This is a genomic window from Cryobacterium sp. MP_3.1, assembly GCF_035984795.1.
GTDB lineage: Bacteria > Actinomycetota > Actinomycetes > Actinomycetales > Microbacteriaceae > Cryobacterium > Cryobacterium zongtaii.
On record NZ_JAXCHV010000008.1, the window covers coordinates 56,053 to 152,859 of the forward strand.

97 protein-coding genes, 3 tRNA genes and 1 pseudogene (2 of these 101 cut by a window edge) are annotated in these 96,807 nt (G+C 69.4%); 36 read left to right on the forward strand and 65 right to left on the reverse strand.

Translation table 11 applies throughout. The annotated features are described in order from the left end of the window. Positions 1-31: the 3' portion of a phosphodiesterase gene (locus RCH12_RS07240; protein WP_103430699.1), read on the forward strand. 908 nt of this gene lie to the left of the window's left edge; only the last 31 of its 939 coding nucleotides appear in the window; its start codon lies off the left edge, out of view; the stop codon is at positions 29-31. Here the strand turns inward: RCH12_RS07240 and RCH12_RS07245 are convergent. The 3 genes from RCH12_RS07245 to RCH12_RS07255 form a co-directional block, all read right to left on the reverse strand. Further along, positions 1-1,778, reverse strand: the 5' portion of a protein-coding gene (locus tag RCH12_RS07245; RefSeq protein ID WP_103430698.1) for a stealth family protein. Its footprint begins 40 nt before the window's first position; 1,778 of the gene's 1,818 nt are visible here — the first part of the coding sequence; the start codon lies at positions 1,776-1,778; its stop codon lies off the left edge, out of view. The genes RCH12_RS07240 and RCH12_RS07245 overlap by 71 nt on opposite strands. A 271-nt stretch (positions 1,779-2,049) precedes the next feature. Next, on the reverse strand, positions 2,050-2,208 hold the full coding sequence (locus tag RCH12_RS07250; RefSeq protein WP_207795469.1) for a hypothetical protein: 159 nt from the start codon (positions 2,206-2,208) through the stop codon (positions 2,050-2,052). A 26-nt stretch (positions 2,209-2,234) separates the two neighbouring features. Next, positions 2,235-4,112 carry a thioredoxin domain-containing protein gene (locus RCH12_RS07255; RefSeq protein WP_327016486.1) on the reverse strand — a complete coding sequence of 626 codons (1,878 nt, stop codon included), beginning with the start codon at positions 4,110-4,112 and terminating at the stop codon, positions 2,235-2,237. A gap of 274 nt (positions 4,113-4,386) precedes the next feature. Between RCH12_RS07255 and RCH12_RS07260 the strand changes: the two genes are divergently transcribed. Continuing rightward, complete coding sequence (locus tag RCH12_RS07260; protein WP_327016487.1) at positions 4,387-4,566, forward strand: hypothetical protein; 180 nt, start codon at positions 4,387-4,389, stop codon at positions 4,564-4,566. A gap of 60 nt (positions 4,567-4,626) precedes the next feature. Further along, positions 4,627-5,355 (forward strand): J domain-containing protein, encoded by a 729-nt coding sequence (locus tag RCH12_RS07265; RefSeq protein ID WP_327016488.1) that lies wholly within the window; start codon positions 4,627-4,629, stop codon positions 5,353-5,355. 122 nt (positions 5,356-5,477) lie between these two features. Here the strand turns inward: RCH12_RS07265 and pnuC are convergent, their stop codons facing one another. From pnuC to RCH12_RS07300, 7 genes are all read right to left on the reverse strand, one after another. Then, entirely contained in the window at positions 5,478-6,143 is a 666-nt protein-coding gene (gene pnuC / locus RCH12_RS07270; RefSeq protein WP_103430694.1) for a nicotinamide riboside transporter PnuC, read from the reverse strand. An 89-nt stretch (positions 6,144-6,232) separates the two neighbouring features. Further along, positions 6,233-6,814: an FMN reductase gene (gene msuE, locus RCH12_RS07275; protein ID WP_327016489.1), complete on the reverse strand. Its 582-nt coding sequence runs from the start codon at positions 6,812-6,814 to the stop codon at positions 6,233-6,235. Positions 6,815-6,967: 153 nt separating this feature from the next. Next, entirely contained in the window at positions 6,968-7,801 is an 834-nt protein-coding gene (locus RCH12_RS07280; protein WP_327016490.1) for an aldo/keto reductase, read from the reverse strand. Between the two features lie 83 nt (positions 7,802-7,884). Next, positions 7,885-8,712 (reverse strand): ABC transporter permease, encoded by an 828-nt coding sequence (locus RCH12_RS07285; protein WP_327016491.1) that lies wholly within the window; start codon positions 8,710-8,712, stop codon positions 7,885-7,887. Further along, complete coding sequence (locus RCH12_RS07290) at positions 8,709-9,623, reverse strand: ABC transporter ATP-binding protein (protein WP_327016492.1); 915 nt, start codon at positions 9,621-9,623, stop codon at positions 8,709-8,711. The genes RCH12_RS07285 and RCH12_RS07290 overlap by 4 nt, the downstream gene beginning before the upstream one ends. Further along, positions 9,620-9,916 (reverse strand): transcriptional regulator, encoded by a 297-nt coding sequence (locus RCH12_RS07295; protein ID WP_103430690.1) that lies wholly within the window; start codon positions 9,914-9,916, stop codon positions 9,620-9,622. The genes RCH12_RS07290 and RCH12_RS07295 overlap by 4 nt, the downstream gene beginning before the upstream one ends. Beyond that, complete coding sequence (locus RCH12_RS07300; protein WP_327016493.1) at positions 9,916-10,572, reverse strand: hypothetical protein; 657 nt, start codon at positions 10,570-10,572, stop codon at positions 9,916-9,918. Before RCH12_RS07300 ends, RCH12_RS07295 begins: the two co-directional genes overlap by 1 nt. An 86-nt stretch (positions 10,573-10,658) precedes the next feature. Between RCH12_RS07300 and hrpA the strand changes: the two genes are divergently transcribed. After that, positions 10,659-14,633 carry an ATP-dependent RNA helicase HrpA gene (hrpA, locus tag RCH12_RS07305; RefSeq protein ID WP_327016494.1) on the forward strand — a complete coding sequence of 1,325 codons (3,975 nt, stop codon included), beginning with the start codon at positions 10,659-10,661 and terminating at the stop codon, positions 14,631-14,633. 49 nt (positions 14,634-14,682) lie between these two features. Here hrpA and RCH12_RS07310 read toward each other — a convergent pair whose 3' ends face one another. Beyond that, positions 14,683-15,159, reverse strand: a complete 477-nt coding sequence (locus tag RCH12_RS07310; protein WP_327016495.1) for a MarR family winged helix-turn-helix transcriptional regulator — start codon at positions 15,157-15,159, stop codon at positions 14,683-14,685. 132 nt (positions 15,160-15,291) lie between these two features. Here RCH12_RS07310 and RCH12_RS07315 point away from each other — a divergent pair, with 132 nt between their 5' ends. After that, positions 15,292-15,669, forward strand: coding sequence for a DoxX family protein (locus RCH12_RS07315; RefSeq protein ID WP_327016496.1), 378 nt, complete (start codon positions 15,292-15,294; stop codon positions 15,667-15,669). Between the two features lie 135 nt (positions 15,670-15,804). On the opposite strand, the gene RCH12_RS07320 is transcribed toward RCH12_RS07315, so the two are convergent. From RCH12_RS07320 to RCH12_RS07355, 8 genes are all read right to left on the reverse strand, one after another. Continuing rightward, on the reverse strand, positions 15,805-16,602 hold the full coding sequence (locus tag RCH12_RS07320; protein WP_103430685.1) for an amino acid ABC transporter ATP-binding protein: 798 nt from the start codon (positions 16,600-16,602) through the stop codon (positions 15,805-15,807). Then, positions 16,599-17,639 (reverse strand): amino acid ABC transporter permease, encoded by a 1,041-nt coding sequence (locus RCH12_RS07325; RefSeq protein WP_103461818.1) that lies wholly within the window; start codon positions 17,637-17,639, stop codon positions 16,599-16,601. Before RCH12_RS07325 ends, RCH12_RS07320 begins: the two co-directional genes overlap by 4 nt. A 3-nt stretch (positions 17,640-17,642) precedes the next feature. Next, on the reverse strand, positions 17,643-18,539 hold the full coding sequence (locus RCH12_RS07330; RefSeq protein WP_103430683.1) for an ABC transporter substrate-binding protein: 897 nt from the start codon (positions 18,537-18,539) through the stop codon (positions 17,643-17,645). A 218-nt stretch (positions 18,540-18,757) separates the two neighbouring features. After that, positions 18,758-19,654: an ABC transporter substrate-binding protein gene (locus RCH12_RS07335; protein ID WP_327016497.1), complete on the reverse strand. Its 897-nt coding sequence runs from the start codon at positions 19,652-19,654 to the stop codon at positions 18,758-18,760. A gap of 227 nt (positions 19,655-19,881) precedes the next feature. Beyond that, entirely contained in the window at positions 19,882-20,910 is a 1,029-nt protein-coding gene (locus RCH12_RS07340) for an iron-siderophore ABC transporter substrate-binding protein (protein WP_103430681.1), read from the reverse strand. A 69-nt stretch (positions 20,911-20,979) separates the two neighbouring features. Beyond that, positions 20,980-21,846, reverse strand: coding sequence for an ABC transporter ATP-binding protein (locus tag RCH12_RS07345; protein ID WP_327016498.1), 867 nt, complete (start codon positions 21,844-21,846; stop codon positions 20,980-20,982). Continuing rightward, positions 21,846-22,901, reverse strand: a complete 1,056-nt coding sequence (locus tag RCH12_RS07350) for a FecCD family ABC transporter permease (protein WP_327016499.1) — start codon at positions 22,899-22,901, stop codon at positions 21,846-21,848. Before RCH12_RS07350 ends, RCH12_RS07345 begins: the two co-directional genes overlap by 1 nt. A gap of 8 nt (positions 22,902-22,909) precedes the next feature. Further along, positions 22,910-23,989, reverse strand: a complete 1,080-nt coding sequence (locus tag RCH12_RS07355) for a FecCD family ABC transporter permease (RefSeq protein ID WP_327016500.1) — start codon at positions 23,987-23,989, stop codon at positions 22,910-22,912. Between the two features lie 56 nt (positions 23,990-24,045). Here RCH12_RS07355 and RCH12_RS07360 point away from each other — a divergent pair, with 56 nt between their 5' ends. Beyond that, the gene (locus RCH12_RS07360; RefSeq protein ID WP_327016501.1) at positions 24,046-24,912 is read left to right on the forward strand and encodes a PhzF family phenazine biosynthesis protein; all 867 of its coding nucleotides are present in this window, start codon (positions 24,046-24,048) and stop codon (positions 24,910-24,912) included. A gap of 244 nt (positions 24,913-25,156) precedes the next feature. Here the strand turns inward: RCH12_RS07360 and RCH12_RS07365 are convergent, their stop codons facing one another. After that, positions 25,157-26,044: a sulfurtransferase gene (locus tag RCH12_RS07365; protein WP_442784566.1), complete on the reverse strand. Its 888-nt coding sequence runs from the start codon at positions 26,042-26,044 to the stop codon at positions 25,157-25,159. A gap of 71 nt (positions 26,045-26,115) precedes the next feature. On the opposite strand from RCH12_RS07365, the gene RCH12_RS07370 reads away from it, so the two are divergent. Further along, complete coding sequence (locus RCH12_RS07370; RefSeq protein WP_088456982.1) at positions 26,116-27,324, forward strand: MFS transporter; 1,209 nt, start codon at positions 26,116-26,118, stop codon at positions 27,322-27,324. Positions 27,325-27,385: 61 nt separating this feature from the next. On the opposite strand, the gene RCH12_RS07375 is transcribed toward RCH12_RS07370, so the two are convergent. After that, positions 27,386-28,297, reverse strand: coding sequence for an SDR family oxidoreductase (locus RCH12_RS07375; RefSeq protein WP_103429503.1), 912 nt, complete (start codon positions 28,295-28,297; stop codon positions 27,386-27,388). A gap of 124 nt (positions 28,298-28,421) precedes the next feature. Between RCH12_RS07375 and RCH12_RS07380 the strand changes: the two genes are divergently transcribed. Then, positions 28,422-29,240, forward strand: coding sequence for an aldo/keto reductase (locus RCH12_RS07380; RefSeq protein ID WP_103429502.1), 819 nt, complete (start codon positions 28,422-28,424; stop codon positions 29,238-29,240). A gap of 72 nt (positions 29,241-29,312) precedes the next feature. Here the strand turns inward: RCH12_RS07380 and RCH12_RS07385 are convergent, their stop codons facing one another. From RCH12_RS07385 to RCH12_RS07395, 3 genes are read right to left on the reverse strand one after another with little or no spacing between them, the layout of a single operon-like run. Further along, entirely contained in the window at positions 29,313-30,299 is a 987-nt protein-coding gene (locus RCH12_RS07385) for an aldo/keto reductase (protein ID WP_088456985.1), read from the reverse strand. Between the two features lie 46 nt (positions 30,300-30,345). Then, positions 30,346-31,218 carry an alpha/beta fold hydrolase gene (locus RCH12_RS07390; protein ID WP_327016502.1) on the reverse strand — a complete coding sequence of 291 codons (873 nt, stop codon included), beginning with the start codon at positions 31,216-31,218 and terminating at the stop codon, positions 30,346-30,348. A gap of 23 nt (positions 31,219-31,241) precedes the next feature. Continuing rightward, positions 31,242-31,454 carry a hypothetical protein gene (locus RCH12_RS07395; protein ID WP_103429501.1) on the reverse strand — a complete coding sequence of 71 codons (213 nt, stop codon included), beginning with the start codon at positions 31,452-31,454 and terminating at the stop codon, positions 31,242-31,244. 163 nt (positions 31,455-31,617) lie between these two features. Between RCH12_RS07395 and RCH12_RS07400 the strand changes: the two genes are divergently transcribed. From RCH12_RS07400 to RCH12_RS07410, 3 genes are read left to right on the forward strand one after another with little or no spacing between them, the layout of a single operon-like run. Continuing rightward, a complete protein-coding gene (locus tag RCH12_RS07400) occupies positions 31,618-32,562 on the forward strand; it encodes a DUF4349 domain-containing protein (RefSeq protein ID WP_327016503.1) in 945 nt (314 codons plus the stop codon). A gap of 10 nt (positions 32,563-32,572) precedes the next feature. After that, the gene (locus RCH12_RS07405; protein ID WP_327016504.1) at positions 32,573-33,763 is read left to right on the forward strand and encodes an acyl-CoA dehydrogenase family protein; all 1,191 of its coding nucleotides are present in this window, start codon (positions 32,573-32,575) and stop codon (positions 33,761-33,763) included. A 58-nt stretch (positions 33,764-33,821) separates the two neighbouring features. After that, positions 33,822-35,366 carry a threonine/serine ThrE exporter family protein gene (locus RCH12_RS07410; RefSeq protein ID WP_165788948.1) on the forward strand — a complete coding sequence of 515 codons (1,545 nt, stop codon included), beginning with the start codon at positions 33,822-33,824 and terminating at the stop codon, positions 35,364-35,366. A 57-nt stretch (positions 35,367-35,423) separates the two neighbouring features. Here RCH12_RS07410 and RCH12_RS07415 read toward each other — a convergent pair whose 3' ends face one another. Next, positions 35,424-35,669 (reverse strand): hypothetical protein, encoded by a 246-nt coding sequence (locus tag RCH12_RS07415; RefSeq protein ID WP_133159699.1) that lies wholly within the window; start codon positions 35,667-35,669, stop codon positions 35,424-35,426. Positions 35,670-36,096: 427 nt separating this feature from the next. Continuing rightward, positions 36,097-37,233: a baeRF11 domain-containing protein gene (locus RCH12_RS07420; protein WP_103429496.1), complete on the reverse strand. Its 1,137-nt coding sequence runs from the start codon at positions 37,231-37,233 to the stop codon at positions 36,097-36,099. A gap of 192 nt (positions 37,234-37,425) precedes the next feature. Between RCH12_RS07420 and RCH12_RS07425 the strand changes: the two genes are divergently transcribed. Then, entirely contained in the window at positions 37,426-38,745 is a 1,320-nt protein-coding gene (locus tag RCH12_RS07425; protein WP_327016505.1) for a hypothetical protein, read from the forward strand. Here RCH12_RS07425 and RCH12_RS07430 read toward each other — a convergent pair. The 6 genes from RCH12_RS07430 to galU form a co-directional block, all read right to left on the reverse strand. Beyond that, complete coding sequence (locus RCH12_RS07430) at positions 38,742-39,500, reverse strand: zinc-ribbon domain-containing protein (RefSeq protein ID WP_327016506.1); 759 nt, start codon at positions 39,498-39,500, stop codon at positions 38,742-38,744. The two genes, RCH12_RS07425 and RCH12_RS07430, sit on opposite strands and share 4 nt — an antisense overlap. A gap of 138 nt (positions 39,501-39,638) precedes the next feature. Then, a complete protein-coding gene (locus RCH12_RS07435) occupies positions 39,639-40,052 on the reverse strand; it encodes an ankyrin repeat domain-containing protein (RefSeq protein ID WP_103429493.1) in 414 nt (137 codons plus the stop codon). A 66-nt stretch (positions 40,053-40,118) separates the two neighbouring features. Beyond that, positions 40,119-40,194: transfer RNA gene (locus RCH12_RS07440), tRNA-Ala, on the reverse strand. A gap of 46 nt (positions 40,195-40,240) precedes the next feature. Further along, entirely contained in the window at positions 40,241-41,239 is a 999-nt protein-coding gene (locus RCH12_RS07445) for a hypothetical protein (RefSeq protein WP_327016507.1), read from the reverse strand. 54 nt (positions 41,240-41,293) lie between these two features. Next, positions 41,294-41,953: a GNAT family N-acetyltransferase gene (locus RCH12_RS07450; RefSeq protein ID WP_103432295.1), complete on the reverse strand. Its 660-nt coding sequence runs from the start codon at positions 41,951-41,953 to the stop codon at positions 41,294-41,296. 78 nt (positions 41,954-42,031) lie between these two features. After that, the gene (gene galU, locus RCH12_RS07455; protein ID WP_103432296.1) at positions 42,032-42,925 is read right to left on the reverse strand and encodes a UTP--glucose-1-phosphate uridylyltransferase GalU; all 894 of its coding nucleotides are present in this window, start codon (positions 42,923-42,925) and stop codon (positions 42,032-42,034) included. Between the two features lie 51 nt (positions 42,926-42,976). On the opposite strand from galU, the gene RCH12_RS07460 reads away from it, so the two are divergent. Genes RCH12_RS07460 through mscL form a run of 3 tightly spaced genes read left to right on the forward strand, consistent with a single transcriptional unit; the run spans position 42,977 to position 44,488 of the window. Beyond that, positions 42,977-43,555 carry a 5-formyltetrahydrofolate cyclo-ligase gene (locus tag RCH12_RS07460; protein ID WP_103432297.1) on the forward strand — a complete coding sequence of 193 codons (579 nt, stop codon included), beginning with the start codon at positions 42,977-42,979 and terminating at the stop codon, positions 43,553-43,555. 56 nt (positions 43,556-43,611) lie between these two features. After that, positions 43,612-43,986, forward strand: coding sequence for an FmdB family zinc ribbon protein (locus RCH12_RS07465; RefSeq protein ID WP_327016508.1), 375 nt, complete (start codon positions 43,612-43,614; stop codon positions 43,984-43,986). Between the two features lie 46 nt (positions 43,987-44,032). Beyond that, on the forward strand, positions 44,033-44,488 hold the full coding sequence (gene mscL / locus RCH12_RS07470) for a large conductance mechanosensitive channel protein MscL (RefSeq protein ID WP_327016509.1): 456 nt from the start codon (positions 44,033-44,035) through the stop codon (positions 44,486-44,488). A gap of 199 nt (positions 44,489-44,687) precedes the next feature. Here mscL and RCH12_RS07475 read toward each other — a convergent pair whose 3' ends face one another. The 4 genes from RCH12_RS07475 to RCH12_RS07490 all read right to left on the reverse strand — a co-directional run bounded on the left by RCH12_RS07475 (position 44,688) and on the right by RCH12_RS07490 (position 50,505). Next, positions 44,688-44,969 carry a hypothetical protein gene (locus RCH12_RS07475; protein WP_327016510.1) on the reverse strand — a complete coding sequence of 94 codons (282 nt, stop codon included), beginning with the start codon at positions 44,967-44,969 and terminating at the stop codon, positions 44,688-44,690. Next, on the reverse strand, positions 44,962-48,711 hold the full coding sequence (locus RCH12_RS07480; protein ID WP_327016511.1) for an AAA family ATPase: 3,750 nt from the start codon (positions 48,709-48,711) through the stop codon (positions 44,962-44,964). The genes RCH12_RS07475 and RCH12_RS07480 overlap by 8 nt, the downstream gene beginning before the upstream one ends. Positions 48,712-48,811: 100 nt before the next feature. Further along, positions 48,812-49,828, reverse strand: coding sequence for a magnesium and cobalt transport protein CorA (locus RCH12_RS07485; RefSeq protein WP_103432302.1), 1,017 nt, complete (start codon positions 49,826-49,828; stop codon positions 48,812-48,814). Between the two features lie 59 nt (positions 49,829-49,887). Beyond that, on the reverse strand, positions 49,888-50,505 hold the full coding sequence (locus tag RCH12_RS07490; protein WP_133163873.1) for a hypothetical protein: 618 nt from the start codon (positions 50,503-50,505) through the stop codon (positions 49,888-49,890). 148 nt (positions 50,506-50,653) lie between these two features. On the opposite strand from RCH12_RS07490, the gene RCH12_RS07495 reads away from it, so the two are divergent. Next, positions 50,654-51,355 carry a 4'-phosphopantetheinyl transferase family protein gene (locus RCH12_RS07495; protein WP_327016512.1) on the forward strand — a complete coding sequence of 234 codons (702 nt, stop codon included), beginning with the start codon at positions 50,654-50,656 and terminating at the stop codon, positions 51,353-51,355. A 79-nt stretch (positions 51,356-51,434) separates the two neighbouring features. Here RCH12_RS07495 and RCH12_RS07500 read toward each other — a convergent pair whose 3' ends face one another. Then, on the reverse strand, positions 51,435-52,793 hold the full coding sequence (locus tag RCH12_RS07500) for a M1 family metallopeptidase (RefSeq protein WP_327016513.1): 1,359 nt from the start codon (positions 52,791-52,793) through the stop codon (positions 51,435-51,437). Between the two features lie 5 nt (positions 52,794-52,798). Beyond that, positions 52,799-56,818, reverse strand: coding sequence for a Pls/PosA family non-ribosomal peptide synthetase (locus RCH12_RS07505; protein ID WP_442784567.1), 4,020 nt, complete (start codon positions 56,816-56,818; stop codon positions 52,799-52,801). A 214-nt stretch (positions 56,819-57,032) separates the two neighbouring features. Between RCH12_RS07505 and RCH12_RS07510 the strand changes: the two genes are divergently transcribed. Then, on the forward strand, positions 57,033-58,235 hold the full coding sequence (locus tag RCH12_RS07510) for a TerC family protein (protein ID WP_327016514.1): 1,203 nt from the start codon (positions 57,033-57,035) through the stop codon (positions 58,233-58,235). 38 nt (positions 58,236-58,273) lie between these two features. Here RCH12_RS07510 and RCH12_RS07515 read toward each other — a convergent pair whose 3' ends face one another. Next, the gene (locus RCH12_RS07515) at positions 58,274-59,200 is read right to left on the reverse strand and encodes a DMT family transporter (protein ID WP_327016515.1); all 927 of its coding nucleotides are present in this window, start codon (positions 59,198-59,200) and stop codon (positions 58,274-58,276) included. On the opposite strand from RCH12_RS07515, the gene RCH12_RS07520 reads away from it, so the two are divergent. Beyond that, positions 59,199-60,632 (forward strand): aminotransferase-like domain-containing protein, encoded by a 1,434-nt coding sequence (locus tag RCH12_RS07520; RefSeq protein ID WP_327016516.1) that lies wholly within the window; start codon positions 59,199-59,201, stop codon positions 60,630-60,632. The two genes, RCH12_RS07515 and RCH12_RS07520, sit on opposite strands and share 2 nt — an antisense overlap. Here RCH12_RS07520 and RCH12_RS07525 read toward each other — a convergent pair. Further along, positions 60,629-61,216 carry a hypothetical protein gene (locus RCH12_RS07525; protein WP_327016517.1) on the reverse strand — a complete coding sequence of 196 codons (588 nt, stop codon included), beginning with the start codon at positions 61,214-61,216 and terminating at the stop codon, positions 60,629-60,631. The two genes, RCH12_RS07520 and RCH12_RS07525, sit on opposite strands and share 4 nt — an antisense overlap. Positions 61,217-61,338: 122 nt before the next feature. Between RCH12_RS07525 and RCH12_RS07530 the strand changes: the two genes are divergently transcribed. Both RCH12_RS07530 and RCH12_RS07535 read left to right on the forward strand, forming a co-directional pair. Continuing rightward, positions 61,339-61,641, forward strand: a complete 303-nt coding sequence (locus RCH12_RS07530) for a hypothetical protein (RefSeq protein WP_327016518.1) — start codon at positions 61,339-61,341, stop codon at positions 61,639-61,641. Positions 61,642-61,779: 138 nt separating this feature from the next. Then, positions 61,780-61,989, forward strand: coding sequence for a hypothetical protein (locus RCH12_RS07535; RefSeq protein WP_103430978.1), 210 nt, complete (start codon positions 61,780-61,782; stop codon positions 61,987-61,989). Between the two features lie 33 nt (positions 61,990-62,022). Here RCH12_RS07535 and RCH12_RS07540 read toward each other — a convergent pair whose 3' ends face one another. Further along, positions 62,023-62,226 (reverse strand): hypothetical protein, encoded by a 204-nt coding sequence (locus tag RCH12_RS07540; RefSeq protein ID WP_088457014.1) that lies wholly within the window; start codon positions 62,224-62,226, stop codon positions 62,023-62,025. Positions 62,227-62,404: 178 nt separating this feature from the next. On the opposite strand from RCH12_RS07540, the gene RCH12_RS07545 reads away from it, so the two are divergent. The 3 genes from RCH12_RS07545 (at position 62,405) to RCH12_RS07555 (ending at position 65,023) form a co-directional block, all read left to right on the forward strand. Next, positions 62,405-63,007, forward strand: a complete 603-nt coding sequence (locus RCH12_RS07545; RefSeq protein ID WP_327016519.1) for a hypothetical protein — start codon at positions 62,405-62,407, stop codon at positions 63,005-63,007. 66 nt (positions 63,008-63,073) lie between these two features. After that, a complete protein-coding gene (locus RCH12_RS07550; RefSeq protein WP_327016520.1) occupies positions 63,074-63,961 on the forward strand; it encodes a hypothetical protein in 888 nt (295 codons plus the stop codon). A 120-nt stretch (positions 63,962-64,081) separates the two neighbouring features. Continuing rightward, the gene (locus tag RCH12_RS07555; protein ID WP_327016521.1) at positions 64,082-65,023 is read left to right on the forward strand and encodes a S1C family serine protease; all 942 of its coding nucleotides are present in this window, start codon (positions 64,082-64,084) and stop codon (positions 65,021-65,023) included. Between the two features lie 23 nt (positions 65,024-65,046). Here RCH12_RS07555 and RCH12_RS07560 read toward each other — a convergent pair whose 3' ends face one another. Then, complete coding sequence (locus RCH12_RS07560; RefSeq protein WP_103430974.1) at positions 65,047-65,319, reverse strand: DUF2277 domain-containing protein; 273 nt, start codon at positions 65,317-65,319, stop codon at positions 65,047-65,049. Between the two features lie 427 nt (positions 65,320-65,746). Between RCH12_RS07560 and RCH12_RS07565 the strand changes: the two genes are divergently transcribed. Next, positions 65,747-66,016: a hypothetical protein gene (locus RCH12_RS07565; protein WP_327016522.1), complete on the forward strand. Its 270-nt coding sequence runs from the start codon at positions 65,747-65,749 to the stop codon at positions 66,014-66,016. Positions 66,017-66,137: 121 nt separating this feature from the next. Here the strand turns inward: RCH12_RS07565 and RCH12_RS07570 are convergent, their stop codons facing one another. The 6 genes from RCH12_RS07570 to RCH12_RS07595 all read right to left on the reverse strand — a co-directional run bounded on the left by RCH12_RS07570 (position 66,138) and on the right by RCH12_RS07595 (position 71,389). Then, the gene (locus tag RCH12_RS07570; RefSeq protein WP_327016523.1) at positions 66,138-67,133 is read right to left on the reverse strand and encodes a Gfo/Idh/MocA family protein; all 996 of its coding nucleotides are present in this window, start codon (positions 67,131-67,133) and stop codon (positions 66,138-66,140) included. A gap of 73 nt (positions 67,134-67,206) precedes the next feature. Next, a tRNA-Arg gene (locus tag RCH12_RS07575) sits at positions 67,207-67,278 on the reverse strand. A 90-nt stretch (positions 67,279-67,368) separates the two neighbouring features. Further along, the gene (locus RCH12_RS07580) at positions 67,369-68,559 is read right to left on the reverse strand and encodes a CHAP domain-containing protein (protein WP_133163782.1); all 1,191 of its coding nucleotides are present in this window, start codon (positions 68,557-68,559) and stop codon (positions 67,369-67,371) included. A 147-nt stretch (positions 68,560-68,706) separates the two neighbouring features. After that, the gene (locus RCH12_RS07585; protein WP_088457022.1) at positions 68,707-69,207 is read right to left on the reverse strand and encodes an HNH endonuclease; all 501 of its coding nucleotides are present in this window, start codon (positions 69,205-69,207) and stop codon (positions 68,707-68,709) included. Positions 69,208-69,573: 366 nt separating this feature from the next. Beyond that, complete coding sequence (locus RCH12_RS07590; RefSeq protein WP_327016524.1) at positions 69,574-70,278, reverse strand: C40 family peptidase; 705 nt, start codon at positions 70,276-70,278, stop codon at positions 69,574-69,576. 403 nt (positions 70,279-70,681) lie between these two features. Beyond that, positions 70,682-71,389 (reverse strand): metal-dependent transcriptional regulator, encoded by a 708-nt coding sequence (locus RCH12_RS07595; RefSeq protein ID WP_327016525.1) that lies wholly within the window; start codon positions 71,387-71,389, stop codon positions 70,682-70,684. Positions 71,390-71,463: 74 nt separating this feature from the next. Between RCH12_RS07595 and serC the strand changes: the two genes are divergently transcribed. Together serC and RCH12_RS07605 are read left to right on the forward strand one after the other, a co-directional pair. After that, positions 71,464-72,579: a phosphoserine transaminase gene (gene serC, locus RCH12_RS07600; RefSeq protein ID WP_327016526.1), complete on the forward strand. Its 1,116-nt coding sequence runs from the start codon at positions 71,464-71,466 to the stop codon at positions 72,577-72,579. 6 nt (positions 72,580-72,585) lie between these two features. Continuing rightward, positions 72,586-72,819, forward strand: coding sequence for a DUF2530 domain-containing protein (locus RCH12_RS07605; protein ID WP_103430967.1), 234 nt, complete (start codon positions 72,586-72,588; stop codon positions 72,817-72,819). A gap of 117 nt (positions 72,820-72,936) precedes the next feature. Here the strand turns inward: RCH12_RS07605 and RCH12_RS07610 are convergent. After that, positions 72,937-73,503 (reverse strand): annotated as a pseudogene (locus RCH12_RS07610) (DUF3027 domain-containing protein); the annotation flags it as partial. Then, positions 73,496-73,876 carry a cold-shock protein gene (locus RCH12_RS07615; protein WP_088457027.1) on the reverse strand — a complete coding sequence of 127 codons (381 nt, stop codon included), beginning with the start codon at positions 73,874-73,876 and terminating at the stop codon, positions 73,496-73,498. The gene RCH12_RS07615 and the pseudogene RCH12_RS07610, both read right to left, overlap by 8 nt. 94 nt (positions 73,877-73,970) lie before the next feature. On the opposite strand from RCH12_RS07615, the gene RCH12_RS07620 reads away from it, so the two are divergent. The 3 genes from RCH12_RS07620 to RCH12_RS07630 all read left to right on the forward strand — a co-directional run bounded on the left by RCH12_RS07620 (position 73,971) and on the right by RCH12_RS07630 (position 77,837). Continuing rightward, the gene (locus RCH12_RS07620) at positions 73,971-74,246 is read left to right on the forward strand and encodes a hypothetical protein (RefSeq protein ID WP_103430966.1); all 276 of its coding nucleotides are present in this window, start codon (positions 73,971-73,973) and stop codon (positions 74,244-74,246) included. A gap of 5 nt (positions 74,247-74,251) precedes the next feature. After that, positions 74,252-76,099, forward strand: coding sequence for a helicase-associated domain-containing protein (locus RCH12_RS07625; protein ID WP_327016527.1), 1,848 nt, complete (start codon positions 74,252-74,254; stop codon positions 76,097-76,099). A 79-nt stretch (positions 76,100-76,178) separates the two neighbouring features. Beyond that, positions 76,179-77,837 (forward strand): DNA repair helicase XPB, encoded by a 1,659-nt coding sequence (locus tag RCH12_RS07630; protein ID WP_327016528.1) that lies wholly within the window; start codon positions 76,179-76,181, stop codon positions 77,835-77,837. 43 nt (positions 77,838-77,880) lie between these two features. Here RCH12_RS07630 and RCH12_RS07635 read toward each other — a convergent pair whose 3' ends face one another. Both RCH12_RS07635 and folP read right to left on the reverse strand, forming a co-directional pair. Further along, the gene (locus tag RCH12_RS07635) at positions 77,881-78,600 is read right to left on the reverse strand and encodes a pyrimidine reductase family protein (RefSeq protein WP_103430963.1); all 720 of its coding nucleotides are present in this window, start codon (positions 78,598-78,600) and stop codon (positions 77,881-77,883) included. Further along, positions 78,600-79,508, reverse strand: coding sequence for a dihydropteroate synthase (gene folP / locus RCH12_RS07640; protein ID WP_327016529.1), 909 nt, complete (start codon positions 79,506-79,508; stop codon positions 78,600-78,602). Before folP ends, RCH12_RS07635 begins: the two co-directional genes overlap by 1 nt. Before the next feature lie 238 nt (positions 79,509-79,746). On the opposite strand from folP, the gene RCH12_RS07645 reads away from it, so the two are divergent. From RCH12_RS07645 to RCH12_RS07655, 3 genes are all read left to right on the forward strand, one after another. Next, positions 79,747-80,439 carry a response regulator transcription factor gene (locus RCH12_RS07645; protein ID WP_066597326.1) on the forward strand — a complete coding sequence of 231 codons (693 nt, stop codon included), beginning with the start codon at positions 79,747-79,749 and terminating at the stop codon, positions 80,437-80,439. Positions 80,440-80,468: 29 nt separating this feature from the next. Then, positions 80,469-82,250: a sensor histidine kinase gene (locus tag RCH12_RS07650; RefSeq protein WP_103430961.1), complete on the forward strand. Its 1,782-nt coding sequence runs from the start codon at positions 80,469-80,471 to the stop codon at positions 82,248-82,250. A 152-nt stretch (positions 82,251-82,402) separates the two neighbouring features. After that, a complete protein-coding gene (locus RCH12_RS07655) occupies positions 82,403-82,693 on the forward strand; it encodes a WXG100 family type VII secretion target (protein ID WP_088457034.1) in 291 nt (96 codons plus the stop codon). Positions 82,694-82,779: 86 nt separating this feature from the next. Here the strand turns inward: RCH12_RS07655 and groL are convergent, their stop codons facing one another. The 5 genes from groL to RCH12_RS07680 all read right to left on the reverse strand — a co-directional run bounded on the left by groL (position 82,780) and on the right by RCH12_RS07680 (position 87,117). Next, entirely contained in the window at positions 82,780-84,408 is a 1,629-nt protein-coding gene (gene groL, locus RCH12_RS07660; RefSeq protein ID WP_088457035.1) for a chaperonin GroEL, read from the reverse strand. A gap of 140 nt (positions 84,409-84,548) precedes the next feature. Continuing rightward, entirely contained in the window at positions 84,549-85,622 is a 1,074-nt protein-coding gene (locus RCH12_RS07665) for a DUF3048 domain-containing protein (protein WP_327016530.1), read from the reverse strand. A 156-nt stretch (positions 85,623-85,778) separates the two neighbouring features. Continuing rightward, positions 85,779-85,982 carry a cold-shock protein gene (locus RCH12_RS07670; RefSeq protein ID WP_088457037.1) on the reverse strand — a complete coding sequence of 68 codons (204 nt, stop codon included), beginning with the start codon at positions 85,980-85,982 and terminating at the stop codon, positions 85,779-85,781. Positions 85,983-86,206: 224 nt separating this feature from the next. Continuing rightward, positions 86,207-86,767 (reverse strand): LytR C-terminal domain-containing protein, encoded by a 561-nt coding sequence (locus RCH12_RS07675; protein WP_103430959.1) that lies wholly within the window; start codon positions 86,765-86,767, stop codon positions 86,207-86,209. A 50-nt stretch (positions 86,768-86,817) separates the two neighbouring features. Further along, positions 86,818-87,117, reverse strand: coding sequence for a DUF3263 domain-containing protein (locus tag RCH12_RS07680; protein WP_198415021.1), 300 nt, complete (start codon positions 87,115-87,117; stop codon positions 86,818-86,820). Positions 87,118-87,312: 195 nt separating this feature from the next. On the opposite strand from RCH12_RS07680, the gene msrB reads away from it, so the two are divergent. After that, the gene (gene msrB / locus RCH12_RS07685) at positions 87,313-87,714 is read left to right on the forward strand and encodes a peptide-methionine (R)-S-oxide reductase MsrB (RefSeq protein ID WP_088457040.1); all 402 of its coding nucleotides are present in this window, start codon (positions 87,313-87,315) and stop codon (positions 87,712-87,714) included. Positions 87,715-87,822: 108 nt separating this feature from the next. Here msrB and RCH12_RS07690 read toward each other — a convergent pair whose 3' ends face one another. The 4 genes from RCH12_RS07690 to RCH12_RS07705 form a co-directional block, all read right to left on the reverse strand. Beyond that, the gene (locus RCH12_RS07690) at positions 87,823-88,029 is read right to left on the reverse strand and encodes a helix-hairpin-helix domain-containing protein (RefSeq protein ID WP_327016531.1); all 207 of its coding nucleotides are present in this window, start codon (positions 88,027-88,029) and stop codon (positions 87,823-87,825) included. A gap of 57 nt (positions 88,030-88,086) precedes the next feature. Next, positions 88,087-89,061 carry an SDR family NAD(P)-dependent oxidoreductase gene (locus RCH12_RS07695; protein WP_327016532.1) on the reverse strand — a complete coding sequence of 325 codons (975 nt, stop codon included), beginning with the start codon at positions 89,059-89,061 and terminating at the stop codon, positions 88,087-88,089. Positions 89,062-89,158: 97 nt separating this feature from the next. Then, a complete protein-coding gene (locus RCH12_RS07700; RefSeq protein WP_327016533.1) occupies positions 89,159-89,782 on the reverse strand; it encodes a sugar O-acetyltransferase in 624 nt (207 codons plus the stop codon). A gap of 32 nt (positions 89,783-89,814) precedes the next feature. Continuing rightward, positions 89,815-90,213: a PLD nuclease N-terminal domain-containing protein gene (locus RCH12_RS07705; protein WP_103430955.1), complete on the reverse strand. Its 399-nt coding sequence runs from the start codon at positions 90,211-90,213 to the stop codon at positions 89,815-89,817. A 174-nt stretch (positions 90,214-90,387) separates the two neighbouring features. On the opposite strand from RCH12_RS07705, the gene RCH12_RS07710 reads away from it, so the two are divergent. Continuing rightward, positions 90,388-91,749, forward strand: a complete 1,362-nt coding sequence (locus RCH12_RS07710; protein WP_327016534.1) for a chloride channel protein — start codon at positions 90,388-90,390, stop codon at positions 91,747-91,749. Positions 91,750-91,765: 16 nt separating this feature from the next. Here the strand turns inward: RCH12_RS07710 and RCH12_RS07715 are convergent, their stop codons facing one another. The 4 genes from RCH12_RS07715 to RCH12_RS07730 form a co-directional block, all read right to left on the reverse strand. Further along, entirely contained in the window at positions 91,766-92,293 is a 528-nt protein-coding gene (locus tag RCH12_RS07715) for a nucleoside deaminase (protein WP_243399123.1), read from the reverse strand. Further along, positions 92,290-92,574, reverse strand: coding sequence for a hypothetical protein (locus tag RCH12_RS07720; protein WP_103430953.1), 285 nt, complete (start codon positions 92,572-92,574; stop codon positions 92,290-92,292). Before RCH12_RS07720 ends, RCH12_RS07715 begins: the two co-directional genes overlap by 4 nt. Positions 92,575-92,660: 86 nt before the next feature. Next, a tRNA-Thr gene (locus RCH12_RS07725) sits at positions 92,661-92,736 on the reverse strand. Between the two features lie 103 nt (positions 92,737-92,839). Further along, on the reverse strand, positions 92,840-93,757 hold the full coding sequence (locus tag RCH12_RS07730) for a DsbA family protein (RefSeq protein WP_327016535.1): 918 nt from the start codon (positions 93,755-93,757) through the stop codon (positions 92,840-92,842). Positions 93,758-94,040: 283 nt separating this feature from the next. Here RCH12_RS07730 and RCH12_RS07735 point away from each other — a divergent pair, with 283 nt between their 5' ends. Next, complete coding sequence (locus tag RCH12_RS07735) at positions 94,041-95,138, forward strand: ABC transporter ATP-binding protein (RefSeq protein WP_088457049.1); 1,098 nt, start codon at positions 94,041-94,043, stop codon at positions 95,136-95,138. 153 nt (positions 95,139-95,291) lie between these two features. After that, positions 95,292-96,602 carry a DUF4032 domain-containing protein gene (locus RCH12_RS07740; RefSeq protein WP_103432241.1) on the forward strand — a complete coding sequence of 437 codons (1,311 nt, stop codon included), beginning with the start codon at positions 95,292-95,294 and terminating at the stop codon, positions 96,600-96,602. The last annotated feature ends 205 nt before the right edge of the window (positions 96,603-96,807 follow it).

Here is a 96,807-nt window from a genome sequence, read left to right on the forward strand (position 1 = left end):
AATGACCAGGCCGATCCAGGTTCTGCGCTGACGTCACCGTTCCCCAGGCCCAGGGCACTCTCGATGAGGGTGTCCTCGCCGTGGTGGCTGGCCGCGATGACGCTTTCGCGTTCCCACGGGGCCACGATCGGGAAGTAACGCTCGAGGAAGTCGGTGACGGCCTCGGTGCGCACCTCGTCGCTGATCTCGGGGAAGCTGCCGTCGTTGAGGCAGAACATGTCCTGGTCGCGGCGCTTGAGCAACTTGTTCATCTGGCGCAGCGCCAGCTTGAGCGTCGTTTCGACGTACAACGACCGAACCTGGGTCTGCTCCACGGCCCGGCCGGTGGCCAGGGCGTAGTAGTGGTACAGCGAATTGGTGACCGAGATGTCGGTGGCCGAGCGGAACCGGCTGGCCATGGTGCGTCGGAAGTCCTCGGGGAATTCGGCCTCGAGCTCGGCCATGACGCTCTTGCGCAGCGGTGCCGGGGTGTGCTCGAGGTGCCGGGTGGTGACCTTGCCGAACCGTTCGCGCAGCAGCGCCCGGTTCACCCGCGCGGCGTTTTCGAACCCGCTGCGGCTGGGGTCGTTGTCGCCCAGGCCGATCCGGGTCGCCGCCTCGACGAATTTGGTGATTCCGCCGGGTGAGTAGAACAGCTCAGGTCCCACCGGACGGCCGAAGAACATGTCGTCGTTCGAGTAGATGAAGTGCTCGGCGATCCCCGGGATGTGGTGCAGCTGGCTCTCCACAGCGTGCGAGTTGTGGGTGGGCAGCACGGAGACGTCGGGGAAGAAGTCCTCGCTGTTCATGATGGTCACCCGCGGGTGGTCGACCAGCCATTCGGGAGCGGGCGAGTCGGTGGCGATGAAGATGCGGCGCACCCACGGGGCGAACATGTAGACGCTCCGCAGCGCGTACTTGAGTTCATCGATCTGCCGGAAACGGGCATCCGAATCGTCGCCGGCGCCGGCGACGTAGCCGTTCATGCGCAGGGCGCGGGCCTTCTGGAAGTCGCTGGAGGACCCGTCGACCCAGGAGAACACCAGGTCGATGTCGAAGCTGATGTCGCTGACGAGGTCGTCGAACATGTTCTGCAGGGTGCGCCAGGTGCGGCCGAAGAGCTCGACGGTGGTCTCGCGGGCCTCGGACCGGGGCAGCCGGCGGCGCATGAGGGCGTTCTCCACGGGGGCGACGATCTCGTCCTCGCCGAACCGCCACAGCTCGAGCTGGAACGCGGTCTCGGCGCCGTAGCGGAGCCGGCCGATGGGTTCGATGCGCGGCTGGTAGACCCTGAAGACGTCCGAGGTGCCCAGCGCGGCGAGGGCACCGTCGGCGGCGAGGGCCGGGCGGGCGAGGTCGCCGTCGAGGGGCTTGAGGTAGAAGGGGGTGTTCGCGAAGGCCTCGGCCAGAACGCGGCTGATCTTCTTGCGACGTTTGCGGTTCACGGCGATGACCGGACGGTCGTGGTCGCCGCGCACCAGCAGGTAGTCGATGCCGGCGGTGTCGAGGGCGTCGGCCAGGGCGAGCAGGTCGCTGACCCTGGACTCGTGCGGGGTGAAGTGCCCGTTGATCAGGGCGATCTCGCCCTTCCGCACGACAACGTCTTCGCGGTCGAAACGGCGGGTGCGGTCGTCGAGGGTGCGCAGCACCAACTCGGGTTCGCTGCTCAGCGACAGGAGGGGGATGGACGCGGTGTCCGGAGCCGGTTCGTCGACCGGGCTCGCCGGGGCCTCGGAGAAGCCAGTTCCGGCAGCGATGCGGGAGTGTCGGGTGGAATCGGTGCGGTCAAAGCGTGCCATGGTCCTCCTTGGAGAAAAATACGTGGAGCGGTTACGGATGCAGGGCTGACTGCGGGGTGCCAAGCGGTTGTGCGGAAATTCAACGGGCGATCTGCTCAGGGCGGGCATCGATGCGCCAGGCCCCGGAGTATGCGCCCGGGTCTCCCGGGCATCCACGCACCGGTCCAGGCCGGGCAAAGGGCCCGCTGCGAACAGTGACGTTGCTCTAGTGTACGTCGCCGGGGTGACCGGGGTGTGACCGGCGCCCCGGACGGGGCTGTTAGCGCAGTGGTCAGGCCGCGCTGATGCCGAACAGGCCGATGATGAGCGCCATCACGACGATGGTGACCAGCTCGTGGGCGAGGTAGGGCCCCGGCAACTGTTCCCGTTCCGGACAACTGTGCCCGGTGCGCCGGGCGCAGTTGTCCGCACGGGCAACAGTTGCGACCACGACAGGGCGCGGGCGGATGGGGCGGGTCAGCCGAGCGCGGCGGCATCCGTGCTGGGCAGGCGGCAGACGAAGTCGTGGCAGAGGTATGCGGTGGGTAGGCCGTCGCGGGTGCTGCGGTCGGCGAACAGCTCGAAGCCGGCGGCGGCGAAGGCGGCGCCCTGCCGTTCGGTGACCACGGCGACGACCCCGGTGCGACGCCGGGCCGCGTCCAACAGAGCCGAACCGGCCAGGGCGGCGACGGGCCGGTCCCGCTCTCCATCAGGGGTGACGACGACGAGTTGCTCCACCGGCGTGGTGAGCCCGTTGACCAGCCGGAGGGCGGCGCCGAACGCGAGCGGGTTGATGTCGCCGGAGCCGACCAGCCGCACCATCCCGGCCGTGGCCGCGTCGCGGTAGCGTCCGGCACCGGTGAGCAGGTGCAGCCGCCAGGCCGCGCTGGCGATGGCCGTGAGTCCGGACGGGTAGGCGCCCTCGGAGGGGTCGGTGGCGAGGTCGAGTCCCTGCGCCGTGAGGACCGGATCGGCGCCCTCCGGGGCGGCGAAGGCCACGTCGGGCTCACGGCCGGCCGTCGAACCGTCGACGGGCAGGGTCCGGTCGATGAGTTCCCGGGCCACGACCGCGTACCGCACCTCTCCGGTGGCGGTGGCGAGCTCGAGCAGGCCGCCGGCGAACATGCCGTAGTCCTCCAGGGTCGCGACCGCGGCCGAGAGGCGACCGTCGATGGAGGCCCGCACCAGGGCGCCGTCGGCGCGGCGGTGTGCCTCGAGCAGCCTGTCGGCCGCGCGGCGGGCCAGGTGCAGCGCGGCATCGTCGGCGAACGCGTGCCCGGCCAGGGCGAGGGCCCCGATCGCCAGGCCGTTCCAGCCGGTGAGTACCTTGGCGTCCAGGGCCGGCGGGGCCTGGCCGCGGCGGGCGTCCTCGTCGAGGGCGTAGTAGCCGCCCTCCACCCGCACCCCGTCGACGGTGCTCTCCGAGTCCTGGGCGCTGGCGAAACCACCGTCGGGCAGCTGCAGCACCGTGCCGAGAAACCCGACGAGGCCCTCGGCCACGATGCGGGCCCAGCGTTCGCCGGTGAGCATCCACGCCCGGGTGTACAGCTCGAGAAGTTGCGCGTTGTCGTAGAGCATCCGTTCGTAGTGCGGGTCGCTCCAGTCGCGGTTGACGGCGTAGCGGAAGAAACCGCCCTCGACGGGGTCGCGGAGCGGTGACGCACCCATCCGTTTGAGGGTGCGCAGCGCCAGCTCCCGGCCGTCGGCCCGGTCGAGCAGCAGGCCCAGGGTCGGCGCGGCGGGAAACTTGGGGGCGCCGCCGAAACCGCCGTAGACGGGATCCTCCGCCGTGGCCAGCCGGGCGACGGTGTCGGAGAGTCTGGCTTGGTCGGGCAACTCCCCCGCCGCCGCGGGCGCCGCCTGGGCGAGCGACTCGGCCAGGCCCGCGGCACTGTCTTCGACGGCGTCCCGGCGGTTGGTCCAGGCATCCGTGACGGCGTTGAGCACCTCACGGAACGCCGGATGCCCTGGCATCGGTGTGGGCGGCGAATAGGTGCCGGCGAAGAAGGGCCGGCCGGCCGGGGTGACGAACACATTCAGCGGCCAGCCGAGGTTCTGGGTGAACGCGCCGGCCGCGGCGAGGTAGCTGGCGTCGACATCCGGATGCTCCTCCCGGTCGACCTTGACGCTCACGAAATGCTCGTTGAGATAGGCGGCCAGCGCCGGATCGCTGAAACTCTCGCGGGCCATCACATGGCACCAGTGGCAGGTGGCGTAGCCGATCGACACCAGGACCGGCACGTCGCGCCGGCGGGCCTCGGCGAAGGCGGCCGCACCCCACGGGTGCCAGTCGACCGGGTTCTCGGCGTGCGAGCGCAGATACGGGCTGATGGCGTCGGCGAGGCGATTCGGCATGGCTCCATTGTGACCCGGCTACCTCCGTTCCAGCTGGTCGCGGCGATATCCGAACGCCGGCGGCCACCGCGAGTTGCCGCATAACGCCCCCTCCCGGCAGGTGAAGGGAGCATTCGCGGCATGTCGGCGCGAGCCGCCTCCCCGACGTGCCGCGTCCTGCCCCTTCGGAGCGCTGGACGGGGTGTTTTGCGGCAACTCGCGCGGCACTTCTGGACCCGCAGAGGGTTGCCGAGTCGGAGGGCTGCTGTGAGACTGGATGCGACGAAGGGGCACGATGGATCTGTGGGCGCTGCTGCTGGGCATTGGCACGATTGCCCTGGCCGCCTTCGCCGTTCTCGTGGGCTCACTCTTTCGTACCCCGATGCCGGGCACCGAACGCGCGCTCTTTCGCCGCCGGATCAGCGCTCCGACCGGCCACCCAGCCGTACCCGCACCCCAACCGCCTCGCCGCTAACCGGACATCCGCCCCTCCGCCCATGAGCACCCACCGCCGTCCCGTGACCGTCTGCGCGACATGACCGAACGCACGATGACCCCCGTCGAGGCGGCGGCACTCCTCGAGGTTGCGGTCGATGCCGAGCTGGAGCAGGTGGAGCGGGCGTTCCGGTACCAGGCCCAGCGCTGGCACCCCGACCGGTTGACCGCGGCAACCCCCGCCGAGTTGGCCGCCGCGGCCGCCCGGTTCGACAGGTTCACCCAGGCCCGGGCCGTGCTGCGTGAGGTCGAGGCCGAGCGGATGCGCCGCTCCCCCGAATCCGCCGGACCCCGGCCGACCGGCGAAGGGGCGGGCTCCGGCTCGAGTGTCGGCTCGGGCGGGGCGTGGGCCGGGACCGGCCGGGGACCTGCCACGGGTACGCCGCCGGGCTGGGCGGCCGACGAGCCGTACCAGCCGGTGCAGCCCGCCGGTCCGTGGCTGTTCTGGGTGTGGACGGCGCTGTACGCGCTGGCGGCCACGATCTCGGTCATCGGCGGGCCGCTGCCCCAGTCCCCGGCGGACCTGTGGCTGCGGCTGGTGCCGCTGGGGCTGGCATCCGTCGCCTTCGCCCGCACCGGACGCACCGTCTTTGTGGTGATCGTGCTGATCCTGGGCGCCGCGACGGCGGTGCTCACCGTGGTGTTCGCCTCGTTCGGTCCCCTCGTGGCGCTGCAGCTGCTCATCGCGCCGGTGCTGGGCCTGGTGGCCCTCGGCCGGCCCAAGCAGCTCCGGCGCCGGTCGTCCGCCCCGCCCCGCCCCGCCGGCTGACCGCCCCACGGCGCCCGTGCACCCGTGTGCGCGCGAAGGACGACCTCGCGAAAGCGGGGTTCTGGCTGCCGCAGCAGAGGCTGGCAGCCACGGGCCGCTCTCGCGGGCACTCCAGGGTGGGATCAGGCCAGGGCCCGCTCCACGAGCGCGCGGCGGCGTTGCACCCGGGTCCAGATGACGAAGCCGGTGATGGTGAAAGCGCCATAAAAGAGGTACAGGATGGCGGAGGCGTAGTAGCCGGCGCTGATCAGCAGGGGCACGCCGACGATGTCCACGGCCACCCAGATCAGCCAGAACTCCGTCCAACCGCGGGCCATGCCGTAGGTGGCCAGCAGCGACCCGGTGAAGATCCAGGCGTCGGCCCAGACCGGTTCGAACGAGCCCAGCGCCCGGAAGATCGGGGTGAGCACCAGCGTGCCGGCGACGAGGCCGATGCCCAGGCCCACCCGCGCCCGGGTGCCGGCCCAGTGCGGGGCGACGGCGACGGTGCCGACCGCGCGGCTGCGCGACCACTGCACCCAGCCGTAGATCGAGACGATGATGAACATCACCTGCCGGCCGGCTTGGCCGAGCAGGTTCACCGGGTTGGGTGTGCCGAAGACGGCGCCGAGGAACACCGTGAACAGCAGGGCGTTGCCGATGATGCCCACCGGCCAGGCCCAGATCTTGCGGCGCATCCCGCCGACGGCACTGGCGATGCCGAAGACGTTGCCGATGATCTCGCGCCAGAGAATGGTCTGGTTGCCGATCTGCAGCTGGGCGTCAAAGAGCCAATCGATCAGGGACACAGGACACTTCTCTCCCGGATGGGTCGCATCCGTGCACGTCCCAATGTAAGGCGTTTGCGCGCGGGTCTATTCCACGGCCGCCCGGAGCGTCACCAGACGATGGTTGCCGAATCAGCCGAGAGATTGGCCGGCAGGCTGGCCCGCACCAGCGGCAGCCCGCGACGGATCGCCTGATCGATGCGGTCGTTGAGCTCGGCGTTGGTCACCCGGTAGTCGGTGAAGTCGGAGTCCTTGGCGTACACCCCCAACGGCAGGGTGAGCGCCTGGAAGAAGCTGAACAACGGCCGGAACTGGTGCTCGAGGATCAGCGCGTGCCGGTCGCTGCCACCGGTCGCGGCCAGCAGCACCGGCTTGTCCACGAGCGAGTACTGCTCGACGAAGTCGAAGACGTGCTTGAAGAGTCCGGTGAACGAGGCCCGGTACACCGGCGACGCCACGATGAGCAGGTCGGCGCCCTCGATCCGTCGCAGGTCGTCCTCGGCCGCGGCGGAGAGCTCATCCCGGCGAAGCGCCCCACTGAACTCGCGACCGACCCGGCTCAGCTCGATCAGATGCACGCGGATCGAGAGCTCGCGTTCGAGCGCGTCGAGGATCGCCCGCACCAGGGCGGTGGTCTTCGAGGGAGTGTGCAGGCTGCCGGAAACAGCGACGACGTTCAGGGTGTACGACATGTTCCGACGCTAAATGCCGCCGCCGGATGCCGCCAGCCGCGCCGACACACGGCGTAAGACGCGGTGGGCACACGGCCATCCGCTGAGATGCCGCAAACGGCCCCCTCCGACGAGCGGAAGGGGCCGTTTGCGGCACGTCGTGACCGGCTTGGGCTAGTTGACCTCGTTGGGGTGCGCGCTGACGCGGCCGCCGCGCTCGAGCGCCGAGATGGTGGCGAGCTCGGTGTGGCTGAGTTCGAAGTCGAAGACGTCGAAGTTCTCCGCCATCCGCTCGCGGCGGTTGGACTTGGGGAAGACGATGTTGCCGGTCTGCAGGTGCCAGCGGATGATCACCTGGGCGGGAGTCTTGCCGTGCGCCTCGGCCGCGGTGGTGACCACGCCCTCCTCGAGCAGCGGGTACTTGCCCTGGCCGAGCGGGCCCCACGCCTCGATGTGGATGCCGTGCTCGCGGGCGAAGGCCGTGATCTCGGTCTGCTGGTAGGCGGGGTGCAGCTCGATCTGGTTGACCGCCGGCACGACGTCGGTCTCGGTGAGCAGTCGCTCCAGGTGCGGCACGAGGAAGTTCGAGACCCCGATGGAGCGGGCCCGGCCGGACTCGCGGATCTTCGCGAGCGTCTTCCAGCTCTCCACGAACTTGTCGTTCGCCGGTGCCGGCCAGTGGATGAGGTACAGGTCGACGTAGTCCAGGCCGAGCTTCTCCAGGCTCTCATCGAACGCATCCAGCGCCGACTGGGTGCCCTGCTTGTCGTTCCACAGCTTCGTGGTCACGAACAGTTCCGAGCGGTCGATGCCAGACGACCCCAGCGCCTGCCCGACACCCTCCTCGTTGCCGTAGACGGCGGCGGTGTCGATGTGCCGGTAGCCCACCTCGAGGGCGTCGGTGACGATGCGGGTGGTCTCGGTCGGATCGACCTTGAAGACCCCGAAGCCGAGCTGCGGGATGGTGTGGCCGTCGTTCAGGGTGATGGTCGGTACGGATTTCGTCATCCACTGAGCCTAGGGAACCACCACCGCCCGCGCACGTCACGCACGCCGAGAGCGTAATCCGCGCGCGCTCCGGGGCTTACGACTCAGTGGTAGCGGCGGCCCTCGTCGCGGCGGAAGAGCAGCAGGGCCAGGGCGAAGGTGCCCGCGGTCCAGAGCAGGATGCCGATCCACACCCCCGGCTCCAGCTCGCCGCCCTGCACGGCCCAGATCACGAACTCCCGGGCCTGCCGCGACGGCAGGAACATCGACAGGGTGTCCAGCCAGTCCGCGAAGAGATACGGCGGCAGAAACAGCCCGCCGGCGAAGGCCAGGCCGAACATCACGATCTGCACCACGGCGATCGCGGCCTTGGACGACATCGAGTAGCCGATCGAGATGCCGATGAACATGAACGGCAGCGCCGAGATGCCCAGCGCCACGATCCCCGCGAGAACGCCCAGTACGGATGCCTCCGCCGCGGTGAACAGAGCACCGATCGCGATCACCGGCAGGATCGACGCGAGGCCCATCAGCCCGGTCGAGCAGATCTGTCCGAGCACGCGGGCGACGCCCGGCACCGGCAGGGTGCGCAGGTACGGGTCCCACGGCTGCTCCCGGTTGGCCGAGATGTTCAGGCCGAAGCTGAAGAGCGAGTTCGACATCAACGCGAACACGCTCAGCGCGATCACCGCCTGAGTGGCGAACTCCGGGTTGTCGGCGATGGCGCGCTGCGGCACCACGAAGAACAGCAGCGACAGCCCGGGAAACACGAGCGAGCCGATCAGGGCGGCCGGGATGCGGAACGTCTCGAGGAGGATGATCCGGGCGTGCAGAAGCGTGAGGGCAAGGATGCCCGTACGGCCGCCCAGAACCGGGCTGCGGCCGGGCGTGCCGGGAGCGGCGGCGACCGGGGCGGGGAGGCGGGTACTCATCGGTTCATCTCCTTCTGGGCGGTGGGGGCTTCCGTCGCCCCGGTGAGGGTGAGGAACGCCTCTTCGAGGGTGGCTCCACGAACGGTGAGGCCGGAGAACGGGATGCCGGAACGCACGAGTTCCACGATCAGCCGGTCGCTGTCGCTGGCGTAGAAGGTGGTCGCGCCGTCGGCGGCCTGCTCGTGGCCCACCACTCCGGGCAGCCCGTTGACCCGGTCGGGCTGGTCGGTGACCAGGCGCACCTGACGCAGCGAGACCTGGTTGATCACGGCGGTCACGGTGTCGTCGGCGATCACCCGGCCGTGCCCCATCACCACCACCCGTTCGGCGAGCGCCTCGATCTCTTCGAGGTAGTGACTGGTCACCACCACGGTGGCGCCGCGCTCGTGCTGGCGTCGCACGGCGTCCCACAGGGTGCGGCGGGCATCCACGTCCAGGCCCGTGGTCGGTTCGTCCAGCAGCACCAATCGCGGCTGGCCCACAAACGCCAGCGCCACACTGAGCCGGCGCTTCTGGCCGCCGGACAGGGCGCCGGTCTGCCGTTTCAGCAGCTCCGCCAACCCGAACTCCTCGGCCACGGCCGCGGTGGACAGCGGGGTCTCGAAGTGCCGGCCCACGAAGTCGATCACCTCACCCACCCGCAGGGTCGGCGGCAGCGCGGTCTCCTGCGGGGTACCGCCGAGCTTCTGGCGCATCCGGTAATCGCCCGGTGACCCACCGAACAGCGACACCGTGCCGCTGCTGGGCCTTCGCAGCCCCTGCAGCATGGTGAGCACGGTGGATTTGCCGGCTCCGTTGGGCCCGAGCAGGCCCAGGATGCTGCCCGAATGGATGTCCAGGCTCACGTCGTCGACGGCGAGCACGTCGCCGAAGCGCCGCGTCACGTGATCGAGCCGGGCGAGAACGCTCATGAGGATTCCCCTAACAGCCCGCGCAGGGCTTCTCGGTAGTCTTCGAACGCGCGCCGGCCGGTGCGCGACAGGGTCAGGTAGGTGACCGGGCTGCGACCCTGGTGGGACTTGACGACGTCAACATAGCCCGCGTCCTCGAGCTTCCGCAGGTGGGTGGACAGGTTGCCGGCGGTCATGCCGAGCAGCTCCTGCAGCCGGGGAAAGGCGATCTGGTCGCCCACCTCGAGGGTGGCCAGGGTGGCGGTGATCTTGAGCCGGGCGGATGCGTGGATCACCGGGTCGAGTTCGTCCATCAGCGGTTCCGGCGCAGGCGCGCGGCCATGACGGCGGCCGTGACGAGGAAGGCGCCACCACCGCCGAGCGCGAAGACCAGGTCATTGCCGGGCGACCCGGCGAAGGGGGCCCCCGCGCCGACGACCAGCATGACCAGACCGAGGACCAGCTGCGATGTGTCCCGCCAGAGCGCGGCGCCACCGAGGTAAATGGTGCCGCACATCAGCGCGAAGCCGGACGGGAAGAACAGGTTGGCGAGGTCGGTGGACATGCCGTGGCTGATCAGGGCGGTGCCGAGCAGCCCGAACGCGGTGCCGCAGACCGACCAGGACAGGCCGTAGACGGCCCCGGAGAAGCTGGACAGGCCGCGAACGCCGCGGTTGATGCGCAGGCCGATCACGGCGGAGGACACGATCGAGATCGCCAGCAGCACGATGAACAGCGGCGTGGCCACGCCCGCGGGAATCGTGAACCACGGGTTGCCATCCACATCGCCCGACCAGAGGGCAAGGAAGCCGACGAACCAGGCGACCCCCCAGATGAAGTACAGCCAGACGACGGGCGCAATCTGGGCATCCGCCACCCGGCGCTGTTGTTCTTCGAGCATCGCGAGCATCTCGCGCGGGTCCCCCAGGGGCTCATCGAGGGCGGTGGCGGGGGTCCTGTTATCATCCATGTCTACTTTGTAACACAAAGTAGTTTGCTCCACAACGGTTCGAGCCGAAGTGGGGTACCCCCGCGACGCAATACTATGGAGGGCTAATGATTCCCGTGAAAATCACCTTCCCGCCCGAGTTGCCGATCAGCCAGCGCCGCGACGACATCGCGCGCGCCATCCGCGACAACCAGGTCGTGATCGTGGCCGGGTCGACCGGGTCGGGCAAGACCACCCAGCTGCCCAAGATCTGCCTGGAGCTGGGCCGGGAGTCGATCGGCCACACCCAGCCGCGCCGGCTCGCCGCGCGCACCATCGCCGAGCGCATCGCCGAGGAGCTCGGCCAGGAGGTGGGCGAACTCGTCGGCTACCAGGTGCGGTTCACCGACCGGGTCGGCGCCGACACCCGCATCAAGCTGATGACCGACGGCATCCTGCTCAACGAGATCCACCGCGACCGGATGCTGCGGAAGTACGACACCATCATCATCGACGAGGCGCACGAGCGCAGCCTCAACATCGACTTCCTGCTCGGCTACCTGCAGCAGCTGCTCCCCCAACGACCCGAGCTCAAGCTGATCATCACCAGCGCCACCATCGACCCGGCCAGCTTCGCCAAGCACTTCGCCGCCGCCGACGGCACCCCGGCGCCAATCATCGAGGTCTCCGGCCGCACCTATCCCGTCGAGATCCGCTATCGCCCGCTCGTGGCCGAGGCCGTGATCGACGACGACGACGAGATCACGGATGCCGCGCCCAGCGTGGACCGCGACTACATCGAGGGCATCTCCGCCGCGCTCGACGAGCTCGAGCAGGAGTCCAACGGCGACGTGCTGGTGTTCCTCTCCGGCGAGACCGAGATCCGCGACGCGGCCGATGCCCTGCAGGGCAAGTTCGCTTCCCGCGACCGCACCAGCCCCACCGAGGTGCTGCCGCTGTACGGCCGGCTCTCCTCCGCCGACCAGCACAAGGTGTTCCAGCCCTCCACCGTGGCCGGGGTGCGGCGCCGCATCGTGCTGGCCACCAACGTGGCCGAGACCAGCCTCACCGTGCCGGGCATCCGCTACGTCATCGACGCCGGCACCGCCCGGATCAGCCGGTACAGCGTGCGCTCGAAGGTGCAGCGGCTGCCGATCGAGGCCATCGCGCAGGCCTCGGCCAACCAGCGTTCCGGCCGCTCCGGCCGGACCAGCGACGGCATCGCCATCCGGCTGTACAGCGAAGAGGACTTCACCCGGCGCCCGGAGTACACCGAGCCGGAGATCCTGCGCACCAACCTTGCCGCGGTGATCCTGCAGATGATCTCGCTGGGCCTGGGTGATATCGCGCAGTTCCCGTTCCTCACCCCGCCGGACTCCCGCAACATCAAGGACGGCCTCGACCTGCTCACCGAGCTCGGCGCGGTCAAGGCCACCGTGGCGCCCACGGGCACCCCCACCGAAGACCCGAGCCAGGCCGGCGGTCGCTCCGGTGGCCGCGATGGCGGCCGCGGGCGCGGCGGTCGTGGGCCGCAGGGCGGGCGGATGGCCGTCACGGCCGGCACGCACACCCTCACCCGGGTGGGCCAGCAGCTCGCCCAGTTGCCCATCGATCCCCGGTTCGGCCGCATGGTGATCGAGTCCAAGGTGCAGGGCACCAGCCGCGAGGTGATGGCCATCGTCGCCGGCCTCACCATCCAGGACGTGCGCGAACGACCGCTGGAGCGCCGCGGGTCCGCCGACGAGAAGCACGCCCGGTTCGCAGATCCCACCAGTGATTTCCTGTCCCTGCTGAACCTCTGGAACTATCTGGAGAACCAGCAGAAGGAACTCGGCTCGAGCGCTTTTCGACGGTTGTGCAAGAACGAGTACCTCAACTACCTGCGGGTACGCGAGTGGCAGGACGTCTACAAGCAGCTCCGCCAGCTGGCCAAGCCGCTCGGCCTGCACATCGGCGACCCCAGCGTGAACCCGGACGGCATCCACCGGTCGATGCTCTCCGGCCTGCTCTCCCACATCGGCCTGAAGGACGTGGCGAAGAAGGACTACATCGGCGCCCGGCAGCAGCGCTTCGTGCTGTTCCCCGGCTCTGCGCTGGCCAAGAAGCAGCCCAACGCCGTGATGAGCGCCGAGCTGGTGGAGACCAGCCGGCTGTTCGCCCGGATGAACGCCGTCGTCGACCCGGCTTGGGCCGAACAGCTCGCCGGCGACCTCTGCAAGCGCAGCTACTCCGAGCCGCACTGGGAGAAGAAGCAGGGCGCCGTGGTCGCCTACGAGCGGGTCACCCTGTACGGGGTGCCGATTGTGCCGCGCCGCCGCGTGCAGTTCTCCCGGGTGGACCCGGCCTACGCGCGCGAGCTGTTCATCCGGCACGCCCTCGTCGACGGCGAGTGGGACCTGGACCGGGTCGACCAGCGCGTCACCGCGTTCGACCGCGCGAATACCGCCCTTCGCAAGGAGCTCGCCGAGCTCGAGGAGCGCACCCGGCGCCGCGACATCCTCTTCGACGACGAGGCCGTCTTCGAGTTCTACCACCGCCGCATCCCCGCCGACGTGCACAGCACCCGCACCTTCGAAACCTGGTGGCGCGTCGCCCGCGCCGAGACGCCGGACCTGCTCACCATGACCGCCGAGGCGCTCGTACCCGAGGATGCACCGGAGATCGACGAATCGCTCTTCCCGCCGGCCTGGCAGCAGCGCGACCAGCGCTTTGCGCTGAGTTACCGGTTCGAACCCGGCGAGGAGGACGACGGCGTGACCGTGCAGGTACCCCTCGCGCTGCTCGCCCGGGTCTCCCCCACCGGCTTCGACTGGCAGGTACCGGGCCTCCGCGCCGACCTGGTCACCTCGCTGATCAAGTCGCTGCCCAAGGCCATCCGCCGCAATGTGGTGCCCGCCGCCGACTGGGCCGTGCGCCTGCTCGCCGAGCTGCCCCCGGCGCCCGGAGTGGTTGCGCCGTCCGGAGGCGCCACCATCGGCGCCGGGGCGGAACCGACCGACCCCTCCTTCGCCGAAACCCTTGCCGCCCTCATTCAGCGCCTCACCTACGTGCCCGTCACCGTGCGCGACTTCGACCTCTCCAGGGTGCCCGCGCACCTGCGGATGACCTTCAGGGTCGTCGACGAGCGCGGCCGCTCCGTCGCCTCCGGCAAGGACCTCACCGAGCTCCAGCGGCGCCTGGGCAACAAGGTGCGCGAGTCCGTGGCCAAGGCCTCGGCCGCCACACCCAAGAACGCCATCGAACGCAGCGGCCTCACCACCTGGGACTTCATCGAGCTGCCCCGGTTCATCGACACCAAGCAGGGTGACAACACCATCCGCGGCTACCCCACCCTGATCGACGACGGCACCTCGGTGAGCATCCGCATGATGAGCACCGTCGACGAGCAGGCCCGCACGCTGCCCGGTGGCGTGCGCCGACTGCTGCTGCTGGCGACCGCGTCACCGGTGGCGTACGTGCAGCAGCACCTCACAGGCGGCGAGAAGCTCTCCCTGGCCACCAGCCCATACCGCTCCACCCAGGCCCTGTTCGACGACTGCCTCGCAGCCGCCGTCGACGACGTGCTCTACCGGGTGCGCCCGGACGGCCAGGTCTTCATGAAGGCCGAGTTCGACAGCATCCGCGACCGGGTCTCCGGCGTGGTGATGGACTCGATGTTCGAGACCGTCGGCCTCGTCGCCCGGGTGCTCACGGCATCCCGCGCCGCGGACAAGGCGCTCAAGGCCTCCACCAGCATGGCCCTGCTCGCCGCGCTCACGGATGCCCGCGAGCAGCTGAACGGGCTGGTCTACCCCGGTTTTGTCAGCGCCACCGGGCTCGCCCAGCTGCGGCACCTGCCGCGCTACCTCGGCGGCATCACGGCCCGCATCGACAAGCTCCTCGACAACCCGAACCGCGACCGGGTCTGGATGAACGAGGTGCAGTCCGCCACGGCCAAATTCACCGACGCCGGCGGCCGCATCCCGCTGCCGGAGACTGCGGCGCCGAACCTGGTGCGCGCCCGCTGGATGATCGAGGAGCTGCGCATCAGCCTCTTCGCCCAAGAGCTGCGCGCGGCAGAGTCGGTCTCCCTCCAACGCATCCATAAGGTCCTCGCCTCTTAGACCCGCCACATCCCGCGACCCGTGAGTCAGGCCCCAGAATTCGCGAGTTTTAGGTGCTCAGCTCACAGTTCGCGTGATCGTCGGGGTGCGCGAGGGCGCGGGAGATGTCGGTGAGCGCGAGCACCTGGGCCGGCGTGAGGCGGTCGAAGACCAGGCTGCGCACCTGGGCCACGTGCCCGGGAGCGGCTGCCACGAGTTTGGCCAGACCCGACTCCGTCAGGGTGGCCAGCACCGCACGGCGGTCATCCGGAGCCATCTCGCGGGTGACGTACCCCGCCGCCTCCAGGCGCGCCACGATGCGCGACAACCGCGATTGCGATGTGCTGGCGGATGTCGCGAGCTCGCTCATCCGCATGCAGTGGTCGTCCTGCTCCGAGAGCGTCACCAGCACCATGTAGTCCGCCATCGCCAGGCCCGAGTCGCGCTGCAGCTGCGAGTCGAGCGCCCCGGGCAGCAGGAACAGCACCCCGGCCAGGGCCTTCCACGCCTCCAGCTCGTCGGGTGAGAGCCACTCCGGTTCGTCCATTCCCCCACCATACCGACATTTACTTGACGCAGAAAGTAGTTCACGCTAGTTTATTTGACGCGGCAACTACTTCCGCCGCAATCATCGTTTCGTTCGGCGTCTTCAGGGGCCGGCATCAACACAGGAGTCCCCATGAACATCGCCATCTGGATCATCACCGTCCTCATCGCCGTCGCCTTCATCGGCGCCGGCCTCATGAAGGTCGCTCAACCGCGCGCCAAGCTGGCCGCCAACGGCATGGCCTGGGTCAACGACTACTCGGATGCCGGCGTCAAGCTCGTCGGTCTGGCCGAGCTGCTCGGCGGCCTGGGCCTGATCCTGCCCGCGGTCACCGGCGTCGCCCCGATCCTGGTGCCGATCGCCGCGGCCGCCCTCACCGTGATCATGATCGGAGCTGTGGTTTGGCACCTGCGCGCCGGCGACGGCGCCAAGGAGACCATGCCCAGCGTGATCCTCGGCATCCTGTCCCTCGTTGTAGCCATCACCCGCTTCGGCCCCTGGGCGTTCTAACAACCAGCCACCACCGCACCCGCAAAAAAGGAAATAGTGACCAAAAAAGGACGTAATCGCAGATTACGTCCTTTTTTGCAACCTTTTTCCTGATTTGCGGCCGTCGCCGATCGCTGGGGTGCCTGCCGGAGAGACCTAGAGCACCTTGGAGAGAAACGCCTGGGTGCGGGCGTGACGCGGGTTGGCCAGCACCTCGGACGGGAGACCGGACTCGACCACAACGCCCGCGTCCATGAAGACCAGGGAGTCCGCCACCTCGCGGGCAAAGCCCATCTCGTGGGTCACCACGATCATGGTCATACCCTCCTTGGCCAAGCCCTTCATCACGTCGAGCACCTCGCCGACGAGTTCAGGGTCCAGCGCGCTGGTGGGCTCGTCGAAGAGCATCAGCTTGGGTTCCATCGCCAGCGCCCTGGCGATCGCCACCCGCTGCTGCTGGCCACCGGAGAGGTGCGCGGGGTAGTAGTCGGCGCGGTCGGCCAGGCCCACCCGGGCCAGCAGGTCGCGGGCGGTCGACTCCACCTTCGCCTTGGGCAGTCCCTTGACCCGCAGCGGCGCTTCCATCACGTTCTGTAGCGCGGTCATGTGCGGAAACAGGTTGAACCGCTGGAACACCATGCCGATGTCCCGGCGTTGCTTCGAGGCTTCCTTAGGTGCCATCTCATAGAGCTTGCCGTTGGACTCGCGGTAGCCGATCAGCTCACCGTCCACGCTCAGCCGCCCGGCCGAGAGCACCTCGAGGTGGTTGATGCAGCGCAGGAACGTGGACTTGCCCGAACCACTCGGCCCGACCAGGCACATCACCTCGCCGCGCTTGACCTCGAGAGTGATGCCCTTGAGCACCTCGTTCGAGCCGAAGCTCTTGGTGACCTGCTCGGCCAGCACCATCGGCACGTCAACGGATGTCGCGGGCCCTACTGTCGTCGCGCTCATCGTGCTCCTCCGTCGCCGGTCGTGCCCGGCGCATCCGTCTTCGGCGGCAACACCACCGTGGGCTGGCCCGACCCGATCACGGGTACCACACCGGTGATCGCGCCCGTGCTGGGCGCCGGGTCGCTCTTGTCGGTCTGCCGGTCGCCCACGCCGCGGGAGAAGCGCTTCTCGAGGAAGTACTGGCCGACCATCAGGATCGAGGTGAAGAACAGGTACCAGATCGACGCGACGATCAGCAGCGGGATCGGGTTGAAGGTCTCCGCCGAGATGTCTCGCGACCTCGTGAACAGTTCCAGGCTGAACGGCACCGCCGTGACCAGAGAGGTGGTCTTCAGCATCGAGATGACCTCGTTGCCGGTCGGCGGGATGATCACCCGCATCGACTGCGGCAGGATGACCCTGGTCATCGTCTGCGACCAGCTCATACCGAGAGCGATCGAGGCCTCTTCCTGGCCCTTGTCGACCGAGAGCAGGCCGGCGCGCACGATCTCGGCCATGTACGCGGCTTCGTTCAACGCCAGCCCGATGATGGCCAGGGTGAAGGTGTTCAGTGCTGCGTTGGTGCTGAACGAGACCCAGGGGTCCATGAAGGGAATGCCGATATCGATGCTCGTGTAGATCAGCGAGATCAGGCCCCAGATGGTCAGCTGCACGTAAACCGGGGTGCCGCGGAAGATCCACAGGTAGAACCAGGCCACGCTCTTGACCACCGGGTTGGGTGAGAGCCGCATCACGGCCAGGATCACGCCGAGGATGATCGCGATCACCATCGAGAACACCGTCAGCTGGATCGTCACCAGGGCGGCCATCGAGATGCGCCGGTCGAAGAGGTACTTGCCCACCGCCGGCCAGTCGTACGCCGGGCGGAAGGCCGCGTCGATGACGAACAGAGCGAAGATCGCCATAAGCAACACGGCGAACACCACACGCCACGGGTGTCGCAGCCGGATGGCCTTGATCGGCTCCGAGGTGGATACGGCGTCTCGCGGCGGCGGGGTCGAGCCCGCCGCCGGGCCGGACGGGTGCGTGGTACTCATGGGTTATCCGTTCGCGCCTGCGTTGATTGTGATTTCGTCGATGCCGCCGTCGGCAACGCCCCACTCGTCGAGGATCGCCTGGTAGCTGCCGTCGTCGACCATGGACTGCAGCGCGGCCTGCACGGCCACGGTGAGCTCGGAGCCCTTGGCCACGACCATGCCGTACGGGGCCACATCGAAGGTCTCGCCGGCCAGCTGCAGCTTGCCGTCGGTCTGGGAGATCGCGTACAGGGTGACCGGGGAGTCGGCACTGAGCGCGTCGGCCTGGCCGAGCACGACCGCGTTGGTCGCGGCATCCTGGGTGTCGAACTTCAGCTTGTCGATCGGGGGCTTGCCGGCGGCCACGCAGGCGTCGCTCTTGGCGGGCACCTCATCGGTGTCCTCGAAGGTGGTGGCCTGCACGGCGACCTTCAGGCCGCAGGCGTTGTTGGGGTCGACATCCGTACCCGCCGCCGACGCCCACTGGATGCCCGCGGTGTAGTAGTTGACGAAGTCGACCTGCTGCTGCCGCTCGACGGTGTCGGTGAACGAGGACGAGCCGATGTCGGCCTTGCCGCCGGTGACGCTCGGGATGATGTTGTCGAACTTGGCGACCTGGAACTCCGGCTCGAGGCCGAGCTTGGCGGCGATGCCACTGGCGATTTCCACACCCCAGCCGATCGGCTCGCCGGCCTCGTTCTTGAACTCGTTCGGCGCGTAGGTCGGGTCGGTGCCGATGACGAGGGTGCCGGTGTCGGCGACCTCGGCGGGCACCAGGGCCGCGGCCGCGTCGTCGACCTCGATGGTGGGAGCGCTGCTGGCGTCGGAGCCGCTGGTCGCGGGCGTCGAGTTGTCAACACAGCCGGTCAGCATCAGCGCAGCGGCGGCGGCGAGGGCGGGAAGTACGAATCTAGCGCGCATGGCACGACCTTCTTCATTGGGGCGTCGAGGTGTCGGATCGACTGAATGGCAGTGGACGGTACGACTGCTGTGAGCCTAATACACCCCTGCGTTGGGGGAACGGCCTGGCGATATCGGTTCGGGAACAGCCCAAACGACGCCTGTCAAGGCTAGCGGGTCCTGCGCAGTGGCACTCCAGTCGAGTCGTCGATGCCCCAGGTCAGCGAGAATTTAGGGGATCAGCCGTTCGCGGCTGCGTTGATCGTGATCTCGTCCACGCCACCGTCCGTGACACCCCAGGCATCGAGGATGGCCGTGTAGCTGCCGTCATCCACCATCGACTGCAGGGCGGCCTGCACGGCGGCGGTGAGCTCGGAACCCTTGGCGACGACCATGCCGTACGGGGCCTCGTCGAAGGTGTCGCCGGCCGGCTGCAACTTGTCGCCGGTCTGGGCGATCGCGTACAGCGAGACCGGGGAGTCGGCGCTGAGCGCGTCGGCCTGGCCGAGCACCACAGCGTTGGCGACGTCGGCCTGGGTGTCGAACTTCAGCTTGTCGATCGGCGGCTTGCCGGCGGCAACGCAGGCCTCGCTCTTAGCGGGCACCTCGTCGGTGTCCTCGAAGGTGGCGGTCTGCACGGCCACCTTCAGGCCGCAGGCGTTGTCAGGGTCGACGTCAGTGCCCGTCGCCGACGCCCACTGGATGCCGGCGTTGTAGTAGTTGACGAAGTCGACCTGCTCCGCGCGCTCGGGGGTGTAGGTGAACGAGGATGCTCCGATGTCGGCCTTGCCGCCGGCCACGCTCGGGATGATGTTGTCGAACTTCGCGACCTGGAACGTCGGTGTCAGGCCGAGCTTGGCGGCGATGCCGGCGGCGAGCTCGATGTCCCAGCCGATCGGGTCACCGGCCTCGTTCTTGAACTCGTTCGGCGCGTAGGTCGGTTCGGTTCCGATGAGCAGGGTGCCACGATCGGCCACCGCGGCCGGGACCAGTGCCGCTGCCGCGTCGTCTTTCGTGATCGCAGCGGCACTGCCCTCGGGCGACCCGGACTCCGCCGGAGTCGAATTGTCGACACATCCGGTGAGCATCAGTGCCGCAACGGCAGCGAGGGCGGGGAATACGTATCTAGCGCGCATGGCACAACCTTTTCCTGGGTCTCGACGCTTCACAGGATCGAGTCGACTGAGCGCTCCGTGGATTGTACGACTGGAGTGAACCTGAAACACCCCTGCGCTGGGGGTACGGCTCGTACGATCTCGGCTTCGGGATCAGTCGAAACGGAGGCAGGTCAAGGTTACCGTGCTCCGGGCAGCCCGTGCTCCAGGCTGCCCTCGCTCCCGGTCGCCCTCGCTACCGGCCGCGATTACTTCGCGGCGTCGGCGGCCAACGCGGCCACCGAGAGCTGCGCGACGTAGTCGTCGATGCCCCAGGTGAGCGAGAGACCGGTGGGCGGGGAGACCGAGGCGACGAAGGCCGCGCCGACCGGCGACGCCACTGACTTGTTCTGCACCTGCGGCATGACCTGCGCGTAGCCGGCGTTCAGGAACGCGTCGGATTCCTCCTGGGTGGCGGCGAAGTTGACGATCACGTCGCTGGTGAGCTTGTCCAGCTGCTCGTAGCTGATCGTGTAGAAGAAGTCGGACTCGCCGTTGGCGAGCTCGGCGACGCTGGGCGCGCTCTCAAAGCCGAGCTCGGTGGCGAAGGTCACGCGCGGGTCGGCATCCGTGTAGACGTAGAACACGCCGGCGGTGTCGGAGGTCAGGGCGACGGTCTTGCCGTCGAACTCCGGATGCGCCGCAGCCTTCTCGGCGATCGTGTCGTCGATGTCGGCGAGCAGGGTGGTGGCCTCGTCGGACTTGCCCAGGGCCGTGCCGGTGATCTCGATCAGCTCGCGCCAGTCGGTGGACCAGGGCTCGTCGGGGTAGGCCACGACCGGGGCGATGTCGCTGAGCAGGTCGTACTGTTCCTCGGTGATGCCGGAGTACGCGGCGAGGATCACGTCGGGTGCGGCGGCCGCGATCTCCTCGTAGGGCGGTTCGGTGGAGTCGGAGAGCACGGTGGGCACGTCTGCGCCCTGCTCGTCCAGGGCGTCGGCGATCCACGGCAGCACGCCGTTCTCGTCGCCGCCGTAGGCCTGGAAGGGGATGGCGACGGGCACGACGCCCAGGGCGATGGCGTCGTCGGCGCTACCCCAGCCCCAGGTGACCACGCGGGTGGGCTCGGCGTCGATGGTGGTCTCACCGAAGGCGTGCTCGATGGTGACGGGGAACGCGCCGCCGGCCGCGGCATCCGAACCGGCGTCGCCGTCCGAGTCGGAGGCGGAGCATCCGCTGAGCGTGAGGGCGGCGATGGCCGCGGTGGCGGCGAGCACGGTGGTCAAACGTCTGGGCACAGGTAACTCCGGTTCTGAGGGGCGGGAATGACCGCCGATGTTTAGGGTAGCCTCACCTAATATAGCGGGTCAGGCGCTCCCGTGGAACCGTCCGATGGGAACGACCAGGGGTGAGCCGCAGACCGGGTCGGCGATGACGCGGGCGGTGAGCCCGAAGGCCTCGAGCACGACCGCCTCGGTGAGCACCTCGGCCGGGGGGCCCTCGGCGATGATGCGCCCGTGCCGCATGACGACAAGCCTGTCGGCGTAGCGGGCGGCCAGGTTGAGATCGTGCAGCACCATCACCACCGTGGTGCCCTGCTCGTGGTTGAGCTCGTGCAGCAGGTCGAGCACCTCCACCTGATGGGTGACGTCGAGGAAGGTGGTGGGTTCGTCCAGCAGCAGGATGTCGGGTTTCTGCGCGAGCGCCATAGCGATCCAGACGCGTTGACGCTGCCCGCCGGAGAGTTCCTCCATGCGCCGGGAGGCCAGCTCGAGGGTCTGGGTGGCGGCCATGGCCTGGGCGACGATGGCGTCGTCGGTGCTCGACCAGTGCCGGAACCAGCCCTGGTGCGGGTATCGGCCCCGGCCGACGAGGTCGGCCACGCCGATGCCCTCCGGGGCGATGGGCTGTTGGGGCAGCAGGCCCACGATGGTGGCGACCTGACGGCTGGGCAGGCCGGCGATGTTCCGGCCGTCGAGGGTGACGGCGCCCTCCTGCGGCGGCAGCAGCCGGGCGAGACCGCGCAGAAGCGTGGACTTGCCGGACGCGTTGGCGCCGACGATCACGGTGATCGCGCCGGGTTCGATGGCGAGGTCGAGGTCGTCGACGATGCGGGTGCCGTCGTAGCCGAGGCTGAGGCCGGTGGCGGTGAGGGCGTGGCGGGCGGATGCGGCGGGCTCGGCGGCCTGCGGGGCGGCGGGCTGAGCGATGGGCTGGCCGGTGGGCTGGGGCATCAGGCGCCCTTTCCGATTCGGTTCTGGGTGGCGAGCAGCCAGAGCAGGTAGGGGGCGCCGATCGCGCCGGTGATGATTCCGGCCGGCAGTTCGAGTGAGCCCGGCAGCAGGTGCTGGGCGGTGAAGTCCGCGACGGTGGTGATCAGCACGCCGATCAGGGCCGTCGGCAGCAGGGCCAGGCTGCCGGTGCCGACCAGGCGTCGGGCGATGGGTGCCGAGACGAAGGCGATGAACGCGAGCGGACCCACGAACGCGGTGGCGAGGGCCGCGAGGGCCACGGCCGTTACGAGCAGGGCCAGCCGGGAGCGTTCGGCGCGCACGCCGAGGCTGCTGGCGGTGTCGTCGCCCAGCTGCAGCATCCGCATCCGCCCGGCGAGCAGCCCGATGGCCGGCAGCAGCACCGCCAGGAACCCGGCGAGGACCGCGATCTCGGACCAGCGGGCGCCGCTGACGCTGCCGACCAGCCAGGTGAGGGCGTCCTGCGCGTTGCGGAGGTCGGCCCGGGAGAGCAGGTAGCCGAGCAGGCCCTGCACCATGAATGCGACGCCCACACCGATGAGCACGAACCTGTAGCCGACGACGCCGCCGCGCCAGGCGAGCAGGTAGATGGCGGCGGCCACGACCATGGCGCCGGCGAAGGCCATGAACGAGGTGGCGACACTGCCCAGGCCCAGCACGAGCATGCCGAACACGGCCGCGGCGCTGGCACCACCGGTGACGCCGATGATGTCGGGGCTGGCCAGGGGGTTGCGGAGCACCGTCTGGAACAGCCCGCCGGAGATCGCGAAGGCCACGCCGACGAGGATCGCCAGGGTCAGCCGAGGCAGCCGCAGCTTGAACACTATGAAGTTCTCGCTGCTGGACCCCTGGCCCACCAGGGTGCGCAGCAGGTCGGGCACGCTGAGGTTGTATGCGCCCACCATCAGGCTCATCGCGGCGACCAGCAGTACCAGCACGGCCAGGACCAGCACGATGCGGCGTTCCCGGCGGTGCCGCAGGGTGCGGGCCAGCGCGAGCGGGGCGGCATCCGCTACGGCCCGGGTGGATGTCGTCACGGTGGCGCTCACAGGCCGGCCAGCTTCACGCGGCGCACCAGGGCAATGAGCATCGGGGCGCCGAGGAACGCGACGACCAGGCCGGCCTCGATCTCGCCGGGCCGGGCGATGACCCGGCCGAGCACGTCGGCGGCCAGCAACAGCACCGGGCCGAGCACCGCGGAGTAGAGCAGGATCCAGCGGTAGTCCGGGCCGGTGAAACGGCGGGCGATGTGCGGCACGGCCAGGCCCACGAACACGATCGGTCCGGCCATGGCGGTGGCGGAGCCGCACAGCAGCACCACGGCGACGGCGCAGACGATGCGGGCCGCCACGAGGTTCTGGCCGAGCCCGCGGGCCAGGTCGTCGCCCAGGGCGAGCGCGTTGAGCATCCGCCCGGCCAGCAGGCAGAGCAGCACCCCGAGGCCGATGAACGGGGCCAGCTGGAGGGTGGAGCCGAGGTCGCGGGCCACCAGGGAGCCGGCCGACCAGAACCGGTACTTGTCGAACGCGGCCGGGTCGCTGAGCAGCACGATGGTGATCAGCGAGGTCAGTGAGGCTGTGAGCGCGGTGCCGGCCAGCGCCAGTTTGACCGGAGTGGCGCCCTCGCGGCCGAGCGAGCCGACCACGTAGACGATCACGGCGGCCACGAACGCGCCGGCGAAGGCGAACCAGACGTAGCCGAGCGCCGAGGTGACGCCGAACCAGGCGATTCCGGCGACGACGAAAAGCGAGGCGCCGGCGTTGACGCCGAGCAGGCCGGGGTCGGCGAGCGGGTTGCGGGTGATGCCCTGCATGAGGGCGCCGGCCAGGCCCAGTGCGAGGCCGGCGAGCAGGCCGATGGCGGTGCGTGGCACCCGCAGGTCGAGCACCACGGTGTGGTCGGTGATCCCGAGGTCGGGACGCAGCAGCGCCTCGAGCACGGTGCCCAGCGGGATCGACCGGCTGCCCACCACGAGGGAGGCGGCCACGGCGAGTGCCAACAGGAGCACGGCCATGGCCAGTCCGACTAGCTGACGGCGGCGGGGCACCCGCAGCGCGTCCCCGGCCGCGGGCACGACCGAGCCGCGGGAGGGCGCGCCCGTCCCCGGAGCGGCTGAGGTAAGCATTACCTAAGTATGACAGCCTCGACCTGAGGAGTCACCGGCGCTGGCAGTATGAACCCATGACCGTGCCCGTGCTGCGTTTCGCCGCCTTCACCGATCCGACCCTCACCGATGCGGCGGCCGGGGGAAATCCGGCCGGCATCGTGCTCGACGCGAGCGGCCTCGACGACGCGGCGATGCAGGCCGCCGCCGCCGAGGTCGGCTACGCCGAAACCGCGTTCATCACGGTGCCGGGGGTGGACGGCGATCCGCGCAGAAGCCGGCTGCGCTACTTCTCCCCCATCGCCGAGGTGCCGTTCTGCGGGCACGCCACCATCGCCATGGCCGTGGCACTGGCCGGCCGGGACGGTGTCGGCCCGTTCACGTTCGACACCAGCGTCGGCACCATCATCATCAAGACCCGCAGCACGGATGCCGGCCTGGCCGCATCCTTCACCAGCGTCGACCCCGAGGTGCGGGCCATCGCGCCCGAGGCGCTGACCGAACTGCTCGGGCTGCTCGGCGTCTCGGTTTCGGCGCTCCACCCGGAGTACCCGCCATTGCAGGCCTTCGCGGGCAACTGGCATCCGGTGCTGGTTTTCGCCGATCAGGCCGGGTTCGACGCCTTCACGTTCGACCCGGCGGCCATGCGCCGTCTGATGGATGCCCAGGGCTGGGCGGGCACCGTCACCACCCTGTCGGTTCTGGGCGTCGGCGAGTTCGAGGCGCGCAACCTGTTCCCGGTCGGCACTCTCAGCGAAGACCCGGCCACCGGCTCGGCCGCCGCCGCGGTGGGCGGCTACCTGCGCGAGCTCGGGCTGGTGATGCCGCCGGCGCGGGTGGTCATCCACCAGGGTCGGCACGTGAACCGGCCGAGCCTGCTGCTCGTGGACGTGCCCGTCACCGGCGGCATCGTGGTGAGCGGTACCGCGAGCCCGATCGCCTAGCCTCACGGCGGGACAGCCCCCGCGGCACGCGCGAGCCCCCGCGGCACGCGCGAGCCCCCGCGGCACGCGTGAGCCCCCGCGGCACGCCAGCGCCGCAGATGTACGCCGGAGCCCCCGCGGCACGCCGGAGCCCCCGCGGCATGCGTGAGCGCCGGCGGCACGCGGTCTAACACGTGCCGCCGGAGGTATTGCGGGCCGCGAGGACTAAACCGGGCCGCGACGCAGCCGAACCGGCGAGAGGGATCTACCCGCGGGCGGATGCCCCGCCGGGCGCGTCCCCGGTCGCCACCGGCCGGTCGGGCAGGTTCGACCACTGCGACCAGGAGCCGGGGTAGAGCGCCGGAGTGAACCCGGCGAGGGTGAGCGCCACCGCCTCGTGAGCGGCCGTCACGCCGGAGCCGCAGTACACGCCCACGTCGTAGCCGGGCGTCTCCGGTCCACCGCCAGCCTCTCGGCCTGGCAGCCCGAGCGCCTCGAACCGGGCCCGCAGCTCCGTCGCCGGCAGAAACCGCCCCTCCGCGTCCAGGTTGGCGCCCGTCGGAGCGCTCACCGCGCCCGGGATGTGGCCGGCGCGCGGGTCGATCGGTTCGATGTCGCCCCGGTAGCGTTCGGCGGCCCTGGCGTCCAGCAGCACGCCGTCCTGCGCGAGCGCGGCCGCGGCATCCGCGTCGAGCACGGGTAGGGCGCCGAGGGTCAGTGTCACCGAACCGGCCGGCACCGGCTCCTCCCCCTCCACCACCGGTAGCCCGGCGGCGCGCCAGGCGGCGAGGCCGCCGTCGAGCAGACGCACGTCACGCACCCCGGCGTGGCGCAATAACCACCAGGCGCGGGCGGCCGACATGTTGCCCAGGTCGTCGTACACCACGACGGTGTCGCCGTCGTTCAAACCCCAGCCGCGCGCGGCGGCCTGCAGGTCGGCCGGTGCGGGCAGCGGATGCCGGCCGTCGGCCGGTTCGCCGTGTCCCGCCAATTCGGAGTCCAGGTCCACATACACGGCGCCGGGCAGGTGCCCGCGGCGGAACTCGGCACGGCCTGGAGGGCCGCCGAGCTTCCACCGCACGTCGAGGATGCGCGGAGCCGGGCCGACGACGAGGAACGCGGCCAGATCTGCCGCCGAAATCAGTGTGTGCACCCGTTCACGTTAGCCGGACGGGTGACCCCCGCTGCGCTGGGGAGCTCGTCTCGGCCATAGACTAGACGGTTGTGAGCAGCTACTGGACCCTTCTGAAAACCCCCGGCGTGGCCCGACTCATCGCAGCCCAGCTCACCGCCCGATTCCCGTTCGGGATGCTCTCGCTGGCGTTCCTCATCCACATCGAGAAGCTCTTCGACTCCTACGCCGCCGCCGGACTGGTTCTGGCCGCCATGAGCATCGGCCAGGGCATCGCCGGCCCGCTCACGTCCCGGCTGATGGGCCGCCTGGGCATGCGCCCGGTCCTGATCACCACCATGGTGATCTGCACCGCCGCGATCGTCACGATGGCCCTGGTGCCACTGCCCGTGGTGGGGCTGATGATCGTCGGCTTCATCGCCGGGCTGTCGATGCCACCCATCCAGCCCGCCGTGCGCACCATCTATCCCAAGGTGGTCAACTCCCGCCAGCTCACGCCGCTGTTCTCCCTGGACGCGTCCGCGCAGGAGATCATCTGGGTACTCGGCCCCGTCATCGCCACCTTCGTGTCCATCCAGGTCAGCAGCACAGCGGGCATCCTGCTGGCCGCCTTCTTCCTCGTGGCCGGGGGCATCTGGTTCGTGGTACTGCCCGAGGTCGGGCGGGTGCGCATCCCCCGCAGCCGGCGCAAGCTCGGCGTGGTGCTCAAGAAGCCCGCGGTGCTGCTGAGCACCATCGTCGGCTTCATGCTCCTCGCGGCCTGCTCCGCCCTGGAGGCGGGGGTGGTGGCCGTCTTCGGCCACGGCAGCGCCAACGCCGGCTGGGTACTCGGGATCTTCGCCATCGGGTCGCTCATCGGCGGCCTCGCCCTGGGCCACCTGCCGATCGGGCCGTGGGCACTGGCATCGCGGATGCTCATCGTCACCTGCGGCCTGGCCCTGGCCAGCCTGTGGATGAACTTCTGGTGGCTCTCCGGGGCCCTCGTCCTGGCCGGCATCGGCATCGCGCCCGCGTTCGCGGTGCTGTTCGGCATCGTCTCGGCGAGCGTGAAGTTCAGCGACACCGCCGAGGCGTACGGCTGGATCGGCACCGGCCAGCTCATCGGCGCGGCACTCGGCTCGGCCCTGGCCGGGTTCGCGATCGACCACTCCGGGGCGGCCGCGGCCATCTACGTGGCCGCCGGGTTCGCGGCGCTCGGTACGATCATTCCCGCGCTCGGCCGTCGCTGGCACCCCGACCTGCGCGGACGCGACGCGAGCCCGATCCCCGACACCGAGCCCATCAGCATCCAGGTCTCCTGACCCCTCCCTCGCGAACTGTGACTTCAGCACCTTAGAAGCTCGAGTTTCTGGGGCTTTTCTCTCAGTTCGCGAGGCTGAAACCGCCGTCGCTGGTGAGAACCTGGCCGACCAGCCAGCGGGCCTCCGTGGTGCACAACCACGCGATCAGGCGGGCGGGATCGGAGGGCGCGCCGAACCGGCCGAACGGGAGGGTGCGCAGGTACTCGAGCATGCCGTCCAGCGGCCGGTCGGTGGTCTCCGGATCGAGATAGCCGGTGTTCACCGGACCGGGATTGACGGTGTTGAGCAGGATGCCGCGGACCAGCAGCTCGCTGGCCACGGTCGGAGTGAGCCCGGCCAGAACCGCCTTGCTGGCCGCGTACGCGACCTCGCCCGGCATCGGCCCGTGGATCTGACCGGAGGTCAGCCAGATCACCCGCCCCGTGGCGAACTCATCGATGGCGGCGGCGGCCGGATCGCCGCGTTCGCCGGGACGCCGCGGCGTCCGCGCCGCACCGACCGCGTCCGTGCCGGCCGCATCCGGGCGGGCCGCATCGCCGAACTGCTCGGCGAAGGCGCGGGTGAGCAGCAGCGTGGAGCGAGCGTTGACCTGCCAGTGCCCGTCGAGCATCGCGGCGGTCATGTCGAAGATGGAGCCGTCGCCGCCGCTGCGGGCGTGGTTGGCCACGAGAATGTCGACCCGCCCGGTGAGGCCGACGGCCGCGCGCATGACCAGCGTCGCGGCATCCGGCTCGGCCAGGTCGGCGCTCACGTCACCGAACACGGCGCCCTCGGTCAGCGCCGAACGGATGCCGGCCCGCACCGCGTCGAGGTCGTCACCACCCCAGGGCTGCGCATCGTCGTGCGGGGCGAAGTGTTGCACGAAGACGCTGGCACCCAGCTCGGCCAGTCGCACCGCCACCGCGTAGCCGATGCCCTTGCGCCGCGACACCCCGGTCACGAGCGCCGTCCTACCGTGCAGTGCGGGTTCCATCCCCCGAGACTAGGCCCCGCCAGCCCGCGAGCCGTGAGCCAGCACCACAATTCCGAGACTTTCGAGGCTCAGCTCACAATTCGCGAGGGGCGGGCCGGGCGGGCCCCGGGGTTTAATGAGAGACATGGACCACACGCTTCTGATGAACGACGGCCACACCATCCCCCAGCTCGGGCTCGGGGTCTACAAGATCCCGGATGCCCTCGCGGCGGGCACCGTGCAGATCGCCTTGGAAGCGGGATACCGGCACGTCGACACCGCGGCGTTGTACGAGAACGAACGTGGCGTCGGCGAGGGACTGGCCCGGGCTGCCCTCCCCCGCGCCGAGGTCTTCGTCACCACCAAGGTCTGGAACGACCGGCACGGCTACGACGAGACGCTGCGCGCGTTCGATGAAAGCCTGGCCAAGCTCGGCCTGGACTACGTCGATCTGTACCTGGTCCACTGGCCGGCGCCGCGGCAGGATCGCTACGTCGACGCCTACCGCGCCCTGGAGACGATCAAGGCCGACGGTCGCGCCCGGTCGATCGGGGTGTCGAACTTCCACACCCACCACCTGGACCGGTTGTTGGCCGAGACCGACATCGTGCCGGCCGTCAATCAGGTGGAGCTGCATCCGTGGCTGCAGCAGACCGAGGTACGCGCGTACAACGCCGCGCACGGCATCCTCACCGAGGACTGGTCGCCGCTGGCCCGCGGTCGCGCGATCGGCAACGACACCCTTGATGCCATCGGCGCCAGACACGGCAAGTCCGCCGCGCAGGTGGTGCTTCGCTGGCACCTCGACCTCGGCGACGTGGTGATCCCCAAATCGGTGACCCCGTCGCGCATCCGCGAGAACCTCGACGTCTTCGATTTCACCCTGGATGCCGCAGACCACGCCGCCATCGCGGCCCTGGACGCGGGCGAACGCACCGGGAAAGACCCCGACGACCTCGGCTAAGCCCGCGACCTGTGAGAAAAGCACCCTCCCAGCGCGTAGGAAGGTGCTGAGCTCACGGTTCGCGGACGGGATCTACCAGCGCTCGTGGATGGACTCGCGCAGGAGGCGGTCGTAGATGGACTGCACGCCGACCATGAACTCGTCGGGCAGCTGCGGCACGGCGCCGGCGGCCGCGTTGCCCTGCGCCTGCGACACCGACCGGGCACCGGGGATCACCGAGGACACCCCGTCGATCTGCGCCACCCAGGCCAGCGCGGCCTGAGCGGGCGTGAGGCCCTCCGGCACCAGCGCGGCGAACTCGGTCGCGGCAATCAGGCCGGTCTCGTAGTCGACGCCGGAGAAGGTCTCGCCCACGTCGAAAGCGCTGCCGTCGCGGTTGTAATTGCGGTGGTCGTTCTCGGCGAAGGTGGTCTCCCGGGTGTACTTGCCGGTAAGCAGCCCGCTGGCCAGCGGCACCCGGGCGATGATGCCCACCCCGGCGGCGCGGGCGGCCGGCACAACCTCGTCGAGAGGCTTGAGCCTGAACGCGTTGAGGATGATCTGCACGGTGGCGATGCCGGGCCGGGCGATGGCCGCGAGGGCCTGCTCGCAGGTTTCCACGCTCACGCCGTAGTTGGCGATCACGCCTTCGTCGACGAGGGTGTCCAGGGCGTCGTAGACCTCGCCGGATTCGACGACCGCGCTCGGCGGGCAGTGCAGCTGCACCAGGTCGAGGGTCTCGGTGCCGAGGTTTCGGCGGGACCGCTCGGTCCACTCGCGGAAGTTCGCCAGCACGTAATTCTCCGGCAGCTGCTCGGCCCGACGGCCCATCTTGGTGGCCACGGTGATGTCAACGCCGGGGGCGCCGTGCTCGAGGAAGTGCCCGATGATCTGCTCGCTCCGGCCGTCGCCATAGACGTCCGCGGTGTCGAAGAAGGTGACGCCGGCCTCAACGGAGGCGGCGAGCACGGCGGTGGCGTCGGCCTCGGTGACGTCGCCCCAGTCGGCGCCCAGCTGCCAGGTGCCCAGTCCGATGACGGAGACGGTACGGCCGGTTCTGCCCAGAGTTCGTGTATCCATGTGTCAAGCCTAACCACGCGCTCCGGCGTTGCCGGGAGGCCGCAGGTCAGCGCGTCACACTGGTTGCTGCCGGTTCCGCCGCGGGTGTACCGAAACCGTCGATCACCTTCACCAGCACCTTCGCGATGCGGCGGCGCACTATGTGATCGTTGGCCTCCACCCGGTGGGTGGTGACGTGCCGCATCCGCTCCACCACCCGTAGGCTGCCCGGCGCCACGAAGGCGTCCAACGCTCCATAGATCAGGTCGACGGGGATGCGCAGGCCGGCGATGTCGCTCACCATGGTCTGCGATTCGATGCAGTGCTCCAGCGACTTCACGAACGGGGTCCAGGTGTCCTCGGTGAGTTCCAGGATGCCCTTGGGCAGCAGCCGGCCGAGCACCGCCGCGTTGGCGAGGGTGAAGTCCTTGTTCGACCGCAGGAACTCGTAGGCGCGGAGGTACGCGGTGACCCTGGCGCGCACCCACGGGTCGCCGATGTCGGCGGGCGAGAGATAGATCGGTGGCCCGACGAGGACCAGGCGGGAGACCCGCAGGCCTGGCCGGGTGTACCAGCGGTGCTCGGCGGCGTACCGGGTGGCGATCAGGCTGCCGAGCGAATGCCCGACCAGAACGAAGGGCTCCCGCAGGTTCAGCGCCCGGATGGTCGCGGCGAGCGCCGCGACATGGTCGTCGAGGGTGTACTCGCAGTCCGGCGGTGCCGGCGAGGCGCCATGGCCGAGGATGTCCACGGCGATGACCCGGTGCCCGGGGGCCAGCATCGGCACGACCTTGCGGAAGGTCACCGCGGTGGACGCGATGCCGTGCACCAGGATCACGACGGGCCCGGTGCCGGTGTCCGTCTGGATGAACAGGTGCGGAGCGCGGCGCCGACGGAAGGCATCCGTCAGCGCCGCCCAGCGTCCGCGGCCCGCGGCCACGGCGCCGCCCCCGGCGGCCGCGGCTAGCGCAGGCCTTCCTTGTAGTCGTTCTTGGCCTTGGTGGTGTCCCGTTCGGCCTCGGCGTGCTTGACCTCGGCCTCGGCCTTCTTCACCTCGGCGTCGGCCTTGGCTTCGTCGAGCTTGTCTGAGACGCGCTCCTTGGCGTCTTCCGCCGCGCGTCCGATCTTCTGGCCGGTGGCCGCGAGGGCATCTTTGGCGTCGTCTGCGAATCCCATGGTTCCTCCTAGAGCGAGAACTGAACAGTCTTTTCGTACATCTGCGCCGAAGAAACCGGCGCCACTTCGAGCGTACGACGCGGCCAAAGGTCGAGACTCGATTGTGATCCGACTCCCAGAAACCATCCAGATAGGGGATGCGGCCCGACCCTACAGTTGGCCCATGAGCTACAGCACGGAGACCCAGAGTGTGGCGCGGGGCGTCCAGGCACGGCGGCCCCGCCGCCTGAGAACCTGGGTCGGCGTAACCGGCGGCCTCGCCCTCATCGGCCTGCTCCTGGCCGGCTGCACCTCCCTCGGTTCGCAGAGCGCCAGCGACTCCGGCTACCGCTCGGAGTCAATGGACTCCGGCACCGTGCCCGGCCAGCTGCCCGCGCCGGGCGAGGCCGTCGTAGGGGATGTCGCGGAGGATGCCGCGGGCGAGGGCGCCGTCGCCGACCGCTCGGTGATCACGACGGGATCGGTGTCGCTGACCGTGGCCGACCCGATCCGGTCGGCCGAGAACGCCGCGATGATCGTCGAAGAGGCCGGCGGCCGCGTCGACAGCCGCACCGAAACCCCCGAGACCGACAACCAGTCCGCCAGCGCGAACCTGTCGCTGCGCATCCCCGTCGGCGACCTCGACCGCACCCTCGACGCCCTCCGGGACCTCGGCACCGTGAACTACGTGTCCCTGAATTCCTCCGACGTCACCCAGCAGAGCCAGGATCTGGACGCCCGGATCACGGCGTTGCGCACCTCCGTCGACAGGCTGCTGGCCCTCATGTCGCAGGCGACGACGACCGCCGACCTGATCGCCATCGAGAGCGAACTCTCGTCCCGCCAGGCCGAGCTGGAGGGCATGCAGTCCCAGCGCGACTACCTCTCCGACCAGATCGAGTACTCCACCATCGGCCTCGAGCTGTACTCCACCGGCACCGTCGCCCCCGGCGCCCCCGATAATTTCTGGACCGCCGTCGTGGCCGGCTGGAACACCCTGGTGACGGCGCTCGGCGCCCTCCTCGTCGGCGTCGGATTCGCCCTGCCCTGGCTTGCCATCGTGGCCGTGGCCGGCGGGATCGTCTTTCTCATCGTGCGTCTGGCCACGCGAAAGGGAAACGCTACGTAGGCTTGCAGGTGTGACCGAATCTTCCCGCCCCGCGCCGACGTTGCCCGCCTCCGGCGCGGTGCTCGACGACGCACTCCTCGGCCGCATCCGCTCCCGTGCCGCCACGCACGATGCCGCCAATACCTTCCCGTTCGACGACGTTGCCGAACTCGCCGCCGCCGGCTACCTGCGCGCGCTGGTGCCTACCCGCTTCGGCGGCCTGGGCCTCAGCCTGCCGCAGCTGGCGGCCGAGCAGTCCCGGCTGGCCGCGCACGCCCCGGCCACCGCCCTCGCGGTGAACATGCACCTGGTCTGGACCGGTGTCGCCAAGGCCATGCACGACAGGGGCGATACCGCCCTCGAGTTCGTCCTCACCGAGGCCGCGCAGGGCGCGATCTTCGGATTCGGGGTCAGCGAACCCGGCAACGACCTGGTGCTGTTCGGCTCCTCGACGGATGCGGCACCGCAGCAAGGCGGCGGCTACAGGTTCACCGGCACCAAAATCTTCACCTCCCTCTCCCCGGTCTGGACCCAGCTGGGCACCATGGGCCTGGACAGCTCCGATCCGGCCCGGCCGCTGATCGTGTGGGCGTTCCTCGACCGCGCCGACCCCGGCATCACCCGGAAGGACGACTGGGACACCCTCGGCATGCGCGGCAGCCAGAGCCAGACCACCCAGCTGGACGGGGCCTCCGCCCCTGCCGACCGGGTGGTGCGCACCCTCCCACCCGGACCGGTCAACGACCCGCTGATCTTCGGCATCTTCGCCACCTTCGAAATCCTGCTCTCGAGCGTGTACACCGGCATCGCCCAGCGGGCGCTGGAGCTGGGTGTTGCGGCCGCGAAACGGCGCCGCTCCGCCACGAACGACGGTCGTGCACTCGCGCAGGATCCAGACATCCGTCGCCGCATCGCCGAGGCGGCCCTGCTGCTGGATGCCGTGTACCCGCAGATTCAGACGCTGGCCCGCGACGTCGACACCCTCGTCGACCATGGCCCGTTCTGGTTCGCCAAGCTCGCCGGCCTCAAGCACCGCAGCGTGGAGAGCGCCAGGGAGGTCGTGGACCTGATGCTGCGGGTGAACGGCGGCGCCAGCTACTTCACCGGCGACGAACTCGGCCGGCTGTACCGCGACGTGCTGGCCGGGCTGTTCCACCCCTCCACCGCCGATTCCGCCCACGCCACCGTTGCCACCGCCTGGCTCGGCCCGCTCGATGTCTGAGCAGCCGCGCGCATTCCCTCCCCGCATCACCGATCCTCGAAGTGTTGAAGTTGTCCAGTTGACTGCCGTACCCCCCTCCTCTCCCCCCACGAACACCAAACCGGTGCCCGTCGCCGCGACGACCGCACCCATCCCCAAGCAGCCCTACCGGGCGCCGCACCCCACCACCCCGCGCCCGGTCACCACCAGCATCCCGATCCTGCGCGCCGATGCCACGGGCATCGCCGCCGTGCGCGCCTACGAGGATGCGCCGAGCACCTCCACCGTCGCGGTCCCGGTCATCGACATCGCCGCATACACCCGGTCGGTGCTTGACCTCACCATGCGGCTGGCCGAGGTGATCTTCGCCTCCGGCGCCGGAGCGGAAGACGCCACGGCGGCCATGCTCGCCCTGACGCGCGCGTACGGGCTGCGCGGCACCGAGGCGAACATCACCCACACGATCATCACGCTCACCCACGAAGACCAGTCCACCCACGAAGCCATCTCCCGCAGCCGGGACGTCAAGTACCGCACCCTGAACTACGCCAAGCTGACCGCCACGTCGGAGCTCATCGCCGACCTGATCGAAGAGCCCACGGATGTGCCGGAGGCCCGCAAACGCCTGGCCACGATCGTCTCGTCGAAGCCGCAGGTTACCCTGCTCTACCGTCGGATCGGCTGGAGCCTCGTCGGCGCCGGCGCGGCCGCGCTCTTCGGTGGCAGCCCGGTCGTGATCATTGCCGCGTTCGTCGCCGGATTCGTGATCGACTTCCTCACCACCGCGCTCGACAAACGGCGGGTGCCGTTGTTCTACCAAACCGTCGTCGGCGGGGCCATCGGTCCGATCTTCGCCGCGATCGTGCCCCTGATCGACCCCGGCGCCAGCCCGTCCCTCGTCGTGGTCGCCACCATCATCATGCTCTTGGCCGGGGTGACCACCTTCGGCGCGGTGCACGACACCCTGTCGGGGTTCTACCTCACCGGCACAGCGCGACTCATCGAGGCCCTCCTCATCACCGGTGGCCTGGTCGCCGGTGTGGCCGGTTCCTCGCTGGTCCTGGCCAGGTTCGGGCTCGACCTGGGGATCAGCGCCGATGTGCCCGCCTCTCTGGGTGTCGTGGCAATCCAGTTGGTCGCCGCGGTGGTCATCGTGGCGGGCTTCGCCCTGGGCACCCAGGTGCCCTGGCGGGCGTTCTGGGTGGTCTGCCTGCTCGGCGCCGTGGCCGAGGCGGTCTACCTGGGTGCCAGCAATGCCGGGTTCGGCCTGGTCTGGTCCTCCGGCGCCGCGGCGATGGGTGCCGGGCTTCTGGCGGCCGTCGGCGCACGCCTCGTGCGCACCCCTCCCCTGGTGATCGTCGTCTGCGCTCTGGTTCCGCTGGTGCCGGGCCTGGCGTTGTTCCGCGGGCTGCTGGAGATGGCCGACGGTGACATCAACGGGCTGCTCAACCTGCTCACCGCCGGCGCGATCGCGGTGGCCCTGGCGGCCAGCGCCATCCTGGCTCAGCTGATCGTGCAGTACGTGTGGGGTCCCGGCCGCAGCCTGCAGCGTCGTTTCGTGGGTCCGCTGATGGCACTGCCCGTACGGCTGAGCCGCAGCTCCAAGCCGGGAGCCCGCATCTAGCCCGGCACTCCGGCGGCAGCGCCTCCCGCGCTGCCCCCGGTGTGCAGGTCCGGTCGGTCAGTTGGGCACATCCCCCACCGCGGTCTCGTCAGACACGTCTTCGTCGACGAATCGGTACGGGATGGGTTCCTCGGTCTCCCGACCCTTGCGGTACGTGCGGGTGATCGTCTGGCCGTTTTCGACGGCTTCGAGCACCACCACGTCCTGGTACCCCCCGTTGGCGAAATGCAGTTCAATTTCGGTGCCGGACCCGATCACGTTCGGACCGAATAGCACTGCTTTGTACGTTTCCTGTGCGCTCATGATCTCCCGGCTCTCCGTACGACTTCTCGTCCCAGCGACGAGGAGCCTCATCGCAGACAGCCTACGTCGACACCCTCCAAAGGCACAGGCCCCGCAGAGGCCCCCAATCGGGCCGTGTCGGGGGCGGCGTTCCGGCACGCCCTCGTCTCGAGGTGCCCTTTGTGCCGAACCCGCGTAGGGTCAGATCATCCGTGCCGCCCAGGTTCAGGTCGAAGGAGTACACATGGCTGACAAATCACCCAAGAAGGATGCGACCAAGAAGGTCGCCGGCAAGTCGCTGAAGGAAAAGCGCGCCGACAAGCAGCTCAAGTCCGCTGAGACCGAAAAAGCTCGCAAGCGCTAACTCGTCTCCGGCCGGGCGCACCGCGCCCAGCGCACGAACCTCACCGGTGTCGCCTGCCTGCAGGCGGCACCGGTTTCGTGTGGGTCAGACCATAAAACGCACCCCCGCGGCGACAGCTCCGCCGCCGGGCATGTCGTCGGCCCGCACCGCGAAGATCTCCGCCCCCGACAGCAGCGCCCGCCGCAGGATCTCGTCGACGACACCGTAGGTGATGGCGTCGTCCTCCGCGCTCAGGGTGACCGCTCCAGTCTCCTCGTCGACCAGCCCCGGCACGCTCTGGTCGATGTCCACGAACAGGGTGTCGACCGCGCCGTAGGTGGCGGCTCGCGCCACGTCGCTGAGGTCGGTGACGGCCCGGCCGTGCGCGGCTCGACGGGCCATGCGGTCCTTGAGTCCGTCCAGCTCCGCCGCGTAGAGCTCGTCGAGGATGCCGCGCGCCGCCCGCCCCAGCTCCTCGTCCGGGGTCTCTTCGGGGTTGCCGGGGATGATCGCCTCGGTGAGGTTGGGGTAGCTGTTCACCGAGCGGTAGATGCCGGCCAGGGGTTCGGCGGCGGCAAGGATCAACGGCAGGTCCAGGCCGCTGAGCACCGGTCGCAGCGCCCGGTCGATCGCTCGCGCGTATTGGCGCATCCGCACCTTCTGCCCTTCGGCGCCCTGGATGCGGCCGCCCATGATGTGGCTGTCCTGGGTGCGGCCGTTGATCGACGGCAGGCCCACCGCGTCGGCGACGTCGCTGGGCAGCCCGGGCACCGAGACCGCGTAGACCGGGCTTTCCGCGCTGATCTCCAGCAACCGCACGGAGTTCTGCGCGAGGGCGAGCACAAAAGCGGCCTGCGGGAACGTGACCGCGCGCAGCAACGGCTTGAGGTAGAACCGGTCCGAGACCTCCAGCGCCCCGCCGAGCCGGTTGGGCAGCCGGAAGGTCCGCACGCTGTCCGGGGTGGCGAAGATCGCCAGGCTGTACGACAGCGACCGCCAGAAATCCGAGTCCTGGATGAGGTCGTCGAGGGTTTCCTGCAGTTCCTCGATGGGTCCCTTATCGGTGCCGGCATCGCGCAGCTGTTGCACGGCCTCCGTCAGCCGGTTTTTCAGCTCCATCCTGGCCTTTTCGGACTCCTGGGGCAGCGGGCTGGTGCTGAGGTAGATCGAGACGCACGGATGTTTGCGCACCGTTGCGAGGGTGTCGACGTCGTCTCGGGTGGGTATGTCGGTGTGCAGCACGGCAGGAGCTCCTTTGATCCGGGTGCCCACGTGCCGCCCCCCGCTCGACCGTGAGCCTCTTCTGGGGCCACTCTAACCACTCGGCCCGCTTCCCATAAGGGCGACCGCAGTCCGCTCGGAGTGGATACGGTGGAGGCTGCGCATGAACAAGGGGGCTCCATCCGCACTCACAATCGCACCACAGTCACGACCATGGTGATCCTGGCGGCCCTCGCAGCCGTCGGCCTCACCGGATGCTCCATCCAGGGCAACGCGGCCGAGAGCTGGCTCAGCAAGAGCCAGATCATCGAGTCCACTGACCACTCCATGACCGGCTGCTCGGCCATGTGCGATCCGGAGGTCGAGGGCACCATCCGCGAATCCGCCACCGCCGCCGAGGTTCGTCGCCTCGGTGAGGCCGCGACGGACTACCTGTCGTCGCACGGGGGCGACGAGGTGGGCATGACCCTGGAGTTCGGGAAGGTGAGCTTCGAAATCGGGGGCACGCAGGACGAGACGTCGCAGCTGATGGACCTGGCACTCTCCACGTTCGATGACGACCGGGTGTCCATCGCCTACGTCAACAGGTCCTACGTCACCCTGTACGGAGCGAAGACCGACGTCTCGACGCTCTTCACCGAGTATGCGGGGGCCAAGGATCGTCCACTCACCGCCAGGGCCGACGGAGACGACGACGACAAACACACCAATTTCATCATCGAGGAAGGTACGGAGCGGTGCGATATCTCTGAGCCGCTGATCGCCCACTTCGACACGTTCATCCTTGATCCCGGGGTCACGTCGCTCTGGCTGGGGCCGTGCACGAAACTCGAGGTGGCGGTCGCCGACGAGTCGGGCGTGGATGCGATGGTCGAAAAGGTTCAGCAGTTGGCTTCCGATCCGAGGTACGCCTCGATGGAGTTCAGCGTCGCGACCGAGGACGGCTCGCCGTACGCCATCACCGCAGACACCCCGCAGCTGGATCCGCTGTTTGCCCTGTTCGACGCCACCCCCGGCGTGGCCTCGTACTCGGTGACGGACAACGTCATCCTTGTCGGGGTCTCCGACCCGGCGCTGTTCCGCTCGATAGTCACAACCATCGATGCCGCACCCCGGCCCGGCTTCATCACGGGGATCCGGGTCGGCCACGACTGGGCATCCGTGTACATCAACGGTGACGGCACGCTGGCCGCACAGATCAGCACCGCCGAGGCAATGTTCGCCTCGAACGGCGCGCGCGCCGAGGACGACAAGGTTTCGTTCAGCGCGGGGAGTGACGGCACCCTGGGCTTCGGACCCGTGCACTACGACGAGGAAGCCGGACGGCAGATCGTGGACGCGGTCGTTGCCGGTGGGCTCTGGAAGACCTCGAGTACCAGGATCGAGGTCTTCGATCAGCCGGTGGTCTTCACGGTCACGGCCGCCGCCGGATCAGAGACCTTCGTGGCGACACGGTCCAATGAGACGCCTGAGACCACCAGCGCAATCAAGAATTTGAACACGTACTGGGCCGCCCAGACCGGCTCGGGCTAAGCATCCGGGCCCCGGTTCAACAGCGCAGCCACGGCCGCCTCTCCACGGATCAGGGCGAGCATCGCCAGGATCTCGTCGACGAGCGCCGCGGTCACTCCCGCCGTGACGATGCTGTACCGCCCGATGGCCTCCAGACCGTCGGCCCGCACCCGGATCACCGCCCAGCCCACCTCCTCCAGGGCCGCGTCCTTCTCGCGGTCGGAGACCTCCTTGAGGCCGCGGTGCGAGGTCTTGGCACGGCCGGGCGAGTCGTATTCGATCGCCACCTTGAGGGCGGGGATGATGACGTCCGGCCACACCTCGGGCTTGCCATAGAAGGTGCGGTTGATGCGAATCGCATTCACCCGGTGCGGCAGGCGGATGCGTTCGCCCAGCAGCATCCGCAGCTTCTGTTCGGCCTGGGAGGTGCGGGTCTTCAACCCGGGCTTCATGAACGGCACGCCGCCCTCGTGACGGGCGGCCGGCGCCTGGGCGTTCCGGGCGCACTTGGGGCAGCCGGGTCCGGTGAGGCTCTCCCGCACGCTGGCCCGGTACCGGGAGTGCCCGCGGCTGCAGATCCACTCGTAGCTCGCCCCGATGCGGGTCTCCCGCGCCAGGGCGGCACGGCCGGCCGAGGCAACGCGGCGCAGCAGCTGCTCCCGGGAGCGCTGGGTCTCGGCCAGCAGCATGCACAGCGGGCACTGCCGCTCCAGGGTGACGCGCGCCTCGGCCGCATCCGCGCCGTGCCCGCAGCGGAACCGCACGGTGGTTCCCACCGGTGTCGCTTCCTCATTCATCCCGTTGCCCGGCTTCCGCTCTCGTGTCGTTGACCGTCACGGTAGCAACGACGACCGACAGCGGCGGCGCCTCCCCGGGCGAGGGGCGCGTTGAGTTGCGGGAGCGTGGTGGCCGAGTCAGGCGCCGGTGTGCGCTTCGATGACCGCGCGCATCAGCGGCAGTGCGAACTGGTCGGCGATCTGGATGCCCGAATGGCTGCCGAGATCCGGGTCGGCGCCGGCTGTGAGCAGGTCGACGAGGATCGGCTCGTTGTTCCGGAACACTGCGCAGGCCAGGGCCGTCTGACCCATGCCGTTCACGATGGCGGTGTCGGCACCGCGGCGCAGCAGCTCCTGGACGGTCTCGCGGTGCTGCCCGTAGGCGGCCACAATCAGCAGGCTGTCGCCGCGACCGTTGACGAGGTCCAGCGGCACGCCGGCGTCGAGCATCTCGCCCAGCGGGCCGGTGCGACCGTCCCTGGCGAGTTCGAAGACACCCTCGACGACGGCCGCGAGCGGCACTGTTGCCGGCTGGTCCTGCTGGGCTGTCATGGTCGTCTCCGGTCGTCTCAGACACAGAAGGACCGCAGCCCGGGGGCCGCGGTCCTTCTGTTTCAGTGGTGGAGCTAAGGAGATTCGAACTCCTGACCTTCTCATTGCGAACGAGACGCGCTACCAACTGCGCCATAGCCCCAGACTGCGTATTTACAATATCACGCGAGTGCGGCGCCTTCGAACCGTCAGCCGACGGCGCGGCGGCGGCGGAGCACCGCGTCGAGGTCGGTCATGCCGGGTTCGGTGTCACCGATGATGCCCATCTTGGCGAACCGGCTCGGCGCCGCCTGCGGGGCGGTCTTGACGGCGGGGGCGGTGCCACGGGCGACCACCGGGCGGGTGATCGGGGTGACCTCGGACGGGGCGATGGCCTCTGCCATGGCCAGCGCGCGGCGCTGCAGTTCGGCTTCAGCGGCGGCCTGGCGCAGTTGGGCGGCGGCATCCACCGACGCCATCGCGGCCTGGGCGATCGAGCCCGGCGACAGGTGCAGGGGCTTGGGCAGCGGCTGCGGGGTCCACGGGCTGGGCTGGACGACGGGGGCCTCGTCGACGAAATGCACGGGCTCGAAACGCTGGCCGCGGGCGCCGGCGGGCGCGCGACGGCCGGCGGCAGCGGCGTCGGCATCCGCTGCAGCGCGCGGGGCGCGGGCGGAGCGGCTGACGGTGGCGAGCCGGCCGAGGGTGGCGACGGCGGTCGCCGCGGCGACCAGGCCGCCGGCCAGGAGCGTCCACACGCCCGCTGAGAGCATGGTGGCGCCCACGACGGTGAACACCAGGCCGATGAGCAGCAGCAGGGTGGAGAGGGCACGCATGGTGCGCAGGCGTTTGGCCTTGCCGGCCGGGGTGAGAGCTTTGGGTCGGGCGGCGGCGGCGCGCAGGACCGCGGCGCGCCGGGCGGCCGTGGCGGCATCGCCGGCGGCCTTCGAGGCGATCCGGGCGTCTTCCTCGGCCTGGGCGAGGAGTTTGCGTTGGGCGGACACGCCGCGTGCGTTGGTTTCCACGCGTACCTCCTGGGGAATTTCCGACGTCTCGGCGAGGATCCGCAGGGTCTGCTGCAGACGCACGGCATTGCGTTCGGTGGCGAGATATTGCCGGCGTCTCGCCCATGTCGGCATGAGATACGTCACCCAGAGCGCGGCGGCAACGGCCACCATCACTCCCCCACCCAGGACTTCGCTACTCATGCTCCCTAACGTATGAGTCGCGGGGCCTTCCGTGCCTGATTACCGGGGGGTGTGTCACTTGTCGGCCACCTCGAGCGGATGCGCGGCGGCGGCCGTGTCGAACTCGTTCACGGACGCCAGACCCGGCGGCACCAGGCCGTCCTGCCAGCGGCGCAGCACACCACCGCGCACCTCCTCGGCCACCATGCCGAACGCGAAGTGGTCGCGCCAGGCGCCGTTGATGTGGATGAACCGTCGGCGCAGACCCTCGTACCGGAAGCCGAGCTTCTCGACGACCCTCAACGACGGCGCGTTCTCCGGCCGGATGCAGATCTCCATCCGGTGCAGGCCGAGTTGGCTGAAGCAGTAGTCGGTGGCCAGGGCCACGGCGATCGGGGTGATCGACCGGCCCGCGAACTCCTCGCCGACCCAGTAGCCGATCGACGCGCTGGACAGCGACCCCCAGGTGATCGACGACACGTTCAGCTGGCCGGCCAGTTCGCCGTTGTACTCGACCAGGAAAGGCAATCCGCTGCCGGTGCGTGAGTGCGCGAGCAGACTGCGGATGCTGGCCCGGGTGTCGAACGACATCGGCGCGTACGGGCTGGTGGCCTCCCAGGTGCGCAGCCAGGACCGGTTCTCCATCAGCTCACGCTCGAGGGCCCTGGCGTCACGTAACCGGATCGGGCGCAGGGTCACGGCCCCCTCACGGAGCGTAGGAATCGCGGTCGGCACGATGAACCCGTCTACTTGGGGGCCGAAGCCCGATGATGACCGAATCTTAGTCCGGTGCCGACCTGAGCAACCTGCACGCTACTCGAGAGTGGAGGTGAATTCCTTGAGCCAGGGGCGCAGTTCCACGCCGAGGTCGTCGCGGTCGACGGCCAGCTGGATGATCGCCTTGATGTAGTCGAGCCGGTCGCCGGTGTCGTAGCGGCGGCCACGGAAGATGACGCCGTAGACGCCGCCGGTGGTCTCGGGGTTGACGGCCATCTCCTGCAGGGCGTCGGTGAGCTGGATCTCGTTGCCCTTGCCCGGCTGGGTGTGCTCGAGCACGTCGAAGACCTCGGGGCGCAGCACGTACCGGCCGATGATGGCCAGGTTCGACGGGGCATCCTCTGCCGCCGGCTTCTCGACCAGACCGGTGATGCGCACCACGTCGGGGTCGTCGGTCTTCTCAATCGCGGCCGCACCGTACAGGTGGATCTGCGACGGGTCGACCTCGAGCAGCGCCACAACGCTGGTATTGCGGGTGATCTGCTCGGAGAGCATCTTGTCCAGCAGCGGGTCGCGGGCGTCGATGATGTCGTCACCGAGCAGCACGGCGAACGGTTCGCGGCCCACGTGCATCTTGGCGCGGAGCACCGCGTGGCCGAGGCCGAGCGGGTCACCCTGGCGCACGTAGTGCATGTCGGCGAGGTCGGTGGACTCGTTCACCTTGGCCAGGCGGTCGCGGTCACCCTTCTGGATGAGCACCGCCTCGAGCTCGGTGACCCGGTCGAAATGGTTCTCCAGGGCGTTCTTGTTGCGACCGGTGATCATGAGCACATCGGTCAGCCCGGCGGCCACGGCCTCTTCCACCACATACTGGATGGCAGGCTTGTCGACGACCGGCAGCATTTCCTTAGGCATCGCCTTGGTTGCCGGCAGAAACCGGGTTCCCATACCGGCAGCGGGAATAACGGCCTTTGTTATGTGAGTAACCATGGCATTAGGTTAGCGGCAACCTGTATTGGTTACGCACCTAGGATGACTTGTATGGATTCTGACATCGAGCACCGCAAGCGGGCGCTCCGCGCAGACCTCCGGGAGCGCCGCCACAACATGCCCGCAGCGGAACGTGAAGCCGCCACCGCGGGGTTCACCGAGAACCTGCAGAGCATCGTCACCGACCTGTCCGCCCGGTCGATCACCTGCTATCTGTCCAGCCCCACCGAGCCGAACACCCGCCCGTTCGTCAACTGGGCCGAGGCCAGGGGCATCCGGGTGCTGTTCCCGGTGTCGCGGGACGACGGGCTGCTCGACTGGACCGTCGGCGAGGAGGAGACCGAGGTGCAGGGCCTCTCGGGTGCCCCGGAGCCCCAGGGCGAGCTGCTCGGCCCGATCGCGATCAACGACGTTGACCTGATCATCGTGCCCGCGGCGGCCATCGACAAGACCGGCCTGCGAATGGGGTGGGGCCGCGGCTACTTCGACAAGACCCTCGGGTCGATGGAGAAGTGCCCGCCGGTGTACGCCGTGGTCTACGACAATGAATACGTCGACGATGTTCCCCGGGAGGTGCACGACCAGCCGGTGAACGGCCTCGTCACTCCCACTCGCATCGTCGTCTTCTAGACTTTCCCTTCCGGCACCTGCCGGTCAGCTCCGCACACCCGAACCGAAAAGACGCAGTGCCTACCTATTCCTACCGTTGCACCGAGTGCGACACCGCCTTCGACATCCAGCAGGCGTTCACCGACAACACGCTCACGGAGTGCCCCGCCTGCGGCGGCAAGCTGCGCAAGGTCTACTCGTCGATCGGCGTGAGCTTCACGGGCTCAGGCTTCTACCGCAACGACTCGCGCGCCGAGTCCGGCGGCAAGTCCTCGCTGTCCGCCGAAAAGGGCGCCAAGAAGACCGACTCGTCCTCGTCCGAATCGTCCTCGGCCAAGCCGGCCGAGAAGAGCAGTACCCCCGCCGCGTCGACCAGCGGGTCGTCCTCGAGCGGCTCGGGCTCTTCGTCCAGTTCCAGCTCGACGCCCACGCCGGCGCCGAAGGCGTCCTGACCCTCTCCCCGTCTCGTACCCGCACTGCACCAGAAAGCACCCAGCCATGATCAACGGTTTCAAAGAATTCATCATGCGCGGCAACGTCATCGAACTGGCCGTCGCTGTCGTCATCGGTGCCGCATTCACCGGCCTGGTCAACGCGATCGTCACGGGAATCTTCAACCCCCTGATCGCGGCGATCTTCAACGCCGACACCCTGAAGAACTCCCTCACCGTGCCGATCGGCGACGCCGAGCTGTCCTTCGGCCTGGTGCTGGCCGCGTTGATCCAGTTTCTCCTGGTCGCCGCCGTGGTCTACTTCGCGTTCGTGATGCCGCTGAACAAGCTCAAGGAGAACCAGGCCCGCCGCCGTCAGGCCGGTGTGCCGCTGGACCCGAAGAAGAACCCGGTCACCGACCTCGACCTGCTCACCGAGATCCGCGACCTCCTCGCCGCATCCACCGGCGCCCAGACGGTGTCCTCCAGCGCCGCCGCCGCGGCCGCCAAGCGCACCTTCTAACCCCTGCGCACTACGGCACGACCTTGCCGACATGCGGCGAATGGCCCCTTGGATGCGCTCCAAGGGGCCTTTTGCAGCATCTCGGGGATGCGCGGGTCACCGACTTGCCGCAGACTGCCCCTTCGGCGCTCGTGATGTGATGCTTTGCGGCATCTCGGCGGGACGCTCCGGTCGAGACCCCGGGCGGAGCGGCGGCGGGCTACCAGTGCGGCGGCTTGTCCTGGCGCAGCCGGGCGTCGTTCGCGCTCGTCGAAGAGCCGTCGCCCGTGGTCTGCCCGCCCTCTTCGCGGGAGGGCGGTTCGGGGCTGGTGTCGGTGTCCGGCGCAGGCGTCAGTCGGGCCCGGCGGGCGCCGGCCGACTTGACCACCGACTGACGCGGCTCTGCCGATCCGCCCTCGCCGACGGATGCCGCGGGTGCTGTCTCGGGCACTGTCGCGTCCGCGGACCCGACGACGCCGTCGGGCGCCGCCGGGTCAGGCACGGTGCGCCGGACCGTCCGATCCTTCGCCGGGCGTGACGCCCGCGAGGGCGGCGACACGGGCGGCGACGGCATCCGGGTTGCTGAACAGTTCGAAGCTGTGCACGCGCAGGTAGTGCCAGCCCAGGCGGCGCAGCACCTCGGGGCGCAGCCGCAGGGACTCGCGCAGGCTGGCCCGGTTGACCACGGCGTCGGTCTCCACGACCACGGCGCGGCCGGCGTGCGAGGCCGCCAGCGCCAGCTTGCCGCGGTGCCCGAGGGAGACGGTGAGCCCCTTGCGTTCCAGACGGCGGGCGAGGTCGACGAGCATGGCTTCGCGGGCATCCGGCACGGCCACCTCGTTGCGGCGGGCTTCGGTCTCGGTAAGCACCTGCGACAGGGCCAGGATGCCGTGCCGTTGCCGGTCGGCGTCGATGTCGATCGGGCGGAAGCAGGAGACGATGTCCATTGCCCGGCGGGCGCGGGTCATGCCGATCGCGAGAAGACGTTCGCCGCCGGGTTCGCCGAGGGAACCGAAGTTGCTCAGCAGGCGCCCGTGCGGGGTGCGACCGTAGCCGATCGAGAAGATCACTCGGTCGCGGCTCTGCGCCACGGCCTGCTCGAGGGTGAGTACCGTGAACGGTTCGGCGCGGTCCTTGAGGATGAAGTCGCTCAGGTCGGTGCGCTTGGAGAACGCGGCCAGCACCGCCTGGTGCACCCGCACGGCGTGGCGGGCGCTGGCGGTGATCACCATGAGGGATTCGCGGGGTCGTTTGACGGCGTGGTCCATGACCAGGTCGACGACCTTCGCCACCTCGGCGTCAACGCTCTCCACCGCGCCGCTGTCGACGTCGGGCATGCCGTGGCCGCCCTTGACGTAGTTGAGGGTGAGGCTGCCGTGGCCGAGGAAGCTGCCCGCCCAGGGCAGCGAGTCGATCCGGCCGCCGTAGAAACGGTGGTTCACGAGTTCGGCGAGGTCCTCGCCGCCGGCCCGGTAACTGCGGGTCAGCGTGAGAGTGGGCAGCAGTTCGCCCAGCCGGGCCAGCGCGGAGTCGGCGTGCAGGGCGTCGACGTTGGTCTCCTGCGGACTCGGCACCTCTGAGGGCTCGACGATGCCGGTCTCGAAGCCGGACGGCGTCTGGGTGACCGGGTCGCCGAAGGCCACGACCTGCTTGGCGCGGCGGATGGCGCCCACGTTCTCGGCGAGGGTGGTCGCGCCGGCGTCGACGAGGAGCACGGCGTCGAAGGTCATTCTGACGTCGAGCGCGGCGACCTCGTACGGCGAGGCCAGCCAGACCGGGGCGAGCACGCGGCCCAGGTGCGGGGAGACCTCGTTGATGCGGGCCGGGGTGGCGCGGTCGGCGCGCAGCAGCCGGCGCAGCTGGTCGGCTTCTTCGGGCCAGTCGACCACACCGATCTTCCAAGTCTCGGCGAGCAGCCAGGCCAGGATCTGCCCGGTGGTGGAGGCATGCGCCTCGTCGACGAGCTTGAAGTCGGCTTCGAGCCGGTCCAGCACCTGGGTGTTGGCGTTGAGCAGGGCCTTGTCGCCGCCCAACATCACCTCGAGCACGGACTGCCACCAGGCGAGTTCGAGCTCGGCGGCGACATCCTTCTCGGACACGTGGCGCTGGGACAGGTCGGTCATCAGCGGGTCGAGGTTGTGCTCGCGCAGGGTGGCGAGCAGGGCGGTGCGCTCGTGCAGGTTGGCGAGCACCTCACTCTCGGCGGCCAGTCCGGTCATCGTGGAGACGAGTTCACGCAGCGGCCGCGAGACCAGCTGACGCGGGGTTCCGGTGTTGCCCAGCGGCACGTCGAGCTTGCCGAGGTCCTCGGCGACGCGCTGATACGCGACGTGCACGTCGTTGATGCCGACCGGCACCTCCGGGGTGACGCCGGCGGCGGCGTAGCGCTGCCACAGGGTGCGCTGCTGCTGGATGCGCCGCAGGCTCTCGTTCATGTCACTCACGTGCACGCCGGGTCGCAGGTACTCGTCGGCGAGCTTCCGCAGCCGGCGCCGGTTGGCGCTGGTCATCTCGGGTGAGTCGCGGCGGGCGGAGGTGGCGGCGATCAGTTCGGTGAGGGAGCGGTCGAACACGGCGGGCTGGAACTTGTCCAGCGTCTCGCGGATGTCTAGCAGCAGGCGCAGGTAGATGCCCAGCTCGTGCACGGTCTCGAACGGGCGCAACCGGGTCTGACCGATGAGATGACCGGCGCGCTCCAGCAGCCGGGGCAGGTCGGTCTTGCTCAGCCGCTTGGCCAGCTCGTGAGATGCCCCGGCGTCGGCGGTGGAGGTGAAGGAGGCACCGTACCAGGGCGAGTCGCCGGGGCCGTAACGGAACTGGCCGAGGACGGCGGCCTTGATCAGGATCGAGGCGGCGCTGGCCCGGTCGTGGGCCAGACGCTCCAGGGCGACCCTGTCCAGACGGGCGGTCGTCGACGGCGGTGCCGGCAGCTGGGCAAGCCTGGCGAGCTCACCGAGGGCGTCGAGCACCGACACGCCGAGCGCGCCGTCCTTGCGGGTGAGTGCCGACCTGTAGTCCAGCAGCACCTTGCGCAGGCGCACGAGGGCGTCGTCGACGTCGCCGACGCGCGGCTGGGTGCTCTTCTCGTTGCGGGTGATCGACTGGATCAGATCACGGCGCAGGGTGCGCGGGGTGACGGCGACGCCGGGCAGACCCACCTGCACGAGGCGGTGGGCGATGCCGTCGAGGCTGGAGCGGCGGGCGCTGACGACGAGCACGCGCTTGTGCTGGGCGATGAGCGAGCCGATGGCGTTGACGATGGTCTGGGTGCCACCGGTGCCGGGCAGGGTCTTCACGACGAGGGAGTTACCGGCGCTGATCTGGGCGACGACGTTCTCCTGCTCGGCGTCGGCATCCAGCAGCAGCGTGTCGGTGCCGGGCGGGCGCACGTCTTGAGCGATCGGCAGCACCGGGTTGTAGGCCATTTCGATGGCGCGCTTGGCGGTGGGGTTGCCGGCGACGGCGTCGAGCACCGGATGGGTGAGCTTCTGCGCGTCGGTGGCCATGGCCCGGCCGACGTCGGCGAAGGAGGACGCCACCAGGCGGGGCACCACGTTGAACCAGGGCAGGTGCGAGGTGAGGCCGCGCAGCCGGTCGATCACCGGTTGCGGTTTGAACGCCCCGTTGGTCACGGCGAGCGCCACGAACGCGTCGGCGTCGAGGGTGATCTGGAACTGGTCGTGCAACGCCCGCGCCAGTTCGGGGTTGAGGAACGGTGCTCCCTTGAGCTTGAGCTCGAAGTCGCGACCGTAACGGCGGATGGCCAGGGGGCGCAGCAGCACCGGTGCGGTGAAGTCCACGTCACCGTAGCGCCACTGGGCCAGCCCGATCGCGAGGTGCACCGATTCGATCCCCCGCATCGACCGCAGCTCGATGCCCTTCTGGGTGATCTCGTTGGCGGCCAGGCGGGCGTTGCGGAGCGCCAGCTCGTCGCGGATGAGGTTGGAGAGCAGGGTGGTCTTGCCGGTGATGAACTGCGGCAGACCGCCGGGGTGGGTGGCGGACAGCTCGATGCGGGAGCGCGGGCTGTCACCGAAGTGCAGCAGCGGCGAGTGGCCGCCGACGGCGGCGAGTTCGTCACGCCAGCGTTGCCAGGTGGGTTCGGCGATGTTCCCGGCGACCAGCGCCGGGTCTCCCAGGCTCACCGAGTCCGGGGAGGTCGCGAGACGCGAGTCGGCAGACGGCACGTCGGGGTAATCCGACGCGAAGTCGTCATCTTCTGGTTTTCTATCGAGGCGCCACACACCCACACCCTATTTCTCCACCGGCCGGTTCTCGGTTAGGCCACCCGGTTATTTCCCGCATTCGCAGGATTCTCTGCGGATACAGCCGTTTTCGCAGGCGCTATAGCCAGTCCTTGCGTTTGAACACGGCGTAGAGCCCGAATCCCATCGCCACCATCAGGGTGATCGCGAACGGGTAACCGAACTGCCATTTTAGCTCAGGCATGTGAGTGAAGTTCATGCCGTAGATGGTGCCCACCAGGGTGGGGGCGAACAGGATCGCCGCCCAGCTGGAGATCTTCTTCACCTCCTCGCTTTGCGCCAGTCCGGTCTCGCTCAACCGGCGGGTTTCGTCGTTCTGCCGTTGGGCGACGAGGGTGCTGTGCACCGTGAGGGCGTTCTGCAGCAGTTCCCGGAACGCGTCGACACGTTCCACGACCCGGATGGTGTGGTCGAGGACGTCGCGCAGGTGCCTGTGCAGTTCCACGTCCACGCCGTGCTTCTCGAAGCCCTCCTGCAGCGACTCGAGCATGCCGATCAGTGGCTGGGTGGCCCGTTGGAACTCGATGACCTCGCGGGAGAGGTCGTAAATGCGCCTGGACACCGCCTGGTCACCGTCGAAGAGCTGGTCCTCGATCTCGTCGATGTCGTTCTCCAGGCCGGCGACCACCGGCGCATACTCGTCGATCACCTGGTCGAGGATCGCGTAGAGCACCGCCTGCGGCCCGAAGGCGAGGAGGTCCGGGGTGCTTTCCAGCCGGCGGCGCACCGAGGCGAGGTCGGGCGACTCGGCATGCCGGATGGTCACGACGAAGTCGGGACCCACGAAGACGTGCAGCTCGCCGAACTCGACTCGCTCGACGTCGTCGAGGTATCTGGCGGGGCGCAGCACCAGGAAGAGGATGTCGGCGTAGCGTTCGATCTTGGCTCGCTGGTGTCCCTTCAGCGCATCCTCGATGGCGAGGTGGTGCAGGGTGAACTCATCGGCCACGCTCCTGACCTCGTCATCGGTCGGCCGGTACAGTCCGATCCAGGCGAACCCGGCCTTCTCCTTGAGTACCTCGAAGACGTCCTGCAACGTTTCCGGGGTTGCCACCCGAAGGCCATCCACATAGATCGCGTCATCAATCAGCGCCACGGCTGCTCCTCACTCGCCGTACAAGTGTGGCACCGGCGACGGGGTGCGGTGCACCGGCGTCAGTGCGGTTGGCTGCCCTGTCGCTGCGGACCCTCGTGCTTGCGGTAGGTCGGGCTGAAGGAGAGCAGCACCAGACCGACTCCGAGAACCAGCTGGCCGAGCGCCTGGCCGGGCAGCAGTGAGACGGCGCCGCCGGCCAGGATGAAGACGGCCGGCAGCACCCTGTAGACGCGGGCACGCAGGATGGCGGCGCCCAGCAGCATCCAGCCGACCCCGAACACCGCGGCGGTCAACAGCAAGCCGAACGCATAGGAGCCGGGCCGTTCGGCGCCGTCGAGCAGGTCAGGTGCGACCCGGCCCAGGGTGGGGTAGAGAAAGGCCTCCGCCCAGAACTGGCCGCTGATCAGGATGGTGCCGGTGCCGGCCATGATCGCGGCGGAGAAGCCGAACGGGCCGATCTGCTTGGCGTGGCGCTCGTAGATCGCCACCAACGAGAGGATCAGCAGCAGCGCTCCGCCGAGCAGGGCCAGGGACCGCACGGCAAACAGCGGGGTCTGCACGAGTTCGCTGACCGGTTCGCCGGTGAGGCGCATCGCCTGGTCCAGGATGCCGCCGACCAGGAATGCGGCCCCGGCGGCGAGAGTGGACGGCTTCGCCAGACCCTCGAACCTCTTCACTGCAACCTCACCCACCGCGCCTGGAGCCTCGACAGCCCCGCACGCCATCGATTGGGCTGGTCCCGACGATTCTCGCACCGGCCGGGTGGCGGGACAAGGGCCGCCGCCGTCACCCGGGCAGGACGGTCGCCGGCGCTAGGGTGATGGCGTGCCCGATGCCTCTTCCCCCCGCGACCTCGACGGTGTGCGGGACGTGGACCTGTCCACCACCGTGGTGGTGGCGCTGGGCACCCGAGCGGCGGCCCAGGACGGCGACCACCGGGCGCTGGCGAACCTGGTGAGCCGGCTGACCGGCGTCGCCGGCGCATCCATCGCTCTCAGCCAGGTCTGCCCGAACTGCGGACGGTCCGGTCACGGCCCCCTCCGGGTCGAACTCGGCGGCGCGGCGGTGGACTCCCCCACCGTGCACGTGAGCCTGGCCCGGGCCGACGGCCGGCTCGCTCTGGCCGTCACGGCGGCCGGCCCGGTGGGCATCGACCTCGAATCCCTCGGTGCGCTCGCCCGGGCACCCCTGGATGACGTGCTGCTCTCCACGGCCGAAGCGGATGCCGTGGCCGCCCTGCATCCGCGATCGGCCACGGCCGCGGTGACCGCCATCTGGACCGCCAAGGAGGCGGTCCTCAAGGCCGCCGGCGTAGGCCTCAGGGTCGATCCGCGGGACCTCACCATCGCTCGTGCGCCCGACGAAGTGCCCGCCGAACACTCCCCCGATCCGGCCCTGGTCGGCTGGCCGGCTGCACCGTTCCCGCTGAACCAGGTGCACCTGATGGCCGTGGCGGCTCCCGAGGGTCTCGTCGCAACTGTTGCCGTGGTGTGCGCCAGGCGCCCGCGGTTACACCTCGATCGGTGACGATCCTTTCGGGGCGTCCCCGCCGCTCAGAGCGTCCCCGACGTGCCGCAAACGCAACTAGTGAGTGACGCGCGAGAGATCAGGGGGCGGGTTCGAGCGGCGCGGCGGACTGCAGCCGCGGCAGGCTCTTCGCCGACACCCAGCGGGCGATGATCTTGTCGGCGACCCCGGTGCCGGAGGCGATGCGGAAGCTGCCGAGCAGGTCGTCGGTGGTGACGCTGCCGTGCCGGTGGGTGCGGGTGTAGGCGCGCAGGGCGGTGAAGAAGGCCTCGTCACCGATCGCCTGACGCACGGCGTGCAGGGCCAGGGCCCCGCGCTTGTAGACCCTGTCGTCGAACATGTCGTGCGGCCCGGGGTCGGCCACCACGATGTTCTTGGGCAACCGGTCCAGCTCGGCGCGGTGCAGCAGGGCGTTCGCGTGGGCGGTCAGGCCACCGCTGGCCTCGGCCCAGATCCACTCGGCGTAACAGGCGAAGCCCTCGTGCAGCCAGATGTCGGCCCAGCGGGTGAGCGTGAGGCTGTTGCCGAACCACTGGTGCGCCAATTCGTGCGCGATCAGGCGGTCGCTGCCGTGCAGGCCGTCGACGTGGTTGCGGCCGAACACGGCCAGGCCGTGTGCCTCGAGCGGGATCTCGAGGTCGTCGGCGGTGACGATCACGGAGAACGCGGGGAACGGGTACGGGCCGAAGGCCTCGCTGAACACCGTGAGCATCTCGCCGAGCCGGGCGAAGTCCACCGCCACCGGCCGGGCCAGCGCGGGCGGGAAGAACAGGCTGGGCGCCACCGGGGTGGCGGCGATGTCGTGCCGGCGATACCGGCCGATCTGCACGCTGGCGAGGTACGCGGCCATCGGCTCCCGCACGTCGAAGGTCCAGGAGGTGCGCCCTGACCGGGTGCTCTTGGCCACCAGCGGGCCGTTGCTGACCACCGTGTACGGCGCCTCGCAGGTGAGAAGGATGCGGAAGGTGGCCTTGTCGCTCGGGTGGTCGTTGCAGGGGAACCACGACGGCGCCCCGCTGGGCTGACCGGCCACGAGCACACCGTCGGTGAGTTCCTCCCAGCCCAGCTCGCCCCAGTGGCTGCGCACCGGATGCGGCGCCCCCCGATAGCGCACCACCACCTCGAACGTCTCCGCCGCGGCCAGCGGCACGGCGGGAGTGATCACGAGCTTGCGGGCGGCGTGCACCGTCTTCACCGGCGCAACACCGTTGACCGTGACCTTGTCGACGCTCAAGCCGGCCAGGTCGAGACTGAACCGGCCGAGCGCGGTGAGGGCCCGCGCCGTGATCGTGGCGGTCGCGGTCAGCCGGTTCGTGGCGACCCTGTAGTCCAGTTCGAGGTCGTAGTGCGCCACCGTGTAGCCACCATTGCCACTCGCGGGAAGGTAGGGGTCACCCGCGGACGCGGACCCCAGGATGGTGGGTGTGGGCTGCAACATAGGGATCAAGTCTTCCATGGCGGCCGGTGCCACGGCGCAATCGGGTTGCCGGACCAGAGCGAATCGGTGGGCACCCGCTCCCCGCGCATCACCAGCGAACCCGGTCCAACGGTGGCGTGATCGTCGATGCGCGCCGCCGGCAGGATCACACTGTTGGGCCCGAGGGTGCCACCGGCACCGATGTGCACGGTGTCCAGCTGCATGATGCGATCGTGGAACAGGTGGGTCTGCACGACACAGCCGCGGTTGACGCTGCTACCGGCGGCCAGGGTGACCAGGTCCGCCTCCGGCAGCCAGTACGACTCGCACCACACGCCGCGCCCGATCGTGGCGCCCAGCGACCGCAGCCAGAGCGCCAGCCAGGGCGTGCCGGCGGCGTTCTGCGCGAACCAGGGCCGCGCCACCATCTCCACGAAGGTGTCCGACACCTCGTTGCGCCAGATGAACGACGACCAGAGCGGATGCTCGGAGGCGCGGATGCGCCCCACCAGCAACCATTTCGCGGCGGTGGTCAGCGCGGCCGCGACAGCGCCTGCGCCGATCACCACGAAGCCGGAGAGCAGCAGCGCCAGGCCAGGACCGCCGAAAAGCCAGAGGACCTCGAGGGCCACGAGCACGCCGAGGGCGATCCACGCGGAGGCGAACACCGGCACCAGGCGCAGCACCTCCCAGAGGGACCGGGCCAACACCAGCCGCGCCGGCGGGTGGAAGGTGCGGGCCTCGTCGATGTCGGTCACCCGGCGGCGCAGCCGTGTCGGCGGGTTGCCCAGCCAGGAGGAGCCGCGCTTGGCCTTGCGCGGGGTGGACGACAGCACCGCCACGAGGCCGTCCCTCGGCACCGTGCGGCCGGGGCCGGCGATGCCGCTGTTGCCCAGGAACGCCCGGCGGCCGATCTTGGCGCGGCCGATGCGCATCCAGCCGCCGCCGAGTTCGTAGCAGGCGACCATGGTGTCGTCGGCGAGGAACGCGCCGGGCGCGATGGTGGTGAGCGAGGGCACCAGCAGGACCGTGGACGCCTCGACGCCCGGACCGACCTTCGCGCCGAGCAGCCGCAACCAGACCGGGGTGAGCAGGCTGGCGTAGAGCGGGAACAGCAGGGTCCGGGCGCCGTCGAGCAGTCGTTCGGTCATCCACACCTGCCAGCCCACCCGGCTGCGCACCGGGTGGTGGCCCTCGGTCAGGCCCAGGCCCAGCAGGCGCACGGCTCCGATCACGGTGCCGGCGTAGAGCGCTCCGGCGGCGAGCACGGCCGGCGGCACGGCCAGTGCGGCGCGGGCGGCCGCGGCGCCGAGGGTGCCGGCGTCGCCGATCACCACGCCGACGATGAGCACGCCCAGCAGCACCGCCAGGGTGGGAATGGCGGTGAGTCCCACCGAGCCGGCGCCGTAGGCGAGCAGCCAGCGGCGGGCGTTCGCCGGCCGTTCCGCGGGCCAGGAGCGGCGGGCCGAGCCGACCCGGGCGGCCGGTGAGCCGGCCCAGCGCTCGCCCCGTGGCACCCGGCCGGAGACGGCGGAGCCCGGTTCGATCTCGGCACCGTCGCCGATCTTGGCGCCGCCGAGCAGGGTGCTGCGGGAGCCGATCACGGCCTCCGCGCCGATGCGCACCCGGCCGATCCGCAGGGTGTCGCCGTCGAGCCAGTGGCCGGCCAGGTCCACTTCGGGTTCGATCGCGGCGCGCTCGCCGATCGAGAGCAGCCCGGTGACCGGTGGCACCGAGTGCAGGTCGACGCCGGGGGCGATGGTGGCGCCGAGCAGCCGGGCGTAGTAGCTGATCCACGGCGCCCCGGCCAGGCTGGCCGCGTCGACGAAGGTGGCCACCTGTTCGGCCAGCCAGAGCCGCAGGTGCACCGAGCCGCCGCGCGGGTAGTTGCCCGGTTTCACGCCCTGGAGCAGCAGCCGGGCGGCGGCAACGGAGATGCCCATCTTGCCCAGTGGGGTGACCAGCAGCACGAATCCGGCCAGCACCGCCCACCATGACACCGTGGGGGCGAAGGATGCGCCGGCGGCGGCGAGCAGATTGTTGGCCGCGGCCAGGTACACCAGCCACTTGGCGCCCACGAGCAGGTGCAACGGCACGCTGAGCAGGCCCTGCAGCAGCCCGGTGCGGGCCGGGGTGGGCAGCACCTGCCGCGTGGCGCGGGCCACCGTCGGAGTGCGGCCGTCGAGTTCGTCGGCGAGGGAGCCGATCCGCGGGTGGTCGTAGATGTCGCTGATCCGGGTGTTCGGGTGGCGCTCCCGAATCGCGGACACGAATTGGGCCGCCGAGAGGGAGCCGCCGCCGTAGGCGAAGAAGTCGCTGTCGGCGTCGGCGACGGGCACACCGAGGATCGCGGCCCAATGCCCGGCGAGCCAGGCGGCGGTCGGGCTGAGCGCATCCGCGCCGGCCGTCTCGGCGCCGGCCAGGCCGGGCAGCGGCCAGGGCAGGGCGGCACGGTCGACTTTGCCGGAGGTGCGGGTGGGGATGGACTCCACGACGGTGAGCAGCGGCACGAGGGCGGCGGGGAGCGCGACCCGGAGGGCCGCGGTGGCCGCGGGCAGGTCGAAGGCTCCGGCCGCCTCATCGGCGAGCGCGAGGTAACCCACCAGCACCTGGTTGCCGGCCGGGGTGGTCTGCACGACAGCGGCCGCGCCGGCCACGCCGGACAGCGCCTGCAGGGCGGCGTCGATCTCGCCGAGTTCGATGCGCCGGCCGCCGAGCTTGATCTGGTCGTCGGCCCGGCCCACGAACACCAGCCCGGCGGGGTCGAAGCGCACGAGGTCGCCGCTGCGGTAGGCGCGCTCCCAGCCGAGCCCGGCGTGCGGGGCGTACTTCACCGCATCCTGGGTCGCGTCGAGGTACCGGGCCAGGCCGACGCCGCCGATGATCAGTTCGCCGGTCTCGCCGGCCCGCACCCGCTGGCCGGCCGGATCCACCACGGCCAGGCTCCAGCCGTCCAGCGGCAGGCCGATGCGCACGGGGTCGCTGCCGTCGAGCAGGGCGCCGCAGGCCACGACCGTCGCCTCGGTCGGGCCGTAGGTGTTCCACACCTCACGGCCGCGGGCGCTGATGCGGGCGGCCAGCTCGGGCGGGCAGGCCTCGCCGCCGAAGATCACCAGGCGCACATTCTCCAGCGCCTCCTCGGGCCAGAGCGCGGCGAGGGTGGGCACGGTGGAGACCACGGTGATGCCGTGCGCGATGAGCCAGGGGCCGAGGTCGGCGCCGCTCCGCACGAGCGAGCGCGGGGCCGGCACCAGGCAGGCGCCGTTCCGCCAGGCCAGCCACATCTCCTCGCAGGAGGCGTCGAACGCCACCGACAGGCCGGCCAGCACCCGGTCGCCGGGGCCGATGGGTTCGCCGGCCAGGAACAGGCCGGCCTCGGCGTCGACGAACGCCGCCGCCGAGCGGTGGGTCACGGCGACACCCTTGGGCACCCCGGTGGAGCCGGAGGTGAAGATGATCCAGGCGTCGTCGTGCGGGCCCGGCATCGGCTCGCCCCAGTGCGCCAGCGACGGGTCCTCCTCGGCGGACAGGGGCCGCTCGGTGAGCACTCCGGCGTCCAGGCCGTCGCGCACCTCGAACACACCGCCGTCGCCGATGACACCCACGACCCGGGCCTCGCCGAAGACCAGCCGGGCCCGTTCCTCAGGGTCGTCCGCGTCGACGGGCACGTAGGCGGCGCCGACGGTGAGGGTGGCGAGGATCGACAGGTAGAGGTCCCGGGTGCCGGACGGGATGCGGATGCCGACCGTGTCGCCTCGGCGCACCCCGGCCCGGCTCAGCCGCACGGCCTGGTCGTTGACCAGCCGCACCAGCCGCCGGTAGCTCAGGGCCCCGGCGGCGTCCTCGAGGGCCAGGGCGGTGGGGTGCTCCTCCGCGGTGGCCAGCAGGATGTCGATCAGGGTGCGCTCGGGGTGCACCAGATGACCGGCATCCAGCACGCCCTGCTCGTGGCCGGGCGTCGGCGCGGCCGGCAGTGGACGCACGATTGCCGGTGCGACGGTCGAGCCGGCGGACCGGGTGCTGGGATCGGGGTGGAACGAGGTCACGCATACTCCTGTCCGGGCTCGCGAGAATCCGCGATGGCGACAGCCTAGAACGACCGGGTGACCGGCGGGTGAACACGCGTCACACGAGCACATTCTTCGGGCGCATTCCCGTGTCCGGCGGGTTTTTCCCCGCCACCCCTGGTCCCCCGGCGCCCTGCCCGCGTAGCCTTTTGATACCGGATGCGCCTCACGTCTTCGACCGAAAGCCGACCGAATGGATACCTCACCTCTCGTCTGGACCCTGACGGTCCTCGGAATCGTCGGGCTCCTCGCCTTCGACTACGTCTTTCACGTGCGGAAGGCCCACGCCCCCACGCTGAAAGAAGCGGCAATCTGGTCGTCGATTTACGTCGGGATCGCCATCCTCTTCGGCCTTGGCGTCCTGATCATCGGCGGCAGCGCCCCCGGTTTCGAGTACTTCGCCGGGTACATCACCGAAAAGGCGCTCTCGGTCGACAATCTGTTCGTCTTCCTCATCATCATGACGAGCTTCCGCGTGCCCCGGGAGGACCAGCAGAAGGTGCTCTTGTTCGGCATCACGTTCTCGCTCATCGCGCGCACCGGCTTCATCCTCCTCGGCGCCGCCCTGATCAACACCTTTGCCTGGGTGTTCTATTTCTTCGGCCTGATCCTGTTGATGACGGCGGGCAACATGCTCAAACCGGAGAGCTCGGAGTCCAAGTCCGCGGACAACTTCATCGTGCGGGTCGCGCGCAAGGTCTTCCACACCAGCCCGGAGTACGACGGCGACAAACTGTTCACCATCCACGACGGCAGGCGCGCACTGACCCCGATGCTCCTGGTGATGGTCGCCATCGGCGGCACCGACCTCCTCTTCGCGCTCGATTCGATCCCCGCCATCTTCGGCCTCACCCAGGATGTCTACATCGTGTTCACGGCGACGGCGTTCTCGCTCCTCGGCCTGCGTCAGTTGTACTTCCTTCTCGACGGCCTGCTGGACCGGCTGATCTACCTCTCCTTCGGGCTGGCGGCGATCCTCGCCTTCATCGGCGTGAAGCTGATCCTGCACGCCCTGCACGAGAACAACCTGCCGTTCATCAACGGCGGTGAGCCGGTGCCGGTGTTCGAGATCAGCACGGGCGTCTCTCTGACGGTCATCATCGGTGTGCTCCTGGTCACCGTGCTGGCATCGCTGTTCAGCCCGGCGGGCCGGGCGCAAGCGGCCACCGCCAACGCCCGGCGGTACGCAACCGACTACCTGGACCTCGGCTACACCGAGGACCACACCGAACGCATCCGGGTGTACACGGCGCTGCGGGAAGAGGAGGAGTCCATCCATAAACTCGGCCCGAAGTACCGGCAGGCTGTCCAGGACGACGCGGAGCTCGCCGATCTGCTCCGCCGGGCTCACCTCGAACACGACGCCTCGGTGCGCCGGGCCGCCCGCGAGGGCTGACCCCACGCCGGCCCCACCGTGCCGCACACGACGGCCGGTCAGCGGATGCGGGCACGCACGGCGCCGGCCGCGCAAAGGATCACGGCGAGCGCGCCGATCAGCACGAGAGGGTCCAGGTCTTCACCGAGGAGCAGCGCCGCCCACGCGATGGTGAGCACCGGTTGCAGAAGCTGGATCTGGCTCACCCGGGCGATCGGCCCGATGGCCAGGCCCCGGTACCAGGCGAAGAAGCCCAGGAACATGCTCACCCCGGCGAGGTAGGCGAAGGCCAGCCAGGCCGACGCATCAGCCGCGGGCCGGCCGGAAGCGAGTCCGGCCAGCATCAGCGGCACCATCACCGGCAGCGCCACGACCAGCGCCCAGCAGATGGTCTGCCAGGAACCCAGCTCGCGGGCCAGTAGCGCGCCCTCTCCGTAGCCGATCGCCGCGAGCACCACGGCCGCCACCAACAACAGGTCGGCCGGCTGCAGGCTGCTGAGCCCGCCCGCGGTGAGCGCCACGAATCCGACCACGGCCACCACGCCGAGTCCGCTGGCCAGCCAAAAGCGAGGTGTGGGCCGTTCCCTGGCTCGCACGACAGCGACCACCGCGGTGGCGGCGGGGAGAAGGCCGATCACCACGGCGCCGTGCGCGGCCGGCACGCTCTGCAGGGCGAAGGAGGTGAGGATGGGGAAGCCCGCGATGACGCCGGCCCCCACCACGGCCAGCCGCCCCCATTGGCTGCCCCGGGGAAGACGCTGCCGGAGCACGGCGAGCACAGCGATGGCGAGAATGCCGGCTCCGACGGCGCGGCCGGCACCGACGAACAGCGGGTCGAGCTGGGCCACGGCCACCCGGGTGAGCGGCAGGGTGAACGAGAAGGCCAGCACGCCCAGCAGCCCGAAGACCAGGCCGGCGGCGGGCGACGCTTCCGGTGGCGATAGCGCTGGCGGCGCAGAGTCGATAGCGCTATTCTGTATTTTCATGCAAGAGGATAGCACCCGAGCGGGTTCCGCGGACAACGAATCGGCGCACCTCGCCATCGAACGCCGTCTGCGGGACCTGGTCGCCAGCCGGCCGGCCGGCGACCGGTTGCCCTCCACCCGCAGCCTGGTGCTCGACCATGCCGCCAGCCCGCTCACTGTGCAGCGCGCGCTGCAGCGGCTGGTGCTCGAGGGCCTGGTGGAGACCCGACCGGGCGCGGGAAGCTTCGTGGCGCGGCCGCATGCCGTGCACCGGGCCGACTTCGGCTGGCAGACCACGGCGCTCGGCGCGGCCCGCACCGGTGCCGACGCGATCGGCACCGCCATGGCGAGCGCCGGACCGGGCGTGATCGCCCTGCACTCCGGGTACCCGGCCGAGGAGCTGCTGCCCACCCGGCTGGTGCGCACCGCCCTGGTCCGCGCGGCTCGTACCGGCACCGCCGTCGACCGGGCCCCGATTTCGGGGTTGCCGGAGCTCCGCAGCTGGTTTGCGGCGGAACTGGCACCGGTCGGCGCCTCCGCCGCCGCCCCGCCGGCCGCCGACGACGTGGTCATCACCCCGGGCGGCCAGAGCGCGCTGTCGTCGATCTTCCGGGCGCTGGCCGTTCCGGGCGACGCTATCGTGATGGAGTCCCCTACCTACTGGGGCGCCATGGCCGCCGCCCGGCAGGCCGGGTTGCGCATCGTGCCTATCTCCCGCGGCGCCGGTGCCCCCGCGGCCGCCGACCTCGACGACGCCCTGGGCGCCAGCGGGGCCCGCCTGTTCTACGCGCAGCCGCACTTCGCCAATCCCACCGGCGCGTTGTGGAGCAGCGCCGATCGCAGTGCCATCACCGCGGTCCTCCGCGCCCGCGGCGCATACCTGATCGAGGACGACTGGGCGCATGATTTCGGCATCGAAGCGGAGGTGGCCACCCTCGCCGCCGACGACGCCGATGGCCACATCGTCTACGTGCGCTCGCTCACCAAGAGTCTCTCCCCCGCCATCCGGGTCGCGGCGGTCGTGGCCCGCGGCCCCGCCCTGGCCCGGATCCAGGTGGACCGCACCGTGGACGACCTGTATGTCAGCGGGATCCTGCAGGCGGCGGCGGTCGATGTGCTCACCGACCCGGGCTGGCGCAGCCACCTCACCCGGTTGCGTGGGTCGCTGCGCGGCCGCCGCGACGAGCTGGCCCGGCAGGTGCGCGGACAGCTGGGCGCGGACGCCCTTGAGCTGGTGCCCAGGGGCGGGCTGAACCTGTGGGTGCGCGCTGCCGACGGGGTGGACGTGGCCGACCTGGCCCGGCGCAGTCGCGCCGAGGGGGTGCTGTTCTCCCCCGGCGGCGACTGGTTCCCGGCCGAGCCGACCGGTTCCTTCTTCAGGCTGAACTACTCCCGCGCCCGCCCAGAGCTCTTCGAGGCCGCCGTGGCGACCATCGCCGGACTGCTGCCCTAGGCCAGCCGGTCGGCGGCGGCGAGCCACTCGGCCCAGAACAGTTTCCACCGCTCGGCCTCGTCGAACGACGCCACCTTGTCGTGCGTCACGCCCAGCCGCAGCCGCCCGTCGGGCAGCAGGTCGGTGGAGAACAGGATCGACCCCAGCGGCTCGTCTGCACGCGCGAGGGTGAATCGCAGTGCCTTCGACGCCGGCTTCGAGCGCAGCACCAGGTCGAGACCGGGAAACAGATCGGCGCGGGCACCCTCGTCGAGCAGCCGTTCGCGCACCACGTCGCGGTCCAGTGCCAGCACCCGGGTGCGGCTCACGCTGAAGCTGCCGTCGGGCATCTGGCCGGGCAGCCTCAGGCCGGTGATGCGTTCGTAACCCACGGTCACGCCCTGCGCCCACCAGCCGTCCACGCCGTGCGCGGCGTGCACCCAGGCGGCGATGGCGGTGTGCCCGGCCTGGCGGCCGGGGCCGTCGTCGATGAGATCGACCCACTGCTCCCACGCATGCCCGGTGTTCTCGAGGATCGCGTCGTCGGTCTGCACGGGCTCGGCCGCCCAGACTCGGGTGCGTGTGAAGGTTTCGTGTTCGGTCATCGGGACTCCTGTGCTCGGCACGACAATACTGGGTGTCTTCTGCCAGGTCCGACACCGGGCACGCCGGGCGATGTGAGGGGCGCGCGGAGTCCCTAGACTGAGAGCGAAGGGGGCATTTTCGGATGAGCAAGAACAAGAGCGACGAACCGCGCGACGAGTTCGACCGTATCCAGATACCCGAGTTTCTGGCCCGGCCTTTCGAGCGCCTCGCCGGCGGACCGGGCGTCGGCACGCCCATCGGGCCCAGCCCCAGAGACCGGTCGGACGGCAACACGACGGTCGACGGTGACACGGATGCCGATCTCCCCGAGGACCTCGACGACACCGAGCCGGCACCGCGTCAGTGGTGGGCAGGGTACAAGGGCAAGCTGCTGCTCTACGGCGCGGGCACCCTCGTCATGGTCTTCCTGCAGTCCCGCGGCTAAGCAGCACGGTACGCCGACTACATCGCCGGTAGTACCCGGGTTCATCCGTCCAGGGGATGTCTGCGAACCCTTGTTTCGCGACGATGGAGGTACCGATCCCGTTCACCCGATCGGCAGCCGCCCGTCGAGAGGAACCCCATGACCACGATCCTGCACACCCGTCCCGCCCACCGGTCCCTGCGCCCCATCGTCATGACGGCGACCCTGGTCATGGTGTCGGCCGGCACCCACGGTCCCGCTGACGTGCCCGCCGGCCCGCCCGTGGCCGTCGACCGGGTGCCTGCCCACTCCCTCGACCGGATTGCGCTGTGGGCGGCCCAGCCGGCCGGGATCAACCGCGCGGCGTAAACCACCGCCTGAGGGACCGTGGGGCTGCCCCGATCAGGGCCCGACCAGCAGAAGTAACACCTCATAGGTCAGATAGACCGGCCAGACGATGGCCTGCAGCAAGCCCAGGATGAAGCCCCAGAACGATCCGTCCGACGTGGAGACGAAGTAGATGGCCGCTCCGACGTAGGCCAGAAGGAAAAAGAAGCCCCACCCCCCGTCTCCCACCGTCACGTTGCCACGACCGTCCGATGCCATCAGACCCTCCACTCCCGTGAGAACTCGCTGACTACCCGATGGCACCCAGGCTAACCGTGCTGACCACGGAGCGATACCGCCGCAGAGCGGCCGCCGGGTCCGATCGGATCGTCAGCAAACGGCATCGGCGCGCAGGGAGCCCGCACGGCGACATCGCCGTGTACGCGATAGTGAGGGGATGCAGATCTACTCCGACTACGCCGCCCATCGCTCCCGTCAGGTCGCGGTCGACGTGATCGCCGTCGCCGCAATCGCCGCATGGATCGGGCTCGGCGCTTTCGTCTACTCGCTGGTGATCGACCTCGCCCGGTTCGGCGAGCAGATGGAGTCCGCCGGCTCCGACTTCTCGACCACGATGACTGACATCGGCGACAGGTTCGGCGGTATGCCGCTCATCGGCGGCGGCATCCGGGCACCGTTCGAGGCGGCCAGCGGCGCGGGCCAGAGCCTGGAGGCGGCCGGCCGCAGCCAGCAGGAGGCCGTGCTGAATCTCGCCGTCGGCCTGGGGTGGGGAATCGCCGTCGTGCCTGTCGCGACGATCCTGCTGTTCTGGCTCGTACCCCGCCTCCGGTTCACGCGGCGGGCGGCCACGACACGGCGGCTGGTTCGCGCAGGCATCACCGTGGACCTGTTCGCGCTGCGGGCCCTGACGAATCAGAAGCTGTCGGTGTTTGCGGCGGTCGACGCCGACCCCGTGTCCGCGTGGCGCCGGGGCGACCCCGAGGTGATGCGCTCACTCGCCGCACTGGAGCTCAAGGCCTCGGGGGTGCGCATCCGCTGAGGCACCATCCGTGCCCGGGACCGCGTGGTGCTGGCGGCTGCCGCCGGTGCGGGCGAGGATGGTCCCATGGTCGCAAGTCTCACGGATGTCGCTCGGGAACTGTACGGGCTCCGGCCCCAGGACTTCACGGCCGCGCGCAATGCCAGGGCACAGGAGCTGAAATCTTCGGATGCCGCTCTCGCCAAGCAGGTCGCGGTCATGAAGAAACCCTCTCCTGCGGCCTGGGTGGTCAACCTCCTCGCCCGGGAGAACATCGACGACCTCGCTGCGCTCCTCGACCTCGGCGAGCAGATGCGCACAGCGCAGGAGCATCTCGAGCGGGACGCGCTCAGGCGGCTCGGCGGCGAGCGCCGAGTCGCCATCGCCGCCCTCGCCGCTGCGGGCACGGACCTCGCCACCGGCCTCGGTCACCCGCCCACGGCGAGCGTGGTCGACGAGGTCGAGCAGACCCTTCAGGCCGCGACGACCGATTCGGCGGCCGCCGCGGCGATCGCGAGCGGACTGCTGGTCAAGCCGTTGCGGGCGGTCGGTTATGAGCCCGTCGACCTGGACGGTGCCGTGGCCGTGTCTGATCCGGAGTCGTGGCCGGCGCCTCGGGGCCGTTCCCGCGGCGCGGCAGTGCCGGATCCGGTTCAACTCGCCGATGTCCGCCGCCGGAAGGAGGCCAGGCGGGAAGCGGAACGTCTGGAGCGCGATGCGGACGTCGCCGAGGCGGAAGTCGACGCCCTTGACCGTCGCGCCCACCGGCTCACGCTTCGCCGGACCAGCCTCGAGGCCGAGATGGCGGAGCTTCGGGAACAGCTGGATACGGCCTCCGCGGCGCTCGCCTCCGTCGTCGCCGACGAGAGCGCCCTGGCGGACGCCCGCGCCCAGGCGCACACCGCTGTGGAGGACTCCAGAACCCGCGCCCGCGACGCACGCGGGGTCGCCGACTCCCTCGAGGAGGGCGACTGATCCGGCCGGCGGCGCCGCTGACCCTCGCGGCACGCCGTCGTCCCGCCGTCCCGGATGTCCTCGTCTGCTGGCAGCGAACGGCGCCCACAGTCCCATCCGACGGACGTACGCTCTGGTGCCATGAACGATATCCCGGCGATGGATGACGACGGGCTGCTCGACGCCTACTCGAGAACCGTCGCGGCCGTGGCCACGCGGGTGCTGCCCAGCGTGGCCAGTGTCTCGGTGCGCAGTTCCCAGGGAGCGGGAGCGGGCAGCGCGAGTGTCATCACCGACGATGGATTCCTCCTCACCAGCGCCCATGTCGTCGCCGGCGCCGACACCGCTGACGTCGGGTTCGCCGACGGCACCGGCAGCCGGGTCGACGTCGTCGGCCGCGACACCCTCTCCGATCTGGCCGTGCTGCACGCGCGCGATGCCACCCCGCCGCCGGTGCGGTTCGGCGACGCCGCACGGTTGCGCGTCGGCCAGGTGGTGGTGGCCCTGGGCAATCCGCTGGGTCTGGCCGGCAGCGTCACCGCCGGGATTGTCTCGGCGCTCGGCCGGTCGCTCCCCACCCGGTCCGGGCGGGTCATCGACGAGGTGATCCAGACCGATGCCGCCCTCAACCCGGGCAACAGCGGCGGGGTGCTGGCCGACAGCACCGGGCGCATGGTCGGGGTCAACACCGCGGTGGCGGGCATCGGGGTGGGGCTGGCGGTGCCGATCAATGTGAGCACCCGGGCGATCATCACAGCGCTGATGACCACCGGGCGGATGCGCCGGGCCTGGCTGGGCATCGCCGGCGCCCAGGTGCCGCTGCCACCGACCTTGGCGGCCCGGATCGGCTCACCGACCGGCCTACGGGTGGCGGCGGTGTCCCCGGGCAGCCCGGCGGCCGAGGCGGGGCTGCACCGCGGCGACATCGTGGTCGAACTGGCCGGACAACCCGTGGTCACGGCCACGGCAGTGCAGCAGCTGATGGTCGAGGCCGCGATCGACACACCCATCGAGATCACGGTCTGGCGCAATGGCGCCCTGGTCGACGCGATCACCGTGCCGCGGGAACTCCAGGAGTCCTGACCCGGCCCAGCACTGCCGGTCGATCAGGCCGCGGCGAACCGCTTTGCCGAGCGGGCCCTGGCCTTGTCCGCCTCCACCTCGCGGTTCTTGGGCGGAGCGGTCGTGACCAGGTCCTCCAGCAGGTGCCGCGAGATGTGGGCGATCTCCTCGACCGCACGGTTGAAGGCCGCCTCGTTGGCCTTCGACGGCTTGGTCGACCCGCTGATCTTCCGCACGAACTGCAGCGACGCCGCATACACCTCGTCGTCGGTGGCGGCAGGTTCAAAATTGTGAAGCTGATGAATGTTCCGACACATACTTCGAGGGTACCCAGCCGGGCCCGGCCGCGGAAGTGCGAGAAAGTGTTGCGCGAAGAGCGGATTGCCCGCTACGGTGATGCCTACGCCATACGACGAAAGGAGCCCCGCGTGATTACTCAGAAGATTGCATTCGCATTCCGTACCGCCGCCGGCTTCGTCGGCGTCTTCACCGCCTGATCGGCCAGTAGGTAACCCACCGGTCCAGACGGTGGTGACGCTCTCGAAGCCCGACCAGGCAGCATCCGCATTCGGTGCATCCCGTACCCTCTGCATCCGTCTGCCCGGGTCACTCACCCCGTGAGCGGCGCGCACTCCGCGCGTCGCCCTCGTGCCGCCGTGCGCGGCCACCCTTCATTCGGCGAGCCCGAACGCTCTTCCAGGGCGCCCGGATTCGCGAACCGTCCTCTTTAAGGAACGCATCATCATGAATACGCAACTGGCGCCCGTTCCGGGCCGCCACGATCACCCACCCCAACCCGTTCGCTCGCCCGAGACGCACCCGGTGCGCCGCGTCGGCCTGATCGATCGCGCTGCCATGCACCTCGGTGTCGCGCTGATCCGCTGGGGTCGCCGGCCCGTCAGGGCTCGTCGCCGGGAACGTCCCGCTCTCGCTCCCGAGTCGATCTCGGCCCGCCGGGAATTGGACCGGGTTCGAGACGAGCATCTGGTCCTGAAGCTGACCCAGTTCCGGTGACCGGTGCCCCCACGTGGCATCCCGACCGCGTGACGCGGGTGCCGCGCCGGTGTGCGGGTGGCGCGCCACCCGCACACCGGCGCCTGACCCGCCTCACCCGTCAAGCCGGCGACGGAGGCGCTCAGCCGCGCGGTGCCGCGTCCAGTCCGGCCCGCCACTGGGCGAGCAGGCGCGCGACGCTGCGGCTGTGCGCCCACGGCACCTCGGGCGCCTCGGTCCGCCCGTCCAGCAGGGCCAGCGACACGGCATCGGCTTCTGCCGCGAACGGGTCCACCGTCGGCACCTCCACCAGTCGGTCACGGCCATCCGCCCGCACGAGGAACGACGCGGCCGAGTCGCTGCGGCTGCCGAACACATCGGCCAGCTCGATGACCCCGGCGCTCCCGCTGAGCCTCGCCGACCGCGGCAGCTCGGCGACGATGGAGCACTCCGCCTCCGCGGAGAATCCCGCCGCGGCGATGGTCGCGCTGGCGTGCTCGTCCACGCCGGTGTCGCCGACTTCGCCCGTGACGCCGGTGACCGTCAGCTCTGCCGGGTCCACGCCGGCGGCAGCGGCAAGTGCCACCGCGAGCGATACGGGGTAGCCGCCCACGTCGAGGATCGCGCCGCCGGCCAGCTCCGGATCGAACAGGCGTCCCGATCGCTGCCCCGCCGCGAAACCGAACGAGGCGACCAGCTGCAACGAAGTGCCCACCTCCCGGTTGGCGACGGCGGCGTCCAGGGCCCGGGCGAACGGTCCGAACCGGTGCTTGTACGCCTCCACGAACGGCAGAGCGGAGGCCGCGGCCTGGTCCAGGACCCGTTCGACCTCCGCCACGGTCGGCGCCACCGGCTTCTCGCACAGCACCGCCTTGCCGGCTCGCAGCGCCGCCACGGCGAGGTCCGCGTGGGTCGTGTTCACCGTGGAGATGTACACGGCGTCGATGTCGTCCCGGGAGAGGAGCTCCTCGTAGGTACCGGTGACGGGCGCCCCGTACGTGGCCGCGAAGGCGGCCGCCCGCTCGGGATTGGTGCTACCGACAGCGTGCAGAGTGCCGTGAGCCGAGCCGGGCAGAGCCCGGGCGAACCAGCCGCCGATATCGCCAGGTCCTAGGATTGCCCACCGCGTAGTCTTCATTCCTCGAAGGTACCAACCTTCCGCGACGAACTTTCCCCGGTGAGGGAGCTGAAACTGGTGCGGCGGTGCGGGGTGCCCCTGGAGGGACTCGAACCCCCAACCCTTTCCTTAGGACGGAACTGCTCTTCCATTGAGCTACAGAGGCTGACCGGGAAAGTTTAGCCGTTATCCGCGCCGGTTGAGCGCAGGTACGCCGCGCTGCCCCCGTTCGGAGGCGGGCACGCCGCGACAGGAACTAGGTCGGCGGGTAGAGGTAGACCGGAACCTCGCTGACCGGCACGGTACGCGTGTGATACGCGTGCGAGCCGTTCCAGTTGTATTCCTCGAGCACAACGGTGCCGTCCCCCGGCACCGACTGCACATAGGCGACGTGGTTGTAGGTGAACCAGGCCACGGCGCCCACGACGGGCGCCTTGCTGCTGGCCCAACCCTTGTTCGCCCAGGCGTTGGCCCAGGCGGATGCGTTGCCGCCGCCGGGAGTCATCGTCGACCAGGTCCACTTGAACGGGCCGGTGGCGCCGGCGTCGCGGTTGAGCCGCCAGGCCACGAAGTCCACGCACTCGCGGTAGTAGTAGCCGAGCGGGGAGAACCCGCCGCCCTGGGATTCGGTGGCGGCGTCCCGCCAGGGGTAGTCGTCACCCTCGGCCCGGATGCCGACCACGGCGTATTCGGCCGCGGAGCTGCGGGTCTCTTCGGCAACCTGCTGCTGCTCGAGGTCCGCCGCGATGTTCGCCTCGATCTCGTCGAGTTCGGCCTGGCTCGTGGCGGTGAAGCTGTCGGCCGAAATAGTCACGGCGGCAGCGGCGGCGCCCACGGTGACGGCCTGGGTGTCCCCGGAGGCCTTGGCGCTGAGAGCGGCCGAGCCACCCTGCGGCGTGAACGCGTAGGCGGGCAGCGCGGCAGTGAGGAAGATGGCCGGGATCGCCAGCAGGGTCACCATCTTCGCGAACTGCTTGCGGCGCTTGACGGGCCGCCGGGCGGGACCGGTGCGGGCGCCGGCGGGTGCCGTAGACGGTGCGGATGGCGTGGAGAACGGCCGGAACCGGGCCGGGCGGACCGCACGCGGCGGAACGGTGTCGTCCTTTGCTGACGACTCGTCGGCGGACGTGCTCGCGCTGCCGACGATGACGGCGAGGTCCGGGGACACCGACCGGATCGAAACCGGCGGTACGGGAACCGCGGTGACGACCATCGCCTCGGCGGAAACGACAGCGGACCCGGCGGTGACGTCGACGGACTCAGCGGAAACCACAACCGACTCGGCGGAAACGATGACGGCCTCGGCGGGCACGGCAACGGCCTCGGATGAAACGACGATGGCGGAGGTGCCGGATGCCTCAGCGGCTGCCCGCTGGGCCCGGGCCTCGCGGCGCGAAGGTAACGCGCCGACGCCCTCAGGCGAGCCGGCGGGGCCGGAATGAGTCACAGATAAACCTCTAAACAGCCACTACCGGAAGGGGGACTTTTCAACTGTAGGCGATGCGTGGGTCGGCTGTCACGTTGAGCGTTACGTTTTCGTGACAATGGCACTACAAAGGGGTGCACATCCACAACGTCGAGCCGAGCGGTGAGACTACGCGGCGGCCGGTGCCAGGAACTCGTCCCACTGCGGCAACGGTCGTTCCACGCCACTGACCACCCAGGTGGTGCCCTGCGGCATCCGGGGGTCGAAGCGCAGGTCCCAGCCCATTTCCGCGGGTGTGCGGTCGCTCTTGAGATTGTTGCAGCGCAGGCAGCAGGCCACGAGGTTGTCCCAGGTGTCGCGGCCGCCGCGTGACCGCGGCTGCACGTGGTCGATGGTGCTGGCGTTTTTGCCGCAGTAGCCGCAGCGGTGGTCGTCGCGCCGCAGCACTCCGCGCCTGCTGACCGGCACGGCCCGCGACCGCGGCAGGCGCACGTACCGGGTGAGCAGGATGACACTGGGCCGCTCCCACGATTCCGTCGCCGCCCAGACCGGGTGCCCCTGGTCCGCCTGAATGATTGTTGCCTTCTGGTTCATGACGAGCACGAGTGCCCGCTTGAACGACACGACCGCGAGAGGTTCATATCCCGCGTTGAGGACCAGTGTGCGCATGCGCTCCCTTTCGAAAAAGGCTGGACGGCTTCCAGCCATTCGAACTGCTGTCTGGCGTCGACGGGGAGGAGATGCGGGCAAACAAAAAGGGCGTCGTCATCATGACAACGCCCCATGGGCTTCGGTGTGCTCGGGGCACACGACACCCAGACAGATTTGACTGCTGTGCCGCAGCGCGAAGTGTCCGCGCACATCCATGGTGTGGATCGTGCGTAGCTTGCGCATTGGCTCTCCCAAAATCCCGCAGAACATCAGGGCATCAGGTTAACCCACAAATGGTGCGCTACGAAAACGTGTCGCACCATTTGTGCTATGCGTTACCCAGTGTTTACCCGGGCGGTCTCAGGAGCTGCCCGATCGAACGGCTCAGATGCCCAATCGCACGATGTAGTAGTCAGCCGTCCAGATCGGCTGCACCCGAACCGCCGCCCCTTCGTACGGTGCATGCAGGATGTTGCCGTTGCCGGCGTAGAACCCGTCGTGGCCGTCCATGATCACCAGGTCGCCCGGCTGGGCATCCACCAGGTCGATCCGGGTGCCGGCCGCGCCCTGCCCGGTGGAGGAGTGCGGCAGGGAGATGCCGAACTGCGCGTACACGTACATCACGAAGCCGGAGCAGTCGAACCCGGCCGGGGTGGCGCCCCCGTAAACGTAGGGAACGCCCTGATATTGCAACGCAACGCTGTACACGGACGAGAGGCTGAAGCTCGGGTACGCCGAGCTGGCCAGGTAGTCGGCCGCCGACGGGCCGGTGAACGACTCCGCATAGGTGGTCATGGACGTCGCCGCGGCCGCGCGCGCGGCCTCGGCGGCTTCGGCGGCTTCGGCAGCTTCGGCAGCTTCGGCGGCGTCGATGTCGGCCTGCGGCGTGGCCGCGAAGGCGTCCTGGGCGACCGAGACCGAAGCGGCACCGTCATCGACGGCCACCCCCTGGGCCCCGGCCTGGGTCAGCTCGGTGGCATCCGTGGCCGCGAAGGTACCCGCGGGGTCCGCCGGGGCGAACGCGTAGGCCGGCAGCGCCATGGTGGCGACGAGGCCGGTGGCCAGGGTCATCATCACGACCGGACCCACGGTGCTGCGGAGTCTGGATCGCCTGACGGGCGCCCCCGGCCTCATGACGATGCGCGGCCCCACCTCGGATTGTGTCGCGCGCATCGGATCGGCGGGAGCGGGGCGTATGGCCATAGCAGTGGCACGTCGACCGCGGCGGGACAGTCTTCTTCTTAACAGAGTCAATTCGGACCTCCGGCGCCTCGACAACACTAGGGAGTTGCCCCGTCCAGGTGCGAGTGAACGCGTGAATTTCCGCAGCAAGCGACGGGAAGGGTAGAGACGTCTTGCGCGGGCCCGACGATCGGTCTGTGATCTGTGGGCAGGTCGAGGCTACGTGACCGAATCCGATTTGTCACCCAAAATGGACGATTTCTAACGAATTGGTAACAGGGTGGTGAATTTCGCCGGAAATCCGGTCCGGCTAGGAGCCGGTGACGGGGCTGGTCACGAAGATGTGACCGGCGACCTCGTTGGGTAGCTCCAGGCCGGCGCCGAAGCCCTCCACCTGCACCAGAACGTAGGAGCCCACAGCGGAGAACACACCGGTGTTGCCCGGCAGAACACCGGACTGCTTGAGCTGAGCGAGGAGAACCGGGTCGAACTGCACGGGCTCCCCCAGCCGACGGATGACGGCGGTCACGGGGGCCTCCGACGCCGCGACGACGTCGAGCAGGTTGGTGACGCCCGCCATGAACGCCACGGCCGGGGAGTCGCCCAGCTCGTCGAGGCCGGGAATGGGGTTACCGTACGGGGATTCGGTGGGGTGACCGAGGATTTCGAGGATCTTGCGCTCGACCTGTTCGCTCATCACGTGCTCCCAGCGGCAAGCTTCGTCGTGGACGAACTCCCACTCCAGACCGATGACGTCGCTGAGCAGGCGTTCCGCGAGGCGGTGCTTGCGCATCACATGCACGGCCTTGGTGCGGCCGGTGAGAGTGAGCTCGAGGTGCCGGTCGCCGGAGACGACGACGAGACCATCGCGCTCCATCCGGGCGACGGTCTGGGACACTGTCGGTCCGGAGTGACCCAACCGCTCGGAGATGCGGGCTCGGAGGGGAACGATGTTCTCCTCCTCGAGGTCGAGGATGGTGCGGAGATACATTTCGGTCGTGTCGATAAGGTCAGTCATCCGCAGCCTCCCGCTCGGCCATATGTGCAACGCCACAACACTACCCGTGCGGGGCGGGCAACTAGAATCCTGTTATGCCGGACCTACAGATCCCCACAGAATTGCTGCCCGCCGATGGACGTTTTGGCTGCGGCCCGTCCAAGATCCGTCAGGAGCAGCTGGACTACCTGTCCGGCGCCGGCGCGAGCATCCTGGGCACCTCCCACCGCCAGGCACCGGTGAAGAACCTGGTCGGGCGCGTCCGCACCGGCCTCACCGACCTGTTCCGCGCCCCGGAAGGGTACGAGCTCATCATGGGCAACGGCGGCTCGACCGCGTTCTGGGACGCCGCCGCGTTCTCGCTCATCGAGACCCGTGCCCAGAACCTCGTGTTCGGTGAGTTCGGTGGCAAGTTCGCCGCCGCCGCCGCCGCGCCGTTCCTCACGGCTCCCGACGTCATCAAGGCCGCCCCCGGCTCGCGCGCCACCGCCGTACCCACCGAGGGCATCGACGTGTATGCCTGGCCGCAGAACGAAACGTCCACCGGCGTGATGGCTCCGGTCACCCGGGTGCACGGAGACGCCGGTGCCCTGACCGTCATCGACGCCACCAGCGCCGCCGCCGGCATCGACTTCGAGGCCGACCAGGCTGATGTCTACTACTTCGCTCCGCAGAAGAACCTCGCCTCTGACGGCGGCATCTGGCTGGCTCTGTTTTCCCCCGCGGCCATTGAGCGCGTCGAACGCATCGCCGCCAGCGGGCGGTACATCCCCGAATTCCTCAGCCTCAAGAACGCCATCGACAACTCCCGTCTCCAGCAGACGCTCAACACGCCCGCCGTGTCGACGCTTCTGCTGATGGAGAACCAGCTCGACTGGATCAACGGCAACGGCGGCTTGGCCTGGGCGTCGGCACGCACCGCTGAGTCCTCCTCGGTGCTCTACGACTGGGCCGCGACCGTGGACTACGCGACGCCGTTCGTGACCGACCCGAGCCACCGCTCACAGGTCGTCGCCACGATCGACTTCGACGACGCGATCGATGCCGCGGCCATTGCCAAAATCCTGCGTGCCAACGGCATCGTCGACACCGAGCCGTACCGCAAGCTCGGTCGCAACCAGTTGCGTGTCGCCACCTTCACGGCCATCGACCCGGCGGACGTGCGCAAGCTCGTCTCGTCGATCGAATACGTAGTGGCCAACCTGGGTTAGTCGCCCATGCGTTTCTGGCTCAGAGACAGCGAACGGCGGCCCGACCCGCTGCCCGCCCGCGCGAATGCGCGGAAAGCGGTGGCAGCGGGTTCGGTCGGCTGGCTAGTGCTGCTGGTGCTGGCCGTCGTCTTCCGAGCTGAACTGAACGACGCCGGCCTGGGCTGGTGGCTGTGGTGCGCCGTCATCGGTCTGGGCCTCGGCCTCTGCGGACTCGGCTTCGTGCTGTTCAGACGCCGCTAGCGCCTCGTCCACGTCGATCCCGTCGAGAACGTCGACGCCGTTGTCGACGGCGTCGTCGGACTCTGCGCTCTCGTCGTCGTCACTGTCGTCGTCATCATCGTGATCGTCGTCGTCGTCGCTGTCGTCATCGTCGTCGTCGTCGTCGCTGTCGTCGTCGTCGGACTCGGCGAGCCCGGCGGCAGCCAGCTCCTCGGCGACCTTGGAGTCAGCGAGCCGGTCGCTCCACGGCACCCATTCCGGAGCGAGCAGGGCATCGTCGCCGGGCATGAGTTCGGTTTCCAGCACCTGCGGCTCGGAGTCGCCGTCGATGCGGGACAGGCTGACCGTCCAGCGCCAGCCCGGGTAACCGGTCATCAGGCAGTCGAAGAGCAGCGACAGCACGTGCTCGCCCTCGACGATGTAACCGAGAGGTTCACCGACCGTGTCGGCCGGGGTGATCAGTTCGAGAGCGGACCTGGCCTGGTCGACGGCGGCCACGAGCACCTCATCGGCCTCGAAGACCTCGTCGTCGGCAACCTCGTCGGCGTCCTCGGCGGGACCGTCCCCTGTCGCATCCGCCCGGCCGTCGTCGACGACCGTGGTCTCGTCGGCCGTGGGTTCGTCGACGGGAGCCTCAGCCGCCGGGGTGTCGGTCGGAACGACCGGCGGGGCCTGGGGCGGGGTGGGGTCGAAAGGATTAAGCATCCAGTTCCTCGGCGACCTTGCGCAGCACGGCCGCGATCTTCTTGCTGTGCGCGGAGTCGGGGTACCGACCGCGGCGGAGGCTCGAGCCGATACCGTCGAGCAACTTCACCAGGTCCTCGACGATGATGGCCATGTCGTCGGCCGGCTTGCGGCTGAGCTTGGCCAGGCTCGGCGGAGCCTCGATCACGCGCACGGACAGCGCCTGAGCGCCGCGCTTGCCGTCGGCGATGCCGAACTCGAGCTTCATCCCGGCCTTCACGGTCACTCCGGCGGGCACTGCGGAAGCGTGCAGGAAGACCTCGTGGCCTTCATCGGACGTGATGAAGCCAAAGCCCTTCTCCTCGTCGTAGAACTTGACTTTGCCGGTGGGCATCTGAACCTCGCTGTGATTTTGAGGCGCGCAGAATACGCGCCGCTTCACTCAGCATATTCCGTTGTAGCTGACTATGCCCCGTATCCTTAGGTCTGTGACCACTCAAACTCCCCACGACCCCGGCCGGCTCGAGAAGATTCTGGCCTACATGGTTGCGGGTGTGGTCGGGCTGTCCATCCTGGCCTTCCTCGCCGTGATTCTCGGTACCGCAGCAGGCGCCGGCGACAACGACGGGTTCAGCACGGGCGTCTGGCCCGCCGTGCTCACTCTGCCCCTCTTCGGTCTTCCCCTCGGCTTCCTGTTGATCATCGCCCTGATGGTCGTCAGCGGAGTCCGCCGTGCTCGCGAGGCTCGACAGAAACTGGAGTAACCGACATGCTGACGCTCGCCTCACGCCTCCGCGCACTGAACGACGCAGCACTGCGCCGCACTATCGTGCTCCGATCGATTCCCCCGCACGGCATCCACGACTTCTTCGACCTCGCCGAAGCGCTCCTCGAGCCCGCAGCCATCCAGTCGACGCTCGCGCACCTGGACCGCAGCACCCTCGCCGTTCTGGCCGTGGCGGGCGAACTGGGCACCGCCCCGATGGGCGACCTTGTCGAGCGACTGGCCGACCTCGGGCACGACACCCTGAACGCCGCCGACATCTCCGCTCGCGTCGACCGCCTCGACGAGCTGATGCTCCTGGTGCGCACCGACGACACCGTGCGGCCGTATGCCGCCGTCGCCGAACGCCTTCGGTCCTGGCCGGAGGAGGGTCTGTCCAGCGCCGCCGAGCTGGCCGGGGTGCCCGCCCCCACCCCACTGGCCCCGCTCTCGGCCACCGACAGCCGTTTCACCGAGCGACTGGCCGCCGAGCGTGCCTTCACCGCCGTCTCCTCGATCGCCGAACTCCTCACCGAACTCAGCCAGGAGCCGGCCCGCGAACTCAGTCGGGGCGGCCTCGGCCTGCCGGACACCAAACGTCTTTCCGTCGCCATGCGGGTCGACCTGGACGCCGTTGCCCCGCTCGTGGGCATCGCCGCCCGCGCCGAACTGGTCACCCTGGGCTCCGGTTACTGGTCGGAGTCCGCCGAGGGAGTGGCCTGGCTGCTCGAGAACGCACCGGCCCGCTGGGGCGTGCTGGCCGCATCCTGGCTGGCTGCCCTGCCCGCCGATGTCCGCCAGATCGTCGCCGAGCGGCCCGGCGTGGCCTGGGGCGATGCCCTGCACCGTTTTGTGGCCTGGCTGTACCCGGCCGGCGGCACCTGGATGGATGACCGCATCGCCGACTTCGCCCACGAGGGCGAGCTGATCGGCATCACCGCACGCCAGTCCACCAGCCCGGCCGGCGCCTCGGTGCTCCGCGGCGACATCGACGCCGCCATCGCCACCATCGCCGCGTCGCTGCCCGCCGAGGTGGGTACCGTCTACCTGCAGCACGACCTCTCGATCGTGGCGCCCGGCCCGTTGTCGGCCTCGATCGACGCCCGGTTGCGCACCTTCGCGGATGTCGAGAGCCGCGAGCTGGCGTCCAGCTACCGGTTGAGCGGTGCGTCGGTCAACCGCGCCCTCGCGACCGGCGACGACGCAGACTCCATCCTGCACTACCTGGCCACGATCTCGCTCACCGGTGTCCCGCAGCCGGTGGATTACCTCATCCGTGACGCCGCCAGCCGGTACGGCACGGTGCGGGTGGGCCGCATCGACCCGGAGAACCCGGCCGGGCCCAGCTACATCGCGTCCGAGGACACCGCGGTGCTCGGCGCCATCGCCGTCGACCAGACGTTCACGGCGCTCGCGCTGACAACGGTCTCCCCCAGCCGCCTCACCAGCCCCCATCCCGCCGACACTGTGTTCTGGGCGCTCACCGATGCCCGGTACCCCGTCGCCGCCGAGAACGCGGCCGGTGAGGTGGTGCATCCGCGCCGGCATCCCGTCATCCGGTCGAGCCGGGTGGAGATACCGGACCCCACGGTCGCGCTCGTCGAGGAGTTGCGTGCCACCGACGGCGGCGAGGCGAAGGCCGCGCACGCCTGGCTGGCCCGGCAATTGGATTCCGCCATCAAGCACCGGCAGACGGTGCTGGTGAGCGTGCAGATGCCCGACGGCGACGTGGTGGACTACCTCCTCGAACCGGCCAGCGTCGGCGGCGGCCGGTTCCGCGCCCGGGACCGTCGGGCCGATATCGAGCGCACCCTGCCCCTCTCCAGCGTCGTCAGCATCGTCCCCGCTCCCTGACCCGGCGGCGGGGCCGGTCGGGCGCACCCCCGTACGCGGGTAGGCACGGTCTCAGCCCACGGGCGTAGCATTGTTGCTTATGTCCGATGGCCCGCTGATCGTCCAAAGTGACCGCACGGTTCTGCTCGAAGTCGCGCACCCTCTGGCCGAGGATGCCCGGCACGACCTGGCCGTGTTCGCCGAACTGGAACGCGCGCCGGAACACATCCACACCTACCGCATCACCCGGCTCGGCCTCTGGAACGCCCGCGCCGCCGGGCATGACGCGGCCAACATGCTGGCCATGCTCGAGAAATACTCCAAGTTCGCGATTCCACAGACCGTCACGGTCGACCTCGAAGAGACCGTGGGCCGCTACGGCCGCCTGGTCATCGACCGGGACCCCGAAGGCCAGCTGGTGCTGCGCAGTCTTGACGCGCCGGTGCTCACCGAGGTGGCCGGTGCGCGGCGCATCGCCCCGCTGCTGATCGGCCAGCCCACCCCGGACTCGTTCCTGGTGGCACCGTGGGCGCGCGGGCAGCTCAAGCAGGAGCTGGTGAAGCTCGGCTGGCCCGCCGAGGACCTCGCCGGTTATACCCCGGGCACCCCGCACGACATCGCGCTGCTGGAAGACGGTTGGGCGCTGCGTGACTACCAGCACAAGGCCGTGGCGAACTTCTTCGAGGCGGGCTCCGGCGTCGTGGTGCTGCCCTGCGGCGCCGGCAAAACCCTCGTGGGCGCCGGCGCGATGGCCACCGCCAAGACCAACACCCTGATCCTGGTCACCAATACCGTCTCGGCCCGGCAGTGGCGCGACGAGTTGCAGAAGCGCACCACCCTCACGGCGGAGGAGATCGGCGAGTACTCCGGCCAGGTCAAGGAGGTCAAGCCCGTCACCATCGCGACCTACCAAATCCTCACCGCCAAGCGGAAGGGCGAGTACGCGCACCTCGAGCTGCTCGACGCCATGGACTGGGGCCTGGTGATCTACGACGAGGTGCATCTGCTGCCCGCCCCGGTGTTCAAGCTCACTGCCGAGTTGCAGGCCCGGCGCCGGCTCGGCCTGACCGCCACCCTGGTCCGCGAGGACGGCCGCGAGGGCGACGTCTTCAGCCTGATCGGGCCCAAGCGGTTCGACGCCCCGTGGAAGGAGATCGAGGCCCAGGGCTTCATCTCCCCCGCCGCTTGCTTCGAGGTCCGCATCGACCTGCCCCACAGCGAGCGGCTCCGCTACGCCGCCGCGCCGGACGACGAGCGCTACCGGATGGCCGCCACCGCGCCGGCGAAGCTGGACATCGTCAAGGAGCTGGTGGCGATGCACCCCGGCGAACGCATCCTCGTGATCGGCCAGTACCTCGACCAGATCGACGAGCTCGCCGAGGCCCTGCAGGCGCCCAAGCTCACCGGGGCCACGCCGGTGGATGAACGAGAACGGCTGTACCAGGCGTTCCGGGTGGGCGAGGAGAACCTGCTCGTGGTGTCGAAGGTGGCCAACTTCTCGATCGACCTGCCCGAGGCCTCCGTCGCCATCCAGGTATCCGGATCCTACGGGTCCCGGCAGGAGGAGGCCCAACGCCTCGGTCGGCTGCTGCGCCCGAAGGAGTCCGGCCTCACCGCCAGCTTCTACACCCTCGTCGCTCGCGACACCGTCGATCAAGACTTCGCCCAGAACCGCCAACGCTTCCTGGCCGAGCAGGGCTACTCGTACACGATCCTCGATGCGCACTCCCTCACCCGTCCCACCGTGGCCGCGAACTGAGAGAAAAGCCCGAGAATGCGCCCGCGAGTTTCAGGGGCTCAACTCACAGTTCGCGGGCGCGAAGGTAGCGCAGCAACAGGGTGTCGCCGGCCGGGAGGGCGTGGGCCAGGCGCATCCGGCGCGGCGATGCGTCCGGCGCGCCGGCGATGCGCGCTGCCCGGCCGGATTCCAGCAGCGGGGCCAGGGTGAGGCAGAGCTCGTCCACGGCATCCGCGGCCAGCAGTGAGCCGAACAGGCTCGGGCCGCCCTCACAGAGGACCTGCGGGTAGCCCCGCGCGGTGAGGGTGCGCACCATCAACGCGTGGTCGACGGATGCCTCCCCGCAGACCCACACGTCGGCCACGGCGGCGAGCGCCGCCCGGCGCTGGGCGGGGGCCTGGGCGTGGGTGATCACGATCGGCCGGGTGGCGGCGGCGGTGAACACCGGGTGCGCCGGGTCCAGGTCGAGCCGGCCGGACACCAGCGCCACCGGCGGGTGCTCCGGCAGCGCGTGGGCAACTCGCCAGGCCACCGCCTCGTCGGTGAACCGGATGCCGCCGTAGCCCTCGGCGCGCACGGTGCCCGCACCGACGAGGATCACGTCGGTGAGCATCCGCACGGTGTCGAAAACCAACCTGTCGGCGTCGTCGCCGAGCCCGCCGCTCAGGCCGTCGTGGGTGGCGGCGCCGTCCAGGCTGCTGATGAAGTTCACCCGCAGGTGCGGGGCGGACCTGTCGTGCACCGTGTAGCGGGCCAGCACGTCGCCGGGATCGATGGCACTCATCAGGTGAGGTTGTGGCGCAGGTACGCCGGTTCGCGCCAGCCGAGAATGGCTTCGGTCATCCGCACGGCGTCCACCGCGGCCGACACGTTGTGCACCCGCACGATGCGGGCGCCTTGCATGATGCAGTAGACGACGGCGGCGAGGGTGCCCTCCACCCGCTGGTCGCGGCCCCGGTCGAGGGTCTCGCCGATGAAGTCCTTGTTCGAGACCGCCACCAGCGTGGGCAGGCCGAGCGTGGTGATCTCCGCCAACCGGCGGGTCAGCTCGAGGGAGTGCCGGGTGTTCTTGTTCAGGTCGTGCCCGGGATCGATCACCAGCCGGTCGGCCGGCATCCCGTGGTCCAGGGCGCGCTGCACCCTGGCCTGCAGGAAGCCGGACACCTCGGCGGCGACGTCGGTGTACTGCGGCGCCGGGTACGGCGTGCGAGGCCGGGCCAGGCTGTGCGTGATCACCAGCGTGGCGTCGCTGTCCGCGACGACCTCGGCCATCCGCGGGTCGTGCACACCGGTGGTGTCGTTGATCACGTGCGCGCCGGCGTTGATGCTGGCCCTGGCCACGTCGGGGTCGAAGGTGTCGACGGAGATCACGACGCCGGTGCCCCGCAGGGCGGCGACGACGGGTACCACGCGGTTGATCTCCTCCGCGACCGGAACCGCGGGACCCGGGGCGAACTTGGCCCCGCCGATGTCGACCCAGTCGGCGCCGTCGTCGATGGCCCGATGTGCCGCCGCCACGGCCTGATCGAGCGCGAAGGTGGCGCCCTGATCGTAGAAGGAGTCCGGCGTGCGGTTGATCACCGCCATCACAGCCACCTCCCGCGCGAAGTCGAAGTCCCGCCCGTTCATGCGGCGCCGGGGCACGTCGAGCCGCGGCCGGATGACCCCGGTCGGGTCGGGCGAGTTGACCATCTGACTCCTTGTGGTGCTGGGCCGCGGTGCGACGGCGACGGGTGGGCGTTCAGGCGGCGCCCGGTGACGGATCGAGCAGGTCTTCCCAGGCTATGCTCTCATCCGCCAGTCGGCGCTGGTCTGCCCTGACGCACCGCGGAAGACGACCTCGACACGGCGAGAGCACTGTCACCGGATCATCCGCGCACATACCGCCCACTCACAGGAAAGCACCAGCTAACGCGCAGATACTAGGGGCATGACTGACGGCCCCCGCATCCTTATCGTTGACGACGAACCCAACATCCGGGATCTCCTCACCACCAGCCTCCGCTTCGCCGGGTTCGCCGTGCGCGCCGTGGGAAACGGTGCCCAGGCGATTTCCGCCGTGCTTGAGGAAGAGCCCGATCTCATCATCCTCGACGTGATGCTGCCCGACATGAACGGCTTCGGCGTCACCAAACGCCTCCGTTCGGCCGGCTACACCGCGCCGATCCTCTTCCTCACGGCCAAGGACGACACCGAAGACAAGATCACCGGCCTCACCGTCGGCGGTGACGACTACGTCACCAAGCCGTTCAGCCTCGACGAGATCGTGGCGCGGATCAAGGCCATCCTGCGCCGCACCATGCACGCCGACGAAGACGCGGTCATCCGCGCCGGCGAACTCACCATGGACCAGGACACCCACGAGGTCCTCGTCGGCGACCAGCCCATCGAGCTCAGCCCCACCGAGTTCAAGCTGCTGCGCTACCTGATGCTCAACCCGAACCGGGTGCTCTCCAAGGCGCAGATCCTCGACCACGTGTGGGAGTACGACTTCAACGGAGATGCGGGCATCGTGGAGTCCTACATCTCCTACCTGCGCCGCAAGGTGGACATGCACTCCAGCGAGCCGCTGATCCAGACCAAGCGCGGCTTCGGCTACATGCTCAAGGCCGCCAAGGCATAGACCCAGTTTCCCCTCCATAGACTGGAACCATGCATGTGGCCCTGATGGACCGTTGGAGCCGGATTTCGCTCCGCTCCAAGATCACCGGTGTGACCGTGCTGATGCTGACCCTCGGCCTGCTCGTCTCCGGGGTGGGCACCATGGTCATCCTGCGCAACTACGTCGTGCAGCAGGTGGATGCCAGCCTGCAGACCGAGGCGCAGACCACCCTGATGGACTATCGCAACTCGATGGCCAACGGCAGCGCCGCCGGGGTGGATTCCGACTACTTCGTCGCGATCTATGACCAGAACGGTGTTCTGAAGGACCGCACCTGGCGGGACCGCCCGCGCTCCAGCCTGCCCGCGGTGACCATGGCGTTGGACCTGCCCAGCGTGATCGCCATGAACGGCGCCGTGCAGAAGCTGTCCGACGCGGAAGGCTCCACCGAGTTCCACGCGGTGGCGGTGCCGTTCGTGATCAACTCCACCGGCACTTACGGCACCCTGCTGATGGCCGTGTCCCTGCAATCGGCGCAGAACACCGTCAACACGTACCTCAGCATCTTCCTCGGCTTCGGGGTGGGCGTGGTGCTTGTCGGTGCCATGCTCACCCGGCTGCTCGTCACCACGACCTTCGCGCCGCTGCGCGAGGCCGAGCGTACGGCGGCGGCCATCGCCGACGGAGACTTCAGCCAACGGCTGGGCGGAGCCACCCCCAATACCGAGGTCGGCCGGCTCAACCGGTCCCTCAACACCATGCTCAGCCGCATCGACCGGGCCTTCAAGGACCGGGCCCGCACGATCGACCAGATGCGCCGTTTCGTCGGCGACGCGAGCCACGAGCTGCGCACCCCTCTGGTCTCGGTACGCGGCTACGCCGAGCTCTACCGGATGGGCGCACTGCAGACCCCCGAAGACGTGGCCCAGGCCATGGAGCGCATCGAGAAGGAAGCGATCCGCATGGGCGGTCTCGTCGAGGACCTGCTCGAGCTCGCCAGGCTGGATGAGACCAAACCCCTCGTCCTCACCCGTGTGGACCTGCTGCCCCTCGCCCACGACGCCGCGCTGGACGCCATGGCCTCCTCCCCCGGCCGTCAGGTCACGGTACTGACCAGCCACCCCACCGAGTTCGACGCGGAAGCCCCGGCCTCGTCCATCGATTTGGCGCACTCCACCGGCGAGGTCGCACCAGCCCCCCTGACCCCTTCGCCGACCCCTGCCGCCGAGGGGACACCGGCCAAGCCCGCGGCAGCCAAAGCCGCCGCGACCAAGGGTGCGGCCGCCAAGGGCGAAACATCCGGCACCGGCACCATCTCGTTCGCCGGCGCCACCCTCGCCCGCCTCCGCACGCGCAGGCCCAGGCGCACGGATGCGGCCACTCCCGCCGCCGAGACCCCCGAGGTCGTGGAGGCTCCGCCTGAGCTGGATGCGGTGATCATGGCCGAAGAGAACAAGGTGCGCCAGGTCATCACCAACCTGATGGGCAACGCCCTCCGGTTCAGCCCGGCCGACAGCCCGGTCGAACTCGAGGTCTCCGTCGACCGCCGCAACCAGCGGGCCTCCATCTCGATCATCGACCACGGCGAGGGCATCCCGCCCCAGATCCGCGACAAGATCTTCCAGCGCTTCTGGCGGGCCGACACCTCCCGCGCCAGGGAAACCGGCGGCAGCGGCCTGGGCCTGGCGATCGTGGCCTCCATCGTGGCCAGCCACAACGGCTCGATCGAGGTCGTCGAGACCCCGGGCGGCGGAGCCACCTTCCGGGTCTGGTTCCCGCTGGCCGAGTCACCCGCCGCCCCGCAGTCGCTCACGTCGCCGACCCTGGACTGACCGGCGCCGGCGGCAGGGCCCGCTCCTCCCCAGCCCGGTGAGGCGGCGGGTTGTCCCCCGCACCGCCTCGGGGCCGCCGGCGGCTTCCCGCACGCCGTAGCGTCGCCCGCGGGCGTCACCCGACGCCCTATACGAGCGGACGGAGCCTTGTGATGACCCAGTTCCAGGTTGACAGCGATGCATTGATCACCACCACCGGCGCGGCACGCGCCACCATGGCCCGCATCCAGGCCGAGGTGGCGGCGCTACTCGGTCAACTCACCGGGCTGGAGGGTTCCTGGACCGGGCAGGCGTCGGCCCAGTTCCAGGGGGCCGTCGCGGCGTGGCGAACCACGCAGCTGCACGTCGAACAGAGCGCGGATGCACTCAACCAGGCGCTCGGGCAGGCCGGCCAGCAGTACGCCGAGGTGGAGCAGGCCAACGCCCGGCTGTTCGCCCGGTAGCCCGACACCGGATACGACAAAGGCTGGGCGCCTCCCGAAGGAGACGCCCAGCCTGAGGTGGTGCGTTAGTGCAGGGGCTGCGGGACTTAGAAGTCCATGCCACCCGAGGGGTCGCCGGCCGGAGCCGAGTTCTTCTCGGGCTTGTCGGCGACAACGGCCTCGGTGGTGAGGAACAGTCCGGCGATCGACGATGCGTTCAGCAGCGCGGAGCGGGTGACCTTCACCGGGTCATTGATGCCGGCAGCGATCATGTCGACGTACTCACCGGTTGCGGCGTTGAGGCCGAATCCGACGGGCAGGTTGCGTACCTTGTCGGCGACAACGCCCGGCTCCATGCCGGCGTTGAGCGCGATCTGCTTGAGCGGAGCGTCGATGGCAACACGCACGATGTTCGCGCCGGTTGCCTCGTCGCCGACGAGGTCAAGAATTGCCTTGCCCTCGAATGCGGTCTTGCCGGCCTGGATCAGCGCAACGCCACCACCGGCGACGATGCCCTCTTCGACGGCTGCCTTCGCGTTGCGAACGGCGTCCTCGATGCGGTGCTTGCGCTCCTTGAGCTCAACCTCCGTCGCGGCGCCGGCCTTGATGACGGCAACGCCACCGGCGAGCTTCGCCAGGCGCTCCTGCAGCTTCTCACGGTCGTAGTCCGAGTCGGTGTTCTCGATCTCGTTGCGGATCTGCTGAACACGACCGGCGATGGCCTCGGCGTCGCCGGCACCCTCGACGATGGTGGTCTCGTCCTTGGTGATGACGACCTTGCGGGCGTTACCGAGCAGGTCGAGGGTGACGTTCTCGAGCTTGAGGCCGACCTCCTCGGAGATGACCTGGCCACCCGTGAGGATGGCGATGTCCTGCAGCTGCGCCTTGCGGCGGTCGCCGAAGCCGGGGGCCTTGACGGCAACCGACTTGAAGATGCCACGGATCTTGTTCACGACGAGCGTGGCCAGGGCCTCACCGTCGACGTCCTCGGCAATGATGAGCAGCTGCTTGCCGCTCTGGATGACCTTGTCGACGATCGGCAGCAGGTCCTTGATGTTGGAGACCTTGGAGTTGACGATCAGGATGTACGGGTCTTCGAAGACCGCTTCCTGACGGTCGGGGTCGGTGACGAAGTACGCCGACAGGAAGCCCTTGTCGAAGCGCATGCCCTCGGTGAGCTCCAGCTCGGTGCCGAAGGTGTTCGACTCCTCAACGGTGACAACACCTTCCTTGCCGACCTTGTCGATGGCCTCGGCGATGATCGCGCCGATTTCGGCGTCGCCGGCAGAGATGGAGGCCGTGGCCGCGATCTCTTCCTTGGTCTCGATCTCCTTGGCGCTGGCGATGAGCTCGGCGATGACCGCAGCGGTCGCCTTCTCGATGCCACGCTTGAGGCTGATCGGGTCGGCGCCGGCTGCGACGTTGCGCAGGCCTTCGCGAACCAGGGCCTGAGCGAGGACGGTGGCGGTGGTGGTACCGTCGCCGGCGACGTCGTCGGTCTTCTTGGCGACCTCCTTGACGAGCTCCGCACCGATCTTCTCGTACGGGTCGTCGAGCTCGATCTCCTTGGCGATGGACACGCCGTCGTTGGTGATCGTGGGGGCGCCCCACTTCTTCTCCAGCACGACGTTGCGTCCGCGCGGGCCGAGGGTCACCTTGACCGTGTCAGCGAGGATGTTGAGGCCGCGCTCAAGGCCGCGACGGGCCTCTTCATTGAAAGCAATGATCTTTGCCATATGTGTTTCTCGTCCCTCCCGGACGTTACCAAAACGATGATGGGTTAGCACTCCGAACAGCAGAGTGCTAAACCGATTCTGGCACTCTGGGGTCGAGAGTGCAAGTGAACGGCGGGGGCCGGTGCCGGGTTCCGACCGACCTACGGCACCAGTTCCACGCTGCCGTCGTCGGTGGGTACCAGTTCGATCCAGGTGTTGCCCGGTGCGAGCTCGATCGTGGCCCCGACCGCGTCGGCCAGCCGGATCGGCGCGGCCGCGGCATCCTTGAACCAGGTGGCGGGCATCGTCGAACCGCCGGTCGACACCCAGGCCGCGCCCGACCCGGTCAGGATGGTGCGGGGCACGTCGCTGCCGCGATCGACCTCCACCCGCAGCACCACGACGTTGGTGGCGTTGAGCTGGGCACCGGTGCTGTCCAGGTCGGCAGCGCCGTCCTGGCTGCGCAGGTACGCGGGGCCCGCCGGGTCCCAGGCCCAGGCCCGCCCGCCGGATTCGGAGAACCGGGTGACGATGGTGGTGGTCGGATCGCCGGCGAGGGACGCTGTGGCCTCCGCGGCGCTGTCGGCGTAGTCGAACTGGCCGGGCGGCGGCGCGAGGTCGGAGTGCAGGGTGACGGTCTCGTCCGCGGCGAGCACCACGTCGTGCGGCGAATCCCGGTCTTCGGCCCGGACGAACAGGCCTCCGGCATCGTCGTCGAAGACCACGTTCAGCAGCGGAGCCGCCCTCATCGCGGTCACGAACTGCGGCTGGCCGCCGGAATACGCCACGATGCCGCCGAACGAGCTCAGGATCTCAGGGTCCATCGGACGGATGGAACGCACCGGGCCGACAGCATCCGGCACGTCGGAGTGCCAGAGGGCGACGTAGCGGGTGAGGCCACCCTCGACCAGCTCCTCGAATACCAGGTCGGCGCGCTCGAGACCCAGCTGCGGCCTGGCGGCCGGGTGGTTGTCGATCTTCACGGCCAGGGACGGGTGCTCGGCACGGGACGGGTCCACCGGCGTCCCGCGCAGCGGCATGATGCCCGGTTGCGGTGTCGGGGCCGCTGACGCCGTCGCTTCGGGCACCGGCGCAGCGCAGCCGACCAGCCCCAAACTGAGTCCCAAGCCCAGCCCCAGGCAGAGGCCCGCGCCGATCAGGGCAGCGCCGCCAGGCGTCCGCCGTCCGGAGCGGATTCGCCGGGCAGCAGCAGGGAACATCCGAAACGCAGTCACGCCACACACCCTAGCCCGCCCGGTATGTCTGCCCGGCGGTCACGGTGGTGGCGTGACTGACACTCGGTGATCGACCGATCATCCGATGATCAGTGATCGAGCACGTGCGTGGTGTTCTCAGCTGGTTGAAGCTGGGTGGTGTTCGACGCCTGGCGGTTACGCCGGGCGGACCGACTCGGCCTGCGGGCCCTTGGCTCCGGTACCGAGTTCGAAGATGACGTGCTGGCCTTCCTCGAGAACCTTGTAGCCGTGCATGTCTATGGCGGAGTAGTGAACGAAGACGTCCTGCCCACCTCCATCGACGGTGATGAAGCCGAAACCCTTTTCAGCGTTGAACCATTTGACGGTTCCGTTCGCCATGTGAAACTCCCCTGTTGCAGTGTTGTGTTTCGGCACTCACCCGTTGGTGCTACCGGGCCTGGCGCAGAAGCTGCGTCCACCGTCTCGAAATGAGCACTCTCGGGTAGAGAGCGCTCAGTCGAGAAAATGAGCGACCACTGCAGACACTAGTGACGGGAGCGAAACTCAATAGGGGGTTGACTGGGAAGGGCAACCCCAGTAGGGCAGGGAGTCGTCAGGCCGGGTCAGCCGGCGGGCATCGCGTAGTCGCTGCCCACGACGACGGTGAGGGTGGCATCCGAGCCCGCGAAGTCATCCGCCAGCAGGACCTCGGAACCGGGCAGCAGAGCCGCCACACCGCGTGCAGCGCCCTCCAGGGCCGCATCCGCGTAGTACACGGTCGTCGTGACGACGTCTTCGGTGTCGGCGTCGCTGGTGCTGCCGACGGTCCAGCCGCCGGTTGTGAGCAGGTCGCCGACCGACCGGGCCACCCCGCTCGTCGGAGTCCCGTTGAGCACCGTGACACTCGCACTGGGGTCAGTGGTCGGCTCGGCGGTGGGCACCGGCTCCGGTGTGGGCTCCGCGGGCGTGGTCTCGGCCTCGATGCCGGGGATGGTGATATTCAGCCGGTTGTTCAGGACCGTCAGACCGATCGCGCCGACCCCGATGAGGAGGGCGGTCGCGGCGAGGGCCCACCAGACGGCAACCCAGCGACGCCCCTTCTTGGCTGGTGCGCGGTGCGCCCCCACGCGGTCGAGCTTGTGCGGGAGGTCATCGAAGCGGTCTTTCGGGTACGAAGTGGGCATCGTCTGTCTGGTTCGATCCTCGTTTGGCTGAACACACGGTAGGAGGTTCCCTACTCGATGGGGCGGATGGCTCGGGCCGACCGCGCCTGCGACCGTGCGTCACGCATCCGTTGCAGTCGGTTGACCAGCATGGGATCGTGGGCGAGGGCAAGCGGGGAGTCGAGCAGGGCACCCAACAATTGATAGTACCGGGCGGCCGACAGGCCGAATTCGGAGCGAATGGCCTGTTCCTTGGCACCGGGGTGTGACCACAGTCGCCGCTCGAACGCGAGCAGGTTTTCGTCACGAGGGCTGAGCCCGACGGAGCCCTCGGCGCCCCGCGTGCTCTCGTCGTGCCCGCTGGTCGCCATACGCGTCATCTTATTTGGCACGGACTGGGTTTTCGCTGACCGGTGCCGCCTGTCGCGCAACACGGACCCGCTAGCGTCGAGGGTGGGAATCGGCTGGGGAATCACCGGGTGCGCCGCTTGCGGGAATGCCGGGGACCCCGGCCGAGTTTACGCTGGAGGCAGTTCTCTGCCGAGACTGGATCGAAAGGACGCACCATGGACTACGAGGTCACCAAGTCTGACGCCGAATGGAAGGCGGAGCTCACCGCTGAGCAGTACGCCGTGTTGCGCGGGGCGGCCACCGAACGCGCCTGGACCGGTGAGCTCCTCGACGAGGGCCGTTCGGGCGTCTACACCTGCGGCGCCTGCAATGCCGAGCTGTTCAAGAGCGGCACGAAGTTCGACTCCGGCTGCGGTTGGCCGAGCTTTTACGAGTCGGTGCGGCCAGAGGCCGTGGAGCTCATCGAAGACCGGTCGCTCGGCGTGGTGCGCACCGAGGTGCGCTGCGCAGCGTGCGGTTCGCACCTGGGCCACGTGTTCGACGATGGTTTCGGCACCCCCACCGGTGACCGGTACTGCATGAACTCGATCTCGCTCAACTTCACTCCCGTCGACTAGGCCGGAGCCGGCCTCCGCGGCCGCGACTGTGACCAGTGCGGACAAGTGGACCGGGCACACCGGGTGCACTTGTCCGTAGTGGGACCAGATGGGCGGTCACCGGGCACCTCAGCCGTCGCGCAGCGGACGGAGCCGGGCCAGCGCCTTCGGCCCCATTCCGTGCAGTCGGGCGAGGACGTCAAGGTCCGCCGCACACAGGTCGTCAACGGTCAGGATGCCGGCGGCCACGAGCGCGCGCCGCGCTGGAGCAGGGATCCCCTGCGCCAGCCAGACCGCCTCATCCGCATCCGCACTGCCAGAACCGTCCTGAGCCATGTCTCCAACCTACGATTCGGGTTCCGGAGCCGCAACTGTTCCCGGACGGTGCTGGGCTCAGGCGAAGGCGTTCACTCCGGTGAGCTCGGCCGAGAACGCCCAGAGCCGGGCCGCCGCATCCGGATCGATGGCGTGGAAGTCGACCCCGCTGATCCGGGCCGTGGAGCTGCCGGGCTCGGTGGGTTCGGCGATGTCACAGTCTTCGCAGTAAACGCCGCCCATCCCGTCGAGCATCGGCGAGGTGGCCGCCCAGGTGGAGGTGGCGGCACCCTGCTCCGGTGATTTGAACAGCGGATTGACGGTGCCATTCTCGGTCAGCCAACCCGCGGCGACCATCTCCTTCCGGGGCAGGTGACGCTGCAACTCGGTCATGATGCCGCCGGGGTGCACCGCGAACGCGCGCACGCCCCGCGTGGCGCCGAGAGCATCCAGGTGCACCGCGAAGAGGCTGTTGGCGGTCTTCGCCTGTCCGTACGCCTGCCACTTGTCGTAGCCGGTTCTGAAGTCGGGGTCGTCGAAGCGGATGCTGCTGAGCTTGTGGCCCGTCGAGGAGAGGGCAACGACCCGTGCGCCACCCTCGGCCGTCAGCGCGGGCCAGAGCAGGTTGGTGAGCACGTAGTGGCCGAGGTGGTTGGTGGCGAACTGGGATTCCCAGTCGTCTCCGACCCTGGCCTCGGCGGACGCCATGATGGCGGCGTTGTTGATCAGGATGTCGAGGCTGCGTCCGGTGGCCACGAAGCGTTCGGCGAAGGCGCGCACGCTGACCAGATCGGCCAGGTCGAGGGCCTCGACCGCCACGGCGTTCAGGCCGCGCGCAGCCAGGGCGGCCCAGGCCACCTCCGGACGCCGGGCCGGCACGATCACCTGGGCGCCGGCCGCGGCGAGCGCGGCGACGGTTTCGATGCCGAGGCCGGAGTAGCCGCCGGTGACGATCGCCGTCTTACCGCTCAGGTCGACACCCGCGAGCACCTCGGTCGCAGTGGACTGGGCGGTGAATCCGGTGGACAGGGCGTGCTGGGGCGTGAGGGTCATCGCTCCAGCGTACGCTCGCCCACTGCGGGATCCTGCGAGGTCAGCAGGCCGGGGCCGGGTACTGCGGTCCCCCAAACGCTCCGATCGGCGCCGTAGGTCAGACCACGCCCAGGCCGACCCGGTCGCCCGGCCCGATCTCGCGCACCACGCGGGCCGGGTTGCCGGCGGCGATGACCCCGGCCGGCACGTCCTTGGTGACGACGGAGCCGGCGCCGATGATGCTGCCCGCGCCGATGGTCACGCCTGGGCAGACCACGACGTTGCCGCCCAGCCAGACATCGTCCTCGATGGTGATCGGCGAGACACGCTCGAAGCCCGCGCGGCGTTCCGCGACGTCGACGGCGTGAGTCGGGGTGTACAGGCGCGCGCTGGGTCCGACCAGCACGTTGGCGCCGATGGTGATCTCGCCACCGCCCAAAGCGAGGAAGTCCGCATTGATGAAGGTGTTCGCGCCCACGTGCAGCCGGGACCCGTAGTCCAGGTACAGCGGCGGCCGGAAGTCCGCGCCGGCTCCGACGCTGCCGAGCAGCTCGGTGAACAGCGCATGCGCCGCGGGCTGGTCGTCGTCGTAGAGCGCGGTGATCTGCCGGCAGGTGCGTTGAGTGCTCGTCGTCATCTCGGCGAGTTCGGGACCGGAGCGATACCGGTACCAGTCCCCCGCCACCATCTTGTCGAATTCGGAGCGAGTGGAATCCTGAGGTGTTTTGTTGTCTGTAACCACAAACCCTAGCGTAGCCCGTTGCCGGGTCGGCGTCAGACCGACGACTCACGCCCCTCCGCCAGCCGGCGTCGTTCGGCCAGCTCGGCCTCAAGACGACGGATGCGGGCCTGTTCGGCGTGGAAGTCGATCTCGCGGTCGAGAGCGGCCAATTCCTCCTCGGTGCTCGATACCCGGCGTGCGGGCAGCACAGCGGATGCCTCGGCCGATGCGGGCCCGCGGCGGGGCGCGCTTCTGCTCGACCGAGCGGCCGGGGCGGGATACTCCCGGCCGATCGCGAACCAGAGCAGGCTGCCGATCACCGGGAGAAAGATCACCAACATCACCCAGAGGACCTTGGGCAGATGCTTCACCTGGCCGTCCTGCCGGGTGATGATGTCCACGAGGGCGGCGACGATGAGAACCAGGAGCACAGCGGAGAACAGCGCATACATGCCGGTCAGCCTAGTGAACGGGGCGCTCGACCGACCAGCCCCCATTTACGGCCGGATGCAGCGACCGGTCAACCCCGCCCCCGGCCGGTTCCGCGGGGCCTTGCGTTGTCGATTCGTCCGGGCCAGCGTGGACAGGGACGCCGGCACGCCCACCCGATCGAGGAGGACCGCGACATGGACGCGCACCCCGACCCGTCGGCGCCGGCGAAACCATCGCCCGACCCACTGGCGGTGATCCGCTCCCGCGGCTACCTGCGCCTCCTGTTGCTGGCCGGGCTCATCGGGGTGCCGGTGTCGATCGCCGCCTACGGCTTCCTCGCGCTGGTCGACTGGCTGCAGGAGTACCTGTTCACCGAACTGCCCGGTGTTCTGGGCTTCGCCGACGTGCCGCTCTGGTGGCCGTTCCCACTGTTGGCCCTGTCGGGGCTGCTGGTGGGTCTGTGCATCCAGCGACTGCCGGGCACCAGCGGGCATCCGCCGTCTGAAGGGTTCAAGGCCGGCGGCTTCCCGCAACCCCGGGAGCTGCCCGGAGTGGTGCTTGCCGCTCTGGCCACCCTGGCTCTCGGCGCCGTGCTCGGTCCGGAGGCACCCCTGATCGCGCTCGGTGGCGGCTTGGGCGCCCTGGCGATTCGGCTGATCAAGAAGGACTCACCGCCGTCGGCCGTGGCGGTGATCGCCTCCGCGGGCAGTTTCGCGGCGGTGAGCACCCTCCTCGGTTCGCCCCTGCTCGGCGCCTTCCTCTTGATGGAGGCATCCGGGTTGGCCGGCGCGATGCTGGGAGTGGGCCTGCTGCCCGGCCTGCTCGCCTCCGGCATCGGCTCCCTGGTCTTCGTGGGCCTGGACTCCTGGACCGGCCTGGGCACGTTCTCCCTCGCACTCCCCGACCTACCGTCGTTTTCCACCCCCACCGCGGCCATGTTCCTCTGGGCGCTGGTGATCGGCGTCGCCTGCCCGCTGTTGGCGTGGGGTATCCGGGCCCTGGCCCGCATCGTGCGCCCGTACGTGCACGCCCATCGGCTCCTGGTGACCCCGGTGCTCGGTCTGGTGATCGCGGGCCTGGCCGTGTTGTTCGCGCAGGTGACCGGGGAGGGCACCGGCGAAGTGCTCTTCTCCGGCCAGTCGGCCTTGCCGTCGCTGATCAATGACGGGGCCTCCTGGCCGCTCGGCGCCGTCGGGCTGCTGATCCTGTGTAAAGCGCTCGCCTACGGCCTGTCGCTGAGCGCGTTCCGGGGCGGTCCGGTGTTCCCGGCCATGTTCGTCGGTGCCGCTGTGGGGATCGCGGCCTCGCACCTGCCCGGCATGGCTTTGGTGCCGGCGGTGGGGGTGGGCATCGGCGCCATGTGTGTGTCGATGCTGCGCCTGCCGCTGACCAGTGTGCTGCTGGCCACGGTGTTGCTCAGCAGCGACGCCTATGCCGTGATGCCGCTGGTGATCGTGGCGGTGGTCGTCGCGCACGTGATCACCGGCCGGTTACCCGAGCCGCCGGGCCGGCGGCTGAGCGGCGCGCTCCCCTCCGCCGGCCCGTCGACGGTCTGACCCGGCCTGTCCGCAATCAGGGTGCGGGGTCCCAGAATCCCGCGTGCACGGCGGCCGCTGCATCGATCAGGGCGGGGCCGGCGACGATCACGGTATTGCCGCCGCGGGCGAACACCTCCCGGCAGGGCAGGTCGAGCGTCGCCTCGCCGCCTTGTTCCGGCACCATCTCGCCGAGCATCTGTTCGGGCAGCGCGTAGGCGACCCGGCCGATTCCGGCCCAGTAGATGGCGCCGGAACACATCACGCACGGTTCGGTGCTCGTATAGAGCGTGCTCGCGCGCAGGTCGTCCTTGGTGAGCCGGGCACTGGCCAGCCGAACGAGGTTGGTCTCGGCATGGCCGGTCGGATCGCCCGCGGTGACCACGCTGTTCTGGCCCTCGATGATCGTGCCGTCACGGGCCACCAGGATGGCGCCGAACGGGTGATTCCCGTTCGCGCGCGCCAGACGAGCCACCTCGATGGCCCGGGCGAGGTGCGTCTCGTCGGCTGCCGAGATCAGGGTCGGGTCGGCGACGATCTCGCTGTCCGGACGGAATCCGATCACAGTGCGACGTCCTCCACGGTCTCGGTGAGCAGGGCGCGCGGATTGCGCATCAGGGCAGCCCCCGGACCCTTCCAGAGTTCCTCCAGCGCCACCTTCATTTTCTCGGCATCGGTGCGGGAGCCGAAGTCAAGATCGATCCGGACCGCCGAACTGTCGTCGACCGGGCGCATGACCCGGAAGCTGGTGACGCCGGCGGTCTTACGGCCGAGCGGATCAGAGTCGAACATCTGCTTCCACGCGTCATAGTCCCCGACGGAGTGCTCGATGTGCAGGGTGAACATGGGAATCCTCGATTCCGCCGGCACTGAGACTGGCCGGCACGCGGACATCGTAGCCCGGGTGGCGCCGTCGCGAGGTGCCGAGAAGATGGGGCCGGCCACGGGACTTGAACCCGTAACCCCCACTTTACAAGAGTGGTGCGCTACCAATTGCGCCAGGCCGGCATGAGGCGATCGAACTGCCTCGAGCATTCATCCTAAATCACCCGGCGACCGGATGCCGACGCAATCGTGCGTCGGCGCGGCATCCGGCCCGGGAAACGACCGGTTACCCGGCCGGCGTCGGAGTGGGCGTCGGCGTCGCGGTGGAGTACGCCTCGCTGGCGGCCTGCAGCACGAAGGCCGCGAATTCCTTGGGGTCGTCGAGGGCGCCGACGTACTGCTTGCCGTTCACGAGCACCGTCGGGGTCCCGGTGATCGCTTCGAGGGAGGACGAGTTCGGGATCGGTCCGCTCAGAGCCCGATCCGTGGAGGCGAGAACCCAGGATTTGAAGGTGGTCTCGTCGATGCACTCGTTGATTGCGGTGAGGTTCTCCGAGACACCCGAGCTCTTCACGATCTCCTTGATCTCGTCGTCGCTAAGGCCGGCGGTGCCTTCGACTGGCTGGGCCGCAAAGAGCGCCGAGTTGAATGCCAGGAAGTCGTCCGGCGCGGAATCCGCCACGCACGCGGCCGCGTTCGCGGCACGCAGTGAGTACTGGGTTCCGGCGGACTTGCTGGTCAGGATCGAGATCGGGTGGATCTCGACGGTGGCGGCGCCGGAGTCGACCCACTGCGAGATCTGCTCGGCGTTGGTGGTCTCGAAGGTGCCGCAGAAGGGGCAGAGGTAGTCGACGTAGACGCGGATGTCGGCGATGGTCCCGGTGGCGTCCGGGGTGGACGGCACCGGCTCGGCATCCGGCTGCAGCGCGGGGGTGGTCACCGCGGTCAGGCCCTCGCCCACCAGGAGACCGTCACTGGCCATGTTGCGCGGGCCCGGTCCGGCGGGCTGAACGGAGTTGACGATGATCAGGACGATGGCCGTCACGACGGCGATGGCGGCCAGGGCGATACCGCCCTGCAGGAACACCCGGTTGCGGCGATCCCGCTTCTTCTGCTCGACTCGAATCTGTGCTGCCTTCGTGCGCGCTGCGTCGCGTCGCTGATTCTTCGAGGGACGGGGGTCGCCTGGGCCGCCAGTTGTCATGGATGATCGCTCCGAGTTGAGGGGGTGCGCTCGCGGTTGTGCGCGGTAGCACTCCAAATAGTAGGACCCCAGTCTGGGAAATAACCAACCGGCAGCTCACAGCGGGCTCACTGCGGGCTCACCGGGTACCTCCGGCGCGCGGTGAGCTGTCAATTCAGCGGTCACCCATCCCGGGCATGCCATACTAGAGAGGTCTTGCGCTGGCGCTACGTCAGCCGGACATAAATCCCATCACAACGGATCGTCCGGCACGTACCTGCCGGTGAAGGAGAATAACGAAATAATGGCTTCAGTAACCTTTGACAAGGCCACCCGTCTGTACCCGGGTTCCACCCGCCCCGCGGTCGATCACCTCGACCTGTCGGTCGCCGATGGTGAGTTCCTCGTCCTGGTCGGCCCGTCCGGCTGTGGAAAGTCCACCTCGCTGCGCATGCTCGCCGGCCTCGAAGAGGTCAACGACGGCGACATCTTCATCGGCGAGCGCAACGTCACCGACGTTCCCCCGAAGGACCGTGACATCGCCATGGTCTTCCAGAACTACGCGCTGTACCCGCACATGACCGTCGCTGAGAACATGGGCTTCGCGCTCAAGATCGCCGGAGTCAACAAGGACGAGCGCGCCACCCGCGTTCTCGAAGCCGCCAAGCTGCTCGACCTCGAGCCTTACCTCAGCCGCAAGCCGAAGGCCCTCTCCGGTGGCCAGCGTCAGCGTGTTGCCATGGGTCGTGCCATCGTGCGTCAGCCCCAGGTGTTCCTCATGGACGAGCCGCTGTCGAACCTCGACGCCAAGCTGCGCGTGCAGACCCGCACCCAGATCGCGTCGCTGCAGCGTCGCCTGGGCGTCACCACCGTCTACGTCACCCACGACCAGACCGAGGCGCTCACCATGGGTGACCGCATCGCCGTCCTCAAGGATGGCGTCCTGCAGCAGGTCGGCACCCCGCGCGACCTGTACGCCAAGCCGAACAACGTCTTCGTTGCCGGCTTCATCGGCAGCCCGGCCATGAACCTGTTCCTGGCCGACGCCGTCGACGGCGGCATCAAGTTCGGCACCGCGACGGTCCCCGTCTCCCGCGAGACGCTGTCCGGCGCCAACGGCCCCAAGGTCACCATCGGGGTGCGCCCCGAGGACATCCAGCTGTCGACCACGATGGGCGAAGGCCTCGCCGTTGACGTCGACCTGGTCGAGGAGCTCGGTGCCGACGGTTACCTGTACGGTCACTCCACCGTCGAGGGCAAGCGCACCGACATCGTCGCCCGCGTCGATGGCCGTTCGCACCCGTCGGCCGGCGACACCGTCTACCTGACCACGACGCCGAACCACCTGCACGTGTTCAACGCAGAGTCCGGCCTCCGTCTCGGCGGCGCCGTCACCGACTAAGCACTGATCGACAAACTCGACCGCCGGCAGTTTCGGCGGTCGAGTTTGTCATATCGGCGCCCGGGTTCCCCGGCGCCTTTTCCTCGTCTTCGTTCCGATTCCGGCCGGGGCGGCTTGCGGCCCTGACGGGCCTTTTCGATAGTTAGGCTCCTCATGAGCGGTTCTCTCAACATCACCTCCGCCACGGCCGATCCGGCCCTGCTCGATCTTCCCTGGAACGTTCCGCTGGATGCCTGGCCGAACGAGAACATCGCCTCGCTGCCCAAGGGTCTCTCCCGGCACCTGGTGCGCTTCGCCCACCTCAGTGGCCGTGTCGTGGCCATCAAGGAGACCACCAGTGAGATGGCCAAGCGCGAGTACGAGATGCTCCGCACCCTGCAGAGCCTGGAGATTCCCTGCGTCGAACCGCTCGCGGTGATCACCAACCGCACCGACGAAGACGGTGACCCGCTCAACTCGGTGCTGGTGACCCGGCACCTTAAGTTCTCGCTGCCCTACCGGGCGCTGTACTCCCAGGCCCTGCGCCCGGATACGGCCACCCGCCTCGTCGATGCCCTCGCCCTGCTGCTGGTGCGCGTGCACATGGTGGGCCTGTTCTGGGGTGACGTGTCGCTGTCGAACACCCTCTTCCGCCGTGACGCGGGGGCGTTCGCGGCGTACCTCGTCGACGCCGAGACCGGGCAGCTCTACCCCGGCGGCCTGTCGAACGGGCAGCGCGAGAACGACCTCGAAATCGCTCGGGTGAACATCGCCGGCGAACTGATGGACCTCGAGGCCGGCGGCCGCGTGGCCGACGAGCTCGACCCTGTCAACGTGAGCAACGGCATCGTCGCGGCCTACCGGCTGCTGTGGAAGGAACTCACCGGATCCGAGTCCTTTGCCAGCAGCGAGCGCTGGCGCATCACCGAACGCGTGGAACGCCTCAACCACCTCGGCTTCGACATCGAGGAACTCGCGATCAAGACCGACGAGAACGGCACGACGGTGCGCATCCAGCCGAAGGTCGTCGACGCCGGCCACCACCAGCGCCGGCTGCTGCGCCTGACCGGCCTCGACGCCGAAGAAAACCAGGCCCGCCGCCTGCTCAACGACCTCGACTCCTATGGGGTCGCCTACGGCAATCCCGATGCCGACGAGGAGATGATGGCGCACGAGTGGCTGGTGCGGGTCTTCGAGCCCGTCGTGCGCGCCATCCCGCGTGAACTGAAGGGCAAGCTCGAGCCCGCCGAGGTGTTCCACCAGCTGCTCGACCACCGCTGGTACATGGCGCAGAACGCGAACCGGGACATCCCGCTGGCCGAGGCCGTCACCTCGTACGTTCAGGATGTTCTGCGTCACCGCCGCGACGAGGCCACCGTCATCGACCCGCCCACCACGCCGATCGAGGTGCAGGAAGACGACGACGACGAGCTCGAGTCTGACGAGGTCGGCGCCGACGCCGACGATTGGCGCCTGAACGTCTAGCTCCTCCTCGAGTTGCGCCAAAATGCCCCTTCGGCAGGTCCGAAGGGGCATTTTGCGCGTTCTCGCGAGAACCGGATGTGCCCACCAGCGCCAAAAGCCCCCTCCGGATGCTTGGGTTCTAGCGGTCGTTGCAACACCCCGTACTTCTGGGAGTTGCAACGACCGTGTCTTCGTTAACGAGTGGAAACCCGTCTTCGGGTGAGAA

Coding starts and splice junctions, on each gene's coding strand:
- RCH12_RS07255 (WP_327016486.1), bottom strand. CDS start 4,112: ATGCCGAATCGCCTCGCCGACGCCATCAGCCCGTATCTGCGCTCGCAC.
- RCH12_RS07260 (WP_327016487.1), top strand. CDS start 4,387: ATGGATCTGTGGGCGCTGCTGCTGGGCATTGGCACGATTGCCCTGGCC.
- RCH12_RS07265 (WP_327016488.1), top strand. CDS start 4,627: ATGACCGAACGCACGATGACCCCCGTCGAGGCGGCGGCACTCCTCGAG.
- msuE (WP_327016489.1), bottom strand. CDS start 6,814: ATGTCGTACACCCTGAACGTCGTCGCTGTTTCCGGCAGCCTGCACACT.
- RCH12_RS07280 (WP_327016490.1), bottom strand. CDS start 7,801: ATGACGAAATCCGTACCGACCATCACCCTGAACGACGGCCACACCATC.
- RCH12_RS07285 (WP_327016491.1), bottom strand. CDS start 8,712: ATGAGTACCCGCCTCCCCGCCCCGGTCGCCGCCGCTCCCGGCACGCCC.
- RCH12_RS07290 (WP_327016492.1), bottom strand. CDS start 9,623: ATGAGCGTTCTCGCCCGGCTCGATCACGTGACGCGGCGCTTCGGCGAC.
- RCH12_RS07295 (WP_103430690.1), bottom strand. CDS start 9,916: ATGGACGAACTCGACCCGGTGATCCACGCATCCGCCCGGCTCAAGATC.
- RCH12_RS07300 (WP_327016493.1), bottom strand. CDS start 10,572: ATGGATGATAACAGGACCCCCGCCACCGCCCTCGATGAGCCCCTGGGG.
- hrpA (WP_327016494.1), top strand. CDS start 10,659: ATGATTCCCGTGAAAATCACCTTCCCGCCCGAGTTGCCGATCAGCCAG.
- RCH12_RS07310 (WP_327016495.1), bottom strand. CDS start 15,159: ATGGACGAACCGGAGTGGCTCTCACCCGACGAGCTGGAGGCGTGGAAG.
- RCH12_RS07315 (WP_327016496.1), top strand. CDS start 15,292: ATGAACATCGCCATCTGGATCATCACCGTCCTCATCGCCGTCGCCTTC.
- RCH12_RS07320 (WP_103430685.1), bottom strand. CDS start 16,602: ATGAGCGCGACGACAGTAGGGCCCGCGACATCCGTTGACGTGCCGATG.
- RCH12_RS07325 (WP_103461818.1), bottom strand. CDS start 17,639: ATGAGTACCACGCACCCGTCCGGCCCGGCGGCGGGCTCGACCCCGCCG.
- RCH12_RS07330 (WP_103430683.1), bottom strand. CDS start 18,539: ATGCGCGCTAGATTCGTACTTCCCGCCCTCGCCGCCGCCGCTGCGCTG.
- RCH12_RS07335 (WP_327016497.1), bottom strand. CDS start 19,654: ATGCGCGCTAGATACGTATTCCCCGCCCTCGCTGCCGTTGCGGCACTG.
- RCH12_RS07345 (WP_327016498.1), bottom strand. CDS start 21,846: ATGCCCCAGCCCACCGGCCAGCCCATCGCTCAGCCCGCCGCCCCGCAG.
- RCH12_RS07355 (WP_327016500.1), bottom strand. CDS start 23,989: ATGCTTACCTCAGCCGCTCCGGGGACGGGCGCGCCCTCCCGCGGCTCG.
- RCH12_RS07360 (WP_327016501.1), top strand. CDS start 24,046: ATGACCGTGCCCGTGCTGCGTTTCGCCGCCTTCACCGATCCGACCCTC.
- RCH12_RS07375 (WP_103429503.1), bottom strand. CDS start 28,297: ATGGAACCCGCACTGCACGGTAGGACGGCGCTCGTGACCGGGGTGTCG.
- RCH12_RS07380 (WP_103429502.1), top strand. CDS start 28,422: ATGGACCACACGCTTCTGATGAACGACGGCCACACCATCCCCCAGCTC.
- RCH12_RS07385 (WP_088456985.1), bottom strand. CDS start 30,299: ATGGATACACGAACTCTGGGCAGAACCGGCCGTACCGTCTCCGTCATC.
- RCH12_RS07395 (WP_103429501.1), bottom strand. CDS start 31,454: ATGGGATTCGCAGACGACGCCAAAGATGCCCTCGCGGCCACCGGCCAG.
- RCH12_RS07400 (WP_327016503.1), top strand. CDS start 31,618: ATGAGCTACAGCACGGAGACCCAGAGTGTGGCGCGGGGCGTCCAGGCA.
- RCH12_RS07415 (WP_133159699.1), bottom strand. CDS start 35,669: ATGAGCGCACAGGAAACGTACAAAGCAGTGCTATTCGGTCCGAACGTG.
- RCH12_RS07425 (WP_327016505.1), top strand. CDS start 37,426: ATGGTGATCCTGGCGGCCCTCGCAGCCGTCGGCCTCACCGGATGCTCC.
- RCH12_RS07435 (WP_103429493.1), bottom strand. CDS start 40,052: ATGACAGCCCAGCAGGACCAGCCGGCAACAGTGCCGCTCGCGGCCGTC.
- RCH12_RS07445 (WP_327016507.1), bottom strand. CDS start 41,239: ATGAGTAGCGAAGTCCTGGGTGGGGGAGTGATGGTGGCCGTTGCCGCC.
- galU (WP_103432296.1), bottom strand. CDS start 42,925: ATGGTTACTCACATAACAAAGGCCGTTATTCCCGCTGCCGGTATGGGA.
- RCH12_RS07460 (WP_103432297.1), top strand. CDS start 42,977: ATGGATTCTGACATCGAGCACCGCAAGCGGGCGCTCCGCGCAGACCTC.
- mscL (WP_327016509.1), top strand. CDS start 44,033: ATGATCAACGGTTTCAAAGAATTCATCATGCGCGGCAACGTCATCGAA.
- RCH12_RS07500 (WP_327016513.1), bottom strand. CDS start 52,793: ATGTTGCAGCCCACACCCACCATCCTGGGGTCCGCGTCCGCGGGTGAC.
- RCH12_RS07510 (WP_327016514.1), top strand. CDS start 57,033: ATGGATACCTCACCTCTCGTCTGGACCCTGACGGTCCTCGGAATCGTC.
- RCH12_RS07520 (WP_327016516.1), top strand. CDS start 59,199: ATGCAAGAGGATAGCACCCGAGCGGGTTCCGCGGACAACGAATCGGCG.
- RCH12_RS07515 (WP_327016515.1), bottom strand. CDS start 59,200: ATGAAAATACAGAATAGCGCTATCGACTCTGCGCCGCCAGCGCTATCG.
- RCH12_RS07525 (WP_327016517.1), bottom strand. CDS start 61,216: ATGACCGAACACGAAACCTTCACACGCACCCGAGTCTGGGCGGCCGAG.
- RCH12_RS07530 (WP_327016518.1), top strand. CDS start 61,339: ATGAGCAAGAACAAGAGCGACGAACCGCGCGACGAGTTCGACCGTATC.
- RCH12_RS07535 (WP_103430978.1), top strand. CDS start 61,780: ATGACCACGATCCTGCACACCCGTCCCGCCCACCGGTCCCTGCGCCCC.
- RCH12_RS07540 (WP_088457014.1), bottom strand. CDS start 62,226: ATGGCATCGGACGGTCGTGGCAACGTGACGGTGGGAGACGGGGGGTGG.
- RCH12_RS07545 (WP_327016519.1), top strand. CDS start 62,405: ATGCAGATCTACTCCGACTACGCCGCCCATCGCTCCCGTCAGGTCGCG.
- RCH12_RS07550 (WP_327016520.1), top strand. CDS start 63,074: ATGGTCGCAAGTCTCACGGATGTCGCTCGGGAACTGTACGGGCTCCGG.
- RCH12_RS07555 (WP_327016521.1), top strand. CDS start 64,082: ATGAACGATATCCCGGCGATGGATGACGACGGGCTGCTCGACGCCTAC.
- RCH12_RS07560 (WP_103430974.1), bottom strand. CDS start 65,319: ATGTGTCGGAACATTCATCAGCTTCACAATTTTGAACCTGCCGCCACC.
- RCH12_RS07565 (WP_327016522.1), top strand. CDS start 65,747: ATGAATACGCAACTGGCGCCCGTTCCGGGCCGCCACGATCACCCACCC.
- RCH12_RS07570 (WP_327016523.1), bottom strand. CDS start 67,133: ATGAAGACTACGCGGTGGGCAATCCTAGGACCTGGCGATATCGGCGGC.
- RCH12_RS07585 (WP_088457022.1), bottom strand. CDS start 69,207: ATGCGCACACTGGTCCTCAACGCGGGATATGAACCTCTCGCGGTCGTG.
- RCH12_RS07595 (WP_327016525.1), bottom strand. CDS start 71,389: ATGACTGACCTTATCGACACGACCGAAATGTATCTCCGCACCATCCTC.
- serC (WP_327016526.1), top strand. CDS start 71,464: ATGCCGGACCTACAGATCCCCACAGAATTGCTGCCCGCCGATGGACGT.
- RCH12_RS07605 (WP_103430967.1), top strand. CDS start 72,586: ATGCGTTTCTGGCTCAGAGACAGCGAACGGCGGCCCGACCCGCTGCCC.
- RCH12_RS07615 (WP_088457027.1), bottom strand. CDS start 73,876: ATGCCCACCGGCAAAGTCAAGTTCTACGACGAGGAGAAGGGCTTTGGC.
- RCH12_RS07625 (WP_327016527.1), top strand. CDS start 74,252: ATGCTGACGCTCGCCTCACGCCTCCGCGCACTGAACGACGCAGCACTG.
- RCH12_RS07630 (WP_327016528.1), top strand. CDS start 76,179: ATGTCCGATGGCCCGCTGATCGTCCAAAGTGACCGCACGGTTCTGCTC.
- RCH12_RS07635 (WP_103430963.1), bottom strand. CDS start 78,600: ATGAGTGCCATCGATCCCGGCGACGTGCTGGCCCGCTACACGGTGCAC.
- folP (WP_327016529.1), bottom strand. CDS start 79,508: ATGGTCAACTCGCCCGACCCGACCGGGGTCATCCGGCCGCGGCTCGAC.
- RCH12_RS07645 (WP_066597326.1), top strand. CDS start 79,747: ATGACTGACGGCCCCCGCATCCTTATCGTTGACGACGAACCCAACATC.
- RCH12_RS07650 (WP_103430961.1), top strand. CDS start 80,469: ATGCATGTGGCCCTGATGGACCGTTGGAGCCGGATTTCGCTCCGCTCC.
- RCH12_RS07655 (WP_088457034.1), top strand. CDS start 82,403: ATGACCCAGTTCCAGGTTGACAGCGATGCATTGATCACCACCACCGGC.
- groL (WP_088457035.1), bottom strand. CDS start 84,408: ATGGCAAAGATCATTGCTTTCAATGAAGAGGCCCGTCGCGGCCTTGAG.
- RCH12_RS07670 (WP_088457037.1), bottom strand. CDS start 85,982: ATGGCGAACGGAACCGTCAAATGGTTCAACGCTGAAAAGGGTTTCGGC.
- RCH12_RS07675 (WP_103430959.1), bottom strand. CDS start 86,767: ATGCCCACTTCGTACCCGAAAGACCGCTTCGATGACCTCCCGCACAAG.
- RCH12_RS07680 (WP_198415021.1), bottom strand. CDS start 87,117: ATGGCGACCAGCGGGCACGACGAGAGCACGCGGGGCGCCGAGGGCTCC.
- msrB (WP_088457040.1), top strand. CDS start 87,313: ATGGACTACGAGGTCACCAAGTCTGACGCCGAATGGAAGGCGGAGCTC.
- RCH12_RS07690 (WP_327016531.1), bottom strand. CDS start 88,029: ATGGCTCAGGACGGTTCTGGCAGTGCGGATGCGGATGAGGCGGTCTGG.
- RCH12_RS07695 (WP_327016532.1), bottom strand. CDS start 89,061: ATGACCCTCACGCCCCAGCACGCCCTGTCCACCGGATTCACCGCCCAG.
- RCH12_RS07705 (WP_103430955.1), bottom strand. CDS start 90,213: ATGTATGCGCTGTTCTCCGCTGTGCTCCTGGTTCTCATCGTCGCCGCC.
- RCH12_RS07710 (WP_327016534.1), top strand. CDS start 90,388: ATGGACGCGCACCCCGACCCGTCGGCGCCGGCGAAACCATCGCCCGAC.
- RCH12_RS07720 (WP_103430953.1), bottom strand. CDS start 92,574: ATGTTCACCCTGCACATCGAGCACTCCGTCGGGGACTATGACGCGTGG.
- RCH12_RS07730 (WP_327016535.1), bottom strand. CDS start 93,757: ATGACAACTGGCGGCCCAGGCGACCCCCGTCCCTCGAAGAATCAGCGA.
- RCH12_RS07735 (WP_088457049.1), top strand. CDS start 94,041: ATGGCTTCAGTAACCTTTGACAAGGCCACCCGTCTGTACCCGGGTTCC.
- RCH12_RS07740 (WP_103432241.1), top strand. CDS start 95,292: ATGAGCGGTTCTCTCAACATCACCTCCGCCACGGCCGATCCGGCCCTG.